At 72.7% G+C, this 111,304-nt stretch carries 105 protein-coding genes, 1 tRNA gene, 2 pseudogenes and 1 riboswitch (1 of these 109 cut by a window edge); of the genes and pseudogenes, 52 read left to right on the top strand and 56 right to left on the bottom strand.

Features of this window, described 5'->3' with window-relative positions; all coding sequences use genetic code 11:
• The first annotated feature begins 91 nt into the window (after positions 1-91).
• Positions 92-1,390: an MFS transporter gene (locus ACFYOU_RS04850; RefSeq protein WP_391303630.1), complete on the top strand. Its 1,299-nt coding sequence runs from the start codon at positions 92-94 to the stop codon at positions 1,388-1,390.
• Between the two features lie 80 nt (positions 1,391-1,470).
• Here ACFYOU_RS04850 and ACFYOU_RS04845 read toward each other — a convergent pair whose 3' ends face one another.
• Genes ACFYOU_RS04845 through ACFYOU_RS04835 form a run of 3 tightly spaced genes read right to left on the bottom strand, consistent with a single transcriptional unit; the run spans position 1,471 to position 2,993 of the window.
• Positions 1,471-2,103, bottom strand: a complete 633-nt coding sequence (locus ACFYOU_RS04845; protein WP_391303628.1) for a DUF4291 family protein — start codon at positions 2,101-2,103, stop codon at positions 1,471-1,473.
• A gap of 4 nt (positions 2,104-2,107) precedes the next feature.
• A complete protein-coding gene (locus ACFYOU_RS04840; protein ID WP_391303626.1) occupies positions 2,108-2,431 on the bottom strand; it encodes a hypothetical protein in 324 nt (107 codons plus the stop codon).
• Between the two features lie 4 nt (positions 2,432-2,435).
• Positions 2,436-2,993 carry a hypothetical protein gene (locus ACFYOU_RS04835; RefSeq protein ID WP_391303624.1) on the bottom strand — a complete coding sequence of 186 codons (558 nt, stop codon included), beginning with the start codon at positions 2,991-2,993 and terminating at the stop codon, positions 2,436-2,438.
• 226 nt (positions 2,994-3,219) lie between these two features.
• Between ACFYOU_RS04835 and ACFYOU_RS04830 the strand changes: the two genes are divergently transcribed.
• Both ACFYOU_RS04830 and ACFYOU_RS04825 read left to right on the top strand, forming a co-directional pair.
• A complete protein-coding gene (locus ACFYOU_RS04830) occupies positions 3,220-3,561 on the top strand; it encodes a PadR family transcriptional regulator (protein WP_387009576.1) in 342 nt (113 codons plus the stop codon).
• Complete coding sequence (locus ACFYOU_RS04825; protein ID WP_391303621.1) at positions 3,558-4,313, top strand: permease prefix domain 1-containing protein; 756 nt, start codon at positions 3,558-3,560, stop codon at positions 4,311-4,313. The genes ACFYOU_RS04830 and ACFYOU_RS04825 overlap by 4 nt, the downstream gene beginning before the upstream one ends.
• 12 nt (positions 4,314-4,325) lie before the next feature.
• Here the strand turns inward: ACFYOU_RS04825 and ACFYOU_RS04820 are convergent, their stop codons facing one another.
• Positions 4,326-4,961 carry an NAD(P)-binding domain-containing protein gene (locus ACFYOU_RS04820; protein WP_391303619.1) on the bottom strand — a complete coding sequence of 212 codons (636 nt, stop codon included), beginning with the start codon at positions 4,959-4,961 and terminating at the stop codon, positions 4,326-4,328.
• A 397-nt stretch (positions 4,962-5,358) separates the two neighbouring features.
• Between ACFYOU_RS04820 and ACFYOU_RS04815 the strand changes: the two genes are divergently transcribed.
• A complete protein-coding gene (locus tag ACFYOU_RS04815) occupies positions 5,359-6,750 on the top strand; it encodes an FAD-binding protein (RefSeq protein WP_391303617.1) in 1,392 nt (463 codons plus the stop codon).
• Between the two features lie 23 nt (positions 6,751-6,773).
• Here ACFYOU_RS04815 and ACFYOU_RS04810 read toward each other — a convergent pair whose 3' ends face one another.
• Positions 6,774-8,426 carry an MFS transporter gene (locus tag ACFYOU_RS04810; protein WP_391303615.1) on the bottom strand — a complete coding sequence of 551 codons (1,653 nt, stop codon included), beginning with the start codon at positions 8,424-8,426 and terminating at the stop codon, positions 6,774-6,776.
• Positions 8,427-8,609: 183 nt separating this feature from the next.
• The gene (locus ACFYOU_RS04805; RefSeq protein WP_391303613.1) at positions 8,610-10,409 is read right to left on the bottom strand and encodes a trypsin-like serine protease; all 1,800 of its coding nucleotides are present in this window, start codon (positions 10,407-10,409) and stop codon (positions 8,610-8,612) included.
• Between the two features lie 777 nt (positions 10,410-11,186).
• Here ACFYOU_RS04805 and ACFYOU_RS04800 point away from each other — a divergent pair.
• Positions 11,187-11,333: a hypothetical protein gene (locus ACFYOU_RS04800; RefSeq protein WP_385489838.1), complete on the top strand. Its 147-nt coding sequence runs from the start codon at positions 11,187-11,189 to the stop codon at positions 11,331-11,333.
• 120 nt (positions 11,334-11,453) lie between these two features.
• On the opposite strand, the gene phoU is transcribed toward ACFYOU_RS04800, so the two are convergent.
• Positions 11,454-12,134, bottom strand: coding sequence for a phosphate signaling complex protein PhoU (gene phoU / locus ACFYOU_RS04795; protein ID WP_385489835.1), 681 nt, complete (start codon positions 12,132-12,134; stop codon positions 11,454-11,456).
• Positions 12,135-12,335: 201 nt separating this feature from the next.
• Here phoU and ACFYOU_RS04790 point away from each other — a divergent pair, with 201 nt between their 5' ends.
• Together ACFYOU_RS04790 and ACFYOU_RS04785 are read left to right on the top strand one after the other, a co-directional pair.
• Positions 12,336-13,628, top strand: coding sequence for a sensor histidine kinase (locus ACFYOU_RS04790; RefSeq protein ID WP_385489832.1), 1,293 nt, complete (start codon positions 12,336-12,338; stop codon positions 13,626-13,628).
• Complete coding sequence (locus ACFYOU_RS04785) at positions 13,625-14,305, top strand: response regulator (RefSeq protein ID WP_385489829.1); 681 nt, start codon at positions 13,625-13,627, stop codon at positions 14,303-14,305. Before ACFYOU_RS04790 ends, ACFYOU_RS04785 begins: the two co-directional genes overlap by 4 nt.
• 98 nt (positions 14,306-14,403) lie before the next feature.
• On the opposite strand, the gene ACFYOU_RS04780 is transcribed toward ACFYOU_RS04785, so the two are convergent.
• Entirely contained in the window at positions 14,404-15,108 is a 705-nt protein-coding gene (locus ACFYOU_RS04780; protein ID WP_389767630.1) for a DUF461 domain-containing protein, read from the bottom strand.
• Between the two features lie 837 nt (positions 15,109-15,945).
• On the opposite strand from ACFYOU_RS04780, the gene ACFYOU_RS04775 reads away from it, so the two are divergent.
• From ACFYOU_RS04775 to ACFYOU_RS04745, 7 genes are all read left to right on the top strand, one after another.
• On the top strand, positions 15,946-16,428 hold the full coding sequence (locus ACFYOU_RS04775) for a CarD family transcriptional regulator (protein ID WP_003953493.1): 483 nt from the start codon (positions 15,946-15,948) through the stop codon (positions 16,426-16,428).
• A 448-nt stretch (positions 16,429-16,876) separates the two neighbouring features.
• Positions 16,877-17,644 (top strand): 2-C-methyl-D-erythritol 4-phosphate cytidylyltransferase, encoded by a 768-nt coding sequence (gene ispD / locus ACFYOU_RS04770; protein WP_391303610.1) that lies wholly within the window; start codon positions 16,877-16,879, stop codon positions 17,642-17,644.
• Positions 17,634-18,134, top strand: a complete 501-nt coding sequence (gene ispF / locus ACFYOU_RS04765; RefSeq protein WP_391303609.1) for a 2-C-methyl-D-erythritol 2,4-cyclodiphosphate synthase — start codon at positions 17,634-17,636, stop codon at positions 18,132-18,134. Before ispD ends, ispF begins: the two co-directional genes overlap by 11 nt.
• A gap of 160 nt (positions 18,135-18,294) precedes the next feature.
• Positions 18,295-18,699 carry a PPOX class F420-dependent oxidoreductase gene (locus tag ACFYOU_RS04760; RefSeq protein ID WP_389767625.1) on the top strand — a complete coding sequence of 135 codons (405 nt, stop codon included), beginning with the start codon at positions 18,295-18,297 and terminating at the stop codon, positions 18,697-18,699.
• Between the two features lie 105 nt (positions 18,700-18,804).
• Positions 18,805-20,205: a cysteine--tRNA ligase gene (gene cysS / locus ACFYOU_RS04755; protein WP_391303606.1), complete on the top strand. Its 1,401-nt coding sequence runs from the start codon at positions 18,805-18,807 to the stop codon at positions 20,203-20,205.
• Between the two features lie 113 nt (positions 20,206-20,318).
• Entirely contained in the window at positions 20,319-21,263 is a 945-nt protein-coding gene (gene rlmB / locus ACFYOU_RS04750; protein ID WP_389767621.1) for a 23S rRNA (guanosine(2251)-2'-O)-methyltransferase RlmB, read from the top strand.
• Between the two features lie 171 nt (positions 21,264-21,434).
• Complete coding sequence (locus tag ACFYOU_RS04745; RefSeq protein ID WP_391303603.1) at positions 21,435-23,183, top strand: DoxX family membrane protein; 1,749 nt, start codon at positions 21,435-21,437, stop codon at positions 23,181-23,183.
• Positions 23,184-23,255: 72 nt separating this feature from the next.
• Here the strand turns inward: ACFYOU_RS04745 and ACFYOU_RS04740 are convergent, their stop codons facing one another.
• From ACFYOU_RS04740 to ACFYOU_RS04730, 3 genes are all read right to left on the bottom strand, one after another.
• The gene (locus tag ACFYOU_RS04740) at positions 23,256-23,987 is read right to left on the bottom strand and encodes an NDP-sugar synthase (RefSeq protein ID WP_385489810.1); all 732 of its coding nucleotides are present in this window, start codon (positions 23,985-23,987) and stop codon (positions 23,256-23,258) included.
• A gap of 126 nt (positions 23,988-24,113) precedes the next feature.
• Positions 24,114-24,560, bottom strand: coding sequence for a hypothetical protein (locus ACFYOU_RS04735; RefSeq protein WP_387009547.1), 447 nt, complete (start codon positions 24,558-24,560; stop codon positions 24,114-24,116).
• A gap of 239 nt (positions 24,561-24,799) precedes the next feature.
• Positions 24,800-25,936, bottom strand: coding sequence for a sn-glycerol-3-phosphate ABC transporter ATP-binding protein UgpC (locus tag ACFYOU_RS04730; RefSeq protein WP_391303600.1), 1,137 nt, complete (start codon positions 25,934-25,936; stop codon positions 24,800-24,802).
• 225 nt (positions 25,937-26,161) lie between these two features.
• On the opposite strand from ACFYOU_RS04730, the gene ACFYOU_RS04725 reads away from it, so the two are divergent.
• Positions 26,162-26,235 (top strand) — tRNA-Thr (locus ACFYOU_RS04725).
• A 211-nt stretch (positions 26,236-26,446) separates the two neighbouring features.
• On the opposite strand, the gene ACFYOU_RS04720 is transcribed toward ACFYOU_RS04725, so the two are convergent.
• From ACFYOU_RS04720 to ACFYOU_RS04695, 6 genes are all read right to left on the bottom strand, one after another.
• Positions 26,447-27,466 (bottom strand): hypothetical protein, encoded by a 1,020-nt coding sequence (locus ACFYOU_RS04720; protein WP_391303598.1) that lies wholly within the window; start codon positions 27,464-27,466, stop codon positions 26,447-26,449.
• On the bottom strand, positions 27,463-28,038 hold the full coding sequence (locus tag ACFYOU_RS04715) for an RNA polymerase sigma factor (protein ID WP_391303596.1): 576 nt from the start codon (positions 28,036-28,038) through the stop codon (positions 27,463-27,465). Before ACFYOU_RS04715 ends, ACFYOU_RS04720 begins: the two co-directional genes overlap by 4 nt.
• Positions 28,035-28,277 carry a hypothetical protein gene (locus ACFYOU_RS04710; RefSeq protein ID WP_391303594.1) on the bottom strand — a complete coding sequence of 81 codons (243 nt, stop codon included), beginning with the start codon at positions 28,275-28,277 and terminating at the stop codon, positions 28,035-28,037. Before ACFYOU_RS04710 ends, ACFYOU_RS04715 begins: the two co-directional genes overlap by 4 nt.
• Before the next feature lie 167 nt (positions 28,278-28,444).
• A complete protein-coding gene (locus ACFYOU_RS04705; RefSeq protein WP_391303592.1) occupies positions 28,445-29,044 on the bottom strand; it encodes a hypothetical protein in 600 nt (199 codons plus the stop codon).
• Complete coding sequence (locus ACFYOU_RS04700; protein ID WP_391303590.1) at positions 29,041-30,012, bottom strand: hypothetical protein; 972 nt, start codon at positions 30,010-30,012, stop codon at positions 29,041-29,043. The genes ACFYOU_RS04705 and ACFYOU_RS04700 overlap by 4 nt, the downstream gene beginning before the upstream one ends.
• A gap of 86 nt (positions 30,013-30,098) precedes the next feature.
• Entirely contained in the window at positions 30,099-31,472 is a 1,374-nt protein-coding gene (locus ACFYOU_RS04695) for a hypothetical protein (protein ID WP_391303588.1), read from the bottom strand.
• A gap of 247 nt (positions 31,473-31,719) precedes the next feature.
• On the opposite strand from ACFYOU_RS04695, the gene ACFYOU_RS04690 reads away from it, so the two are divergent.
• The 4 genes from ACFYOU_RS04690 (at position 31,720) to ACFYOU_RS04675 (ending at position 36,533) form a co-directional block, all read left to right on the top strand.
• Entirely contained in the window at positions 31,720-32,532 is an 813-nt protein-coding gene (locus tag ACFYOU_RS04690; protein WP_391303586.1) for an ATP-binding protein, read from the top strand.
• A 129-nt stretch (positions 32,533-32,661) separates the two neighbouring features.
• Positions 32,662-34,932 carry a restriction endonuclease gene (locus ACFYOU_RS04685; protein WP_391303584.1) on the top strand — a complete coding sequence of 757 codons (2,271 nt, stop codon included), beginning with the start codon at positions 32,662-32,664 and terminating at the stop codon, positions 34,930-34,932.
• Positions 34,933-35,011: 79 nt separating this feature from the next.
• Positions 35,012-35,929, top strand: coding sequence for an aminoglycoside phosphotransferase family protein (locus tag ACFYOU_RS04680; RefSeq protein ID WP_391303582.1), 918 nt, complete (start codon positions 35,012-35,014; stop codon positions 35,927-35,929).
• Between the two features lie 115 nt (positions 35,930-36,044).
• Positions 36,045-36,533 (top strand): GNAT family N-acetyltransferase, encoded by a 489-nt coding sequence (locus ACFYOU_RS04675; RefSeq protein WP_391303580.1) that lies wholly within the window; start codon positions 36,045-36,047, stop codon positions 36,531-36,533.
• 3 nt (positions 36,534-36,536) lie between these two features.
• Here the strand turns inward: ACFYOU_RS04675 and ACFYOU_RS04670 are convergent, their stop codons facing one another.
• From ACFYOU_RS04670 to ACFYOU_RS04660, 3 genes are all read right to left on the bottom strand, one after another.
• Positions 36,537-37,130, bottom strand: a complete 594-nt coding sequence (locus tag ACFYOU_RS04670) for a dihydrofolate reductase family protein (RefSeq protein ID WP_391303578.1) — start codon at positions 37,128-37,130, stop codon at positions 36,537-36,539.
• Between the two features lie 141 nt (positions 37,131-37,271).
• Entirely contained in the window at positions 37,272-38,801 is a 1,530-nt protein-coding gene (locus tag ACFYOU_RS04665) for an MFS transporter (protein ID WP_389765910.1), read from the bottom strand.
• A gap of 72 nt (positions 38,802-38,873) precedes the next feature.
• The gene (locus ACFYOU_RS04660; RefSeq protein ID WP_391303575.1) at positions 38,874-39,890 is read right to left on the bottom strand and encodes a zinc-binding dehydrogenase; all 1,017 of its coding nucleotides are present in this window, start codon (positions 39,888-39,890) and stop codon (positions 38,874-38,876) included.
• 127 nt (positions 39,891-40,017) lie between these two features.
• On the opposite strand from ACFYOU_RS04660, the gene ACFYOU_RS04655 reads away from it, so the two are divergent.
• On the top strand, positions 40,018-40,692 hold the full coding sequence (locus ACFYOU_RS04655) for a pentapeptide repeat-containing protein (RefSeq protein ID WP_391303573.1): 675 nt from the start codon (positions 40,018-40,020) through the stop codon (positions 40,690-40,692).
• A 66-nt stretch (positions 40,693-40,758) separates the two neighbouring features.
• Here ACFYOU_RS04655 and ACFYOU_RS04650 read toward each other — a convergent pair whose 3' ends face one another.
• Together ACFYOU_RS04650 and ACFYOU_RS04645 are read right to left on the bottom strand one after the other, a co-directional pair.
• Positions 40,759-41,259: a hypothetical protein gene (locus tag ACFYOU_RS04650; RefSeq protein WP_391303571.1), complete on the bottom strand. Its 501-nt coding sequence runs from the start codon at positions 41,257-41,259 to the stop codon at positions 40,759-40,761.
• A 44-nt stretch (positions 41,260-41,303) separates the two neighbouring features.
• Positions 41,304-41,549 (bottom strand): hypothetical protein, encoded by a 246-nt coding sequence (locus tag ACFYOU_RS04645; RefSeq protein ID WP_391303569.1) that lies wholly within the window; start codon positions 41,547-41,549, stop codon positions 41,304-41,306.
• A 144-nt stretch (positions 41,550-41,693) separates the two neighbouring features.
• Between ACFYOU_RS04645 and ACFYOU_RS04640 the strand changes: the two genes are divergently transcribed.
• Positions 41,694-43,283, top strand: coding sequence for a transporter substrate-binding domain-containing protein (locus tag ACFYOU_RS04640; RefSeq protein ID WP_391303567.1), 1,590 nt, complete (start codon positions 41,694-41,696; stop codon positions 43,281-43,283).
• A 26-nt stretch (positions 43,284-43,309) separates the two neighbouring features.
• On the opposite strand, the gene ACFYOU_RS04635 is transcribed toward ACFYOU_RS04640, so the two are convergent.
• Positions 43,310-43,984: a response regulator gene (locus ACFYOU_RS04635; protein WP_391303565.1), complete on the bottom strand. Its 675-nt coding sequence runs from the start codon at positions 43,982-43,984 to the stop codon at positions 43,310-43,312.
• Positions 43,981-45,165 carry a histidine kinase gene (locus tag ACFYOU_RS04630; RefSeq protein ID WP_391303784.1) on the bottom strand — a complete coding sequence of 395 codons (1,185 nt, stop codon included), beginning with the start codon at positions 45,163-45,165 and terminating at the stop codon, positions 43,981-43,983. The genes ACFYOU_RS04635 and ACFYOU_RS04630 overlap by 4 nt, the downstream gene beginning before the upstream one ends.
• A gap of 367 nt (positions 45,166-45,532) precedes the next feature.
• On the opposite strand from ACFYOU_RS04630, the gene ACFYOU_RS04625 reads away from it, so the two are divergent.
• Positions 45,533-46,159, top strand: coding sequence for a heme-binding protein (locus ACFYOU_RS04625; RefSeq protein ID WP_391303563.1), 627 nt, complete (start codon positions 45,533-45,535; stop codon positions 46,157-46,159).
• Between the two features lie 91 nt (positions 46,160-46,250).
• Entirely contained in the window at positions 46,251-47,771 is a 1,521-nt protein-coding gene (locus tag ACFYOU_RS04620) for a M1 family aminopeptidase (RefSeq protein WP_391303561.1), read from the top strand.
• Between the two features lie 460 nt (positions 47,772-48,231).
• Here the strand turns inward: ACFYOU_RS04620 and ACFYOU_RS04615 are convergent, their stop codons facing one another.
• From ACFYOU_RS04615 to ACFYOU_RS04600, 4 genes and pseudogenes are all read right to left on the bottom strand, one after another.
• Positions 48,232-49,158, bottom strand: coding sequence for an SAM-dependent methyltransferase (locus ACFYOU_RS04615; protein ID WP_391303559.1), 927 nt, complete (start codon positions 49,156-49,158; stop codon positions 48,232-48,234).
• A gap of 129 nt (positions 49,159-49,287) precedes the next feature.
• Positions 49,288-49,572 (bottom strand): annotated as a pseudogene (locus ACFYOU_RS04610) (cupin domain-containing protein); the annotation flags it as partial.
• 60 nt (positions 49,573-49,632) lie between these two features.
• Positions 49,633-50,082 carry a nuclear transport factor 2 family protein gene (locus tag ACFYOU_RS04605; RefSeq protein ID WP_391303557.1) on the bottom strand — a complete coding sequence of 150 codons (450 nt, stop codon included), beginning with the start codon at positions 50,080-50,082 and terminating at the stop codon, positions 49,633-49,635.
• Between the two features lie 150 nt (positions 50,083-50,232).
• Positions 50,233-50,808 (bottom strand): TerD family protein, encoded by a 576-nt coding sequence (locus ACFYOU_RS04600; protein WP_385489684.1) that lies wholly within the window; start codon positions 50,806-50,808, stop codon positions 50,233-50,235.
• Between the two features lie 215 nt (positions 50,809-51,023).
• Here ACFYOU_RS04600 and arfB point away from each other — a divergent pair, with 215 nt between their 5' ends.
• Positions 51,024-51,452 (top strand): alternative ribosome rescue aminoacyl-tRNA hydrolase ArfB, encoded by a 429-nt coding sequence (gene arfB / locus ACFYOU_RS04595; protein ID WP_389765891.1) that lies wholly within the window; start codon positions 51,024-51,026, stop codon positions 51,450-51,452.
• Between the two features lie 345 nt (positions 51,453-51,797).
• Here arfB and ACFYOU_RS04590 read toward each other — a convergent pair whose 3' ends face one another.
• Positions 51,798-52,385 carry a flavin reductase family protein gene (locus tag ACFYOU_RS04590; RefSeq protein ID WP_389765889.1) on the bottom strand — a complete coding sequence of 196 codons (588 nt, stop codon included), beginning with the start codon at positions 52,383-52,385 and terminating at the stop codon, positions 51,798-51,800.
• 512 nt (positions 52,386-52,897) lie between these two features.
• On the opposite strand from ACFYOU_RS04590, the gene cdgB reads away from it, so the two are divergent.
• The 3 genes from cdgB to ACFYOU_RS04575 all read left to right on the top strand — a co-directional run bounded on the left by cdgB (position 52,898) and on the right by ACFYOU_RS04575 (position 57,903).
• Positions 52,898-54,589, top strand: coding sequence for a diguanylate cyclase CdgB (cdgB, locus tag ACFYOU_RS04585; protein ID WP_385489679.1), 1,692 nt, complete (start codon positions 52,898-52,900; stop codon positions 54,587-54,589).
• 309 nt (positions 54,590-54,898) lie between these two features.
• Positions 54,899-55,885, top strand: a complete 987-nt coding sequence (locus ACFYOU_RS04580; protein WP_391303554.1) for a carbohydrate-binding protein — start codon at positions 54,899-54,901, stop codon at positions 55,883-55,885.
• 269 nt (positions 55,886-56,154) lie between these two features.
• On the top strand, positions 56,155-57,903 hold the full coding sequence (locus ACFYOU_RS04575) for an LCP family protein (RefSeq protein ID WP_391303552.1): 1,749 nt from the start codon (positions 56,155-56,157) through the stop codon (positions 57,901-57,903).
• Between the two features lie 41 nt (positions 57,904-57,944).
• Here ACFYOU_RS04575 and ACFYOU_RS04570 read toward each other — a convergent pair whose 3' ends face one another.
• The 3 genes and pseudogenes from ACFYOU_RS04570 to ACFYOU_RS04560 all read right to left on the bottom strand — a co-directional run.
• Positions 57,945-58,883, bottom strand: coding sequence for a hexose kinase (locus ACFYOU_RS04570; RefSeq protein WP_391303550.1), 939 nt, complete (start codon positions 58,881-58,883; stop codon positions 57,945-57,947).
• Positions 58,884-59,042: 159 nt separating this feature from the next.
• Complete coding sequence (gene nagA, locus ACFYOU_RS04565; protein ID WP_391303548.1) at positions 59,043-60,188, bottom strand: N-acetylglucosamine-6-phosphate deacetylase; 1,146 nt, start codon at positions 60,186-60,188, stop codon at positions 59,043-59,045.
• Positions 60,189-60,373: 185 nt separating this feature from the next.
• Positions 60,374-61,264 (bottom strand): annotated as a pseudogene (locus ACFYOU_RS04560) (ROK family protein); the annotation flags it as partial.
• A 269-nt stretch (positions 61,265-61,533) separates the two neighbouring features.
• On the opposite strand from ACFYOU_RS04560, the gene ACFYOU_RS04555 reads away from it, so the two are divergent.
• Positions 61,534-62,790: an extracellular solute-binding protein gene (locus ACFYOU_RS04555; protein WP_391303545.1), complete on the top strand. Its 1,257-nt coding sequence runs from the start codon at positions 61,534-61,536 to the stop codon at positions 62,788-62,790.
• Between the two features lie 176 nt (positions 62,791-62,966).
• Here the strand turns inward: ACFYOU_RS04555 and ACFYOU_RS04550 are convergent, their stop codons facing one another.
• Positions 62,967-63,200 carry a DUF3263 domain-containing protein gene (locus tag ACFYOU_RS04550; RefSeq protein WP_385489663.1) on the bottom strand — a complete coding sequence of 78 codons (234 nt, stop codon included), beginning with the start codon at positions 63,198-63,200 and terminating at the stop codon, positions 62,967-62,969.
• Between the two features lie 267 nt (positions 63,201-63,467).
• Between ACFYOU_RS04550 and ACFYOU_RS04545 the strand changes: the two genes are divergently transcribed.
• Both ACFYOU_RS04545 and otsB read left to right on the top strand, forming a co-directional pair.
• Positions 63,468-64,025: a hypothetical protein gene (locus ACFYOU_RS04545; RefSeq protein ID WP_391303542.1), complete on the top strand. Its 558-nt coding sequence runs from the start codon at positions 63,468-63,470 to the stop codon at positions 64,023-64,025.
• Between the two features lie 138 nt (positions 64,026-64,163).
• Entirely contained in the window at positions 64,164-65,108 is a 945-nt protein-coding gene (otsB, locus tag ACFYOU_RS04540) for a trehalose-phosphatase (RefSeq protein WP_391303540.1), read from the top strand.
• Positions 65,109-65,115: 7 nt separating this feature from the next.
• Here otsB and ACFYOU_RS04535 read toward each other — a convergent pair whose 3' ends face one another.
• The 4 genes from ACFYOU_RS04535 to ACFYOU_RS04520 all read right to left on the bottom strand — a co-directional run bounded on the left by ACFYOU_RS04535 (position 65,116) and on the right by ACFYOU_RS04520 (position 69,819).
• Positions 65,116-66,612 (bottom strand): right-handed parallel beta-helix repeat-containing protein, encoded by a 1,497-nt coding sequence (locus ACFYOU_RS04535; protein ID WP_391303538.1) that lies wholly within the window; start codon positions 66,610-66,612, stop codon positions 65,116-65,118.
• 112 nt (positions 66,613-66,724) lie between these two features.
• Positions 66,725-68,194 carry a trehalose-6-phosphate synthase gene (locus tag ACFYOU_RS04530; RefSeq protein ID WP_391303536.1) on the bottom strand — a complete coding sequence of 490 codons (1,470 nt, stop codon included), beginning with the start codon at positions 68,192-68,194 and terminating at the stop codon, positions 66,725-66,727.
• Between the two features lie 168 nt (positions 68,195-68,362).
• Positions 68,363-68,584, bottom strand: a complete 222-nt coding sequence (locus tag ACFYOU_RS04525; protein WP_391303534.1) for a hypothetical protein — start codon at positions 68,582-68,584, stop codon at positions 68,363-68,365.
• Positions 68,585-68,862: 278 nt separating this feature from the next.
• Positions 68,863-69,819 (bottom strand): glucosyl-3-phosphoglycerate synthase, encoded by a 957-nt coding sequence (locus ACFYOU_RS04520; RefSeq protein ID WP_391303532.1) that lies wholly within the window; start codon positions 69,817-69,819, stop codon positions 68,863-68,865.
• 133 nt (positions 69,820-69,952) lie between these two features.
• Positions 69,953-70,122: riboswitch (SAM riboswitch) on the top strand.
• Between the two features lie 17 nt (positions 70,123-70,139).
• Between ACFYOU_RS04520 and thrC the strand changes: the two genes are divergently transcribed.
• The 4 genes from thrC (at position 70,140) to groL (ending at position 74,772) form a co-directional block, all read left to right on the top strand.
• Positions 70,140-71,450 (top strand): threonine synthase, encoded by a 1,311-nt coding sequence (gene thrC / locus ACFYOU_RS04515; RefSeq protein WP_389765869.1) that lies wholly within the window; start codon positions 70,140-70,142, stop codon positions 71,448-71,450.
• Positions 71,451-71,600: 150 nt separating this feature from the next.
• Positions 71,601-71,876 carry a MoaD/ThiS family protein gene (locus ACFYOU_RS04510; RefSeq protein ID WP_385489644.1) on the top strand — a complete coding sequence of 92 codons (276 nt, stop codon included), beginning with the start codon at positions 71,601-71,603 and terminating at the stop codon, positions 71,874-71,876.
• A gap of 461 nt (positions 71,877-72,337) precedes the next feature.
• Positions 72,338-72,541 (top strand): cold-shock protein, encoded by a 204-nt coding sequence (locus tag ACFYOU_RS04505; RefSeq protein WP_037653356.1) that lies wholly within the window; start codon positions 72,338-72,340, stop codon positions 72,539-72,541.
• Between the two features lie 608 nt (positions 72,542-73,149).
• Positions 73,150-74,772: a chaperonin GroEL gene (gene groL / locus ACFYOU_RS04500; RefSeq protein ID WP_389765866.1), complete on the top strand. Its 1,623-nt coding sequence runs from the start codon at positions 73,150-73,152 to the stop codon at positions 74,770-74,772.
• 480 nt (positions 74,773-75,252) lie between these two features.
• Here the strand turns inward: groL and ACFYOU_RS04495 are convergent, their stop codons facing one another.
• Positions 75,253-75,471, bottom strand: coding sequence for a hypothetical protein (locus ACFYOU_RS04495; protein WP_391303529.1), 219 nt, complete (start codon positions 75,469-75,471; stop codon positions 75,253-75,255).
• Between the two features lie 175 nt (positions 75,472-75,646).
• On the opposite strand from ACFYOU_RS04495, the gene ACFYOU_RS04490 reads away from it, so the two are divergent.
• The 4 genes from ACFYOU_RS04490 (at position 75,647) to ACFYOU_RS04475 (ending at position 77,368) form a co-directional block, all read left to right on the top strand.
• Positions 75,647-76,474: a Scr1 family TA system antitoxin-like transcriptional regulator gene (locus ACFYOU_RS04490; RefSeq protein WP_391303527.1), complete on the top strand. Its 828-nt coding sequence runs from the start codon at positions 75,647-75,649 to the stop codon at positions 76,472-76,474.
• Entirely contained in the window at positions 76,467-76,679 is a 213-nt protein-coding gene (locus tag ACFYOU_RS04485; protein ID WP_391303525.1) for a DUF397 domain-containing protein, read from the top strand. The genes ACFYOU_RS04490 and ACFYOU_RS04485 overlap by 8 nt, the downstream gene beginning before the upstream one ends.
• Positions 76,680-76,770: 91 nt before the next feature.
• Positions 76,771-76,947, top strand: coding sequence for a DUF397 domain-containing protein (locus tag ACFYOU_RS04480; RefSeq protein ID WP_391303523.1), 177 nt, complete (start codon positions 76,771-76,773; stop codon positions 76,945-76,947).
• The gene (locus ACFYOU_RS04475) at positions 76,892-77,368 is read left to right on the top strand and encodes an NUDIX domain-containing protein (protein ID WP_391303521.1); all 477 of its coding nucleotides are present in this window, start codon (positions 76,892-76,894) and stop codon (positions 77,366-77,368) included. Before ACFYOU_RS04480 ends, ACFYOU_RS04475 begins: the two co-directional genes overlap by 56 nt.
• Before the next feature lie 94 nt (positions 77,369-77,462).
• On the opposite strand, the gene ACFYOU_RS04470 is transcribed toward ACFYOU_RS04475, so the two are convergent.
• Both ACFYOU_RS04470 and ACFYOU_RS04465 read right to left on the bottom strand, forming a co-directional pair.
• Entirely contained in the window at positions 77,463-78,785 is a 1,323-nt protein-coding gene (locus ACFYOU_RS04470) for a nucleotide sugar dehydrogenase (protein WP_391303519.1), read from the bottom strand.
• Between the two features lie 210 nt (positions 78,786-78,995).
• The gene (locus ACFYOU_RS04465) at positions 78,996-80,231 is read right to left on the bottom strand and encodes a hypothetical protein (RefSeq protein ID WP_391303518.1); all 1,236 of its coding nucleotides are present in this window, start codon (positions 80,229-80,231) and stop codon (positions 78,996-78,998) included.
• 243 nt (positions 80,232-80,474) lie between these two features.
• Between ACFYOU_RS04465 and ACFYOU_RS04460 the strand changes: the two genes are divergently transcribed.
• Positions 80,475-81,830, top strand: coding sequence for a transcriptional regulator (locus ACFYOU_RS04460; protein ID WP_391303516.1), 1,356 nt, complete (start codon positions 80,475-80,477; stop codon positions 81,828-81,830).
• A 40-nt stretch (positions 81,831-81,870) separates the two neighbouring features.
• On the opposite strand, the gene ACFYOU_RS04455 is transcribed toward ACFYOU_RS04460, so the two are convergent.
• Positions 81,871-82,746, bottom strand: a complete 876-nt coding sequence (locus ACFYOU_RS04455) for an AraC family transcriptional regulator N-terminal domain-containing protein (RefSeq protein WP_391303514.1) — start codon at positions 82,744-82,746, stop codon at positions 81,871-81,873.
• An 87-nt stretch (positions 82,747-82,833) separates the two neighbouring features.
• Here ACFYOU_RS04455 and ACFYOU_RS04450 point away from each other — a divergent pair, with 87 nt between their 5' ends.
• The 5 genes from ACFYOU_RS04450 to ACFYOU_RS04430 all read left to right on the top strand — a co-directional run bounded on the left by ACFYOU_RS04450 (position 82,834) and on the right by ACFYOU_RS04430 (position 87,271).
• Positions 82,834-83,838, top strand: a complete 1,005-nt coding sequence (locus tag ACFYOU_RS04450) for an aldo/keto reductase (protein ID WP_391303512.1) — start codon at positions 82,834-82,836, stop codon at positions 83,836-83,838.
• Positions 83,839-83,970: 132 nt separating this feature from the next.
• Positions 83,971-84,597, top strand: a complete 627-nt coding sequence (locus ACFYOU_RS04445) for a TetR family transcriptional regulator C-terminal domain-containing protein (RefSeq protein ID WP_391303509.1) — start codon at positions 83,971-83,973, stop codon at positions 84,595-84,597.
• Positions 84,598-84,652: 55 nt separating this feature from the next.
• Entirely contained in the window at positions 84,653-85,849 is a 1,197-nt protein-coding gene (locus ACFYOU_RS04440; RefSeq protein WP_391303507.1) for an MFS transporter, read from the top strand.
• Between the two features lie 140 nt (positions 85,850-85,989).
• Complete coding sequence (locus ACFYOU_RS04435) at positions 85,990-86,631, top strand: hypothetical protein (RefSeq protein ID WP_391303505.1); 642 nt, start codon at positions 85,990-85,992, stop codon at positions 86,629-86,631.
• A gap of 106 nt (positions 86,632-86,737) precedes the next feature.
• Positions 86,738-87,271: a hypothetical protein gene (locus ACFYOU_RS04430; RefSeq protein ID WP_391303503.1), complete on the top strand. Its 534-nt coding sequence runs from the start codon at positions 86,738-86,740 to the stop codon at positions 87,269-87,271.
• A 30-nt stretch (positions 87,272-87,301) separates the two neighbouring features.
• On the opposite strand, the gene ACFYOU_RS04425 is transcribed toward ACFYOU_RS04430, so the two are convergent.
• The 7 genes from ACFYOU_RS04425 to ACFYOU_RS04395 all read right to left on the bottom strand — a co-directional run bounded on the left by ACFYOU_RS04425 (position 87,302) and on the right by ACFYOU_RS04395 (position 93,531).
• On the bottom strand, positions 87,302-88,831 hold the full coding sequence (locus tag ACFYOU_RS04425; protein WP_391303502.1) for a PTS transporter subunit EIIC: 1,530 nt from the start codon (positions 88,829-88,831) through the stop codon (positions 87,302-87,304).
• Positions 88,832-88,895: 64 nt separating this feature from the next.
• Entirely contained in the window at positions 88,896-89,855 is a 960-nt protein-coding gene (gene murQ / locus ACFYOU_RS04420) for an N-acetylmuramic acid 6-phosphate etherase (protein ID WP_389765838.1), read from the bottom strand.
• Positions 89,856-89,952: 97 nt separating this feature from the next.
• Positions 89,953-90,885: an SIS domain-containing protein gene (locus tag ACFYOU_RS04415; RefSeq protein WP_391303500.1), complete on the bottom strand. Its 933-nt coding sequence runs from the start codon at positions 90,883-90,885 to the stop codon at positions 89,953-89,955.
• A gap of 140 nt (positions 90,886-91,025) precedes the next feature.
• Positions 91,026-92,018 carry a helix-turn-helix domain-containing protein gene (locus ACFYOU_RS04410; protein WP_391303498.1) on the bottom strand — a complete coding sequence of 331 codons (993 nt, stop codon included), beginning with the start codon at positions 92,016-92,018 and terminating at the stop codon, positions 91,026-91,028.
• A 140-nt stretch (positions 92,019-92,158) separates the two neighbouring features.
• On the bottom strand, positions 92,159-92,425 hold the full coding sequence (locus ACFYOU_RS04405; protein WP_389765832.1) for a DUF4031 domain-containing protein: 267 nt from the start codon (positions 92,423-92,425) through the stop codon (positions 92,159-92,161).
• Positions 92,422-92,748: a hypothetical protein gene (locus ACFYOU_RS04400; protein WP_391303783.1), complete on the bottom strand. Its 327-nt coding sequence runs from the start codon at positions 92,746-92,748 to the stop codon at positions 92,422-92,424. Before ACFYOU_RS04400 ends, ACFYOU_RS04405 begins: the two co-directional genes overlap by 4 nt.
• A gap of 165 nt (positions 92,749-92,913) precedes the next feature.
• Positions 92,914-93,531, bottom strand: coding sequence for a TetR family transcriptional regulator (locus ACFYOU_RS04395; protein ID WP_391303495.1), 618 nt, complete (start codon positions 93,529-93,531; stop codon positions 92,914-92,916).
• 96 nt (positions 93,532-93,627) lie between these two features.
• Between ACFYOU_RS04395 and ACFYOU_RS04390 the strand changes: the two genes are divergently transcribed.
• Positions 93,628-94,401, top strand: a complete 774-nt coding sequence (locus ACFYOU_RS04390; RefSeq protein WP_389765827.1) for an SDR family oxidoreductase — start codon at positions 93,628-93,630, stop codon at positions 94,399-94,401.
• 349 nt (positions 94,402-94,750) lie between these two features.
• Here the strand turns inward: ACFYOU_RS04390 and ACFYOU_RS04385 are convergent, their stop codons facing one another.
• From ACFYOU_RS04385 to ACFYOU_RS04375, 3 genes are all read right to left on the bottom strand, one after another.
• A complete protein-coding gene (locus ACFYOU_RS04385; protein ID WP_391303782.1) occupies positions 94,751-95,989 on the bottom strand; it encodes a Cmx/CmrA family chloramphenicol efflux MFS transporter in 1,239 nt (412 codons plus the stop codon).
• 79 nt (positions 95,990-96,068) lie between these two features.
• A complete protein-coding gene (locus ACFYOU_RS04380) occupies positions 96,069-96,485 on the bottom strand; it encodes a GNAT family N-acetyltransferase (protein WP_391303492.1) in 417 nt (138 codons plus the stop codon).
• 67 nt (positions 96,486-96,552) lie between these two features.
• Positions 96,553-97,260 carry a hypothetical protein gene (locus ACFYOU_RS04375; protein WP_391303490.1) on the bottom strand — a complete coding sequence of 236 codons (708 nt, stop codon included), beginning with the start codon at positions 97,258-97,260 and terminating at the stop codon, positions 96,553-96,555.
• Between the two features lie 423 nt (positions 97,261-97,683).
• Here ACFYOU_RS04375 and ACFYOU_RS04370 point away from each other — a divergent pair, with 423 nt between their 5' ends.
• A complete protein-coding gene (locus ACFYOU_RS04370) occupies positions 97,684-98,382 on the top strand; it encodes a copper homeostasis protein CutC (protein WP_389765818.1) in 699 nt (232 codons plus the stop codon).
• Positions 98,383-98,465: 83 nt separating this feature from the next.
• Here ACFYOU_RS04370 and ACFYOU_RS04365 read toward each other — a convergent pair whose 3' ends face one another.
• The gene (locus tag ACFYOU_RS04365; RefSeq protein WP_391303488.1) at positions 98,466-100,748 is read right to left on the bottom strand and encodes a HelD family protein; all 2,283 of its coding nucleotides are present in this window, start codon (positions 100,746-100,748) and stop codon (positions 98,466-98,468) included.
• Positions 100,749-101,082: 334 nt separating this feature from the next.
• On the opposite strand from ACFYOU_RS04365, the gene ACFYOU_RS04360 reads away from it, so the two are divergent.
• Positions 101,083-101,592: an SRPBCC family protein gene (locus tag ACFYOU_RS04360; protein ID WP_389765815.1), complete on the top strand. Its 510-nt coding sequence runs from the start codon at positions 101,083-101,085 to the stop codon at positions 101,590-101,592.
• A gap of 104 nt (positions 101,593-101,696) precedes the next feature.
• Complete coding sequence (locus ACFYOU_RS04355) at positions 101,697-101,915, top strand: hypothetical protein (RefSeq protein WP_389765813.1); 219 nt, start codon at positions 101,697-101,699, stop codon at positions 101,913-101,915.
• Positions 101,916-101,964: 49 nt separating this feature from the next.
• Here ACFYOU_RS04355 and ACFYOU_RS04350 read toward each other — a convergent pair whose 3' ends face one another.
• Complete coding sequence (locus ACFYOU_RS04350) at positions 101,965-103,620, bottom strand: DNA repair helicase XPB (protein WP_389765812.1); 1,656 nt, start codon at positions 103,618-103,620, stop codon at positions 101,965-101,967.
• A gap of 145 nt (positions 103,621-103,765) precedes the next feature.
• The gene (locus tag ACFYOU_RS04345) at positions 103,766-106,309 is read right to left on the bottom strand and encodes a helicase-associated domain-containing protein (RefSeq protein WP_391303485.1); all 2,544 of its coding nucleotides are present in this window, start codon (positions 106,307-106,309) and stop codon (positions 103,766-103,768) included.
• 203 nt (positions 106,310-106,512) lie between these two features.
• Here ACFYOU_RS04345 and ACFYOU_RS04340 point away from each other — a divergent pair, with 203 nt between their 5' ends.
• Positions 106,513-107,850: a hypothetical protein gene (locus ACFYOU_RS04340; protein WP_391303483.1), complete on the top strand. Its 1,338-nt coding sequence runs from the start codon at positions 106,513-106,515 to the stop codon at positions 107,848-107,850.
• Between the two features lie 120 nt (positions 107,851-107,970).
• On the top strand, positions 107,971-108,522 hold the full coding sequence (locus ACFYOU_RS04335; RefSeq protein WP_391303480.1) for a DUF664 domain-containing protein: 552 nt from the start codon (positions 107,971-107,973) through the stop codon (positions 108,520-108,522).
• A 33-nt stretch (positions 108,523-108,555) separates the two neighbouring features.
• Here ACFYOU_RS04335 and ACFYOU_RS04330 read toward each other — a convergent pair whose 3' ends face one another.
• Positions 108,556-108,987, bottom strand: a complete 432-nt coding sequence (locus ACFYOU_RS04330) for a hypothetical protein (protein ID WP_391303478.1) — start codon at positions 108,985-108,987, stop codon at positions 108,556-108,558.
• A gap of 218 nt (positions 108,988-109,205) precedes the next feature.
• On the opposite strand from ACFYOU_RS04330, the gene ACFYOU_RS04325 reads away from it, so the two are divergent.
• Together ACFYOU_RS04325 and ACFYOU_RS04320 are read left to right on the top strand one after the other, a co-directional pair.
• On the top strand, positions 109,206-109,982 hold the full coding sequence (locus ACFYOU_RS04325) for a methyltransferase domain-containing protein (protein WP_391303476.1): 777 nt from the start codon (positions 109,206-109,208) through the stop codon (positions 109,980-109,982).
• Complete coding sequence (locus tag ACFYOU_RS04320) at positions 109,979-110,725, top strand: methyltransferase domain-containing protein (protein ID WP_391303474.1); 747 nt, start codon at positions 109,979-109,981, stop codon at positions 110,723-110,725. Before ACFYOU_RS04325 ends, ACFYOU_RS04320 begins: the two co-directional genes overlap by 4 nt.
• 7 nt (positions 110,726-110,732) lie before the next feature.
• On the opposite strand, the gene ACFYOU_RS04315 is transcribed toward ACFYOU_RS04320, so the two are convergent.
• Positions 110,733-111,304: the 3' portion of an ATP-binding cassette domain-containing protein gene (locus ACFYOU_RS04315; RefSeq protein ID WP_391303781.1), read on the bottom strand. It continues 217 nt past the right edge of the window; only the last 572 of its 789 coding nucleotides appear in the window; its start codon lies off the right edge, out of view; it ends in the stop codon at positions 110,733-110,735.

Raw genomic sequence — 111,304 nt, 5'->3', positions numbered from 1 at the left:
GGGCGGTGCCGAGAACGGCAGAAGCAGCAACGGAAGCACCGGAAACGGAAGCACCAGGAGGGGCGGGGCCGGGCCGGCCGTCCGGCGTGCGTTGCGGGAGACCGTCTCCGGGCTGCCCCCCGCGTTCTGGTGGTTGTGGACCAGCACCCTGGTCAACCGCCTCGGCGGGTTCGTCGCCACCTTCATGGCCCTGTACCTGACCCTGGACCGGGGCTACTCCGCGTCGTTCGCCGGGCTCGTCGCCGCGCTGTACGGGCTCGGCGGCGTCATCTCGGCGCTCGCCGGCGGGGTCATGGCGGACCGGTTCGGCCGCCGTCCCACCCTGCTGATCGCGCAGACCTCCACGGCCTTCTCCGTCGCCGCGCTCGGCTTCGTCCAGCACCCGGTGGCCATCGCCGCCGTCGCCTTCCTCGTCGGCGCCGCCAGCAACGCCTCGCGTCCCGCCGTCCAGGCCATGATCGCCGACATCATCCGCCCCGAGGACCGGGTCAGGGCCTTCTCGCTCAACTACTGGGCGATCAACCTGGGCTTCGCGGTCTCCACCATCGCGGCGGGGTTCATCGCCGAGTACAGCTATCTCGCCGGGTTCCTCGGTGAGGGGATCATGACCCTGGCGTGCGCGATCGTCGTCTTCGTGAAGCTGCCGGAATCCCGTCCGGTGCGCACCCGGCAGGAACGCGAGGCCGAGCCCGACGTCCGGCTCGGGACGGTCCTGCGGGACGGGCGGTTCATGGGCGTGGTCGGGCTGTCGTTCCTGATCTCGCTGATCTTCATGCAGAGCACGGTGGGCCTGCCGATCGCGATGGGTGACGTCGGGCTCAGCCCCGCGGAGTTCGGTCTCGCGATGTCGGTGAACGGCGTCCTGGTCGTGGTCCTCCAGATCCCCGTCACCCGTTTCATCGAGCACCGCGATCCGCGGATGCTGCTGATCGTCTCCTCGCTGGTGGTGGGCTTCGGCTTCGGTCTCACCGCGTTCGCCGGCTCGGTCGCCGTCCTCGCCATGACCATCTGCGTGTGGACCCTCGCGGAGATCGTCAACGCGCCGACCCAGACGGGCCTGGTCGTCCGCCTCTCGCCGACCCACGGGCGCGGCCGCTACCAGGGCATGTACACGTTGTCCTGGGCCGTCGCGAACCTGGTCGCCCCGCTGATGTCCGGCTTCGTGATCGACCGGTTCGGTGCGGACTGGCTCTGGGGGAGCTGTGCGGTCCTCGGTGTCATCGCCGCGTGCGGGTACGGGGCCCTGATGCGGGGGCTCCCGCCGGTGCAGGGACCGAGCGCCGCGCCCGAGCCCGTGGCCACCGGCACCCCCGGCGCGGAGAAGGGCGCCAGCGAGGCGAAGGACCCCGAGGGCGCGGAGGTCTCCGAGCGGCGCGCGCCGGTCGCCTGAGCCCCCACGCACGCCTCACGCACGCCTCACGCACGCCCCACGCACACGCCCGCGCGCTTGGCCCGAGCGCCCGCGTACCCCTAGCCCGCACCCCCAGGAACCAGGACCCGGTCCATCACCCCGGGCGTCGCCGTCTCGTACGGCGTCTCCCGCGGCAGCAACCGTTGCGCCTCCTCCGAGCGCCCCGCCCGCACGTGCGCACGGACCTCGTGGGCCAGCGCGGTGACGTCCCGGACGGAGACGATCCACTCGTCCGCGTACCGGTGCGCCGCCTCGCCCGACAGGCCGAGTTGGAGTGCCCGGTGCGGGAGGGGACCCAGGCGCAGGCTCCGTTCCGGGTCCCACTGCACCCGGGCCGGCGCCCGCTTCAGCTCGCGCCGCCACGCGTCCTGGTCCGCGTGCAGCGCGGGAACGTAGTGCGACAGGCACGCGTGCCCGAGCGCCCACTCGAAGCCCTCGCGGGTGATCTCGACGGCGAGCACGGTCTGTTGCCCCTCGGCGCTGCCCCAGTCGGAGCGGTACATCATCCACAGGAACGACGGCTTGATCCAGGTCATCCGGTCCCGCTTCCAGGCCGCCGGGAACCGGCCGTCCCGGGCGGTCGGCACTCCGATGGCCGGCGCGTACGCCTGATACACCGTCAGGGTCGCGGGGGTCTGCGCGGCGCGGATCTCGTGCCGGGGGCGCTCCGGTCGTTCGTGCTCTCGTTCCATGCGCTCAGCGTGCGCGACCGTGCGGCCCCTCGGCCACCGGTTTTGTCCCCCCGGTCACCGGTTCCGTCGCGCCGGCCGGGCGGGGACGGTCCCGCAGGCACCGTACGGCGAGCAGTCCGCCGACCCCGGGTATCAGCGCCCGCCACCGGGCGCCCGCCGCGTCGGCCCCTCGGATCGACCAGGCGGTGGCGATGGCGACGAGGTACGCGGTGCCGTGGAGCGGACCGAGCAGCGAGGAGACGGGCTGCGCGTGCCAGGTCGCCAGGTTGAGCAACAGGGCCACCAGGGACACGGCTTCGACGTGCGCGGCGATGCGTAGGGCGCGCACGGTCTCACGCCCCCGTGGTGGAGCCGGGGCGGACGATCATGAGGACGACGACGACCGTCCACAGGAGGTTGAAGACCCCGGTCGTCATCGCCAGTCGCGCCTTCGATGGCGGGGTCGTCGCGGGCGGTCCCCCCTGGGGTGCCGTCCCGTCCCCGAGCGCCGCGAGCGCCCGTTCCTGGTCGGGCAGGACGGTCACGATCAGTACGGCCGCGGCGATCGAGGTCAGGACGATCGACGCGATCAACCAGGCGTCGGTGAGCACGCCGAGCTGGGCGCCGGTGGCGAAGCCGAAGACCGGGACCGCGACCCCGGCCAACGAGTAGCGACGGCATATGCCGTGCAGGAACTCGGCGAACTCGGGCCCCCGCCCGGACGGTTCGCCGTCGGACCCCGTTCCCGGCCCGGACCCCGTTCCCGTTCCCGTTCCCGTTCCCGTTCCGGGCGGTTCCGCGTCGACCGGGACGCGACTCGCGTAACGCGGGAACAGCGAGGCGGTCACGGCGACCGGCCCCACCGTGAGGATCGACGCGAGGACGTGAATGGACAGCAGCAGCTTGGTCACTGCGCTCCTCCAGAAGTCGAAGTGGGTGTTGCCGGAGTGGGTGATGCCGAAGTGTGGGGATGCCGAGCAGGGAGTCCGAACGAGAGGGAGCAAGGGAGCAAGGGAGCGAGGGAGCGAGGTCGAGCGAGATGTGTTGGCTGCCAATACATAGCACGCCTACAGGTTCTTATGTAGGCTGCCTACTCATGAGGGCGGACCCCTGGCACGGACCCGTGGAGGTGAACCGATGAAGGCAGATGCGGTACGAGGCCACCTGGACGGGCTGTTGCTCGCCGTGCTCGAACCGGGCCCCCTGCACGGCTACGCGATCATCGCCGCGGTCCAACAGCGCAGCGGCGGCGCACTCGACCTGCGCACCGGCACCATCTACCCCGCGCTGAACCGACTGGAGCGGCTGGGCCTGCTGAGCAGTGCCTGGGAGTCGGTCGGCGAACGGCGCCGGCGCAGCTACGCGCTCACCGACGCCGGGCGCAACGGCCTCGCGAGCGAACGGACGGCGTGGCGCGAGTTCACGGCGGCGATCGGCTCGGTCCTCGACCCCGTCGCCCCGCCGCGGGCCGCGACATGAGCGCCGCCGCCGCACACGACCTGAACGCCGCCGCACACGACCTGAACGCCGCCGCACACGACCTGAGCGTCACCGGTCAGCGCAGCACCGACCCCGTCGACGAGTACGTCACGACCCTCGCCGCGGCCCTGCGCGGCCCGGCCCGGGTCAAGCAGCGGCTGGTCGAGGAGATACGCGACGGGCTCGCGGACACGGTGGCGGTGTACGCGGACGGGGGCATGTCCCGGGACCGCGCCGCCCGGCAGGCGGTGCACGAGTTCGGTACGCCCGATGAACTCGTGCCGAGCTGCCAGCGGGAGCTGACCATCGCCCAGGCCCGGCACACCGCCCGGACCGTCGCGCTGACCAGCCCCTTCCTGGTCGCCTGCTGGTACTTGGTCTGGAACGCCCGGACCACCTGGACCGGTGCGGGTCAGGAGGGCCCGGCCCTGCACGTGGCCCAACTGCTCGCCTTCCACCTGGCCACGGTCGCGGGCGCGGGGGCACTGCTCGCCGCGGCGCTGTTGGCCGCGACGGGAGCCCTCGCCCGGTGGCTGCCCACCCCGGACCGGCTGCCCGCCGTGGTCGCCTGGGCCGGCACCACCGCGAGCGCGGCCATGGCCGTCGCAACGGTCACGCTCGCCGTCGCCGCCCTGCTGGCCGCGCAGTGGACGTTGATCGCCCTCGCCGGAGCCCTGGCGGCGGCCTCGCACGCGGTGATGGCGCCCTCGGTGCGCGCCTGCCGCAGATGCGCCCGGCTGCCGGTCGGCTGACCCCGCCCCCCGTCAGACCAGGGCCCGGGCCTCCTCCACCGTGGGCACCCGGCCCAGCGTCCCCTCGTGCAGGTCGCCGAAGACCTCGATGCGGATCGACTGGTCGATCCCGCCCACCGGCACCGGGTCGAACCCGGCCGCCCGGATCAGCCGGGCGACCTCCTCGCCGGCGCCCTGGTCGTCCGTGGCGAAGAACCCGGCGCCCCGCTCCGGCTCCCGGCGCGCCTCGGACTCCAGGGAGGGCGCCAACAGCGTGCCGAACGCCTTGACCGGACGGGCGCCCGCCGGCAGCAGCCCGGCGATGATCACCCCCGCGGACTGGTCCTCGGGGATGGTCTTGGAGAAGGTGCCCTGGTCGTCCACGGCGATCGGGTTGGACGGGTCCACGACGACCTTGCCGGCCAGCCGGTCGCCGTACTGCGCGATCAGCTCCTTGATCGTGTCGAACCAGACCGCGAGGACCAGGACGTCGGCCATCTCCACCGCCTGGTCGACGGTGGTGGCCGTCGCCCGTTCGCCGAGCCGGTCGGCCAGTTCCCTGGTGCGGTCCAGATCGCGCGACGCGAGCAGCACGGATTCGCCGCCCGCCGTCAGGTCGGCCGCCAGCCGGGAGCCGATCGCGCCGGTACCGATGATCGCTGTGGTCACGTCCTCGCCCTTCGCCGTCACCGGTGACCCGGTAGCCGTTGCCCCCGGGCCAGTACAGCAGCGCCCCACCGTCCGGGCACCGCGGACGGCCCCGCACGGGTGACCCTGCGCAGCGCGCCCCTGTCGGTGCGTCCTGCTGGGGGTGCGCTGTTCCGCGGGGTGCGTCCCGGTGTTGCGCAGTTCCCCGCGCCCCTGTCCATCGGGCTGCACGTCCGATCGCAGGGCGCCCCGTCAGGGGCGCGGGGAACTGCGCGAGCAACGACGACGCACCCGCACGGGTCAGCGCACCCCCAGCAGGACGCACCGAATGGGGCCCGGCGGCCCGCCGCCCACCGCGCCCGCCGCAGCAGCCCGGAATACGATGAGGAGGTCTCCCCGCAGCGGAAGGGGGCCCGTCATGGCGCCCCGGCACCTTTCGGAGGCGGCACTCGCCGATCTCCGGCGACAGTTCACGGGCACCGTCATCACCCCGGACGACCAGGGGTACGACGAGGCCCGCGCCCTCTACAACGGCATGATCGACCGGCGCCCCGCCGTCATCGCCCAGTGCGACGGCACCGCCGACGTCGCCGCGGCCGTCCGGGCGGCCCGCGCGGCCGACCTGCCGATCGCCGTGCGCGGCGGCGGTCACTCCGTGGCCGGCACGGCGTCCGTCGACGACGGGCTCGTCGTCGACCTGCGTCCGATGCGCGGCGTCCGGGTCGACCCGGACGCCCGCACCGCGCGGATCGGGGGCGGCGCCACCATCAGCGACCTGGACCGGGCGACCCAGCCGCACGGCCTCGCCACCACCGGCGGCCGGGCTTCGACCACCGGGGTCGGCGGCTTCACCCTCGGCGGCGGATCGGGCTGGCTGGAACGGAAGTTCGGCATCGCCGGCGACAACCTCGCGGCCGTGGAGGTCGTGACCGCCGACGGCCGCACCGTCCTCGCGAGCCCGGAGCACGAGCCGGAACTGTTCTGGGCGCTGCACGGCGGGGGCGGCAACTTCGGCGTGGCCACCGAGATCACCCTGCGACTGCACCCGCTGCCCGCGTTCTCCATGGTCCTGCTGCTGTTCCTGCCCGAACGCTCCGACGAGGTCCTGCCGGTGTACCGGGACGTCATGGACGCGGCCCCCGACGAGGCGGGCGGGGCGCTGATCTACCTCACCGGACCGCCGGCGCCCTTCGTGCCGGAGCACCTGGTGGGCCGGCTGCTGTGCGGGGTGCTGGTGACGTACGCCGGGCCGCTGGCCGAAGCGCGCCAGGTGGCGGCCCCGCTACTGGCGCTGGAACGGGCGGGCGAGCTCGTCACCGACATCCCGTACGTCGACCTCCAGTGCATGTTGGACGACCCGCCGGCGCTGCGGAACTACTGGTCCGCCGAGTACCTGACGGCGCTCCCGGACGACGCGCTGCGCGTGTTCCGGTCGCTGGCGGACACGATGCCCGTGCCGACGAACTCCCAGCACATCGTCTTCCCCATGGGCGGCGCGGTGGCGCGGGACGCCGGGGACTGGCCGATGCCCTGGCGGTCCTCGCCGTGGGCGGTGCACCCGTTCGGGGTGTGGGAGGACCCGGCGGACGACGACCGGGCCCGCGACTGGGTCCGGGACGTGCGCGCCGCGATGCGCCCGTGGGCGCGGGACTCCGTGTACCTCAACTTCATCGGTTTCGAGGGGGAGGAGCGGGTCGTCGCCTCGTTCGGCGAGGCCAACTACCGCAGGCTCGCCCAGGTCAAGGCCCGGTTCGACCCGGACAACGTCTTCCGGCTCAACCACAACATCCGCCCGGCGGCGGCAGCCTGAACCGCACCCCCGCGGTCACCCGCTCAGCCGTCGCGGGCGGGCCCCGGACTGCCGCCCCCGCCCCCGGACGTCGCTGACTCCACCCCGGTGGCCCCGGTGACCCGGGTGCCCGGGTGGGCGAGCGCGCACAGGAACGCCACCGCCAGCGCGAGGGCCATCCCGGCGAACACCCACTGGTTGGCCTGCGCGAAGTCCACCCGGATCGCCTGCTGCACCTCCCGCAGCACCCCCGCCACGGGCCCCGTGCCGGAGGGCTCGTGCTGACCGCCCTGGCCGGCCACCGACTGGGCGATCCGCTGCGCCGCGTCGTGCGCCAGGTCCGAGGGCAAGCCCCGTGAGCGCAGGGTTTCGGCGACCCGGCTCACCGTCACATGGCTGAGGACCGTGCCGAACACGGCGAGCCCGAGCGCCGCCGCGTAGTTGCGCACCGTCTGCGTGATGCCGGTGACCTCACCATACGAGGCGTCGATGGCCCGGTTAACGGCGTCCGTCGACGCGGGCGCCAACAGGAAGCCGATGCCCGCGCCGGAGAGGACCACGTACGGCCACTGCTCGGCGAACGACAGGTCCGGCATCCGTGCCGCCCACAGCGCGAACCCGGCCGCGCCGAGCGCCGAACCGAGCAGGATCGCCGGACGGGCGCCCCGGGTGTCCAGGATGCGCCCGCCGATCTGGGACGCGACCACGAACCCGATGAAGAAGTACAGCAGGTACAGCGCCGCCTCGTTCGGGCTCTTGCCGAGCGACACCTGTGCGTACACCGAGGCGAAGAAGAACATCGGGACGAAGGCGAGCATCGCGAAGAACAGCACCGCGTTGTCGACCAGGAACGCCCGGTCGCGGAAGACCCGCAGCAGGATCAACGGTCTCTCGGGGAAGCGGAGTTCGTACCGGCAGAACACCACGAGGAGGGCGAACCCGGCCACCACGCACAGCCAGGTCGCCACCGAACCCCACCCCCACACCGCGGCCTGCTGGAGCCCCAGCACGCTCAGCCCCATGCCGCCCGCGATCAGCAACGCACCGGGGACGTCGAGCCGTTCGCGACGGACCTCGTCGGGGATGCGGGCCAGCAGGGTCAGCACGATCGCGATGACGGCGATGGGGACGTTGACCCAGAAGATCGCCCGCCAGGTCCATGCGGTCAGCCAGCCGCCGAGCAGCGGTCCGAGCGCGGTGAGCCCGCCCGCCACGCCGAAGAACAGGGCGAGCGCCCGGCCGCGCCGTTCGACCGGGAACACCGCGACGACCACGGCGAGCGCCGCCGGGAACATCAGCGCCGCCCCCACCCCCTGGGTGGCCCGGAAGACGATCATCCAGGTCTGTGCCGCGCCACCGGTCGGGACGCAGCCGCACAGGACGGACGACACGACGAACACCAGCGTGCCGACCAGCATGGTCCGACGGCGCCCGAAGAGGTCGGCCAGCCGCCCGCCGAGCGCGAAGAACGCCGCCAGCGCGAGCAGGTAGGCGTTCACCACCCAGCGGATGCCCGAGGAGGACAGCCCCAGCTCGTCGGTGATCTCCGGGGCGGCGATCGCCACGATCGTCTGGTCGATGAAGGTCATCGAGACGGCGAACATCATCGCCGCGAGGGCCAGGGTCTGGTTCGGGGCGCCCGGCCCGGGGCCGGGCGGACGGGCCGAGGAACCCCCGCCGGGCGAAATGCCGCTCATGCCAGGATCTTCCCCCGGGGTGGCGGGGGGCGCACGCGCAGCGCGTCATCTGCCGGCCCGCCCCGCGTACGCGCCGGAGCGCCGGGGCCGGGGGATCCGGTGACCCGTGGGCCGCACGGGAAACGCGCCGGCCCTCCGAAGAGGACCGGCGCGCCCCTGGTGCAACCCCCGGGCGGACCCGGGCTAGAACAGCAGGTTGTACTGGTTGAAGCCAGAGCCCAGCGAGACCCGCGTGCCGAACAGCGAGGAGGACGCCTTGCCGGTGCCCGGGTAGAGCCACAGCTTGCCGCCGGAGTCCCGCGCCAGGACGTCGGCGATGCCGTCACCGGTCAGGTCGCCGTTGCCCACCAGAGCGGTGAACTTCCAGTTGGTGCGGGCCTTGATCTTCGCTGCGAACGGTGCGGACGCCTTGCCGGTGCCGCGGTACAGCCACACGGTGTTGGCCTTGTCCCGCACCAACAGGTCGGCCTTGCCGTCGTTCGTCAGGTCGCCCCGGCCGAAGAGCTTGGCACCCTTCCAGGCCCCGTTGACGACCTTCTTCTTGCTGCCGAACGCGCCGTTGCCCTTGCCCGGGTAGAGGTGGGCGTTGCCCGATCCGTCCGTCGTGATCAGGTCCGGCCACCCGTCGCCCGTGAAGTCGCCGGGCGCCGCGTACGACTTCGAACCGCCGCCGACCGACGTCACCGTCTGCCAGGCCCAGGCGGCGCTGGAGGTGGTCGCGTTGCGCACGTACCGGCGGTGCAGCTTTCCGTCGCTCTTGTCCCGGATCAGCAGGTCCAGGTGACCGTCACGGTCGAAGTCGCTCTGGAGGCCCCAGCTCAGGGCTTCCCAGCCGCCGCCCGAGGCGGTGCGACCGGCCAACGAACGGCCCCTGCTGTTCAGCTGGTAGAGCTTGCCGCCCGACGCCCGCGCGAGCAGGTCGGTACGCCCGTCGTAGCTGCGGTCGGCGTCGTCGATGCGACCCTGCGTCGCCCCCGCGTACGTCCTGACCTTCGTGAACACCGGGTACGCGCCCTTGGTGATACAGCCCTTGACGCCCCACGAGACCACGCCCGCGATCTTGCCGCCGACCACCAGCGGACCGCCCGAGTCACCGTGGCAGGAGCTCTTGGTGCCCGAGTCCCGTCCGGTCGCGGGCTTGCCCGCACAGTGCATCTCACCCGCGACGAAGAAGTCCCGGCCGAGCACGCCCCGCATCGCCCGGTCACAGGTGCTGTCGGCGACCATCGGCAGGCTGACCTTGCGCAGCTTCTTCGCCTGCTGGGCGCCCGACCGTCCCGAGGTCAGGCCCCAGCCGTACACGGTGCCAGTGGTGCCGGTCTTGTACAGCGAGCTGTCGCCCGAGGCGGCCGGCCGCAGCCACTTGCCCTTGACCGGGCGGTCCAGGGTGATGACCGCGATGTCGTTGCGCAGCGTGCGGTGGTCGTACTTGGCGTGCCGCCACACGCGGTGCACTCCGGCGGCGGTGCCCGCGTTCGGGTCCATCAGCTTGGTCGCGCCGACGAGGGCCACGCCGTTGCGCCGCCAGTCGAGGCCGTACACGCAGTGCGCGGCGGTGAGCACCTTGTTGGGCGCGACGAGGGTGCCGCCGCAGAAGGAGCCCTTGCCCGCCGCCTCGTCCCAGTAGCCGAGCTGGACCATCCACGGCGCCGAGGAGATCGTCGTCTCGCTGCCGCCCACGATGAACGGGCTGGGCCCGGTGTCCGCACCGGGTGCCGGGGCCGCGGCGCGCGCCCGGGCGTCGGCCGGCGCCTTCTCGGCCTCGGCGCCGGCCGCGCCGGTGAGCCGCTCGCGCAGCTCCGCGTCGGTGGCCCGGTCCACGGCGACCGGGGTCGTCGGAGCGGGCGGGGCGGCGTCCGGGGTGCCGGGCGCGGCGGTGGCGGGCAGCGTGGAGCCGCCCGCCAGCAGGCTGATCGAGAGCGCGGCGATGGCCGCGGCCCGCGCGGTGCCGGGTCTGCGGCGCCGGAATCGGGCATGAGTCATTCGGTGTACCCCCCACGGGTGCGGTCGGACGATCTCCCTCAGGGGGTTCTCGCCGAATCTCCGCGAAATCCTGGCGGAGCCCCCCTTCGGCGGTGCGAGTCTAGGCCCCCCGCGCCCGAACAAGCGATCGCCCATCCCCACCCGCCGGCGCGCTGTCGTTTCGCGCAGTTCCCCGCGCCCCTGATCAGGTGCGTCCACCTGGCGGTGCGCTGTCCTGTGCGGGTGCGCTGGTCATTTGCGCAGTTCCCCGCGCCCCTAAGTACACCCCACCCCAGGTACGCCGTCCCCCCACTGCGGTCCCCGCTAGGAGAACCACGCACGGGCAGCCCAGACCAGGGGCGCGGGGAACGGCGCGAGCAACCACCACGCACCCGCGGGTTGCCCACCGGGGGGAAGTGCCCCAATTCAGGGGCGCGGGGAACTGCGCGAAACGACACCGCACCCGCAGGGGACAGCGCACCGCCAGGTGATCGCACGGAAGGGGCGCGGGGAACTGCGCGAGCAACCACCACGCACCCGCGGGTTGCCCACCGGGGGGAAGTACCCCAGATCAGGGGCGCGGGGAACTGCGCGAAACCGCAGCGCATCCGCAGGGGACATCGCACCGCCAGGTGATCGCACCGAAGGGGCGCGGGGAACAGCGCGAGCAACCACCACGCACCCGGGCGCGAAGAACCCCAGACCGCGCCCCGCAAAAGTGCGCTGTTGATGCGCCCACACCCCCCGCAGTCCAATGGACACGAGACGCGAAGCCATCGCGTCCCAGGGAGGGAACCCATGACCGAGTCCCGGAAGCCCGACACCACCGCCCCCGAGCCCGGCCTGCCCCGCCTGCCCCTGCTGGGCGCCTGCGGCTGCGGCCCCGGCTGCTCCTGCGGCTGCCAGTCCGGCGGCTCCTGCCAGTGTGGCGGCGGCTGCGGCTAGCCACCCCGCGGGCCCGTGAGCGGGGCCCGAGGGCGACGCACCCCGACGAACAGCGCACAGCACAGCAACGCACCGCGCCCCGTACGGGAACACTCCCGTACGGGGCTCCGTACCGGCCGCTCAGGCCCCTTCGACGGGCGCCGGATTCTGCGTCAGCTCGTCCGCGTGCTCCCCGGTGACCAGGTACACCACCCGCTTCGCCACCGACACCGCGTGATCGGCGAACCGCTCGTAGTAGCGGCCCAGCAGCGTGACGTCCACCGCGGTCTCTATGCCGTGCTTCCAGCGGTCGTCGATCAGGTGCTGGAACAGCGTCCGGTGCAGCAGGTCCATCTCGTCGTCGTCCTGCTCCAGCTGCATCGCGAGGTCGACGTCCTTGGTGACGATGACCTCCGCCGCCTTGGCCATCAGCCGCTGCGCCAGCTGCCCCATCTCCAGGATCGTGGCGTGCAGGTCCTGCGGCACCGCCCGGTCGGGGAACCGCAGCCGCGCCAGCTTCGCCACGTGCTGGGCGAGGTCCCCGGACCGCTCCAGGTCGGCGCTCATCCGCAGCGAGGTGACCACGATCCGCAGGTCCGTCGCGACGGGCTGTTGCCGGGCGAGCAGCGCGATCGCCCGGGCCTCCAGGTCGTGCTGGAGGTCGTCCACCTTCTGGTCCGCGGCGATCACGTTCTCCGCCAGTTTCAGATCGGAATCGAGCATCGCCGTCGTGGCGCGCCCGATCATCGAACCGACGAGCCGGGCCATCTCGACCAGGTCGTCGCCGATCGAGTCCAGTTCCTCGTGGTACGCGTCACGCATACTGAGTCGTCCCTCTCTCACATCCGCCCGGGGCCTCGGGTACCCGTCGACCCCACGCTCCCACGTTCCGGCCCGGACGCGTCCGGTTCCGGCACCGCGGGTGAATCGGCCCTTTCCCCTCGGTGAACTCTGGGCGACGAGTGTCGTAGCTGACACCGGGATGGCTGTGGACGCTCCCCGGGGCGTGCCTAACCTGGAGACATGGACGTGAACGCGGCGGTCGCCGCAGCAGCAGCGATCGCCGGGGTGCTCACCGGCGTCATCGCCATGCTGGCGTTCCGCTGGAGCGAGCGCGACCTGAAACGTCCGGCCCGCAGCTCCCTGCACACCGAGCCGGTGCTGCCACCGGGCGTGGACACCGTGCTCTCGGTGCTGCGCTCGTCGGCGGTGGTCCTGGACGAGGCCGACAGCGTCGTCAAGGCCAGCTCGGCGGCGTACGCCCTCGGACTGGTGCGCGGGGGGAAACTGGCCATCGAGCCGATGCTCCAGATGGCCCGCGACACCCGGCGCGACGGGGAGATACGCCAGGTGGAGCTGGATCTGCCGCGGCGCGGCGCGGGTCGCGGCGGGGAGGCGCTGGCGGTCTCCGCCCGGGTCGCCCCGCTCGGGTCCCGACTGGTGCTGCTGCTCGTGGAGGACCTCACCGAGGCCCGCCGCATCGAGGCGGTCCGCCGGGACTTCGTCGCCAACGTCAGCCATGAGCTGAAGACCCCGGTCGGCGCGCTGTCGCTGTTGTCCGAGGCGGTCATGGACGCGTCCGACGACCCGGAGGCCGTGGAACGGTTCGCCGGGCGGATGCAGATCGAGGCGACCCGGCTGACCAGCCTGGTCCAGGAGCTCATCGACCTCTCGCGGGTCCAGAACGACGATCCGCTGGAGTACGCGGAGCCCGTCCGGGTGGACGACCTGGTGGCGGAGGCGATCGACCGATGTCGCCACCAGGCGGGCACCAAGCAGATCACCATCGCGACCGGCGGCACCGCCGCCCTCCAGATCTGGGGCAACCGCGGACAGCTCGCGGCGGCCCTCGGCAACCTCGTCGAGAACGCCGTGAACTACAGCGCCGCCCGGACCCGGGTGGGCATCGCCGCCCGCCGGGTCACCCACCCCGGCGGCGACCTGATCGAGGTCGCCGTCACCGACCAGGGCATCGGCATCCCCGACCGGGACAAGGAGCGCGTCTTCGAACGCTTCTACCGGGTCGACCCGGCACGTTCCCGTGCCACCGGTGGTACGGGCCTGGGCCTCGCCATCGTCAAGCACGTGGCCGCCTCGCACGGCGGGGAGGTCACCGTGTGGAGCACCGAAGGACAGGGCTCCACGTTCACCCTGCGGCTGCCGGAGGCGGGAGCCCCCCGCGACCGCGCACCCCTGGAGCCCGACCAGGCCCCCGACACCGGCGACCCCGGTACCGGGGACGACGACCACGGGCAGTCCGGTACATCCGCTTCACCCCCGTACGCACCGCTCCCCTCCCCGGAGGTCCTTCCGTGACCCGAGTACTCGTCGTCGAGGACGAGGAATCCTTCTCCGACGCCCTGTCGTACATGCTCCGCAAGGAGGGTTTCGAGGTCGCCATCGCGGCCACCGGGCCCGACGGCCTGGACGAGTTCGAACGCAACGGGGCCGACCTGGTCCTGCTGGACCTCATGCTGCCGGGGCTGCCCGGCACCGAGGTCTGTCGCCAACTGCGCAGCCGCTCCAACGTCCCGGTGATCATGGTCACCGCGAAGGACAGCGAGATCGACAAGGTCGTCGGGCTGGAAATAGGAGCCGATGACTACGTCACCAAGCCGTTCTCGTCCCGCGAACTGGTCGCCCGCATCCGGGCCGTGCTGCGCCGCCGCGGCGAGCCCGAGGAGGTCACGCCGGCCGCGCTGGAGGCGGGCCCGGTCCGGATGGACGTGGACCGGCACGTGGTCACGGTGGCCGGCGCCAAGGTGGACCTCCCGCTCAAGGAGTTCGACCTGCTGGAGATGCTGCTGCGCAACGCGGGCCGGGTCCTGACCCGCATGCAGCTGATCGACCGGGTGTGGGGCGCCGACTACGTGGGCGACACCAAGACCCTGGACGTCCACGTCAAGCGGCTGCGGGCGAAGATCGAGCCGGACCCGGGCGCGCCCCGGTACCTGGTCACGGTGCGCGGCCTCGGCTACAAGTTCGAGCCGTAGACCGACCCGCCGCGCCCCCACGGGCCGGCGGACGCACGGCGAAGGGCGGGACCCAGGTGGGTCCCGCCCTTCGCCGTACGCGTTCCGCAGGTCGGTCGTCAGCCGGTCGCGGGGGTCGACCCGCCGGTGTCACCGGTGGCCGGCGCGGAGGCACTGCCCGTCGCGCTCGACGCGCCGTCGGCGGGCTCCGAAGCCTCACCGGTGGCCTCGCCGGTCGCGTCCGCGGCCGGCGAACCGGTCCCGGACGGCTCCGCCTCGGCGGACGCTCCCTGGCCGGGGGCGGCCGGCGCCTCGGTGGGGCCCCACTCCTCGAAGTAGCTGGCCGCGGGGACCACGAAGCTGTCGACCTTCACGTCACCCGTCGAGCTGAGGGTGTACGTGACGCTCTGCGCGTCGCCGTCCTTCACGGACTCCCGGCCGCTCGGCAGCAGCGCGGACGCGTTGTCCTTGCCGCCGATCACCACGGAACCGCCGGCCGGCACGACGAGCTTCCCGGAACCCTTGGCGGGCTTCAGTTCGGCCTTCTCACCCGACGCGGTCAGGGCGACCGATTCGAGGGTCTGGTCCTCGGTGCCGTTGTTGAAGAGCGTGACGGAGATGGCCGCGGGGCCCTTCGCCTCCAACTCGGGCTGGGTGACGATGTTGGAGTTCTGGATCTGGATCTCGCCGACGGTGACGGCGGCGTTGTCCGGCTTGATCCCCAGCGTTTGGGCGTTCGTGCCGGCGCCACAGGCGGTGAGCGAGGCGATCGAGAACGCGATGGCGGTGGCGGCGAGGGCGCCGCGTCGAAGGCTGCTGCTCACGGCGGCGGCAACTCCTTGAACGTGGGCGGTACGGAACGGTCCTGCGGTGGTGCTGGTCGTAGCGGTTCGTGCGGGTGAAGCAGGTGGAGCGGGTGAAGCAGGTGTGACGACCCCGGAGCCCGGGTGCCGGGCCGGATGGGGCCCGTACGGCGAGCAGGGCGGCCATAAAGCCGCCCTAAGGGTGTGTCAGCGGGCTTAGGTTATCGACCCGCTGTCCGGGCACCGCACCCGACCCGCCCCTTGGCGGTCGGGCGGTGGCACGGGCGGTCGGTCCGCGGGGGGTGCGGACCGTCCCCGGGGCCGCGAATTGTCCTCTCGTTGACCTTTCACATAAGCACCAGGGAAGCGGGCCGCTAAGCCCGCCGAAGCCGACCCCTAACCCCGGCTCGGCCGACCGCAAAGCCGGGGGAAGCCGACCGTCAAACCCGGGGAAGCGGGCGGCGGGTTTTTCCGGCAATCCCGCGTAACAATCCACACCGTACGGTGGAATTGATCAACGCACTCGTGGTGATCAATTCCAGAACGCGGCTCCGGCCGCCGAACGGAGTAGCGGGAACACCGGGAAGTGCGCGGAAGTGACCCGAACCGAACCCGGCAAACCGGGACGTTCGCCCCCTTGAGGTCCCCGGCCCGGGTCCGTAACGTGCACGTTTCACCCCGCCCGGACATCGGCTCCCACCTGCGAATACCCGCCGGGGCGCGGTCCCGCGACCCCCGCCGCAGCACGTTCCGGTTGTTGTTGTCAAGCCCCGAGATATGCCCTGACCTGCGAAAACGCCATTCAGAAGACGCCGTATCCGTGTTACCCTTGATAGCCACGGAAGGGGTACCTGTCACATGACGTTCAAGGTTGGCGACACCGTGGTCTATCCCCATCACGGGGCCGCGCTGATCGAGGCCATCGAAACTCGCCAGATCAAAGGCGTGGACAAGACCTACTTGGTGCTGAAGGTCGCCCAGGGTGACCTGACGGTACGTGTGCCAGCGGACAATGCGGAGTTCGTCGGCGTGCGTGATGTGGTCGGTCAGGACGGGCTGGACCGGGTCTTCGAGGTGCTGCGCGCGCCGTACGCCGAGGAGCCCACGAACTGGTCCCGTCGTTACAAGGCAAACCTGGAGAAGCTCGCCTCCGGTGATGTCATCAAGGTCGCCGAGGTCGTTCGCGACCTGTGGCGCCGTGAGCGTGAGCGCGGACTCTCCGCAGGTGAGAAGCGCATGCTCGCCAAGGCTCGCCAGATCCTGGTGAGCGAGCTCGCCCTCGCGGAGAACACCAACGAGGACAAGGCCGAAGCGCTGCTCGACGAAGTGCTCGCGTCCTGACATCCACCCCCGTGCCGACCCGGGAGCGCCCGATCCGGCGCGACCGGTTCTGACGCGGGGAAATGCCGTGGCGCCCGATGACCTGAGAAGGTCGCCGGGCGCTGCGGCATGTCCGTACCCCCGCCCCGCGCCCCCGTGGTCGCCGGGGTCGGGAAAGACGGTGTACCGGGGCGCCCACCGTGCGTCGACGCCCCGTTGCGGGCGGACGCGCCGCGCATGCGGACGCGGCGCGACCGGAGCACAGGGCCGGACTCGTGGAATCGTCTCGAAAACGCCCCCGTGCCCCGCCTGTGCCGCCCCTGGCGTGCCGGGTACGCGCAGCGGCTCGACCAAAGGTCACGGAAGGGCTCCGGTCAAGGCGTCGTACCCAACACTCCCCCAACCACCGGCCGGGGGTACCCCCAGGCCATACCCATGTCGCCCGAGCACACAAACCTGAACGGAAGCGATGTCTGACGATTCGCGCCCCGCGCCTCCAGCCGCCCGGACCGCGGCCGTGATCCCCGCGGCCGGCCGCGGGGTCCGGCTGGGCCCCGGCACCCCCAAGGCACTCCGCCCCCTCGGCGGCACCCCGCTCCTGATCCACGCCGTCCGCGCCATGGCGGCCTCCCGCACCGTCGCACTGGTGGTCGTGGTGGCCCCGCCCGACGGGGCGGCCGAGGTGCGCAACCTCCTCGACACCCATGCCCTGCCCGAGCGCACCGACTTCCTGGTCGTGCCCGGCGGCGACACCCGCCAGCAGTCCGTCCGCCTCGGACTCGACGCCCTCCCGGCGCACATCGACACCGTCCTCGTGCACGACGCGGCCCGGCCGCTGGTGCCCGTCGAGACGGTGGACGCCGTCATCGCCGCGGTGCACGCCGGGGCGCCCGCCGTGGTGCCCGCCCTGCCGCTCGCCGACACCGTCAAGGAGGTCGAGCCGCGCGACCCGGCCCGCCCTGACGACCCCGAGCCGGTGGTGGCGACCCCCGAGCGGGCCCGGCTGCGCGCCGTGCAGACCCCGCAGGGCTTCCACCGCGACGCCCTCGTGCACGCGCACGCCACCGTCCCCGTCGACGGGGAGGGCGCCACCGACTGCGCCGGGATGGTGGAGCGCACCGGGGAGCCCGTCGTGCTCGTCCCCGGGCACGAGGAGGCGTTCAAGGTGACCCGGCCGCTCGACCTGGTGCTGGCCGAAGCCGTACTCGCCCGCAGGAGGGCCAACGATGGCTTCTGAGGTGGTTCTCCCCCGGGTGGGGATCGGGACCGACGTCCACGCCTTCGAGGCGGGGCGCGAACTGTGGTGCGCCGGACTGCGCTGGGACGAGGCCGACAGCGGCGGCTACGGGCTCGCCGGGCACTCCGACGGGGACGTCGCCGCGCACGCGGCCTGCGACGCGCTGTTCTCCGCCGCCGGGGTCGGGGACCTCGGGGCGCACTTCGGCACGGCGCGGCCCGAGTGGGCGGGGGCGTCCGGAGTGGCCCTGCTGACGGAGGCCGCGCGGATCGTGCGGGCCGCCGGCTTCGAGATCGGCAATGTGTCCGTGCAGGTGATCGGGGTGCGCCCGAAGATCGGACGGCGCCGGGCCGAGGCCCAGCAGGCGCTCTCCACCGCCGTGGGCGCACCGGTCACCGTGTCCGGCACCACCACGGACGGTCTCGGGCTCACCGGTCGTGCCGAGGGCCTGGCCGCGATCGCCACCGCCCTGGTCCACCCCCGCAGCTGACCCCCGGCCCGCCCCCGCCGTCCCTGCCACACCGGCCGCCCCTCGGGCACCGGCCGGTCGGCGGGGACGGGACCGGTCGGGTTCGAGGGCGGTCCGGTGGGGTAACGGTGGGTCGGCGCGATGTGCGCGTACCACCAGAACCGGCAGCGAAGGGGAACCCGTGTCCACCCAGCTCTCCGACGACCTCAAGGCCCTGCTCGACGGCCCCGTCTTCATCACCGTCGCGACCGTTCAGCCGGACGGCAGCCCCCAGCTGTCGCCGGTCTGGGTGAAACGGGACGGGGACGACGTGCTGTTCTCCACCACGATCGGGCGCCGCAAGGAGCAGAACCTCCGCCGCGACCCCCGGATCACGGTGCTCCTCCAGCCCTTCGACGCCCCGTACACCTACGCGGAGATCCGCGGCACCGCCGAGCTCACCACCGAGGGCGGCCCCGAGCTGATCGACGAACTGTCGGTCAAGTACACCGGCAAGCAGTACGCGGACTTCAACCCGGACTCCGCGGACGACGCCCAGCGCGTCGTCGTCCGTGTCACCCCGCGCAAGGTGGTTGGCCGGATCTGACCCTTGGGAGCCGGTGTCCGGCCCACCACCGCGTTGTCGTGAAATCAGTGCCCCGTACGCCCTGGGGGTCGCGGGGCACTGCCCCGCGACCACTACCCTGGGGGGGTGACTATTCGCCTGTACGACACCAGCGCCCGGCAGGTCCGTGACTTCGCCCCCCTCGTTCCGGGCTGTGTCTCGATCTACCTGTGTGGCGCTACCGTGCAGGCCGCTCCGCACATCGGGCACATCCGCTCGGGCCTCAACTTCGACATCATGCAGCGGTGGTTCGCCTACCGCGGCTACGCAGTGACGTTCGTCCGCAACGTCACCGACATCGACGACAAGATCATCCACAAGTCCGCCGAGCAGGGTCGCCCCTGGTGGTCCATCGGCTACGAGAACGAGCGCGCCTTCAACGACGGCTACGCCGCGCTCGGCTGCCTGCCGCCCACCTACGAGCCCCGCGCCACCGGCCACATCACCGAGATGGTCGAGATGATGCGCGGCCTCATCGAACGCGGACACGCGTACGAGGCCGACGGCAACGTCTACTTCGACGTGCGCTCGTTCCCCGGCTACCTGTCGCTGTCCAACCAGGACCTCGACGAGCTGCGCCAGCCCGCCGGCGAAGGCGAGACCGGCAAGCGCGACCCCCGCGACTTCGCCATGTGGAAGGCCACCAAACCGGGCGAACCGGACTGGGAGACCCCCTGGGGCCGCGGCCGACCCGGCTGGCACCTGGAGTGCTCGGCGATGGCCCACAAGTACCTGGGCACCGCCTTCGACATCCACGGCGGCGGCATCGACCTGATCTTCCCGCACCACGAGAACGAGATCGCACAGGCCCAGGCGTACGGTGACGAGTTCGCCACGTACTGGGTGCACAACTCGTGGGTCACCATGAGCGGCGAGAAGATGTCGAAGTCGCTCGGCAACTCCGTCCTCGTCAGCGAGATGGTCAAGCACTGGCGGCCCATCGTGCTCCGCTACTACCTGGGCACCCCGCACTACCGCTCCACGATCGAGTACAGCCCCGAGGCCCTGCGGGAGGCCGAGTCGGCGTTCGCCCGGATCGAGGGCTTCGTGCAGCGCGTCGTGGAGAAGACCGGGGGCCCCGTCGAACCGGCCGGCGAGGTGCCGCCCGCGTTCGCCGAGGCCATGGACGACGACCTCGGCGTCCCGCAGGCGCTCGCCGTCGTCCACACCACGGTCCGCCAGGGCAACAGCGCGCTGGCCGCCGACGACAAGGAGGCCGCGGTGGCCCGGCTCGCGGAGGTCCGGGCCATGCTCGGCGTCCTCGGGCTCGACCCCCTGGACCCGCACTGGTCCGGGGAGAACGACCGCGGCGAGGACCTGCACGGCGTCGTCGACACGCTGGTCCGGCTGGTGCTCCAGCAGCGCGAGTCCGCCCGCGCCCGCAAGGACTGGGCCACCGCGGACGCCATCCGGGACCAGCTCAACCAGTCCGGGCTGGTCATCGAGGACGGTGCCCAGGGCCCCCGCTGGACGCTCGGACCGCGCTAGTGCCGCACGCGAGGTGCCGCCCGCTCCGCCGGGCGGCACACTCGTACACACATACGCACACTGACCCGTACGCGGAACCGTACGCGGTCTCATCCACAGGAAACGGGTAGGTCATGGCCGCAAACAACCGCCGCATGTCCGGCAAGAAGGGCGCGCAGGTCGGCAGTGGCGGCCAGCGGCGCAAGGGCCTGGAGGGCAAGGGCCCCACCCCGCCCGCCGAGATGCGTAAGGGGCACGTCAAGCAGCGCGCCGCGAACGCCCGCGCCCGACGCGCGCAGGGCCGCACCGCGACGCCGCGCGGCCGGGGCGGCAAGGGCACGTCCGAGCTGGTCGTCGGGCGCAACCCGGTCGTCGAGGCGCTGCGCGGCGGGGTCCCCGCCTCCACGCTGTACGTCCAGCAGTTCATCGACAACGACGAGCGGGTCCGCGAGGCGCTGCACCTCGCCGCCGAGCGCGGCGGGATCAACCTCATGGAGGCGCCCCGGCCCGAGCTGGACCGGATGACCGACGGGCTCAACCACCAGGGGCTCGTGCTCCAGGTGCCGCCCTACGAGTACGCGCACCCGGAGGACCTCGTCGCCGCCGCGTACGACGCGGGCGAGGACCCGCTGATCGTCGCGCTCGACGGGGTCACCGACCCGCGCAACCTCGGCGCCGTGGTGCGTTCCGCGTCCGCCTTCGGGGGCCACGGGGTGCTGGTGCCCGAGCGCCGCGCCGCCGGCATGACCGCCGGTGCGTGGAAGACCTCCGCCGGTACCGCCGCCCGGACCCCGGTCGCCCGGGCGACCAACCTCACCCGGGCCCTGGAGGCGTACAAGAAGGCCGGCATCACCATCGTCGGGCTCGCCGCGGACGGGGAGGCGGAGGTCGCCGACGTCGCCGCGCTCGGCGGTCCCGTGGTCATCGTCGTCGGCAGCGAGGGCAAGGGGCTGTCCCGGCTCGTCGGGGAGACCTGCGACGTGCGGGTGCGCATCCCCATGCCGGGCGGCGCGGAGTCCCTGAACGCCGGCGTGGCGGCGGGCATCGTGCTGTACCAGGCGGCCCAGTCGCGCCGCTGATCCACCCGCGGGGCCCGGCCGGTCGGCCCGTCCGGGCCGACCGGTCCGCCGCCCGCGCCCCGGTGGCGCGTCCCCCTCAAGGCGGGCCCGGGGCGGGGTCCCGGCGCTTGTCGGGGGTCGGACATCTTGGGGTGGTCAAGGCAGTGTCCTAACCTCGCGTCACTCGGTTAGATGAGTGTGGACACCAGAACACCCCGCACACTCACGGGGGCCCGCTCGTCGGGATTCGACGACGCTCCCGCGCTGAGCATGGTGAAGGTGCCGAGCGATCCGGCGCAGGTCATCGTCAACCATGCGAGCTTCCGCGTGCAGCTCAACGCCACGCCGACGCGTTCCGCGCGGGTCGCGCGGGCCGCGGGCGCCGCTGACACCGGGCGCGTCCCCGTGGCCGGCGCGCGCCGGCGTGCGCCCGTCGTCTGGAGCGGCCGTTCGGCGCCGGGCGACACCGGTGCCACCGGGCTGCTCCAGGCCGTGCGGGAGACCGGCGTACGGCGGGCCGTCGGGGCCGAACCGGGCGACGGCGGAGCCACCCAGGTCATTCCCCGGGTCACGCCCAGGACGGCGTTCGACGACACGGTGGAGACCCCCGGCGCCGGCGGTCCCGAGACCCGGCTGCTGCCCGCCCAGATGCGCAGCACCGGCAGCGCCTACGAGGAGACGGCCGGCATGCCCGTCGTCGGCGCCGACGACCGCCGCCCCCCTGACGACTACGACGGGTACGCCGGCTACGACGGCTACGGGCCCCACGACGACGGCTACGGGGGCTACGACGACGGCTACGAGCTCGACGCGGACGGCACCGGGGAGCCGCGGCACGGGGATGCCCGGCGACCGCACCACGCCTACTACCCGGGCCGCCGCCTCAACCTCGGCGTGGTCCTGCTGCCGCTGCGGGTCTTCCTCGGCCTGATCTCCGTCTACGCCGGCCTGGGCAAGCTGAGCGACCCCGTCTACTTCGACGGCGGCGAACGCGGCTCCATGATGAAGTGGCTGAACTCCCTCCACCCCTGGGCCCTCGCGGAACCGCTGCGGGACTTCGCGCTCCAGCATCCGGTGGGCGCCGGGCTCACCATCGCGTTCCTCCAGGTCATCGTGGGCGTGCTGACCGTCCTGGGGCTCTGGCAGCGGGTCGCCGCGGTGGTCGGGGCGCTGCTGTCGGCGGCGCTGATCGTCACCGTCAGCTGGCGGACCGTCCCCGCGTACGACGCGCCCGACATCATCTACCTGGCCGCCTGGTCACCGCTGATCATCGCGGGCGCCCCCGTCTACTCCGCGGACGGCCGGCTCGGCTCCGAGGCGTGGCGCACCCTGGGCCCGCGCGCCGAACTGTGGGCGCTGCGGCGCCGGGTGCTGCGCCGGGGCACGGTCGTCGCCTCCGTCGCGGTGGGCCTCACCCTGCTGCTGGGCTCGGTGCTCGGCGGCGCCGTGCGGGACGCCGACCGGGTCACCGTGCCGGGTCCGGGCCAGGCGCCGCGCAACGAGCTGCCCGGTTCGCCGCTGCCGCAGGAGCCGGGCAAGCGCCGGGCCGAGCGCAGCGGCACCCCGTCCGCGTCCGGTACGCCGACCCGGCCGCCGCGCGAGGCGTCCCCGGAGCCCTCCCGGGCGGCGGCCACCCCCGGCGCCGCGACCGGCGGCACCCCGCCGTCCTCGGGGACCACCAGCGCCGGGACGCCCAGCCAGACCCAGGGCACGGTGCAGCAGCCTCCGGCCCGGCAGCCGGCGCCCACCAGGGCGCCCGCCACCAGTGCGGGGCCCACCTCGGGCGGCAGCGCCTCGGCGGGCGCCACCGGCGGGGCAACGGGCGGCGGCGAGTCCTCCGGCAGTACCACCGGCGGCAGCACCGGGACCGGCGGCAACGGGACGACCGGCGGCGCCGAGCGGCGGCCCGGGCTGGTCGGCGGCCTCATCGGCGGCGACTGACCGGGCCCGTACGGCAACGCCCGAGGGGTCCGCGCACCGTGCGCGGACCCCTCGGGCGTCGTACGAAGCGGGTCAGCGGGCGAGGGCGGCGAGCTCCTTCGAAGCCTCCGTGAGGTCCTTCGCCGTGTCGATGGCCCTCCAGTACGCGCCCTGCGGGATCGGGAAGCCGGCGAGGCGCTTGGCGCGCGCCAAGCCGGGGAAGGTGGTGCGCTCGTGGTCCCCCTGGTCCGGCAGCAGCTCGGTGAACTCCGCGGAGAACACGTACACGCCCGCATTGATGAGGAACGGGGACGGCGGGGCCTCGATGAAGTCCGTGATGTGGCCGAAGCGGTCCGTCTCGACGGCGCCCCACGGAATGCGGGGGCGGGCCAGGGCCAGGGTCGCGGTGGCGGCGCGCTCGGCGTGGAACGCGGCCATCTCGCGCAGCGAGAACCGGGTCCAGATGTCGCCGTTGGTGGCGTACCAGGGCCGGTCGGGGTGGGGGAGGTGGCCGGCCGCGTACTTGAGACCGCCGCCCCGGCCGAGCGGCTCCTTCTCGACCACGGTGGTGACCCGCAACGGCAGGTCCGACGACTCCAGCCACTCCTGGAGGACCTCGGCGAGGTGCCCGCACGAGACGACGACGTCGGTCACGCCCTCCTCGGCGAGCCAGGCCAGCTGGTGCCCGATGATCGGGGTGCCGGTGCCGGGGATCTCCACCATCGGCTTGGGCCGGTCATCGGTGTAGGGGCGCAGCCGCGTTCCCTGGCCCCCGGCCAGGACGACGGCTTGAGTCGGACGTGCGTGGACGTGCGGATCGGTCATGACGGAACTGTACGTGGCACCGCCGCGCGCCTCGCGGGGCGCACCCGCGACGGTGCGGGTGACCCGCGCGGGGCGCGCGGCGGCGGGGGTGGGCCATGAGGACCCGGGGGTGTCGGACCTGGGGCGTCAGACCTGGGTGGCGACGCCCGAGGCGAAGGCCGTGTCGCAGACCGGGCGGGAGTACGACTGCGCACGGGCGGGCCCGTAGGCGCGGACGGCGGCCCGACCCAGGGAGCGGGCGATGGAGACGCAGTGCTTGGACAGCGAGGGCCTGCGGTCGACCTCCTGCTGGAGGTGGGTCAGGGCGACGCCCGGATCCTTCTCCTGGAGTTCGACCAGCAGGCGGTCCCGGAGGACTTCGTGGGCGGCGGGGGCCTTGGCCTCGGCACGGCGCGGCAGGTTCTCCGCGGAGGCGGTGAGCACCGAGTCCTGGGAACCCGACCAGTTGACGGAGGTGACCGCGAGGGTGCCGGACAGCACCAGCACGACAGGCAGGACGAAGGCGAGGGAGCGGCCGATGCGGCGGGCAGGGCCACGCCTCCGGCGCTGCTTGTAGGTGTGGGAAAGCGTCACGCACGGAAGCGTAGCGGGCGGTAGTCATGCGAAGACACTTAGTCACCCTCTTGAGGGACGGTGAAGGGCCCCATTCGCTCGCCCGTGTTGACGAACACCCCTCGAAACGCCCGATGTGCCGCGATTTCGACCCCGGAGGGCCGCGACCGTGACGCGACGGAGCCCGGTGCTCCAGGGAGGACGTCCCTGGAGCACCGGGCTCCGTTACGACACGCGGGCCCGTGGCCCGCGGCCGGCGATCAGTCGCTGAGGCGCTCGCCCGTGGAGGTCGAGAACACGTGCAGCTCGCCCGGCTTCGGCACGACGTGGATCGAGGTGCCCTTCTCCGGGACCTGGCGGCCGTTGACGCGGACGACCAGTTCCTTGCTCTCGCCGCCGACGTCGGCGCCGCCGTAGACGTAGCCGTCGGCGCCGGTCTCCTCGACGACGTTCACCTGGACCGCGAGGCCGGCGGGCGCGTCGGAGGCGTCCTTGGCGAGGGACTTCGCGGCGGCGCCGTTGTGCTCGACGACCTCGAAGTGCTCGGGGCGGATGCCGACGGTCACCGTGCGGTCACCGCGCTCGGAGGCGGCCGACAGGGCGTCGCGGCTGACCGGCACCACGGAGTTGCCGAACTTCACGCCGCCGTCGGTGATCGGGACCTCGACCAGGTTCATCGCGGGGGAGCCGATGAAGCCGGCGACGAAGAGGTTCGCCGGACGGTCGTACATCTCGCGCGGGGAGGCGACCTGCTGGAGCAGACCGTCCTTGAGCACGGCCACCCGGTCACCCATGGTGAGGGCCTCGACCTGGTCGTGCGTCACGTACACGGTGGTGATGCCCAGCCGGCGCTGGAGCGAGGCGATCTGCGTACGGGTGGAGACGCGGAGCTTGGCGTCGAGGTTCGACAGCGGCTCGTCCATGAGGAACACCTGCGGCTCGCGGACGATGGCACGGCCCATCGCGACGCGCTGGCGCTGACCACCGGACAGGGCCTTCGGCTTGCGGTCCAGGTACTCGCTCAGGTCGAGGATCTTCGCCGCCTCCTCGACCTTCGCGCGGATCTCCGTCTTGTTGACGCCGGCGATCTTCAGGGCGAAGCCCATGTTGTCGGCGACCGTCATGTGCGGGTAGAGCGCGTAGTTCTGGAACACCATGGCGATGTCCCGGTCCTTCGGCGGCAGGTGCGTGACGTCGCGGTCGCCGATGCGGATGGCACCGCCGTTCACGTCTTCCAGGCCGGCGAGCATGCGCAGGGAGGTCGACTTGCCGCAACCGGAGGGACCGACGAGGACGAGGAACTCGCCGTCCGCGATGTCGATCTCCAGGCTGTCCACGGCGGGCTTGGTGGAGCCCGGGTAGAGGCGGGTCGCCTTGTCGAACGTGACAGAAGCCATGGCTGTGAAGCCCCCTTCACCGGCAGGAACGTGCCGGACGATCCGAGTAAAGGTGGTCCGCTCCGGGACCCCGGAACGGGCAACTCAGTGGTGTAGTCCACTCGGGTGAACTGCCTCAGGACGCTACCTGCCGTTCACCCGATCTGTCATCCGTTGCAGGGGTGTGAACTTCGTCGTTATTTCCCCGCGGGCGGGCACCCCGCTCCCGGTACACTGCACGGGCACGCCTCCTTAGCTCAGCTGGTCAGAGCGCCGCTCTTGTAAAGCGAAGGTCGTCGGTTCGAATCCGACAGGGGGCTCTCCCGCAGCACCTGCGCCTACGCCCCCGCGGTCCCACCGACCGCGGGGGCGTTTCGCGTGTGCGGACGGGGTCGGGGGCGGGTCCGCGGTCATGCGGGCAGCTTTTCGGTCGCGTAGGGGGACCTGCCGCCGAACGACTGCTTGCCGGTACCCGCGCGTCATGCGTCCGAGTTCGGCACGGAAGGGGCGTCCCGTCGATCCCGTCCGGTCTCACCGGTCGGCGAGGTCGCGGATGGTGGTGGTGCCTGAGCGGACGATCCAGACGTCGCTGCCCGGCAGGGACTTGTCCGAGCGGTTCTTGAGGTCTTCGACGTCCATGGCGGACGGCCACCGGGTGGTGCGTTCGGACCAGTGGACGCCGCTGAGGTCGACACCGGTCAGGTCGGCGTCGCTGAGGTCGGTGGTGGTGAAGTCGTCCAGGAGCGCGTGCAGCGACCGCTCGTCAAGTTCCAGGGGCTCCCCGCGCAGTGCCAGTCCGATGGCCCGGCCAACCTCGGCGACCCGGATTTCGACGATGAGGCCGAGGTCGAGGGTGCGGCCGTGGCTGAGGACGCGGGTGAGGTCGCGGGCGCGGGCGAGGGCCAGGTCGAGGGTGCGGGCGAGGGCCAGGTCGAGGGCGAGGGCGCGGGCGACGCCCAGGTCGTGGGCGAGGGCGAGGGCATGGTCGAGTGCGTGGTCAAGGGCGTGATCGTGATCGAGCGCGTGGTCGTGGTCGTGATCCAGGTCGAGGGCCAGGTCGAGGACGAGGGCACGGGCGAGGTCGAGACCGACGGCGCGGGCGATGTCCAGATCGTGGTCGTGGTCCAGATCACGGGCGAGGCCGCGGGCGAGGTCCAGAGCCAGGTCGAGGGAGAGGTCGAGACTGAGGGTGCGGGTGCGGCCGAGGGCATGGGTGGCTGCCTTGACGTCGCGATCGTTGCGCAGGGTCAACCGGTCCGTGGCGCTGAGGGTGCGCAGGAACGCCGTCGCGTCGGTGCGGTGGTGCAGCGCGCCGCGCGCGGGAGTGAGGGGGGTGGGGAGGATGGCGGCGAGGCCCGCCTCGGTGTCGAAGACGGTGTCGAGGTCGTCCGTGGCGGCCTCGTGGTGCGAGTGGAAGAGGATTTCGTTCAGACCTGCTTCGGTGTCGAGGAGACCGCTGAGGGCGTGGGTCAGGGCGTGCTGGCGCTGGGTGAGCCAGTCGTGTGCGGCCTGCTCGTCCTCGTGGGGCTGGGGTTCGGATCGCCGGGTCACAACTCCTCCTTCCGAGCCTTGAGGTACGAGGCGGCGGCGCGGCGGGCCTTCATGAGGTTGCCCCGCACGTTGTCGGCCGGCAGACCGAGGTGGTCCGCGATGTCGGCCGGGGTGAAGCCCGCGAGCGTCCAGGCCATGACCTGGCGCTGTTTCATCGGCAGGCCGCGCAGCAGGGGTAAGGCGTCGTGCCGTGCTTCCCATTCCGCGATCGCATCGGGGCGGGGCACCAGGGAGGTGGGTTCGGGCAGGTGGTCGACGGGTTCTTCGACGGAGGCGATGGTGCGTACCAGCGCACGGGAGGCGGCCTTGTGGACCCATGCCTTCGGGTGCGCGATGCCGCGCCAGTTCCGGTAGGCGTCGGTCATGACCTCCTGGGCGATGTCCGCAGCCGCCGGAACATCGGCCCCGTGGTTGATCAGGAAACCGGTCAGGGGGCGGATGTTCTCGCGGTAGAAGGCGATGAACTCCGCGTTGGTCCGCTCCCGGGCGTGCTGCCGGTGACTGGGTGGGCTGGAGAGTTCGGGCACGGCCGCGGGCAGGTCGGTGCTGTCCGCCGGGTCATGGCTGCTCACGTGGTTCGGTCCTCCCCGGAAACCGTGTGGACGATCCGCACGCGCAGGTGGTGGCCGGTACCGTCCCGGTCGTCGAGCTCGACCAGGCCGTTCGGGGCCATGGCCGTGGCGACCCGAGCGACATACCGGTGCCGCTGCTGTTCCCGGCGTGCCCGCCAGTGCAGTCGGCTCCAGAGTCCCAGCAAGGCGCATGTCTCGGCGATGACGGCCAGGACTATGACGGCCGTGGTCGGGTCCATCACGGGTCCCCCTTCGTTGGCTCCTACCGGACCGGCCTCGTGGCCGGTCATGAGTTAAGGGGGCGAAGGGCTCATGATCGTGAACTCGCGGGTGGGATTTCTCCCGGTGGACCCCGCCGGGCCGTCGGGAGGGACAAGCGGGCAGCGGGCCTTCGTGCCCTGGGCGTTCAGGTGAGGTCGGTGCAGCGGTCGTCCAGGTCGCAGCGGGGGTGGAGGCCCGACCACTGGCCGGGGACGTCGTGGGTGCCGCGGGCGAACCAGGCCACCGCGTCGCCGCGGTGGAACGTCAGCCCGCCTTGCCCGAGGACGGGTCGAGCCTCCAGCAGCCGGGCGAGGTCGGCGCCGTCGAACAGGAACTCGTCCCGCCACATGGTGACGACCTCCAGGGCGGAACACTCGGGGCACGGGGCGGTGTGGAAGTACTCGGCCGAACCCTCGAACTCCAGGAGCGCGGCGAGGCGGGGGTCGTCCTGGTCGCAGGCCGCCCGGTAGACCGGGTCGACCGCGGACCGCCAGGACTTGCGGGCGTCGCGCGCGGCGGCAGCGGGCAGCCCCGCGCCGACCCCGTCCAGGTTCGCCTCCGTGCACGCCGGGGACTTCCGCTTCGGAGACGGAGAGGGCGGCGTTCCCGGGGTCGGTGGCGCCGAGCGGTCCGCGTGCTCGTTGCGTTCGAGCGTGCTGAGGGCGACGACGTACGCGAGGAGGAGGGCGTTGACGGCCAGGAGGGCGCCGATGGGCCACACCCAGCGGGGGCGGCGGGGGGTCATCCGCAGTCCTTGCTCGCCGGGCGGGTCTGACAGAGCGAGAAGCCCTGGTGGAACTCGTAGATGCGGGGGTACTTGAGGTTCTTGCGGTCCTGGCTGCCGTTGAGGGCGGTGAGTCGGAAGGGGCGTCCGCGGTCGTCGATGACGGTGGTCTTCGTCCGGTCGCCGAGCATGTAGGTGACCTTGAGGCGGAAGGCGACGTAGTGGTGCTTGGTTTCGGTGCGGATCAGGACGACCTGTTGCTTGCCGCCCAGGAGGCTGATCGTCCGCTGGGCGAAGAAGGGTTTGCCGGGGGCCAGGGTGTTGCGATCTTCGTCGAATCCCGCGTCCCGGGCGAGGGGGCGTGGGCGGTCCAGGTCGAACATCATGTTCATCGTGGGGCTACCGCCCTGCGGCGGGGCGTCGAACAGCGTTCCCGACCAGGGCCGTTCGCGTTTCACGATCTCGGGCGTGATGTCGATGACGTTGATCAACTGGCTGCGGCGGCTGGTGAAGACGACGCGCACGGTCAGCTTGTCGACGTTGACGGCCCCCACCGCGGCGAGCCTGCCGTCGAACTCCGGTGCGGCCGCCGCCATCGGGCGGGCGAGGAAGCGCCGTAACGACGCGTCGGGGCGGTGGTCCTCGCGGGTCGCCCTGCTCATGCCCTCGTCGTCGAGTTGGACCTTCGACACGGCCGTTCCGAGGTCGGGGCCGGAGCGGAGGTCGTCCTTGACCGAGGACTTGTCGAAGAGCAGCCACGGGAGTCCGCTGAGCCAGGCGCCGAGTGCCGCCCCGAGCACGACCGCCGCCAGGCCCGCCAGCCACATCCTCCCGCTGACGCGTCCGGCGGCACCCGTCGGGTCGGGTCCGGCCTCCTGGGTACCGGCCGGGCCCTCGTGCGGGGGGCGGCGTTGCGCGGCGCGGGTCGTCGCCCGGCCCGGTCGTCGGGCCAGCGGGCCGCGCCGCTCATCGGTGGATCTCCGGGGCACTGCACCGTTCCTTCCCGCCGGACGCACCGACGAGGGTCGGGCCCCGGCGGGTCGGCCGGGGCCGGGTGTTCACGGACGTGGCGGGTTCACGCCGCCTTGAGCGCGGCGATCTCCCCGGCCCGGTCGGCGAGCCGGGCCACCGGCCGGGCCCGGGCGTGCCGCCGCACCACGCCCCGCAGGGTACGGAAGTGGCCGTCGGCCCGGGCACTGCTCACGTGTTCGTACTCGTCGAGGAACCGCCCCCAGCTGTGACACGCCGCGTCGAGGTGCCCCAGGGCGAGTTGGCGCTCGGCGAGCACCGCGTACGCATGGGCCCGGCCCTGCCGCTCCTGCACCGGCTGGTGCTTGATCGACTGCTGGAGGACGCGGATGCTGCCCTGGAGGTCCCGTTCCTCGTGGAGCACGTGCGCCACGTGGAACAGCCAGGCCGTACGGTCGTAGCCGCCGATCGACTCCCGTCTGTTGTCCGCCCGGGACAACGCGTCCTCGGCCTCGCGCAGTCGGGTGTGCGCCAGGCCGCGGTCGCCGACCATCGCCGCCGCGTGCGCCTGTTGGCCGCGGAGGAAGGCGACCAGTCGGGGCGCGGCCGAGGGCGCCGCCTCGGCCGCCGAGTCGGCCAGTTCCAGGGCCTTGCGGCCGTGGCCCAGGTTCGACGCCTGCAAGGACATCCCGCGCAGGGTGCGACAGTACGTGACCTGGTCCTCCGCCTCCTGCGCGAGGCCCAGGGCCCGTACGTAGTACTGCTGGCCCAGACCGTGGGCCTTCTCGTACATGGCCATCCAGCCGGTGAGGTACGCCAGGTCGGCCGCCGCGGCGAGCATGTCCTTGCGGACCGGTTCGGTGGCCTGGGCCTTGAGCCAGGGGCCGACCGTGTTGACGAGGAACGCGGACGCCATGGGCATGGCGTGCGCGGCGCCCAACTCGTCGAGGATGTCGGCGATCCGGTCGGTCATGGTGCGCACCGACCAGACCTGGGAGGTGCCGATCCGGACGGTGCGGTGCCCGGGGCGCCAGGTCGTCGCGGGTCGGTCGGCGGCGTGCGCGGGGAGCGTGAACGCGGGCAGGGTGAGCGCGGCCGAGAACACCGAGGCCGCGAGCACTCCCCGCCGGGACGGGTCCATCGTGGCCCGGCCCAGCTCGATCAACTCCTCCACCGCGTCCCCGGTGGCGCCGCCCCCGCCGGCCGGTGCGGTGCGTTCGGCGGGGGCGAGCCCCGCCTCGGCATGGGTCACCGGACGGCCCAGCTGCGCGGACAGGGCCTCCACGATCAGGGCCCTGACCTGCGGCCTCGGTGCCGTGCCGGCGATCCAGTGCGCCACCGCCGTGCGGTCGTACGTCAGGTCCAACCCGGCTTGCGGGCCGAGCCGGTTGACCTGCTGCGCGAGTTGCGTCCGCGTCCATCCGGCCTCGTCGAGCAGCCGGGCGAGGTTCGGATTGGGGGTGCGCTTCCTCGTGGCCATGACCTCAACTCCCCGTGCCGATCTGGGTGTTCACGGTATTCACGGTCCCACTGGTCTCCAACGGTACCGGTGAACACCGCAAGGACGGTTATCTCTTGCACGGACATTGAAGGCCATCCATCGATATCGATCGACACTGAACGATCCAGGCCCCTTGGAGAACAGGGTGAGCGGCACCAGAACAGTCGACCGCGGAAACGACCATACGGCGGGCACGACGGGCACCACGGCGGAAGGCGGATTCGCCGTGAGTTATCTGCGCACCTCACTTCCGGGCGGGGTACTGACGGAACGGGACGGCGCACGGCCCCGGCAGATCCGCCGCATCGTCCGGGCGCAGCTGCGGCACTGGCGGCTGGAGGAACTGGTCGAGCCGGCGCAGTTGGTGGTGAGCGAACTGGTGACGAACGCGTTCCAGCACGGGTGGGGCGACGAGGTCGGCATCCATCTGAGCCGCACGGCGCGCACGGTACGGGTCGAGGTGCGGACGAGCCCCCTGCCGACGCCCCGCCCCGTCACCGCCCCGGCCCCCCTTCCCGTCACCCCTTCGGCCCCCCTTCCCGCAACCGCCCCGGCCTCCCGCCCTTTACCCCGGCCGCCCGCGCCCGCGCCCGCGCCCGCGCCCCCGCCCCCGACCGCGTCGACGAACGGTCAGGTCCCGTACGTGAACGCCGGGCCCCGCCCCGTACCCGCTGCGCCCCGCCCCGCGGCCGGTCGGGCCCGTCCCGTGGTGGCGTCGCCGGGACCCGCGCCCGGGGCGCCGCCGCACGGCACCCCGGCGCCCCGGCCCGTTCCGGCGTCCGCGCGGGCCACCCCGACCGCCGCCGTCCGCGAGGGGTTCGGGCGCACCGCGCCGTTCCTGCCCCGCGATCCGCTGGCCGAGCGGGGCCGCGGGCTGTTCCTGGTGGAGGCGCTCGCCGACGACTGGGGGATCCGGGGGGACGGCGCGGTGGTCTGGTGCACGCTGTCCTCGCCGGACGGGTCCGAGGCGCTGGAGGGGGCAAAGGGGGCCGACCGTGATGCGCCCGGCCGGGCGATCGGTGCTGCGTCCCGCCCCTGATCTGCGTCGAATCAGGTGAAAACCTGTCGGATCGCGTTCGAATTGGTAAGACTGGGAGGTCGGGAGAGTGAGCGGTCGGGGCGGAAGGTGCGCGCGGACCGTGCGAGGCGGACGTAAGGGGCGGGCTCGGTGGGGCGGCGTTCGGGTGGGCTGATCGGTGCGTGGGCCGAGGCCCAGCGGCAGCAGCAGCGGCAGTACGAAGAGGGCCGGCGCCAACAGGCCCGTCAGCAGCGCGCGTACGAGCGTGACCAGCGGGCCCGGGAGCGGGACCTCGCCCGGATGCACCGCGAACAGCAGGCCGCGTACCGCAGGCAGCGGGAGACGGACGCCCTGCGCCGTACCGAGGAGATCGAAACGCGGGTCGCCGAACTGTCGGGGTTGCTGGTCGCCGGCTGCCGCGCGCCCGCGTTCCGGGTGGCGGCGCTGCGGCGCGAGGAGTCGGTGGAGGCGTTCGCGCCCGGACCGCTCGCCGTGCCGGTGCCGATGCCGGACCCGAGGGCGTACGAAGCCCGGGGCGGCGGCTGGGGTCCCGGCGCCCGGGCACGCGCCCAGCAGGAGGCTCAGGAACGCTTCCGGCGGGACTGGGACGCGGCGCGACTCGCGGAGGAGCGGCGGCTGCGGGAGCTGGCCGACTACCGCCACCGGTACGAGACCTGGGCCGCCGGACGGCTCGCCGAGGTGCGCGGGCACAACCGGGGCGTCGGCTCGATGAGCGCGGCCCTGCGCGCGGCGGAGCCCGACACGGTCGTGGAGTACTTCTCGGCGGCGCTGTACGCCAACTCGGTGTGGCCGGAGGGCTTCCCCCGGCAGGTGAGCGCCGCGTTCGACCCCGGGCCGCGGCAGTTCGTGCTGACCTGGGAGCTGCCGGCGCTCGACGTCGTCCCGGAGTCGAAGTCGGCGCGCTACCTGATCAACGCGGACCAGGTGAAGGAGAGCCCCCGGCCGGTCACCCAGCGGCGGGCCCTGTACCGGGAGGTGCTGGCGCAGAGCGTGCTGCTGGCGCTGCGGGACGTGTTCGCGGCGGACGAGCACGGGGTGTTGGCGTCGGTCGCCCTCAACGGTTTCGTGGACGACCACGATCCGGCGACCGGCCGCCGCGCGGAGATCGTCGTCGCCTCCGTGGTCGCGGAGCGGGCAGCCTTCGGGGAGCTGCGGCTGGAGATGGTGAACGCGGTGGACTGTCTGACGGGCGCCCTGCGCGGCACCCTGTCGGCCAAGCCCGACCAGCGGACCGCGGTGCGGCCGGTGCGGTTGCCGGAGCAGGTGGGCGCGGGGGTGATCAGCCACGGCGGGGGCGCCGAACCGGACCTGCTGGAGATGGACCCGCTGGAGTTCGAGGGCCTGGTCGCCGAGTTGTTCCGGGCCCGCGGCATGCAGGCCGTCACCACCCAGCGGTCGGGGGACGGCGGTGTCGACGTGGACGCGGTGGACCCCGATCCGATCAGTGGCGGCAAGATCGTGGTCCAGGTGAAGCGGTACCGGAACACGGTGCCGCCGAGCGCGGTCCGCGACCTGTACGGGACCGTGCAGGACCAGGGCGCCAACAAGGGGGTGCTGGTGACGACGTCGGGCTTCGGCCCCGGTTCGTACACCTTCGCGGGCGGCAAGCCGCTCACCCTGGTCTCCGGCCCGGAACTCGTCGACCTGCTGCACGCGCACGGGCTGCGGGGGCGGCTCGGCGGCGGCCCGACGGCCCCGGGTGCGCAGGGCGCCGGGCCCGCCGGACCCGCTGGGCCTGCCGGGTCCGCCGGTGCGGTCGCGGCGTCGGCCAGTGCCCCGACGCTGGTCATGCCTAGCGGCCCGGACGGCCCCGGGTCGGCGGGCGCCCGGCACGGTGGCCCCGGTGACCGGTCCGCGCACGGCCCCGGCGACGACGGCACCTACCGGAGCGGTGACGGCGACACGTACGGGGGCGGTGACTACAACGTGCTCGGCATGTCCTGGTCCGGGTCCGTCGCCCTGGACGTCTGCGTGTTGGTGTGCCGCGGCGGACGGGTGCTCGGCGACGACTGGTTCGTCTTCTTCAACAACCCCGGCACCCCGGACGGTTCGGTGCGGATGCTCGGCGGGTTCGCGGGCGACCGGGCCGCCGTCCGGGTCGCGTTCGACGGGCTGCCCGCGGCGGCGGACCGGCTGGTGCTGGTGGCGGCCGTCGACCCGGAGGTCAATCCGGACGCCGACCTCGCCGGGTTCACCGGTGCGGGCATCCGGTTGCGGGACGCCGACGGCACGGAACTCGACCAGCTGGAGGTCTCCGACGGGCGCCCCGGCGAGACGGCCCTGGTCCTCGGCTCGTTCCGGCGCCGCGCCGGCGGCGACTGGAACTTCGTGGTCGGCGGCAAGGGGTACGAGGGCGGGTTGGGCGCGCTGGTGGGGGACTTCGGCATCGACGTGGAGTGAGCTCCGGCCCACCGGCCACCCGGGTCGCCGCCGGATATTCGGGGGCGGTGTGCGGGGTGCGCTGCCTAGGATCGGTCGGATGACCGAGAAGCAGCGGACGCGTCCCGGGTTCGAGATCCCGACGGAACTGATCATGAGCCAGCACCGGGCCAAGGGGGAGGCGGGTCGGGCGTTCATCGAGGACCTGCCGCGCTTGGCCGCCGAGTACGTCGACCACTGGGAGCTGACCGTCACCGGCCCCTCGATGCACGGAATGGCGTCCCTGGTCCTGCCGGTGACCCGGGCCGACGGGACGCCCGCCGTGCTGAAGATGCAGGTCGCGGACGAGGACAGCGTGTACCAGGGGCTCGCCCTGCGGATCTGGGACGGTCAGGGGATCGTCCGGCTGCTGGAGATCGACGAGGGGACCACCACCCAGCTGCTCGAACGCGCCGACGAGAGCCGTCCGTTGTCGGCCGTCGAGGACTCCCGGGCCGCGGTCGCCGTCATCGGGGACCTGCTGGCCCGGCTGACCGCGGTGCCGGGACCGGAGGGGGTGCAGCACCTCGCCGACATCGGGGCCGACATGCTCGCCGACCTGCCCGGCGCCCTGGACCGGGTCACCGACCCGACCGCCCGACGCGTCCTGAGCGCCTGCGGCGACGCGCTGCGCGAGGTGCTGCCCGAGCCGGGGGACCGGTTGCTCCACTGGGACCTGCACTTCGACAACGTGCTGGCCGCCGACCGCGAGCCCTGGCTCGCCATCGACCCGAACCCGCTGGTCGGGGACCCGGGCTTCGACATCATGCCGGCCCTGGACAACCGCTACGAGGACGGCGAGGTGCTGTGGCGCTTCGACCTGCTGTCCGAGCGGCTGGGCCTGGACCGGGGGAGCGCGGCGCGGTGGACGCTGGCCCGGGCGCTCCAGAACTCGCTGTGGGACATCCAGGACGGGGAGCCCCTCCAGGACATGCAGCTGCGGATCGCCGAGCTGATGCTGAGGCACCGCACGCGGTGAGCGGGGCGCAGCGGTTGCCCCGACCGCAGCGGCTCCCCGGGACGCGCCCCCCTTCCGGGGGCGCTCCCCGGGAGCCACTGGACCGGTGGGTGATACACCGGGTTTACTGGCCGGCATGATCCGTACCGCCACCCCCGCCGACGTGCCCGCCATCCACGCCATGGTCCGTGAGCTGGCCGACTACGAGAAGGCGCTGCACGAGGTGCGGGCCACCGAGGAGCAGCTGCGCGAGGCGCTGTTCGGCGAGCGGCCGGCGGCGTACGCGCACGTCGCCGAGGACGACGCGACCGGCGAGCCCGTCGGTTACGCCCTGTGGTTCCTGAACTTCTCCACCTGGCGCGGGGTGCACGGCATCTACCTGGAGGACCTGTACGTCCGCCCCGACCGGCGCGGCGGCGGCCACGGCAAGGCCCTGCTGACGGAACTCGCCCGGGTCTGCGTGGACCGCGGCTACGAGCGCCTGGAGTGGTCGGTCCTCAACTGGAACCAGCCCTCCATCGACTTCTACCGCGCGTTGGGCGCCCGCCCGCAGGACGAGTGGACCGTGTACCGCCTCACGGACGACGCGCTGACCGCACTGGGCGCGCCGGCCCCGGTGGCGTAGCCGCTACCCGGCCGCCGCCCGGCGGTACGTGGTGGTCAGGACGCCCGCCGGGCTGGTGGCCGTGGCGGCGAGTTCCAGGGTGCGCAGGCCGCCGTCGGCGGGGAAGATGCTCTTGCCGCCGCCGAGCAGCACCGGCATGACCATCAGCCGCAGTTCGTCGACCAGGTCCTCGGCGAGCAGGGTCCGCACCAGGCTGGGGCTGCCCATCACCAGCAGGTCGCCGTCCCCGGTGCCGTTCAGTTCGCGCAGCCGGGCCACCGCCCCGTCCCCGGGGACGAGCGTGCTGTTCCAGGTGAGGTCGGAGGCGGTCAGGGTGCGGGAGACCACGTACTTGGGCAGGGCGTTCATCCGGTCGGCGAACGGGTCGCCCGCCCGCTCGGGCCAGGCGTCGGCCATCACCTTCCAGGTGCGGCGCCCGAACAGCAGCGCCCGGGTCGAGGCCAGCGCGGCGTCGATGAAACCGCCGACCACCTCCGGGTCGAAGAACGGGTGCGTCCAGCCGCCGTGGGCGAACCCGCCGTCGGTGTCCTCGTCCGGTCCGCCCGGCGCCTGCACGACTCCGTCCAGGCTGATGAACTCGCTGACCACGATGCGCACGACGGTTGCTCCTCTTCGTTTCGTTCGACGGTGCCGACCCCCGGCAGTGCTGCCCGTCCGGTGGTGACGACAGGACGGACCGGTTCGGCCCCGGGGAATCATCGCCCGGGCCGTTCCCGGTGGGCCGGCCGGGCGGACGGCTCAGGACGCGGGCGTGCGCAGGGGTTCGCCGGCGGGCGTGGGGTGGGGCCGGGGGCGGCCCGTCACCATCGTCCCGGCGACCACCGCGGCCAGCAGCATGATCCCGACGGCCCACCAGATGGCCACGGTGTAACCGTGCACCACGCCCACGTTGGTGATCCGGGCCACCGCCGCCGGGTCGTGGGCGTCGGCCGCGCTCAGATGGGACGCCACGTACGCGCCCGCGGAGCTGGTGGCGATCGTGTTCAGCAGCGCCGTCCCGATGGAACCGCCCACCTGCTGGGAGGTGTTGACGGTGGCCGAGGTCACCCCGGAGTCCCGCGGGGCCACCCCCAGCGTGGCCGTCGCCATCACCGGCATGAACGTCATGCCCATCCCGAGGCCGAGCAGCAGTTCGGCGGGCAGGACGTGCGTCGCGTACTCGGCGTGCACGGTCAGCTGGGTCAGGATCACCAGACCGCCCGCCGCGAGCACCAGTCCGGGCACCATCAGGACGCGCGGCGCCACGTACTGCATCAGCCGCGCCGACACCTGGGTGGACCCGATGATGATCGCCGCGGTCATCGGCAGGAACGCGAGGCCCGCTTTCAACGGGGAGTAGCCGAGGATCGTCTGGAGGTAGTAGGTCAGGAACAGGAACGTCCCGAACAGCCCGATCGTGACCAGGGCCATCGTCAGGAAACAACCGGCGCGGTTCCGCTCCCGGATGACGTGCAGCGGCAGCAGGGGGTGCGGCGCGCGGGTCTGCCACCAGACGAACGCGGCCAGCAGCGCCACGCCGCCCAGCAGGAGGCCCAGCACCAACGGGTCGGTCCAGCCGCGCGGTTCGGCCTCGTTGAACCCGTAGACGATCGCCACCAGTCCGCCGCAGCCCAGCACCACGCCCGGGATGTCGAGGCTGGCCTCCCGGTGCCCGGGGCGGTCGTGGAGCAGGGTCACCGCGCCGAGGACCGCGATGCCCGCGATGGGCACGTTCACGTACAGGCACCAGCGCCAGTCCAGGAACTCGGTGAGCACCCCGCCCATGATCAGCCCGATCGCCGCGCCGCCGCCCGCGATGGCGCCGTAGATGCCGAAGGCCCGGGCCCGTTCCTTGGGGTCGATGAACGACGTCGTCAGCAGGGACAGCGCGGAGGGCGCGAGGAGCGCCGCGAACGCGCCCTGGAGCGCCCGGGCCCCGAACAGCATGCCCGAGGTGGTGGCCGCCCCGCCGATCCCGGAGGCCACGGCGAAACCGATCAGGCCGATGATGAACGTCCGCTTGCGGCCCACGAAGTCGGCGATGCGCCCGCCGAGCAGCAGCAGTCCGCCGAAGGCCAGGGTGTACGCGGTGATGACCCACTGGCGGTTGGCGTCCGAGATGCCGAGGTCCCGTTGGGCGGAGGGGAGCGCGATGTTCACGATCGTCGCGTCGAGCACCACCATGAGCTGGGCGAGCGCGATGACGACGAGCCCCCACCAGCGGTGGCGGTCCGGCGTGCCGTCCGCCGCCGGTTCGTCGGCCGGTTCACCGCTCAGGGGCGTACTCACCCTGACAGAACACCATGGAACGGGACGGGTCGCATCCGCATCCGCCGGTTCCGGCTCCGTGTCGCGGCGCGGTCAGGGTTCCAGGACGACCTTGCCGACGGTGCGGCGGGTCTCCAGATCGCGGTGGGCGCGGGCCGCCGCGGCGAGCGGGAAGCGGGTGACCGCCGGGACGAGTCGTCCCTCGGCGGCCAGCGCCAGGGCGCGCAGCTCCAGGGTGCGGATCGGGTTCTCGCCGCCCGCCTTCTCCATCATCGTGGGCCCGAGCACGTGGGTGGAGGTGACGCCCCGCTCCTTGAGGAACGCCCCGTCGGGTTCGTACGGGCCGGCCGTCCCGCTGCCTTCGGCGTCGAACCACCCGAAGACGAGGTGCCGGCCGCCCGGGGCGAGCAGGTCGACGGCGGCCCGCGCGGTGTCGCCGCCCACCCCGTCGTAGACGATCGTCGCGCCCGGCAGCCCGCGCCCGTCGAGGAAGTCCCGCACCCGGGTGGACCAGCTGGGTTCGCGGTAGTCCACGGCGAGGTCGGCGCCGGCCGCCCGGACCCGGTCGAGCTTGGGCCCGCCGCCCGCCAGGCCCACGACCACCGCACCGGCGTTCTTCGCGTGCTGCACGAAGAGGGTGCCCATGCCGCCCGCCGCGGACGGGACGAGCACCACGTCATCGGGGCCCGGCTCGGCGAATTGGACGACGCCCATCGCGGTGCGCCCCGTCCCGATCATGGCGACCGCGGCGGCGAAGTCCAGCTGTGGGGGGACCTCGTGCAGCCGCTCGACGGGGACGGCGGCCCGGGCCGCGTACCCGCCCGGGTTCATGCCGAGGTGGGCGACCACGCGCCGGCCCAGCAGGGCGGGGTCGGTGCCCTCGCCGACGGCGCTGACCGTGCCGGCGACCTCGCGGCCCGGGACGGTGGGCAGTTCCACGGGGCGGGGCAGGGGGCCCTGAACGCCCTTGCGCAGGGCGGTGTCCAGGACGTGCACCCCGGCGGCGGCCACTTCGATCAGGACTTCGCCGGCGGCGGGCACCGGGTCGGGCACCTCTTCGCACACCAGGTTCTCGGCGGGCCCGAAGGCGTGCAGGCGGACGGCGCGCATGGTGACTCCTCATGGGTGGGGCCGCCTCTTCGGCGGTACGGCCACAGCCTGCAACCTGGAGCAAACTTGAGGTCAAGCCGCTCCGGGCGGTGGCACCGGAGGGTCACTGTCAGTGGTCGGGTGCACGATGGGGGTCATGACGCGAAGCGCGACGGTGAAGAGGGCGAAGCGGCCCACGGTCAACCTCCCGGCCCTGGTCCCGTTCCGGGGCGCCGGGTGGGAGCCCGACGGGGACTACGACGGAGTGGAGTTCACGGATCTGGACTGCTCGGGGCAGGACGGCGGCGGCGCGCACTTCCTGGACTGCCGGCTGTCGGGCGTCACGCTGAACGAGACCAGACTCACCCGGGCCCGGATCGTCGACACCGTCCTCAGCGGGGCCCGTGGCGTGGGGACGGACCTGGCGGAGGCGACCCTGCGGGACGCCGAGGTGGTCGACGCCCGGCTCGGCGGGGTGCAGCTGCACGGCGCCCACCTGGAGCGGGTGGTCGTCCGGGGCGGCAAGATCGACTATCTGAACCTGCGGCAGGCCCGGCTCAAGGACGTGGTGTTCGAGTCGGTCGTCCTGGTCGAACCCGACTTCGGCGGCGCCACGTTGGAGCGGGTGGAGTTCCACGACTGCGTGCTCAAGGGGGTGGACTTCGGCGGGGCGCGGATGAGGGACGTGGATCTGCGGGGGGCCGACCAGTTGGAGATCACCCGGGGGGTCGAGGGGCTCCGGGGCGCGGTGATCAGCCCGTCCCAACTGCTCGATCTGGCCTGGCTGTTCGCCGGTGAGCTGGGGGTGCGCGTCGAGGGCTGAGCGCGCCCGACCACCCGGGAGCGCGGCCCCGCGGCGGTACGGGTCCTCGGGCCGTACGGGTCGTCCTCAGGCGGTGCGGGGGAAGCGGGACTGGAGGGTCCAGATCGTCGGGTTCTCCGCGAGGTCGTCGTGCAGGTCGGTCAGGTCCGCGATCAGGTCGTGCAGGAAGTCGCGGGCCTCGCGGCGCAGCTCCGTGTGCGCGAAGGACAGCGGCTTGTCGTCCACGGGCCGCCACTCCGCCTCGATGTCGACCCAGCCGAAGCGCCGCTCGAACAGCAGGCGGTCCGTCGACTCGGTGAAGTCCAGCTCGGCGTACTGCGGCTCCGCCGCCCTCGCCCCCAGCGGGTTGCGGTCCAACCGTTCCACGATGTCGCACAGCGCCCACGCGAAGTCCAGGACGGGCACCCATCCCCAGGCTGTGGACAACTCCCGGTCCGCTTCGGTGTCCGCGAGGTACACGTCCCCGCAGAAGAGGTCGTAGCGCAGCGCGCGGACGTCCGCGCGGCGGTAGTCGGCCTGCGGGGGGTCCGGGAAGCGGTTGGAGAGGGCGTATCCGATGTCGAGCACCCCCCGATGGTCGCACGGCGCCACCGCCTCCCGGCCGGCGACGCTCAGCGGGTGTGCCGGCGCCGGTCGTCGCGCCGCTTGCGGCCGGCCTCCCGACGGGGGCGGCCGGCGCGGCGCCCCGGGGCGGGGGACCGGCCGGCCACGCAGGCGAGGGCGAGTCCGATGACGGTGAACCAGTCGGAGGGGACGTCCAGTGCGAGGAGCACGGCACCGACGGCGAGGACCCCGGTGAAGGCCAGTACGCGGTGGTCGGGGTGGAACCGGCCGGGACGACGAGGACGTGTACGCATCGAATCTTCCTTCCGCTGTGCGAACGGGTGGAAAATCAGCTTGAGTTGGACCTCGGCTGTCCGTTCAGTCCGTTGCTGTCATCGCAGGTCAGGGCCGGTCAAGTAGGGGACAACGGACAAAGGGAGCAGAACCTACGGGGGTGCGTGGTGGAACCCGACGACGAACGACCGTCACAGCGGCTGCGGTCCCGGCTCGGCGCCATCGACCCGAGCACGCCGGAGGAGGCGGCGGAGTTGGCCAGGTGGCTGCGCCAGCTCACGGAGGGGCTGACGGTGCGCGACCTGGAGAGCCGCTTCGACTACGGCCGCAACCAGTGGAGCGAGTTCCTCCGGGGCCGCAAACTGATACCGCTGTGGCTCCTCCAGGAACTCGTGGCCGAACTGGTGCCCAAGAGCGGTCAGCGCCTGCAACGGGGGATCGGCAGCCACCTCCTGGATGCAGCGGAACGCGCCGCGGCCCGTGGGCGCGCCCAGTCCCCGGGGCCCTCCGGCCGGACGGTGACGGCGTCCGGCGGCGCCGTCCTCCCGTTGTCCGCGGACGGCACCGACGACGTTCCCGCTGCTGGAGCCGCGGTCCCGGCGCCCGCGCCGGCAGGCGACGGGGGCCCGCTGGGAAGGCCTGCCGCGGACGGGGCGGACGGCACGGACACCCCCGCCACCGGGGACGACCGTGGCCCGCGCCCGACGGCGGACACCGCGGACACGGCGGGCGGTCGGTCACTCCCGGTGCGCTGGCAGCGAGCGCTGTGGGCGGGGCTGGTGAGTCTGAGCCTGCTGGCGGGCGGAGCACTGATCGTCGAGGACTGGCAGGACCGCAAGGAGCCGAACGGCGCCGGTGCGCAGACGGGCCCCGTCCCGAAGGCCCGCATCGAGGCGACGCAGCCCCCGCGGGTGTCGCACGTACTCGAAGAGGCCAAGCGGAAGGGGGTGTTCAGGGTCGGCGTCAAGCAGGACCAGCCCGGCCTGAGCGAGCAGGACGCGCGCGGCGAGTGGACCGGATTCGACATCGAGTACGCCCGGAAGGTCGTCCGCGGGCTGGGGTTCACCGACACCATCGAGTTCGTCCCCCTGGGCACCGGGGTCCGGGCCTCCGAGGTGGTGGCCCGGAACGTCGAACTCTTCGTCGGGAGCTTCAGCATCACCGACGACCGCGAGAAGCTGATCAAGTTCGCCGGCCCGTACTTCGCCACCCCACAGGCCCTGCTGATGCACGGCGACAGCCCCGGGAAGGTCGTCCTCCGGGAGAACGGCGGTCGGACGCACGAGGACGTCGACTCCATCGACGACCTGCGGCCCGGCACGGTCGTCTGCACGGCCAGCAGCTCGACCTCCGTGGACCGGCTGGAGAGCGCGTACCCGGAGAAGAAGTTCGAGGTCATCAAGCGTTCGGACTACCAGAAGTGTGTCGACGACCTCCTGGACCCGAAGGGGCGGACCGAGGTCGTGAGCACCGACCGGGCGGTCCTGGCCGGCTTCCTCGCCACCGACGACAGGCTGAGGATGATCCGTGACAGCCTGCCCGACAGCACCGAGTACTGGGGCATCGGCATGCACCTCGACGATCCCGAACTCCACCGCAGGGTGTGCAAGCTCGTCGAGGCCGTCAAAGCGGACGGCTGGCAGGACCTGTACGACGCACACCTGAAGGGACCGTTGGACGGCAAGGACAACCGTCCCCCGAAGCCGGACCGGTGCCGGCCGGTGCCGACCACCGGGCCTTCCGGCAGCCCCTGACCGTCCCGGAGGTCACGGCCGGCCCGTCAGGCGAGCAGGCGCCGTTCCGTGGCCACCGCCACCGCCCCGGCCCGGGTGTCGACGCCCAACTTGTCGTAGATGCGCCCCAGGTGCGTCTTCACCGTCGCCTCGCTGATGAACAGCGCCCGGGCGATCTCCCGGTTGCCGAGCCCCCGGGCCAACTGCCCGAGGATGTCCCGCTCCCGCGCCGTGAGGGCCGGCCGCGGACTGCGCATCCGTTCCATCACCCGACTGGCGACCGGCGCGGACAGGGCCGTGTGCCCCCGGGCGGCGGCCCGGATCGCGGCGAACAGTTCCTCCGGCCGCTCCGCCTTGAGCAGGTAGCCCGTCGCGCCCGCCTCGATCGCCCGGGTGATGTCGGCGTCCGTGTCGTACGTGGTGAGGACGAGTACCCGGCCGCCGGTCGCCGCGATCCGCCGGGTCGCCTCCACCCCGTCGATGCCCTCGCCCAACTGGAGGTCCATCAGGACGACGTCCGGGCCGAGCTTCGCCGCCATCGCCACGGCCTCCTCCCCGCCGCCCGCCTCGCCGACCACCTCGAAGTCCGGTTCGCTGCCGAGCAGGGCCAGCAGCCCCGCCCGGACCACGGCGTGGTCGTCGCAGAGCAGCAGCCGCACGGGACCGCCGCCGGTGGTGCCGGTGGGCGGGTCGGGCAGGGGGTGGCCGTGGGGGGTGGTCATCGTCGCTCCGGGCGTTCGGGTGCGGGCAGGGGGACCGACACGGTCAGGACCGTGCCCTCGTTCGGGGCCGATTCGATGGTGAGGGTGCCGCCCAGGGCGCGCACCCGGGCGCGGATCGCCGGCAGCCCGTGCCCCCGTACGCCCGCCGGGTCCGCGGCGACGGCCTCCGGGACGAACCCCCGGCCGTCGTCCGCGACGTCCAGCACCAGCTGGTCGCCCAGACAGGTCAGGGTGAGCGCCGCGGTACCGGCCGCGGCGTGCTCCCGGACGTTCGCCAGGGCGCCCTGCGCGATCCGCAGCACCGCCGACTCCGTGCGTTCGGGCAGTGCGGCCGGGGTGCCCTCCACGTGGAAGCGCACGGGCAGTTCCGCGCGGGACTCCCGCTCCGCCAGCCGGCGCAGCGCCCCCACCAACCCACCGCCCTCGGCGAGGTCCGCGGGGGCCAGGTCGTGGACGAACCGCCGGGCGTCGGTGAGGCTGCGCTCGGCGATCGAGGCGGCGGCGTGGACGTGCGCCCGGGCCTTCACCGGGTCGGTCCCCCACACCCGGTCGGCGGCCTGGAGCAGCATCCGCTGACTGGACAGGCCCTGCGCCAGGCTGTCGTGGATCTCCATCGCCAGCCGCTGCCGTTCGATGAGGGTGCCCGCCCGGCGTTCGGTGGCGGCCAGCTCCCGGCGGGTGCGGATCAGGTCGTCGATCAGGGCGCGCTGCCGGGCCGTCTGGCGCTGCATGTGGACGAACCCGGCCGCCGCGATCGCGGCCACGGCGGGCGGCGCCAGCAGCAGGTTCGGGTCGAAGCGGTCGGCGAGCCGCATCTGCGCGACCACGACGAACGCGGTGAGCACGGCGATCAGCGTGAGCGCGGGCCGGGCCGGCAGGGTGCGCAGGCCGGTGTAGAAGAGGGGGACCGCGCACCAGGCGAAGCTGGGCGCGAGCACGACGAGGACCACCCACACGGCGACGACCATGCCCAGCCACAGCAGCACGGGGGCCCGGGTGCGCCGCCGGTTGCCCGGGGGAGGGTCGGCGGGCGCGGTGGTGCCGAGGGCCGGGCCCAGCACGTAGAGCAGGGCGAGGACCACGGACAGCGCGATGATCCACGGGGTACGGGGTTCGCCGGGGTGCCGCAGCAGGAACCGGGCCAGCGAGGCGCCCAGCAGCAGGAAGAACGCCGTGTGCATCACGACGGCCAGCCAGCGCGCGTCCGGGTCCGCGCCGGGAGACGTCCGGTGTGCTGGTGGAGTCCGGTGCGGCGGTGGAGGCGTCCGGTGCGGTGGGGGCGGTGCGGCCACGCCGTGCCTCCTCGTGGTGCGTACGGGTCCGGCCCGGCCGGGGCATTCCCTCCCATTGTGACCCGGTGCGGGACCCGCGGGGTCATCCGATCGGTCGACCCCCGGGTCAGCCGTCCCGCACCGCCACCGTGTCCGGTCCGCCGACGGGTGGCGACCGGTTCCGCCCCCAGGATCGAAGTGAGCCGGTCAGCACCGCACCGGCACCACCACCCACCGGCCGGTCCGGTCGGACCCGCCAGCGAAAGGCAGTGCCGTCATGAGCCACACCCCCGAGACCCACGAGACCGCCACGACCTCCGGGACGGCCGCGCCGCGGCGGCACCGGTCCCCCCAGGGCCGTCGCGTCCGGATCGGCGTCGGCGCACTCGCCCTCGCCGCGGTGGGCGCCGGAACGTTCGGCGTCGTGTCGGCGAGCGCCGACTCCCCGGCCGCGGCGGGCCGCACCACCGCCACCGCCGACCCCTCGGGCCGTCACCTCCAGCAGACCACGCACCTCACCGTCGACGCCGCGACCCGCGCCGCGCAGGCCACCCTGGACGCGGCCGAGCGGGAGAACCAGCGGGTGACGGTCGCCGTCGTCGACCGCAACGGCAACACGCTGGTGACGCTGCGCGGCGACGGCGCGGGCCCCCAGTCCTACGAGTCCGCCGAGCGCAAGGCGTTCACCGCGGTCTCCTGGAACGCGCCCACCTCCGAACTGGTCAAGCGCCTCGCCCAGACCCCGAACCTCAAGGACATCCCCGGCACCCTGTTCCTCGGCGGCGGCGCCCCCGTCACCGTGAAGGGCGCCCCGATCGCGGGCATCGGCGTCGCGGGCGCCCCCTCGGGCGACCTGGACGAGAAGTTCGCCAAGGCCGGCGTCGCCGCACTGAACAACCGCTAGCCCCCGACCGAGCGCGCCTCCGCTCCCGCCCCTACGCCAGGGGCGCCGGGAGCGGAGGCGCGCCGGACCCGGGCTGCTTAGGATCGGTCGCGTGGACCCCGCCCGCACCCGTACCCGTAGGCGCTGCGCCACCCGCGGCCGTACGCGCGCCCGGCTGGGGCTGGGCCTCGCGCTCACCGTGCTGGCGGGCTGCACCGCCACGGGCGGCGGGCTGACCGCCGGGTCCGGGGGCCGCGGGGCGGGCGCCGACGGGGTCGGGGACCCGTACTTCCCGCTGATGGGCAACGGCGGCTACGACGTCACCCACTACGATCTCGCCCTCGCCTACGCACCGAAGACCCGCCACCTCACCGGCACGGCCACCCTCACCGCCCGGGCCACCGCGGACCTCACCGCCTTCAACCTGGACCTGCTGGGCCTGACGGTCCGCTCGGTCACCGTCGACGGCGCGTCCGCCCGGGTCACGCGCGACGGACAGGAACTGACCGTGCGACCCCGCGCCGCCCTCGCCCGGGGCGAGGAGTTCCGCACCACCGTGCGGTACGCCGGTCGGCCCCGCACGATCACCGACCCGGACGGTTCCGAGGAGGGCTGGCTGCCCACCGCGGACGGCGCCCTCGCCCTCGGCCAGCCCACCGGGTCGATGGCCTGGTTCCCCGGCAACCACCACCCCGGTGACAAGGCGGCCTACGACATCGCCGTCACCGTCCCGGAAGGGCTCACCGCCGTCTCGGGCGGCGAGCTCCGCTCCACCCGTACCGTCGACGGCCGCACCACCTTCGACTGGCACGGCGCGGAGCCGCAGGCGAGCTACACGGCGACCGTGGCGATCGGCCGCTACCGGGTCAGCACCTCCCGCATCGACGCCGACCGGCTCACCGAGGACGACGGCATCAAGACCACCGACGGGCGCCGCGAACTGTCCGTGTACGACGCCGTCGACCCGCAGGTGGCCGGCGCCGCCCGCGAGCCGCTCTCCCGGCTGCCCGCGATCATGGCCTGGGCGGAGCGCACGTTCGGCCCGTACCCGTTCTCCGCCACCGGCGCGATCGTCGACCGGGACGGTGACGCCGGGTACGCGCTGGAGACCCAGACCCGCCCGGTGTACCCGGGCGCCCCGGACCCCGTCCTGATCGTCCACGAACTCGCCCACCAGTGGTACGGGGACTCCGTCACCCCGCGGACCTGGCGGGACATGTGGCTCAACGAGGGGTTCGCCACGTACGCGGAGTGGCTGTGGGACGAGGAGCACGGGGGGCGCACCGCGCAGAGCGTCTTCGACGCGTTGTACCGCGGTGACTACTACGACGAGCCGGGTGCGGACGCGGCGGTGTGGGCGTTCCCGCCGGCTGCGCCGCCTTCGGCCGCGGACGTTTCGCAGGCGCCCGTGTACCAGCGCGGGGCGATGGTGTTGCACCGGGTGCGGCGTACGGTCGGGGAGGGCGCGTTCCGGGAGGTGCTGCGGGGGTGGCCCACGGTTCACCGGTACGGCACGGTGGACACGGCCGCGTTCACCGCGTACGTCGAGCGGGTCGCGCCCCGGCACCGGGGCGCTCTGCGGCGTGTCTGGGCCACGTGGCTCCACGGCGAGGGCAAGCCGCCGCGGCCCTGACCCCCACGTTGCCCTGCGGGGTGCGCTGTTCCGTGCGGGTGCGCTGTGCTTGCCCGCGCAGTTCCCCGCGCCCCTTCGGTACGTCCCGTTGTGGGTGCGCTGCTCCGTGCGGGTGCGTGGTGGGTTGCCCGCGCAGTTCCCCGCGCCCCTTCGGTACGTTCTCCTGCGGGTGCGCTGTTCCGTGCGGGTGCGTGGGGGTTGCTCGCGCAGTTCCCCGCGCCCCCGTCGGGGCCCGTTTCGGGGCGGATGGCGACGGTGGGGGGCGCCCCTTCAGGGGCGCGGGGAACTGCGCAAAACAACAGCGCACCCGCACCAGACAGCGCACCCGCAGGGAAGCGCACCATAGGGGCGCGGGGAACGGCGCGAGCAACCCCCACGCACCCGCAGGGAACGACGTACCCCCTGGGGGCGCGGGGAACTGCGCGAAACGGCAACGCACCCGCACGGGACATCGCAGGGGTCAGCGTTTGTGGGCGACCCACGCGTAGAGGTTGATGTCCTCGTCACGGACGTCCGTGATGTCCAAGTACTTGGTCCGGTCGACGTAATCCAGCGAAGCGAAGTACGCCGGGTCCGCGGGAGCCGCCCGCACCACGTCCTCGATCCGGTCCGGCCGCCACTCGTGCACCCGCACGATCCCCGGCTCGACCAACTCCAGACCGTTGTCCGAGGCGAACCGGGCGACCTGCGCACGGGACCGGAGCACGAACGAGAACCCCCGGGCCCGGAACGTCTGCGCCACCCCGCCGATCGCCACCGGATTGAAGTCCGCACTGAGGTGGCTGAGGACGACGACACTGCCGGCCGCCAACCGGCCGATCAACTCGGCGACGACCGGGTACGCCTCCTCGTCCTCGACGAAGTGCAGCACCGAGACGAGGACCAGCGCCACCGGCCGGGACAGGTCGAGCGTCTCCGCGGCCTCGTCGAGGATGCGCCCCGGCGTCCGTAAGTCCGCGTGCACGTACGCGGTCCGGCCTTCCGGGTGACTGGTGAGCAGCGCACGGGCGTGGGCCAGGACGACGGGGTCGTTGTCGACGTACACGACCTTGGTGTCCGGGGCGGTGCGCTGCGCGATCTGGTGCACGTTCTCCCGGGTCGGCAACCCCGTGCCGATGTCGAGGAACTGCCGTATCCCGGTCGTGTCCGTCACATGGGACACCGCCCGCCGCAGGAAGTCGCGGTTGTGCCGTACGTCCAGGTACCCCCGCGGATTGACGGCGAGCGCCGCGGCGGCGGCCTCGCGGTCCACCTCGTAGTTGTCCTTGCCGCCGAGCAGCACGTCGTACACCCGCGCCGGGTGCGCCTTGGTCGTGTCGATGTCCGAGCCCGGTGCGTCCGCCGCGCGCTCGGTTCGGTCGTCGGTCCCGCGGGCGTCGCCGCTCATGTGCACCAGCCTCCGTGAGGTTCCCCGTGGGGCTCGCTGCCCCGTCCGGGACGCCCCGCGTCCCACCCTGCACCAAATTCGCTGAAAACAAAGGAAGTTGTCGAAGTGCCGCAGGGTCCGCGGGAATGGTCAGCCCTCGGCGAGGGCCTGCTTCCAGACCGGGCTGTCGAAGTAGTGGTTGTCGTACTGCTCGGAGCTGTCGCGGATGTCCTGGACGGTGGCCTCACCGCGGTACACGCGCTCCAGGAGGCGGTAGTAGTCGAAGCGGTCCATGCCCGGGGTGAAGACGACGAGCATGTCGGCCTCCTCCCCCGGGGCCGGGGCGAAGGCGTGCGGCACGGTCGGAGGGACGGTGAGGAAGTCGCCGGTGCGCAGGGTCAGCACCTCGTCGTGGAGCAGGACGCGCATCGCCCCGTTCGAGTAGCACGACACGTGCCGTGCTCCCAGTCGGATGGGGGAGGTCCGGAGCGGGTCTCAGTCCGTCGGTACGGGCGCGGCGCAGGCGTCGACGATGGCCCGGGTGTCCCAGTAGAAGGGGTGGACCTCGGTGATCCGCCCGTCCTCGACCGTGATCGTTTGCAGGATCGGGAAGCGGAGTTCACGTCCTGTCGCCCGCACCCGGGCCCGTACCCGGGTGAGCACCACCGCGGTCTTGCCGGTGGCGAGGAACTCCTGTTCCAGCAGCTCGAACTCCTCCCAGAACCGTCCCATCGCGAGGAAGAACCGCGCCATCCCCTCGTGCCCGCGCCAGGTGCCTCCGTACGGCAGGGCGTCCGCCTGGTGCAGTTCGACGTGCGGGGCGAAGAAGGGGGCGAGCGTGTCGAACGAGGCCCCGCCGGGGCCGCCGGCCGCCAGGTACTCCGCTTCGGCCGCGTACATACGGGTGAGGACCGTCATCGAGTCCGTGGGGGAGGGCGTGGTCATGCCGCCAGCATGATCGGCAGGGGCGCGTCCTGCTCGCGGATTCCCGACGTCGTCCTGCGGCGCGGGTCCGGCGCCCTCCTGCAACGCGCAGGCCCCCCGGTTCGAGGTGAACCGGGGGGCCTGCTTCGCGTGCGGGTCCGGGCGTCAGCCTCAGACGTTCACGCCGAAGTCCTGGGCGATGCCCACGAGACCGGAGGCGTAGCCCTGGCCGACCGCGCGGAACTTCCACTCGGCGCCGTTGCGGTACAGCTCGCCGAAGACCATCGCGGTCTCGGTCGCGGCGTCCTCGCTGAGGTCGTAACGGGCGATCTCCGCGCCGCCGGCCTGGTTGACGATGCGGATGTACGCGTTCCGCACCTGGCCGAAGTTCTGGCTGCGGGACTCGGCGTCGTAGATCGAGACCGGGAAGACGATCTTGTCGATGTCCGCCGGGAGGGCGGCCAGGTTGACGTTGATCGCCTCGTCGTCGCCCGCGCCCTCGCCCGTGCGGTTGTCGCCGGTGTGGACGATCGTCTGGTCCGGGGTCTGCTTGTTGTTGAAGAAGACGAAGTGACCGTCCGAGTAGACCTTGCCCTGGGGGTTCACGGCGATGGCCGAGGCGTCGAGGTCGAAGTCGGTGCCGGTGGTGGTCCGGACGTCCCAGCCGAGGCCCACCGTGACGGCGGTCAGGCCCGGTGCCTCCTTGGTGAGCGAGACGTTGCCGCCCTTGGACAGGCTTACAGCCATGGGGATGTCCCTTTCCCTGTGATGTGTCGGGCTTCGTACTGAGGACGAAGCTACCGTCACCCCTATGAACGCCGCGGGGACACCCCGGGGTTCCTGATGCCTTCACCTTCTTTCTCATCCGCCCCTGCATGCGTATGCGTGTTCGATTGCAGGGGCGGGGGCGTCCGCTGAAATGGGGGTGACGGGGACCCGTCCCGCACGCGACCATGGACGGCATGTCCGGTCCTCATGTCATCCGCGGTTCGGTCCTCCTGCCGGAGGCCGAGCTGATGTGGCGTTTCTCGAAGTCGTCCGGGCCGGGCGGCCAACACGTGAACACCACCGACTCGCAGGTGGAGCTGCGGTTCGACCTGGCGCGCACCACCGCCCTGCCCGAGGTGTGGAAGGAGCGGGCCCTCGCGCGCCTGGCCGACCGGCTGGTCGACGGGGTCGTCACGGTCCGCTCCTCCGACCACCGCTCCCAGTGGCGCAACCGGGAGACGGCCGCCGTCCGGCTGGCCGCGTTGCTCGCCGAGGCGAGTGCTCCGCCGCCGAAGTCGCGCCGGCCGACGCGGATCCCGCGGGGCATCAACGAGCGGCGGTTGCGCCAGAAGAAGGCTCGTGCCGAGACGAAGCGGGGGCGGTCGGGCCGCGACTGGGGCTGAGCCCGTCCGCTGCCCCGTGCGGGTGCGCTGTCCCGTGCGGGTGCGTTGTTTTTGTGCGGTGCGCTGTGGTTTTGCGCAGTTCCCCGCGCCCCTGATGGGGCGCTCCTCACCATCGCCGTCCGCCCCCCACACGGGCCCCGACAGGGGCGCGGGGAACGGCGCGAGCAACCCACCACGCACCCGCAGGGGACATCGCACCCGCAGGGAAGCGCCCCGACAGGGGCGCGGGGAACTGCGCGAGCAACCCCCACGCACCCGCACGGGACGTCGCACCCGCAGGGAAGCGCCCCGACAGGGGCGCGGGGAACTGCGCAAAACCCACGGCGCCCCCGCACGGGCCCCGCGTCAGCCGAGCGTCCGGTACCGCCCCCGGAAGTACGCCAGGGGCGCACCGTCCGGACTGGGAAGGTCAGCCCTCAGCACCCGACCGATGACGAGAGTGTGGTCCCCGGCCGCGACCCGCTGCTCCGTCCGACACTCCAACGTGGCGAGCGCCCCCCCGACCAGCGGGGACCCCGACACCTCGCCCCGCACGTAGGGGATGTCCTCGAAGAGCAGCCGATCGCTGATGCGCCCCTTCATGGCGAACCGGCCCGCTATGTGGCGCTGGCTCTCCGTGAGGACGGACACCGCCCAGTGGGGCTGCTCTTCGAGCAGGTCGTCCATCCGGGAGCCCTCGCGCAGGCTGACGAGGACGAGCGGCGGGTCGAGCGAGACGGACAGGAACGCCGTGGCGGTCATGCCGACGTCTTCGCCGCGGGGGCCGTGCGGTGACAGCGGCGGCTCATGCGCGGTCACCAGCACCACCCCCGCGGCCAGTCTGGCCATCGCGGCGCGGAACTCGTCGTGGGTCACTCCCTCAGGATGCCCGGCCGCGGAGTCGGCCGGGGCGTCGCCGGGAGGGTTCGGCACCGTCAGGGAGGTCTTCAGCACGTCCGCAACGCTAACCGGAGATCGCCGCCGGACACATCGGCCCGAAGGCCGACGATGGTCCTAGGACCACCGGACCGGTTTCGCTCCCGCACGGCCGGTCCGCGGGGTACCGTCGGCCTACCCCCACGGAGGGAAATGGATGTGTATACCCAGTGCCGTATGGATCCAAAACCCCTTTCCAGGATTTCTCGGAGCGTATTCCGCAGGGCTGAATGCGCCCCCCGAGGCACCCTGTACCTACCCCCCACAGCTGTCGAAACGCCCGTCAAATGGGACCACGGTGGCCCCACTGTTTGCGGGAAGCAAACGAGTCCCGGTGCGATCTATGCGCGTCGACCGGCATATTCATCTGATGTGACATGAGTCACAGCACCCAATATTTGTTGACCCTGTGTACCGGGTGGACAGCTCACTGTGATTCAGTGGCGGGGACGCCGCGCTCAGGTGCACTCGGGTGCACCCCGCCGATGAGAGAACCTGGAGTTGCTGCCGACGTCTCGGGGAGGGCAAGCATGGAGACCGAGTCGGAGCCGTACGTCCGCCTTGCGACCCTGCGGCAGCTGCACCAGGTCATGGCGGACATGAACACGGCGCGCAGCCTCGCGGACACCGTGCAGACCGTCGCCAACGGAGTGGTCACCGGCCTCGGGTACGAACTGGCCGCCGTGAACCTCGTGCGCCCCGACGGGGACCTCGTCGTCGCGGCCTTCGCCGGGGACGCCTCCGCCGAAGCCCTCATCACCGGCCGGGTCGGTCCGCGCGCCTCCTGGGACCGCCGACTGGGCATGGGCGAGCGCTGGGGCAGCCTGATCTTCATCCCGCACACCGAGGGCTGGGTCCTCGACGACGACGACGTCCCGCAGTGGTACACCGACGGACCCGAGCCCCGGTTCGAGGACGAGTGGCACCCCGCGGACCGCCTCCTCGCCCCCCTCTACGCCAACGGCGGGCTGCCCGGCGAGTTGATCGGCGTGCTCTCGGTGGACCGTCCCCGCAACGGACGGCTCCCCGGCGCCTGGGGGCGCGAAGCCCTCCAGATGTACGCCTTCCAGGCCGCCATTGCGATAAGCAACGCACGACTGCGAGCAAACATGCAGCGGGCGCTCGTCCGCCTCGAACGCGAGCAGCAGGCGCTACGGGCCAGCGAGGAGTCCTTCCGCCAGGCGTTCGAGTACGCCCCCAGCGGCATGGCCATCGCCGAGATGGGCGGCGACCAGCACGGGCGCATCCTGCGGACCAACGACGCCCTGTGCCGCCTGCTCGGGCGCCCCGCCTCGGCGATGCGCCGCTACTCCTTCTCCGACCTGGTCCACCCCGAGGACATAGGGACCCTGCTGCGCACCTCCGCCGAGGGCGGCCGGGCGGAACTGCGGCTGGCCCGGCGCGACGGCACCTACCTGTGGGTGTCCCTGCGCAACTCCGTCGTCGCGGACGCCGCCGACGGGCCACGGTTCCTGCTCACCCACGTCGAGGACATCGAGGAGCGCAAGCGGCGGGAGCTCCAGCTCGCCCACCGCGCCAGCCACGACGCCCTCACCGGACTGCCGAACTCCGCGGAGCTGCGCTCCCGACTGTCCTCCCGGCTCTGTCGCCGCCCGCAGGGCAGCGTCAGCACCCGGGCCGCCGCGGGGGAGTCGGTGGACGCCGCCTACGGCGGCCCCGGTCTGGAGGGCTTCGACCAGGCGGAGGCCCTCGCGGAGCGCGCCGCCCGGGCGGCCGAGCGGTTCGAGACCCCGGCCGGTGAACCGGTCGTCGGGTACGACCACGTGCACGTCGTCGCCCCCGAGGACGAACACGATGACGGCACCAAGGGACTGGCCGTCCTCTTCTGCGACCTCGACGGCTTCAAGTCGATCAACGACCGGTTCGGGCACCACACCGGGGACGCCGTCCTCATCGAGGTCGCCCGGCGGCTCACCAGCGGGGTGCGCGACGGGGACACCGTCGCCCGGCTCGGCGGTGACGAGTTCGTGGTCCTCGCGGACGGGCTCGGCAGCGCCGACGCCCAGGACCTCGCGGTGCGGCTGCGCAACGCGATCGTGCCGCCCATCCGGGTGGACGGGCGGGCCGTGCGGGTCGGGGCGAGCTTCGGCATCGGCTGGGCGCGGTGCGGGATGACCGCGGACGAGGTCCTGAAGTCGGCGGACCAGCTGATGTACGCGGAGAAGCGCTCCCGCGCGAAGCAGCAGCGCCGCGCCGGCTGAAGCGGCCGCGCGGGGCGGGCGGGACGCACCGGGTCCCCCGGCCGGGGGGCGCCGGTTTGTCCTTCGGGCACCCGGTCTGTTCTGGTGGCCCGCACGGCGTCCCGCGGCCCCTTTGTGCTCGGGTGGGGCGTTGGCGGGTTCTCGGCGGGTCTGTCGCGGTTACTCGCGCGGTCCGCCGTGCGCCACCCGGCGCGCGGCACCCTCCGTACCGGGTTCCGGTGTGGGGGGAACCGTCACCCAATGGGATGAGTCGGAACGGGTAGGCTCGCCCGCATCACGCACCGGACCTTGCTGAGGAGTGACCCAGGGATGACCGCCGGCGACAACGGCAGCAAGCCCGAGGACGACGACCCGTTCGGCTATCTGTACGCCGACGGGCAGGCGTCCGGGGCCACCCCGCCCAGCGGTGGCGGCGGCTACGGCTACCCGGGCCCCCGCTCCTCGTACCACCAGGTCCGCCCGGTGGGGGAGCGCCAGTACGGCGGCCCGCAGCAGCAGTACGCCCAGCAGCCGCCCACGGCCGCCTACGGCCAGGTGCCGCACCAGCAGCAGGGCGGCCAGTACGGCCAGCAGGCCCCGTACGCGCAGCCGGGTCCGGGCGGGCCGGGGCACGGCGGGCACGGGGCGCACGGCGGGCAGGGCGGTGGCCGGGGACGCGGGCCCAACACCAAGGGCATCCTCATAGGCGCGGTCGCCGTGGTCGCGGCCGTGGTCGTCGGCATCGGCATCGTCGTGTGGAACGGCAACTCCGAGGACGACACCCCGCGCACCGGCGCGGACAGCACCCCCTCGGCGTCGGCCGGGGAGCCGGACGACGACAAGGAAGAGGAGACGGGGAAGCCCACCGACGAGGCGGCGGACCCCGACGAGTTGCCCGCGCTCGACGCGAAGGCGCTGAAGCTGGAGGGCGGCACCTCCACCGCCTCCGACGTGAAGGGCGCCAAGGCGGCGGGCGGCGTGTACGTCACGGGCTTCAACAAGCCCGGCGCCGCGGTGACCTGGACCGTCGACGACCTCGCGGACGCCGGCAAGTACACGGTGTTCGTCGGGTACGGAGTCCCCGGCAAGGACGCGGACGCCACCCTCACCGTCAACGGGACCCCGCAGAGCCGCCCGTTCAACCTGAAGAACTACGCGGGCGCCCCCGAGGGCAACGCGGAGCGCGGCTGGACCGAGTCCTTCGCGTACGTGGAACTGAACAAGGGCACCAACACGCTCAAGCTGTCCTGCGAGGACGGCAACAAGTGCGACGTCAACCTCGACCGGGTCTGGCTCGGCAAGGGCTGGAAGGGCTGACCCCCGGGCCCGGTCGCCTCGGGGGTGACCGCGGGGGACGAGGGTAAGGCGATGGCCAAGAATCCGGCCGTCGCCCTGGCGTTTGCCGGGAAATGCCCAGGTGTAAGGGCCGTGGCGGGGAAGACGACCGTGGCCCGATCGTGGCCGTGTGGATAGCCTGACGCGATCCGGTCTTGCCGGTGACCCCCGTCACCCGTGCGGAACGGCACATCGAGCGCCATCGCGAGGACACGGCGCCTCGGGCGGCACCAACGGAGGATTCAACGACCGTGGATGCGCAGAGCCGCGGAGGGTCGGACGACGTCGACCCCGCAGACCAGTGGGTCCGCAACCCGCAGACCGGCGAGTTCGAACTGCGGACGGAACCCGCCCCCCGGTGGCCGACCGCCCCCCGCCCCCGCAGCGCCGCCCCCCACGGACCGCCCGGCGCCCGCGGCCCCGCCGCCCGCCCCGGCCGTCAGGTGCCCGCCGCCCGCGACCGCCGCACCCCGAACCCCCGCGGCGACCGCCCCACCGGCCGGCCGCCGGCCCGCCGCAAGCCCCCCGGCAGAGCGTCCGGCGGTCGATCCGTCCGACGCCGGGTCATGCTGTGGACGGGCGGCGCCCTGGCGTGCGTGCTGCTCGCCGCGGGCGGCGGCGCCTACTACCTGTACGACCGGCTGAGCGGCAACCTCCAGGCGATCGACGTCGGGGACGCCGCCAACGGGGGCTCGCTGAAGGACGGACCGATCAACGTCCTGCTGCTGGGCACCGACAAGCGCACCGGCAAGGGCAACGAGGGGTACGGCGACCGGCGCAACTCCACCGGCCACGCCGACACCACGCTGCTGCTGCACGTGTCCGAGGACCGCACCAACGCGACCGCCCTGAGTATCCCCCGGGACCTGAAGGTGGACCTCCCGGACTGCCCCACCAAGCAGTCGGACGGTTCCGTCAAGGTCGTTCCGGGCCAGTTGGACGTGCGGTTCAACGAGAGCCTGGGGGTCGCGGGCCGTGACCCCGGCTGCACCATGCGGACCGTCAAGGCGATGACCGGGGTGCCCGTCGACCACTTCATGATGGCCGACTTCAACGCCGTCAAGGAGCTGACCACGGCGATAGGCGGGGTCGACGTCTGCCTGGCGAAGCCCATCAAGGACGACGCCTACTCGCAGCTCGACCTCGGCAAGGGGCCGCACACCGTCCAGGGCGAACAGGCGCTCGCCTTCGTCCGCAACCGGCACGGCCTCGGCAACGAGAGCGACCTCGACCGGATCAAGATGCAGCAGCAGTTCGTCGCCTCGATGATCCGCAAGATGAAGGACGAGATCCTCGGCAGCCCCTCGATGATGCTCGACGTCGCCGAGGCCGCCACCAAGGCCCTCACCGTCGACCAGGGCATCGGCACCATCCCCAAGCTGACGGGCTTCGCCAAGGAACTCGGGAAGATCGACGTCAAGAACATCACCTTCACCACGCTCCCCGTGAAGGACAACCCCGCCGAACGGATCAAGGCCACCGTCGTCCTGGACGAGACGAAGGCCCCCCAGGTCTTCGGCATGCTCCGCGACGACGTGTCCTTCACCGAGGTGAAGAAGGAGCAGAAGCAGCAGGCCGCCGCCGCCAAGAGCAAGCAGGCCGCACTGCTCAAGGGGGCGCGCGCCGACGCCTCCGAGGTGCGCGTCGACGTCTACAACGGCAGCGACACCCCGGGCGCGGCGCAGAACACCCTCGGCTGGCTCCAGAACACCAAGGGCGTCCTCAAGTCCTCCAACCGCAGCAACGCACCGGAGAAGACCGCCCGGACGCACCTGGTCTACGGGCCGAACCAGGCCGACCAGGCGCGCACCCTCGCGGACTACCTGGGGTTGCCCGCCGCCGGGCTGAAGCCGAAGGCCGCGGACGCCGCGGCGATGGAGCCGATGGTGCTGACCCTCGGCGCCGACTTCAAGGGCCCCGGGGTGCCCATCAAGGCGGCCGACCAGGCGCCGGACGGGGTCCAGCGGGTCGAGGCGGACAAGAAGATCTGCGCCCAGTGACTCGCGACGGTGATCCGCGACGGTGATCCGCGACCGCGTGGTCAGGACGGGAGCGGGTCGGCGGTGACCCGGACCCGGCCCAGGTACTCCTCGTAGGCGCAGGCGTCGAACTCGCCGGCGGCCGGGGCCCGTACCGTCGCCGCCGACAGGGCCACCGCACGGGTCAGCCGGACCGGCCACGGCTCGTCGGCGACCAGGGCGTCCAGCAGCCCGGCGACCGCCGAGTCCCCGGCGCCCGTCGGGTTGCCCTTCACCAGGCCCGGCGGCACGGCCCGCCAACGGCCCTCGGGCGTCACCGCGAGCAGCCCCTCGGGGCCCAGCGACGCGATCACCGCACGGGCGCCGCGGCGCCGGGTCTCCCGGGTGGCCTGCGCGGGGTCGTGGGAGCCGGTCAGTTCGGCGAGTTCGTCGGCGTTCGGCTTCACCAGGTCCGGCCGTGCGGCGACCCCGCGCCGCAGCGGCTCCCCGCCGGTGTCCAGCAGCACCGGCACGGAAGCGGCCTTGGCCGTCCGCACCAGCCTCGCGTACGCGCCCACCGGCACCCCGGGCGGCAGACTGCCGCACAGGGCCACCGCGGAGGCGGTCGGCACCAGGGCGTCGTACCGGTCGAGGAAGGCGTTCCACTCGGCGGCCGACACCAGCGGGCCCGGCTCCCCCAGCCGGGTGGTGTTCCCGGTGACCGCGTCCACCACGACGACCGTGCGGCGGGTGGCGCCGGCGACCGGCACCAGCGCATCGGTGACCAGACCGTCCGGGTCGCGCTGCGCGAGGCCCGCCCGCAGCGCCCGGCCCGTCCCGCCGCCGACGAACCCGGTGACGGTGACGGGCCGGCCGAGGGCCGCCAGCACCCGGGCCACGTTCACGCCCTTGCCGCCGGGCCGTTCGATGACCTCGGTCACCCGGTGCGAGGAGTGCGGCCGCAGTGTCGGGACCCGGTACGTGAGGTCGAGCGCGGTGTTCAGCGTGACCGTCAGGATCACCGTGGGGCCTCCCCCGGAAGGATGGTGTCCGCCGGGTCCCTCGGGTCGGTCGCCGGTCGGGCGGTCTGATCATCTTTCGGATCTGATCATGCCAAAGAGACGGCGGCCGGCACAGACCGCACTGCCGACCGCCGCCCCCGTGCACGCACCTTCCGGAGATCAGCCCAGGGCGGGTTCGACCACCCAGGCGCCCCGGCGCATGACGCCCTTGAGGGCGAACTCCTCGTCGAGGACGACCAGGTCGGCGTACTTGCCGGGCTCCAGCGAGCCCACCGTGTCGTCGATGCCGAGCAGTCGGGCCGGGTTGACGGAGATCGCCCGGACGACGTCCTCGACGGACAGCCCGTCGACGGTCACCGCACGCTGGAACGCCCGGTCCAGGGTGAGCGTGGACCCGGCGATCGAGCCCCCCTCCACCAGACGGGCGACCCCGTCCTTGACCTCGACCTCCAGCGGGCCGAGGCGGTAGCTGCCGTCCCCGAACCCGGCCGCGTCCATCGCGTCGGTGATGAACGCCACCCGTGCGGCGCCCGCGTGGCGGAAGGCCAGCTCCAGCGCCGCCGGGTGCAGATGCGTGCCGTCGTTGATCAGCTCGACGGTGACCCGGGGGTCCTCCAGGAGCGCGGCGATCGGCCCGGGCGCCCGGTGGCCGAGCCCCGGCATCGCGTTGAACAGGTGCGTCGCGACGGTCGCCCCCGCGTCGATCGCCTCGACGGTCTGCTCGTACGTGGCGTCGGTGTGCCCGATCGCGGCGAGCACTCCGTGCTCCACCAGCAGCCGTACGGAGTCGATCCCGCCGGGCAGCTCGGTGGCGAGGGTGACCATCCGGGCCTGGCCGCGGGCCGCGTCGAGCAGCTTGCGGACCTCGGCCGGGTCCGGGTGGCGCAGCAGGCCCTCGGCGTGGGCGCCCTTGCGGCACGGCGAGATGAACGGGCCCTCGAAGTGGACGCCGGCGATCTCGCCCTGTTCGGCGAGTTCGGACAGGAGCCCCGCGCGCTGGGCGAGGGTGTCCATCTCCCCGGTGACGGTGGAGGCGACCAGGGTGGTCGTGCCGTGCAGCCGGTGGGTGTGGACGCCGTGCAGGATCTCGTCCACGGTGCCGTTGGTGAAGGAGGCGCCGCCTCCGCCGTGGTTGTGCATGTCGACGAAGCCGGGGACCACCCAGTGGCCGGACAGGTCGAGTGCGGGTGCGGCGTCGGCGCGTCCGGCGGCGATCCGCTCGCCGTCGACGGTCAGCTCACCGCCGTCCACGATCCCGGTGGGCAGCACCACCCGCGCTCCGGCGAGCACTTTGCTGGGGGCCATCAGGCGGGTACCTCCGGGGAATCAGGGTGTCCGGACCCACGTGGTCCGGAACGGGATGCCTTGCCTTTCTTCGTGACCGCCTTGCCGCCGCCGCTGCTGCTGCCCTTGCCGGTCTTGCCCTTGCCGGCCCTGCTCGCCTTCCCGGACCGCTCGGGCCCGGGTCCTTCGCCGGCGCCACCGGCGCCGGTCAGGAGGTCCCACGCGAGCAGGCCCGCGCCCAGGCACCCGGCGCTGTCGCCGAGGGCCGCGGGAACGATCTCCGGCATGCGCTGGAAGGTCACCCGCCGACCCACGGCGGCCCGCAGGGGTGTGAACAAGGTTTCCCCGGCTTCGGCGAGGCCGCCACCGATGATCAGCATCCGGGGGTCCAGCAGGGTGAGCGCGGTGACGAGCCCGTCGGCGAGCGCGTCCACCGCCTCCTGCCAGACCGCGACGGCCCGCGGGTCGCCGGACTCGACGGCCTTGGCGCAGTCCGCCGCGTCCGCCTGCGGGTCGTCCGCCGCCGCGGCCCACGCCCGGCTCACCGCGCCGGCCGAGGCCAGGCGCTCCAGGCAGCCGCGCTGTCCGCAGCCGCACTCGGGTCCGCCGGGGCGGACCACGATGTGGCCGATCTCGCCCGCGTAGCCGTGCGCGCCGGGCTCTATCCGGCCGTCTATGCCGATGGCGCCGGCGATGCCGGTGCCGAGCGGGATGAAGAGGAACCGGTCGGCGCCCTGGCCCGCGCCGATCCTTCCCTCCGCGAGCCCGCCGGCCCGCACGTCGTGGCCGAGGGCCACCGGTACGCCGTCGAGACGGTCGCTGAGCAGTTTCCTGAGGGGAACGTCACGCCAGCCGAGGTTGGAGGCGTAGACGGCGACGCCCTGTTCGGCGTCGATGATCCCGGGTACCACGACACCCACGGCGGACGCGGTCACGCCGAAGTGCTCGACGCCGTACGCGCGCAGGTCCGCGGCGAAGTCGAGGATGCCCTCGACGACGGCCTCGGCGCCGCGCTCACGGCCCGTAGCCCTGCGGCACGTGTACAGGAGCGTTCCGTCCTTCGCCACGAGGGCGGCCTTCATCCCGGTCCCGCCCACATCGAGGGCGATGACGTGTTTCCCGGCCGGGGGTCCGGGGGGTGTCACCCGGGTCGTTGCAGTCACGCAGGACAGTGTCGCGTGTAGACCCGTAAGAGGTCTAGTCCAGTTGCGGTACATACCTATGGTTACGGCCCGTTGCCGAAGTGATACGTAGCCGATGTCGAACTTCCGCCGGGCCCCGGGAAGACTCGCCGCCAACTGATCACAGGGCCCGTCGCCGGGGGTGGCGGCGGAGCCACCGAGGGGGCTCAGGCGTGCAGCGTCGCATGACGAGACTGACCGCGGCGATAGCCGCGCTGGCATGGACCACCGTACTGGCAGGGTGTGGACTGGGCGGTGACGGGGAGGACACGTCGTTGACGCTGGTCGCCGCGGACTACGGCGACTCGGCGGAGAACAGCACCACCAAGTACTGGGACGAGGTCGTCGACGCCTTCGAGAAGGACCACCCGGGGATCGAGGTCAAGGTGACCGTCCTCCCGTGGACGGAGGTCGACGCCCGGGTCAAGAAGATGGTCGACGAGGGCGAAGCGCCCGACATGGCCCAGATCGGTTCGTACTCCGACTACGCGGCCGACGACCGGCTCTACACCGCCAACGAACTGCTCTCCATCGCCGTCCAGGCGGACTTCCTGCCCACCCTCGTGAGCGCCGGACGGGTCTCCCGCGTCCACTACGGCCTGCCGTTCGCGTCCTCCACCCGGCTGCTCTTCTACAACAAGCGGCTCTTCGAGGAGGCGGGCATCACCGAGCCGCCCCGCACCTGGGAGGATCTGAAGGACGCGGCCGTCCTCCTGAAGGAGCACGGCGTCGACTTCCCGTACGCGCTGCCCCTGGGACCCGAGGAGGCCCAGGGCGAGGCCCTGATGTGGATGCTCAGCGGCGGCCACCCGCGCGGCTACACCGACAACATCGGCAACTACGACTTCGATTCCGCCACCAACCTCCGGACCTTCACCTGGCTGAAGGACGAACTCGTCGGCGCCGGCCTCACCGGGCCCACCCCGCCGGCGGAACTCAACCGGGCCGACGCGTTCGCCGCGTTCACCGAGGGGGACGTCGGCATGCTGAACGGGCACCCCACGCTGATGCGGATGAGCGACAAGAAGGACGTCGACTACGCGATGGTGCCGATGCCCGGGCGCACCGGGCGCAGCGAGGCGGCGCTCGGGGTCGCCGACTGGATGATGGCGTTCAAGCAGAACGGCCACCGCGAGCAGATCGGCACGTTCCTCGACTTCGTCTACGAGGAGAAGAACGTGCTCGACTTCTCCCGCCGGTACGACCTGCTGCCCGTGACCACCTCGGCGGCCGAGGCGATGGCCGACAACAAGGCCGACGCGGACCTGCTGGAGTTCCTCGACGGGCTGCGCGGCGCCCAGTTGTACCCGGTGTCCAAGACCTCGTGGCCCCAGGTCAGCGCGGACGTCAAGAAGCGGATCGGCAGGGCCGTGGTGGCGGACGGCGATCCGGGCGCCGTCCTGAATCTGCTCCAGCGCAGTGCGGTGCGCGCGGACGGGTAGCCGTCCGGGTGCGGGGTGCGTGCGTTGTCCTGTGCGATGCGCCCCTGTCGGGGCCCCGGCACGGGTTCCTGTCGGGGCCGTGTGGGGCGGGCGGGGACGGCGAGGAGTGCCCCTTCAGGGGCGCGGGGAACTGCGCAAAACCACAGCGCACCCGCACGGGACAACGCACCCGCAGGTCAGCGGTCCGTACGCCGCGTCTCGCGGAGCCGGCGAAGCCGGTTCACGGTGACCGGATCGTGCGCCAGCGCCCGCGCGTCGTCCAGCAGCGCGTTGAGCAACTGGTAGTAGCGGACGGGGGCCATTCCGAGGCGTTCCCGGATGGCCCGCTCCTTCGCGCCCGGGCTGTCCCAGCTCATCCGCTCCAGGGCCAGCACGCCCAGCTCCCGCTCCCCGAGCCCACCGTCGTCCATCCCCTCAAACTACAACCCCGGACGACGGGGCCGCGCGGTCCCGTGCTGCTGTCGGCGCACGGCCATGCGGAGTTTCGTCAACCGGGCCACCTGGGGAGGCGGTCCGATCTAGGCTGACATACCCGTTTCGGCCTGGAGGATCGAGGTTCCCGCATGCCGGTAGGTCCCGAAGTGACGGCCCTGACGCGGGTGGTGGGAGGAGTGGTCCGAGGCGTTTCGGAGCACGCCACGCGCTCACCGGCGTGGCCGAACCTGCACGAGTCACTCATGGAACTTCACGAGATCATCCATGACTGGTGCGATGCCGCCGTGCGAACGAACCGGGCCTTGCGTCAGATCGGGACAGCCGCGGAGGGCCAGTGGGAGACCACCTATTCCGGTGGGGGAAACGGGGCGGGGCGCCCCTACACCTTCCTCTCCCTCAAGCTCGGGCGGAGTTACGTGGAGAGGGCACACCGGGAGATCAACTCGATCATGGAACCCGCAGCGCCCTTGACGCAGCGCTGGAGCCCCAACAAACGTCGACAAGCCGCCAGGCGTTCACTCCGCGGCCTGATGACCATCTACTGCGCCGAACTGCTGTTGAGTTTCGAACAGGCAGTCCAAGCACGCACTGAATGGGTGGGAAGGTACCGCGAGTTCATCGACGAATCCCTCAAGGAGGGGCATGTGAGTCGGAGTCGCCTCCGTTCCCTGAGCGCGGAGACCGAGGAAACCACAGTCGCACTGGCGGTCGCCAGAAACCAATTGAAAGCCTTCATCAAGGAGCGGTACCCCATCGGTCACGAGGATCTGGCCCCAGCCGATGATCCCCGAAGGGGCTGACCGCACCCGCTCCGCACAGCGCACGCCGACCGGGGCGTACCCAGGGGCGCGGGGAACGGCGCGGGCACCCGCAGCGCACCCGCGCCGGACCACGTACCGCACCGTGCAGCCCCCCGCCAAGGGCTACGCTCGGGACACATGGGCACCCCCAGCGAACGTGACAGCGAACGCACCAGGACCAGCGCCAGCACGAGCACCGGCACGAGCGCCAGCGCCAGCGAAAAGGCCGGCGCACCCGTACCCGTACCGACCACGCCCGAGGGCCGCACCGCGCTGACCGCGCTCCTCGCCGACCCACGGCACACCGTGGTCGGCCTCGACTTCGACGGAACCCTCGCCCCGATCGTCGCCGACCCGGACCGTGCCCGGGCCCACGAGGGCGCCGTCCCCGCCCTGACCGCCCTCGCCCCCGAGGTCCGCGCCGTGGCGGTGATCACCGGCCGCCCCGCCCCCGTGGCCGTCCGCAACGGCGGCTTCGAGGGCGCCGAGGGGCTGGACCACCTGGTCGTCCTCGGTCACTACGGGGCCGAACGCTGGGACGCCGCCACCGGCACCCTCAGCGCACCGCCCCCGCACCCGGGCGTCGACGCGGTGCGCACCGAACTCCCCGGGGTGCTCGCGGCGGCGGGCGACTGGCCGGGCACCTGGACCGAGGACAAGGGCCGTGCCGTGGCGGTCCACACCCGCCGCGCCGAGGACCCGCAGGGCGCGTTCGACGCACTGCGCGGACCGCTCGGCGCACTGGCCGCCCGGCACGGACTGATCGTGGAGCCCGGCCGGCTGGTGCTGGAGTTGCGCCCGCCGGGCGTGGACAAGGGCGTCGCGCTCACCGAGTACGTCCGGGAGACCGGCGCCCGCGCGGTCCTCTACGCGGGCGACGACCTGGGCGACCTGCCCGCGTTCGCCGCGGTGGCCGCCCTACGGGAACAGGGCGTGCCCGGTCTGCTGGTGTGCAGCGGCAGCACGGAGGTCACCGAACTCGCCGAGCGCGCCGACCTGGTGGTCGACGGCCCGGCGGGTGTCGTCGCCCTGCTGGACGCCCTGGCGCGGGCCATCCGCACCGACCGCGGAGGCCGGGGCTGACGTCGTACTAGCGCGGGGTGCGCGTCTGGTCGGCGCCGAGGTTGGGCGGGGTCGGGATGCGCGTGCCGAAGAAGTCGCGGCGGGTGCCGTCCCTGGTCACGCTGCCGGCGCCCAGCGCGGGGGAGCCGGGCCGCAGTCGTACGTCCCCGGGCCGGGCGGGGTCGGCGGCGCGCAGCAGCGGGTCGGCGTTGACGGCCGAGGGGTCGCGCGGCTGGGCGGTGCGCCAGTACAGGTTGTTGCGGTAGGTGCTGAGGGTGTCCCGGATCGGTGAGCCGCCGTTCGCCGCGCCGACGAAGACGTTGTCCTCGAAGGTGACGCCGGTCTGCCCGTTGTTGGAGACCAGCGCGGTGTCGGGGCGGTCGGTGACGACGGTGTTGCGGTAGACGCGGGTGTCGGTGGTGGAGCCGCAGACCACGGAGATCACCGCGTACGGGGAAGTGGTGTTGCGGTCGTTGATGCTGACGTTGTCGTGGACGCGGTTGCCGGAGCTGGTCTTGGTGCGGTCGTTGCACACCAGCAGGAAGCCGCCCTCGTTGTCGTGGCTGTAGTTGTAGCGGTAGACGTTGCGGTTGTTGCCGCCGTCGATGTCGTAGGCCATGGAGTCCCGGGTGCCGTGCCCGCCGGTGACCTCGTTGTACTGGTAGAGCACGTCGTCGGAGTCCCAGGCCCAGATGCCCGCGTTGTAGCCGCCGGAACGTTCGTTGAAGCCGTTGACGTAGTTGTGCTCGACCAGGGCGCCGCGGGTCTTCTGCACGACGATCCCGTCACCGCCCACGTCGTACACCTGGTTGCGGACGAAGGTGACGTCCGTGGAGAGCCAGTTGGCGCCCTGGACGTCGCGGCCCCAGGTGGACGAGGTGCCGATGCCGGTGCGGTCCGAGGTGCGGACGGTGGAGTCCTCGACGCGGACGCCGTCGAACCGGGTGGGCCGCTCGGTGCCCTGCACGGCGAAGAGGATGCCGCCGGAGGGGTCGGGGTCCTTGTGGTCGGAGCCGTTGACGTCGCGCACGTCGACGCCGTCCACCACGAAGTGCTCGGCGACCCCGTAGTCGGTGAGTTGGACGTAGACGCCCGCCCGGCGTTCGGTGGTGGTGGGCGCCCCGGTGTTGGACACCTCCAGGTTCCGCAGTTCCCACTGTTCGGTGTTGACGAGCCAGACGGCGGCCCGGGCCCCGTTCGCCTCGATGCGGGGCTTCGTCCCGGTGCCGTACGCGTCGACGCGCACCGGTGCGCCGGGTGCGCCGGCGCCCTGCGGCTTGAGCACGCCGGTGCAGGAGGCGCCCCGCCGGAGCAGCAGCCGGTCGCCCGGCCGGTACACGTGCGCGCTGGCGCGTTCCAGGGAGCCCCAGGCGCGGGCGGCCCGGGTCCCGGAGTGCGCGTCGTCGCCGCGTGCGCAGTCCAGGTAGTAGGTGGTGCCTCGTCCGGGGGCCGCCGAAGCGTTCCCGGGCAGGCCGGCGAGGACGACTCCCGCCACGGTCAGGAGGGTGGTGCGCCGAAGTGACATGGCGGTGACGTTAGGTGCGCGGACGGTCGCGCTCCCATGGACAAACACGGCCGGTCCTTGGACAAACCGGGTCGGCCGCCCCGTCCGCCCCAGGGGTTCCGAGCGCCTCCGCTCAGGCGTCGGGGGCGTCGAGTGCGCGGAGTTGGTCGAGGAACCAGCGGGCCGGCGGGAGCGCGGTGGCCGCCGCGGCGAGGTGCTTGGTGCGTTCGGCGCGTTCGCCGTCGGGCGTGACGAGGGCGGCGTGCAGGGCGTCGGCGGTGGCGGTGACGTCGTACGGGTTGACGGTGAGGGCGTGCGCGCCGAGTTCCTCGAAGGCGCCGGCCTCCCGGGACAGCACCAGGACGCACCCCCGGTCGGACACCACGGGCACCTCCTTCGCCACCAGGTTCATCCCGTCCCGCACCGGGTTGACGAGCGCCACGTCGGCGAGCCGGTAGGCGGCCAGCGAGCGCGCGAAGTCGTCCTCCACGTGCAGCAGCACCGGGGTCCAACCCTCCGTGCCGTACGTGGAGTTGATCTCCTCGGCGACCCGGGCCACCTCGGCGGTGTAGTCCCGGTAGACGGCGAGGTCCTGTCGGGACGGGTAGGCGAAGGCGAGGTGCACGACCCGGCCGCGCCAGTCGGGGTGGCGCTCCAGGAGGTCGCGGTAGGCGAGCAGCCCGCGCACGATGTTCTTGGACAGTTCGGTGCGGTCGACCCGGACGATCGTGCGGCGCGGGGAGCCGTCCGGCCCGGTGCCGATCTGCTCGCGCAGGGTGCGCAGCCGGTCGTCCACGTCCGGCCGGTGGGAGCGTTCGCGCAGGAAGTCGGCGTCCGCGCCGAGGCCGTGCACCCCGGTCCTGGTGGTGCCGGTGCCGCCCAGGACCTCCCGGCAGCAGGCGGTGAACGCGTCCGCCCAGCGGTGGGTGAGGAACGCGGCCCGGTCGGCACCCAGGATGCCCCGGAGCAGCTGCTCCGCCACGTCGTCGGGGAGGAGCCGGAAGTAGTCGACGGGCGCCCAGGGGGTGTGCGAGAAGTGACCGATCCGCAGGTCCGGCCGGAGCGCCCGGAGCAGCCCGGGCACCAGCGCCAGGTGGTAGTCCTGGACGAGGACCGCGGCGCCCTCGGCGGCCTCGTCGGCGAGGGCCCGGGCGAAGGCGGCGTTGTACGCCTCGTAGGACGCCCAGCGGGCCCGGAACTCCGTGTCGAAGACGGGCTCCAACGGGGTCTGGTACAGCATGTGGTGGACGAACCACAGCACGGAGTTGGCGATGCCGTTGTAGGCGTCGGCGTACACGTCCGCCGGGACGTCCAGCATGCGTACGCGCTGTCCGCCGGTGTCCGCGGGGTCGAGGGCGCCGCCGGTGCGGCGGACCGCCTCGCGGTCGCCGTCGCCGAGGGCGGCGCACACCCAGACCGCGTCCGTGTCGGGTCCGATCGCGGAGAGCCCGGACACCAGTCCGCCCCCGCCGCGGCGGGCGTTGAGCGTGCCGTCGTCCGCCACCGCGTACGAGACGGGACCGCGGTTCGACGCCACGAGGACCGTGGCACCCGCGGCGCCCGTGGTGCTCGTGGTGCGCTGCCCACCCTGAGAGAAACCCATACGGCGATACCTCGCCCACCCGGTGAACCCTCAAACGTGGCCCCGGGCACGCCCCGCGCAGCCCCTGGCCCGTTGTCGCCGGTCGCCCGGCTCCCGTCCTGCTGGCTCCGTCCGGCGTCCGGCTGGCCGTCGTCCGGCGTCCGGCGGTCGTATACGACGCCCCTGTGCTCACACCCCGGTGACGTGCAGTCGCCGTCCGGAGGCGGACTTGCTGCGCACCGTCGCGACCAGCAGTCCGCCGACCGCGCCCAGGGACACCACCAGCCCGCCGTACAGGTACGGCGAGAACCCGTCACCCACGGGGCGGGTCGTCCGGCGTTCCAGCGTGGGCGCGGGGGTGGCGTCCGCGCGGGGCGGTCCCACCGGATACGCGACCGGAGCCGACGTCACGGTGAGCGCCGATGCCGCGAGAACCCCTGCCGTCCACACAGCCAACCGCCGGACGCCACCACACGACCCCTTACCCACCCCGTGTGAGGAAAACATAAAAATACGGAGGAATGTGCGCATGAGCTGACAATCTAGGCAGCCGACGGGGGCGGTCCGGGGCGCCACGCGGGACCGCGCCGCCCCCGTGCGCCGTTCACCGCAGCCGATTACGCCACTCGCCCCGCTACCGCGCCCCCGGCCCGGCTGACCACCCGGTCACGGCCCGGCTGACCACCCGGTCACGCCACGCGCCGCGCCGCGTACTCCGCCACCGAGGCCATCGGCGGACGCTCCTCCGTGTCGACGGCGTACGTGCGCGGTTCGAAGCCCCGCGGACCCCGCTCGAACTGCGTCAGCTCGGGCCGCAACAGGTGCCCCCGCGCCAACCGCAGCTGTGCCGTCCGGTAGACCGCCGCCGCCATTCGCCCCAGCGCCTGCCCGTCCTGGTGCCGGTGGCGCCGCACCCCCACGTCCACCTGCGCCAACGCATCGAGCCCCACCGTGTGCAGCGCGTCCACCAGCAACCCCAGCTCCACCCCGTACCCCACCGGGAACGGCAGCTGCTCCAGCAGCGTGCGGCGGGCCGCGTACTCGCCGCCCAGCGGCTGCACGAATCCGGCCAGCCGGGGCCAGTGCATGTTCAGCACCGGGCGGGCCAGCAGCTCGGTGACCCGACCGCCCTGCCCGCCCCCGGCGACGGCGGTGCCGAGCGGCCGGTCGTACATCGCCTTCACGAACTGCACGTCCGGTTCGGTGAGCAGCGGTCCGACGATCCCGGTGACGAAGTCCGCGGAGAACTCCCGCAGGTCCGCGTCCACGAAACACACCACGTCACCGCGGGTCACCAACAGCGACCGCCACAGCACCTCGCCCTTGCCGGGCAGCGCGGGCAGGCTCGGCAGGATCGCGTCCCGGTGTTCCACCCGCGCCCCGGCCGCCGCCGCGACCTCCGCCGTCCGGTCCGTGGAGCCCGAGTCGACCACCACCAGCTCGTCGACCAGCGGCACCGGCCCCGTCATCAGTTCCTCGCGGATCACGGACACGATTCGGCCGACCGTCGCCTGTTCGTCCAGCGCGGGCAGCACCACACTGACCGTGGTGCCCGAGGCCCGCTTAGCCGCGGTGAGCTGGTGCGGCGAACGGTCTGCCACGGACCAAGAACGCCTGCTCAGCCAGTCCTCGACTTCTTCCAGCACGGTCTACGGCTCCCTACTGTGATCCATCTCGCGGTGCGGACGACTATCTCAACTGTCCTGGCCTTCGGTTACAGTCTTGAACAACGCGGATGACCGTCGCATGTCGGGGGCCGTCTCGCTGACAACCACATACCGCTCATCCAGAGGGGCAGAGGGATACGGCCCGTTGAAGCCCCGGCAACCCTCCAGTCGGTTCTCGTGACCGTCCGCCGAAGATCGTCGGCGGCATCACCCGCGAGGCTCCCGACTCGGGAAGGTGCCAATTCCGTCTCGTGGCGAAGCGCGCCACGGGGAAGATGAGGAGAAAGGGCCTCCCCTCCATGGCTGTTCAGACCGCTGCTTCCACCGCCGGTGCTCCCGACGTCGCCGACCCGGCCGTCGATCTCGGTCCCGCCGCGGCGCTGTCCTGTCGCGAGTGCGGCGAACGTTTCGCGCTCGGCCCGATCTTCGCCTGCGAGCTGTGTTTCGGCCCCCTCGAAGTGGCCTACGACCTCCCGCTCGGCGACCCCGAGGCCCTGCGCAAGCAGATCGAGTCCGGTCCCGAGAACATCTGGCGCTACGCCCCGCTGCTGCCCGTCCCCGCCGACGTCGCCGAGAAGCCGAACCTGAACCCCGGCTGGACCAAGCTCGTCAAGGCCGACAACCTCGCCCGCGAACTGGGCGTGACCGGCGGCCTCTACGTCAAGGACGACTCCGGCAACCCGACGCACTCCTTCAAGGACCGCGTCGTCGCCCAGGCCCTGGAAGCCGCGCGCGCCTTCGGCTTCACCACCCTCTCCTGCTCCTCCACCGGCAACCTCGCCGGTGCCGTGGGCGCCGCCGCGGCCCGCGCCGGCCTGCGCTCCTGCGTGTTCATCCCGCACGACCTGGAGCAGGCGAAGGTCGTCACGGCGGCCGTCTACGGGGGCGAGCTCGTCGCGATCGAGGGCACCTACGACGACGTGAACCGTTTCTGCTCCGAGCTGATCGGCGACCCGCTCGGCGAGGGCTGGGGCTTCGTCAACGTCAACCTCCGCCCGTACTACGGCGAGGGCTCCAAGACGCTGGCGTACGAGATCTGCGAGCAGTTCGGTTGGGAGATCCCGGACCAGTGGGTCATCCCCATCGCCTCCGGCTCGCAGCTCACGAAGATCGACAAGGGGCTCCAGGAGCTGATCAAGCTCGGACTGGTCGCCGACAAGCCGTACAAGATCTTCGGCGCCCAGGCGACCGGCTGCTCCCCGGTCTCCGCCGCCTTCAAGGCCGGTCACGACGTGGTCCGCCCGCAGAAGCCGGACACCATCGCCAAGTCGCTGGCCATCGGCAACCCGGCGGACGGCCCGTACGTGCTCGACATCGCCCGCCGTACCGGTGGCGCCGTGGACGACGTGGACGACGCGGCCGTCGTCGACGCGATCTCGCTGCTCGCCCGGACCGAGGGCATCTTCGCGGAGACCGCGGGCGGGGTCACCGTCGGCGTCACCAAGAAGCTCATCGAGGCCGGTCTGCTCGACCCCTCGCTGTCGACCGTCGTCCTCAACACCGGCGACGGGCTCAAGACGCTCGACGCGGTGGCGGACCGGGCCCGTCCGACCGCGACGATCCGGCCGGACCTCGACGCGTTCCGCGACGCGGGCCTCGCCACCGGCTGACACCGCCCCGCCGCGCCCGCGGGGCGGGCCCGCCCCGCCTCGCCCGCCCCGTACACGGTCCCGGAGCGTGATCCCTGCGCGCGGGTTCCCGTACGAGGTTCCCGTACGTCCCTGTACCGTCCCGCCGGAAACGACCGGAAAGGCCGCCCCATGAGCGTCAACGTCCGTATCCCGACCATTCTGCGCACCTACACCGGCGGCAAGGCCGAGGTGCCCGCCGAGGGGGCCACCCTCGCCGAGGTGATCGCCGACCTGGAGAAGAACCACGCCGGAATCGCGGGGCGCGTCCTGGACGACCAGGGCAAGCTGCGCCGGTTCGTGAACGTGTACGTCAACGACGACGACGTCCGCTTCGAGCAGGGCCTCGGCACCGCCACGCCCGACGGCGCCGGTGTGTCGATCATCCCCGCGGTCGCCGGCGGCTAATCCTGCGCTCCGAGCCTGCGCTCCGGGCCCCCGTCCCGCGGGTCGGCGGGCCTGACGCTGCGTCACCGTGATGACCCCCTCCGCAAGAGAAGCGGAGGGGGTCATTCCATAGGATTGAACGCGATAGGGTTGGGGAAATGGCTCGCGCGCTTGTCCTTCACACATATGACTTCTCGGCCGCGCGGCGACAAGAAGTAGCCAAAGAGCATTATCGAATTAGCCCCTTTGTGGCATTTGCTGGGCCCGACTTGCCCTGAATTCCAGTCAATTATCTGGACATCTCCGATGCGTCGTGCCCGGATTTCTCGTCCGGTTGACCTGTTGCAGACGGCAGTTGGACAGATACATTCAGCGGCGGTCGACGCGTTCCGGCGCACACCCCCAACCGTTGGGGGGTGGAGGTATGACCCGGGTCCGCGAAGTGCGGTCCTGTGCAAGGGCCAGTAATAGGGGAGTTAGGCATGGCTCAGGGCACCGTCAAGTGGTTCAACGCGGAGAAGGGCTACGGCTTCATCGCGGTCGACGGTGGTGCGGATGTTTTCGTCCACTACAGCGCGATTCAAATGGACGGGTACCGCACCCTTGAAGAGGGCCAGCGGGTCGAGTTCGAGATCTCGCAGGGTCAGAAGGGGCCGCAGGCGGATATGGTCCGCGTGGCCGTCTGAGCCGCGCGTCGACTGGCTGCGACGTTTACGGAGGGTCCGCACCCGGCAGGGGTGCGGACCCTCCGCATTGCCCGCGCGGGTGCGGGGTGGTTGCCCGCGCAGTTCCCCGCGCCCCTAACGGGGCCCGCCTCGGGTCAGGCGACGACGCTGGGTAGCGCCCCCCTTCAGGGGCGCGGGGAACTGCGCAAAACAACAGCGCACCCGCACCGGGCGACGCACCCGCAGGGAAGCGCACCGAAGGGGCGCGGGGAACTGCGCGGGCAACCACGGCGCACCCGCAGGAGGCAACGCACCCCGCAGGGGAACGCACCTGTGCGTCGCAAGAGCGGAACGCCGCTGACCTGCGGTGGAGCCCTCGGGGGGTCGCCGGAAAACGTCAAGCCGCTTGCACTCGCACCGGTCGAGTGCTAATCATTGGCGTTAGCACTCTACGAGTGAGAGTGCTACGAAGGACCGGGTCGGTGAGGCCCGCGGGCCGGGTGGGGCAAGGATTTCGCCCGGTGTCGCAGGTCGTCCGTCGCGGGCGCCAGCGCGGTCCGTACCATCCGCTCCCACGCTCTCGTCAGGGCGCGGGTAGGACCCCCTTCAGTCCGGGAGGACCACTTCACATGGCCAAGATCATCGCGTTCGACGAGGAGGCGCGGCGCGGCCTTGAGCGCGGTATGAACCAGCTCGCCGACGCCGTCAAGGTCACCCTCGGCCCCAAGGGCCGCAACGTCGTCCTTGAGAAGAAGTGGGGCGCCCCCACGATCACCAACGATGGTGTCTCCATCGCCAAGGAGATCGAGCTCGAAGACCCCTACGAGAAGATCGGCGCCGAGCTGGTCAAGGAGGTCGCGAAGAAGACGGACGACGTCGCCGGTGACGGCACGACGACCGCGACCGTCCTCGCCCAGGCGCTGGTGCGCGAGGGTCTGCGCAACGTCGCCGCGGGTGCCAACCCGATGGCCCTGAAGCGCGGCATCGAGAAGGCCGTCGAGGCCGTCTCCGCCGCCCTGCTGGAGCAGGCCAAGGACGTGGAGACCAAGGAGCAGATCGCCTCCACCGCCTCCATCTCCGCCGCCGACACCCAGATCGGTGACCTCATCGCCGAGGCCATGGACAAGGTCGGCAAGGAAGGCGTCATCACCGTCGAGGAGTCCCAGACCTTCGGTCTGGAGCTGGAACTCACCGAGGGCATGCGCTTCGACAAGGGCTACATCTCGGCGTACTTCGCCACCGACATGGAGCGTATGGAGGCGTCCCTGGACGACCCGTACATCCTGATCGCCAACTCCAAGATCGGCAACGTCAAGGACCTGCTGCCGCTCCTGGAGAAGGTCATGCAGTCGGGCAAGCCGCTGCTGATCATCGCCGAGGACGTCGAGGGCGAGGCCCTGTCGACCCTGGTCGTGAACAAGATCCGCGGCACCTTCAAGTCCGTCGCCGTCAAGGCCCCGGGCTTCGGCGACCGCCGCAAGGCCATGCTCGGCGACATCGCGATCCTCACGGGCGGCGAGGTCATCTCCGAGGAGGTCGGCCTCAAGCTGGAGAACGCGACCCTGGACCTCCTGGGCCGCGCCCGCAAGGTCGTCATCACCAAGGACGAGACCACCATCGTCGACGGTGCCGGTGACACGGACCAGGTTGCCGGTCGCGTCAACCAGATCCGCGCCGAGATCGAGAACTCCGACTCCGACTACGACCGCGAGAAGCTCCAGGAGCGCCTGGCGAAGCTCGCGGGCGGCGTGGCCGTCATCAAGGCCGGCGCCGCGACCGAGGTGGAGCTCAAGGAGCGCAAGCACCGCATCGAGGACGCCGTTCGCAACGCGAAGGCCGCCGTCGAAGAGGGCATCGTCGCCGGTGGTGGCGTGGCCCTGCTCCAGGCGACCGCCGTCTTCGAGAAGCTGGAGCTGGAGGGCGACGAGGCCACCGGTGCCGCCGCCGTCAAGCTCGCGCTTGAGGCTCCGCTGAAGCAGATCGCCGTCAACGCCGGCCTTGAGGGTGGCGTCGTCGTCGAGAAGGTGCGCAACCTGACCCCGGGTCACGGGCTCAACGCCGCGAGCGGTGAGTACGTCGACATGATCGCCGAGGGCATCCTCGACCCGGCGAAGGTGACGCGTTCCGCGCTGCAGAACGCCGCGTCGATCGCTGCGCTGTTCCTCACGACCGAGGCTGTCATCGCTGACAAGCCGGAGAAGGCTGCGGCTGCCGCGCCGGGCGGTATGCCCGGTGGCGACATGGACTTCTGAGCCTCTTCGGCTCGGACTCCGCGTCTCGTTCCGAGGGCGGCACCCCCTGGTGGGGTGCCGCCCTCGGGCGTTCCCGTCTCGTTCGTCCGCGGGTGCGTGGGGGTTGCTCGCGCCGTTCCCCGCGCCCCTTCGGTGCGCTTCCCTGCGGGTGCGTTGTTCGGTGGGGGTGCGCTGTGGTTTTGCGCAGTTCCCCGCGCCCCTGAGGGGGGGCGCTTGCCCTCGTGGGCCAGCTGAATGCTGTGGTCAGGGGCATCTTGACGGCGGACACCGGTACGCCTACCGCGGCGAGGCGTTCGACGGCCCACAGCACCGCCTCCCTCGCCGAGGCTGCGCGCACCGTGCACGGGAACCGCACGCCGCGGGGGTCCTCCTCCCAGCCGATCGCGCCACCGGCGAGGTCGTCCAGCGGGAGCAGACGGCCGGGGGCGCGGGCCATACGCTCGCTCATGTCGATGCAGTTCCTTGCAAGTTGTGCGGGGCTCAGTCGTCCAGTGCCTGGGCGTGGTGCCCCGGGAGCTGGCTGTGCAGGTTGAGCTCCCGCACCTTGGTGCGCAGTTCGCGCAGGGCGGGGCTGTCGGGCCCCGGCCCCTCCTCCGGTCCCCGGGGGCGATCCGGGCACTGGGGGTAGCCGCAGGTGCAGGGAGGGAACGTCAGGGGGCTGGCAGGAGGCAGCACCTCTCCCTCGTCGTTGAGGAACACCGGTCTTCTCACCTTGCTCTCGTGTCCCGGTCCGGTGGCGGGCGCCACCTGATCGGGTGCCTGTTGCCTGATGTGACCACGAGTCGACGGTGCGTAAGTAGATTGAATGAGGGGGGCTACAGGGCCCACCTCGGCGTTCAAACTGCTCCATCGCAGGGAGGGCCAGGTCACCGCGATGAACGATGACGAACCAGCAGAGTTCTTGAATCCTCTAGAGGCGTTCGGTGTTGACGTGCGCGAGTTGCGCAGGACCCGCCGGATCACGTTGAAGGGGTTGGGCGACGCAACGGGGTACTCGATCAGCTACGTGTCCAAGGTGGAGACGGGGACGGTCCACCCGAGCGAGAAGTTCGCCGAGGGATGCGACCACGTATTCGGTACGGGGTCCATGCTGGCGAGGCAACGGCAACGGGCTCTGGAGGGTGACCATCCGACTTGGTTCATGCCGTTCGTGGTCTACGAGCGCAAAGCGGTGCGCATTTTCGACTACTCCACGTTGTACCTGATGGGGCTGTTGCAAACCCCGGAGTACGCCCGTGCGTCGTACCGCCTCACCATGCCGGGGATGACACCGGAGCTGATTGAATCCAAGGTGGCGGCGCGTATGAGCCGTCGTGAGGTGATGACCCGCAACGAACCGCCGCCTCCGAAGCTGTGGGTGGTGCTCCATGAGGCGTGCCTGCACGTAAAGGTGGGCGGCTCGGAGGTCATGGCGAGGCAGCTCGACAGGCTCCTCGAAGAAGGGGAAAGGGCGGGGGTTACCTTGCAGTTGCTGCCCTTCGAAGCGATGCCAGTCGTGGCGACCCCCTTTACGTTGCTGGTCTTTGAGTCCCGGCCTACGCTGCTGTACGCGGAGGGTCCTGTGACGGGACGGCCGCAGGACGCGTCCAAGATCACGGCCGCTGCGGGGGAGGTCTACGATCAATTGCAGGCCGAGGCCCTGGGTCGTCGGGCGACTCTTGACCGGATCTGGCGAATGCGTGAGGAGTACAGGCGTGAGTGACACCACGTGTGAGATAGCGGGCTGGGTGAAAAGCACCCACAGCGCGCCCAACGGTGGTCAGTGCGTCGAGTGGGCCCCTGAGTTCGCGTCGGCGCACGGCGTCGTCCCCGTGCGGGACAGCAAGGTCCCGGGTGGCCCCGTTCTGCGGGTGAGTGAGCGGAGTTGGGCGGGCCTGGTGGCGTTGGCGCGGCGCGGCGAGGTCTGACGTACGACACCTCGGATTGGCTTGACTGGACCCTGTCTCCCCGGCGTTCGAGGAGACAGGGTTCCTTGTTGCCGGGACTTCACGATGCTGCGTGGTGAGCGGGAACCTCAATCGCGACGAATCGTGGGTCAAGTCGTCGTACAGCGGGTCATCCGGGGGCCAGTGCGTCGAGTGGGCCCCCGGGTTCGCCTCGGACGAAGGGAGTGCGCACCGTGACGAACACCAGCGTGATGAACAGCCGGAATTCGGTCTGCGTGATCGTTCATGACAAGGTCACGGACAGGATCGCCGCCGTGCTCTACGCCGCGCGCAACTGGTTTCCGCAGCCGGCCTGGACCGTCCCGGGCGGCAAGGCCGAGCCCGGCGAAGCCCTCGACGAGGCCGCTGCCCGCGAACTCAAGGAGGAGACCGGCCTGCTCGTCGACCCGGCCGATCTGGCTCTCGTCCACGTCGTCCACGCCGAGCAGGGCTGGGACCAGGCCGGGCAGTTCGTCCTCTTCGTCTTCGCCACCGACACGTGGACCGGCGAGCTGACCAACACCGAGCCGGACAAGCACCTGGATGCCCGGTGGGTCGCGGCGGACCGCCTCCCCGAACCCGCGTTCCCGACCGTCACACGGGCCCTGGCCGCATTCCGGGACGGAGGACCGTCCTTCTCCCGCTACGGGTGGTCGGGCACCGCGACGTGACGGGTGGGCCTCGTGGCGCGGGCCGCAGCCGCTGTGGGGTGCCGCCCGCGGTGTTGCCGGGGGCGGCGCGGGGCTCCCTGCGCGGGACCCGGGTCTACTTCCCGGGCCGCCCGAGCTGGTGGACGGTCCAACCCGTCGCGCGCCAGGGCTCGGGGTCGAGGGTGGTGCGGCAGTCGACGAGCAAGGGGTTGGCGGGGCGGTCCACGAGGACCCGGGGGTTCGCCTGCCGGTACTCGGGCCATTCGGTGGCCAGGACGACGAGGTCCGCGCCGTCGAGGGACGCGGGAAGGTCTTCCGCGTATTCGAGTTCCGGGTTGCGGACCATGGCCGTGGCCACGGCCTGGGGGTCGTGCACGGTGACGGTGCCGCCGGCCTGCTGGAGGGCGTGGGCGAGGGCGAGTGCGGGGGATTCCCGTACGTCGTTGGTACCGGGCTTGAACGCCGCACCCCACACGGTGACCCGGGTTCCCCGGACCGGCCGGTCGCCCAGGGCGCTGGTGATGAGGTCCATGGCCACGTCGATTCGGGTCTCGTTGATCTGCTCGGCGGCCAGCAGGAGATCGGCGGCCCGTTCGGCGCCGAGTTGCCGGGCGGAGGCGGTGAAGGCGCGCACGTCCTTGGGGAGGCAGCCGCCGCCGTAGCCGATGCCGGGCCTCATGCCGCCGGCGCCGATCCGGGGGTCGACGCCCAGGATCTCCACGATCTTGGAGATGTCGCCGCCGGCAGCCTCGCACATCTCGGCGACGGCGTTGATGTAGGAGATCTTCAGGCCGAGGAAGCTGTTCGCGGCGCCCTTGGCGAGTTCGGCGGTCTGCGGGTCGGTGATGAAGATCGGCACACCGGTGTCCAGGATGCCGGCGTAGACGGCGCGGATCGCCTTTTCGCCTTCGGCGCTGGTGACGCCGGCGATGAGCCTGTCCGGACGCAGGGTGTCCTCGACCGCGTGGCCCTCGCGCAGGAACTCGGGGTTCCACACGACCTCGACCGCGCTGCCGGCGGGGGCCAGCCGCTGTGCGAGGGCGGTGACCTGGACGGTGGTCCCGACGCTGACGGTGGACTTCCCGACGATCGTGCAGGGCTGGTGGAGGTGGGGCGCGAGCTGGCGGATCGCGCCGAAGACCTGCCCGTTGTCGTAGGAGCGGCCATCGGCGTCGATCGGTGTTCCCACGCCGATGAAGTGCAGTTCGGCGACGGCGGCGGCTTCGCGGATGTCGGTGGTGAACCGTAGCCGGCCGCTCGCGGTGTGGCGTGCCAGCAGCTCGGGCAGTCCGTCCTCGTAGATCGGGCACTCGCCGGCGTTGAGCCGATCGACCTTGGCCTGGTCGACGTCCACACCGATGACCTGGTGGCCGAGGTGGGCCATCGCTGCCGCGTGGGGGATGCCGAGGTGACCGCAGCCGATGACGGAAACGAGCATGGCGAGTCCTTGTCGCGTCGGGGGCACACCGCTACTCGGTGTGCCCCCGACGCTATCTGTTGGGTGACGCGCCTTCCGGTGTTCCCGACGCCGAGCGGTGGTTCATGGCAAGCCGGTTGAGGCGTACGGGCCGCTCGTCGGTGGTGAAACACCCTGCTCGGCGGGCCAGTCCGGCAGGGCCCGAAAGTCCCGGGGTGGCGCGGTGGGCGGTCAGCAGTCGATCCCCAGGAGTTCGGCCAAGCGTCGCAGGCCCGGGATGGCCTCGGAGCGCACGATGACGTCGCCCGCCCTCGCACCCTCGATGAGGTACTCCTTGTGGACACCGTGCTCCTTGACGCCCTCGGTGTCGAGGTAGAACACCCGTAGTCCTCGCTCGCGGGCACGTTGCTGTACGTGGCGTCGGTCTGCGTGCAGCCCGACCACCAGCAGCGACCGGGCTTGCGGCGGGTACTCCATGGACGGCGTCCGCTGGTCGTACCTGCGCATGTACGCCTCCGGCAGACCCGCCCGGGCGAAGAGGCGGTCGAAGTTGTGGGTGGCGACGGGCCCGACCGCGTGACCACCGTCGTACAGGGCCTTCAATATCCGGTGGGCCGCGGTCGGTCGGGCCTCGATCAGTCGCCGGAACATCGACACCATGTCGTCGATCTTGTGCTCGGTGTCGGTCAACACCTCCCTCACCAGGATGTCCTGCGCCGGGGCCATGGTGAACGAGAAGCCCTGGGTGGGTTCGTCGTCTTGGCGGGCGGTGACCCGATAGACCTCGTGCAACCAGTGCAGCGGCGGAACGCCCGCTTCGACGGAGGTACCGCAACCGGCTTCCAGCACGAAGGGCAGGTGGTCCAGCAGGCCCGAAAGGTCGTCGGCGTACTCCGGTGTGCCGCGCTCCTCCTTGATGCGCATGCCGCCGGCCAGCACGTCCCAGGGCACGTTCCGCGAAGCCCGGGGCAGTGCGTAGTCCACGGATTGGATCACCACGTCGAGCGACCGGAACCCCTCGGGGGTGTCCCGGTCGGCCCGCTCGTCCTGTGGGTGGACGGCATGTTCGGTGATCGTGACGTACAGGTCACCGCGACGCCGGGTGCCACCCTCACCGGTGGGCTTCCACCGCCCTTCGCCGAGCCATTGCTCCAGGTCGCCCCGGTGCGCAGCGATCTCCACGCTCGGGGCGAGCCACGACACGAACAGGTACAGCTCGGTCAGCACCAGGCGGTCCGTCGGGCGGCTCCGGTCGATGCCGTAGTGGAGTCGGTAGTGGACGATGCGGCGACGACCGTTGTCGTCCTGGGTCCACCCGGACTGTTCGGCGTTGCGCGGGTCCTGGGTACGCCGCCAGATGCCCTCTTCGACGGCCGGGTCACGTCCGTCCTCCGAAGAGAAGTGGTCGTGCCACATGCGGGCCTGCTCGGGTGGCAAGGAGTCGATCACGACGTAGGGCAGAAGCACGGTTGCCTCCTGGGTTCGTTCGTCGATTCGCGGACGGTCGAGTGGACGGCCCGGCTGGTGCTCGTGCAGGGCGGTGGGCACTGTCAACGGTGGGAGTGCGAGTGCCGCAGGCCAAGAGAGTGGGCGTTGCCCGCAGTTGCCGACGGGTTGCTCCCCGTTGCCTCCGTGTCGTGCCGTCTTCCCAGGGGCCCGGCCGGCGCGGAGACTGGGGACCCTGTTCCCGGGGGAGGGGGAGCACCCGTGATGACAGCCCCTGCCGTTGAGCCCCACCCGCTCACCACGCTGATGGCCCGGCACAACCTGACTGCGGCTCGTTACCTCAAGCGAGTGGCCGATCGTCACCTGGCACTCGGGTTCGGGGCGATGGCCCACCGCAAGGAGAAGGCCAGCCGGTGGACACAGAAGGGTGTGACCCCGGAAAGAACGGCGATGTTGGCTATCGCCAGCCTGCACGGCATCGACCTCGCGGACGTCGATCGGTACGGCTGGCCACACTTCCTGTTGCTGGCCCTCGGCGACGACCGGACCGTACTGGAATCACCGTGGACGGTTGCGGGTACGGTGAATCTACTGACGGATGTGGGAGGTCCAGTGGACCGGCGCGGCTTTCTGATCGCCTCCACCAGCACGCTGGCCGCGGCCGTCGCGCAATGGATCACCGCCGAACCGGCCCTGGCGGTCACCGACCGAGGGCGCCGGGTCGGCGCCGAGGCCACCACCCTGTTCGATGTACGCCTCGACGCGCTGCGTCACCTCGACGACACCGTGGGCGCCGGTCACGTCTATGACGCCGCCGTCGTCGAACTCCGGCTGATTACCAATCTGTTGAAGAACGCTTCCTACACCGAGGCAACGGGGCGGAGCCTGTTCGCCGCGGCGGCGGAGGCATCCCGTCTGGCGGGCTGGTGCGCCTATGATCACGGCCGCCACGCCGCCGCAGAGCGGCACTTCATCACCGCTCTGCGGGCCGCTGGCTGTGCGAAGGACGTCACTCTGGGTGCGGTCACCCTGGCCTTCTGGGCCAACTTGCGCTACAACGCGGATGACCCCAAGGGTGCCCTCCACCTCGTCGAAGCCGCCCTCGCCGACCGGGGCAAGATCGCTTCGCCCCGGGTGCTGGCCATGCTCCACGCCCGCGCAGCCCGCGCCTGGTCCAAGGCGGGCGAGCCCAAGGCCACTTGGCACCAGGTCGATGCCGCTTTCCACGCCTACGGCCGGGCCGACAGCCCGGAGGCGGACCTGCCGTCGATGTACTGGATCAACCGCGGCGAACTCCACCAGGTCGCCGCCAGTTCTGCGCTCAGCCTCGGCGAGCCGAGACGGGCATTGGAGGACTTCGACGCCGCCCTCACCCATGACGACCCGTACGACACCGAGCGCGAGATCCGGGGCACCGTCATCTACCAGGCGCGCAAGGCCGAAGCCCACCTTGCCCTCGGCGACGTCGACGCCGCCCTTGGCATCGGTCACCAGGTCATCGTCACCATGGGCGGGGTCGATTCGGCCCGCACGACCAGCACTCTTCGTGACCTCCGGGGCCACTTCGCCGGCCACCAACACATCCGCGACGTCCGTGACTTCCTCGACTACGCGGCCTGAACGCCAAGCCGGCCGAGCCGCTTGACGACGCGATGTCCGGTCAGCTGCCGGGCGTCAACTGCTCCCGTAGCCGCGCCGCGTCCCGCATCGGGGGGAGGCCGTACACGCTTCGGTACTCCCGGCTGAACTGGGTCGCGCTCACGTAGCCGACGGCCTCCGCCACCGACGCCGCGGTGGTTTCGCCGGCCGTCAACCGTCGGCGGGCCTCCTGGAGCCGTAGCTGCTTCTGGAAGCGGAGGGGGCTCATGCCGGTGGCGGCCTTGAAACGGCGGTGCAGGGTCGCGGTGCTCATGTGCGCGACCGCCGCGATCTGCTCGACGGTCAGCGGTTCGGCGTAGTGCTCGCAGATCCACGCTGCCGCCGCGCGCACCCGGGCCGTAGCCGAGTCCGCCAAGGTGAACTGGCGCAGGACCGGGCCGAGCGGGCTGCCGAGCAGTCGGTACAGGATCTCGCCCTCGATGCGGTGCGCCAGCGGGCCGATGTCGTCCGGGGCGTCGAGCAGCCGCACCCACCGGGTGACCGCGTCGAGGAGTTCCGGTGTCATCGGCGCGGTGACCTGACCGCGCGGACCGGGTAGGGGGCGCGGGCTCGACTCGCCCATGTCCAGGAGGAGTTCGGTGAGCACGTGCGCGTCGAGGCGCATGATCGCCGAGCGGTACGGAACACGTTCGCACGAGGCGGTGACCGGTACCCGGAGCGTGTTGAGGAACATGTCGCCGCGCGCGGTCACCCAGCTCCGCTCGCCCGCGACGGCTCGTTTGGCGCCGTCGGAGATGAAGCAGACCATCGGGTCGTAGAGGAGGTCGGCGGGGGCCACCAGCTCGTCCAGCGTGATCAGCGAGAGGCGTGGCACGGCCGTCTCGGACCAGAGTCCGACACTGTGCCGGGCGATGTCCGCCGACAGTCGATCCAGCATGCGGCGCTCCCTTGCTGAGAGGATCGGGCAATCCTATGCGGTGCGTGCCCCATGACCGGGGACGGGCCCGCGCCTAGCGTTCAGGGCATGACGCAGAACGCGAACCTTCCGCACCGCAAGCTCGGCACCCAGGGCCTGGAGGTCGGGGCGATCGGCCTCGGCACGATGGGCATGACGATGGCGTACGGCACCGGGGACGAGGCGGGCGGGACCGCCGCCATCCGCCGGGCGTACGAACTGGGTGTCACCCTCTTCGACACCGCCGAGCTGTACGGCATGGGCACCGGCAGCAACGAGCAGTTGCTCGGCCGCGCGGTGAAGGACTTCCGTGAGGAGGTCGTCATCGCCACCAAGTTCGGCTTCGACCTGAGCGATCCGGAGAACTTCGCGAACGGGCTGGACAGCCGTCCGGAGCACATCCGGGAGGTCACCGAGAACAGCCTGCGCCACCTGGGCACGGACCACATCGACGTGCTCTACCAGCACCGGGTGGACCCGAACGTACCCATCGAGGACGTGGCGGGCACCGTCGGCGAGCTGATCGCCGAAGGCAAGGTCCGGTACTTCGGGCTCAGCGAGGCGGGACCGGACGTCATCCGGCGGGCCCACGCCGTGCACCCGGTGTCGGTGCTCCAGACCGAGTACTCGGTGTTCGAGCGTGCGGTGGAGGCCGAGGTGCTGCCGGTCGTCCGCGAGCTGGGCATCGGGTTCGTGCCGTACTCGCCGCTGGGTCGGGGGTTCCTGACCGGCGTGGTGAAGCCCGGCGCGGAGTACCCGGCGGACGACATGCGCAGTTTCGACGAGCGTTGGCAGCCCGGCAACTACGAGAAGAACCTGTCCGCCGTACGGGAGTTGACCGCGCTGGCCGAGGGCAAGCACATCTCCGTCACCCAACTCGCGTTGGCCTGGCTGCTGGCGCAGGGCGACGACGTCGTCCCCATCCCCGGAACCCGTAGCCCCGAACGGGTCGCGCAGAACACCGCCGCGGCGTACGTGACGCTCACGCCGCAGAACCTCGCCCGCATCCAACGCATCCTGCCGCGCGGCGCGGCCGGTTCGCGCTACCCGGACTCGATGATGCCCACCTGGTGACCCGCTTGGGTCCCGGAGCGGGGGTGGGAGCGGGAGTCGGAGCCGGAGCCCGGTTCGGGGAAGTTCCGCGCGGGCGGCTTTCCCGAACCGGTCGTTCGGGTTTTGTTATCACGGCTGTGATAATGTGTGGTCATGCCAGCTCGGATTGACCTCGAACAGCGTCGCAGGGATGTCATCGAGGCGGCTTTCCGCCTCTTGGTCGCCGAAGGCGTCAGCGGTATATCGCTGCGGAAGGTCGCCGCCGAATCGGGATGGAACATCGGATCGGTGCGCCACTACTTCGACGACCACCGCGACCTGCTCGTGGCGGCCGCCACCGAGATCGGTGACCGCATGGGGAGGAGGCTCACCCGGCACTCGGCCGACGCGTTGGCGGGACTGCGGGGCGAGGTCGCCGTCGACGCCTTGCAGGAGATGGTCGAGGAGTTGTTGCCGATCGACGAGGAGCGCCGCGTCGAGTCGATCGTGCTGACGGAGTTCATCGTCGCCGCACGGGTGAACCCGGTCTTCCGCCCGGTGACCGAGCAGATGGCCGCGGATGTGCGCACGGTGTTCACGGACGCCCTGGGTGCGCTCGACGTGCCCGAACCGGCCGAGGAGGCCGAACGGCTCGTGGCCGTCCTGGGCGGGTTGGTGCTCGATTCGGTGACACCCCACGGCTCGCTCGGCGTCGAGCGACTCCGCAAGACGCTGCGGGCGCAGGTGCGTTCGGCGTTGGCGGCCGTTCCCGACCCCGCGCCTTCCCCTCCGCCGGCCTGATGCACGCGCTGTCGGGGGTCGCCGAATCGCTTCGGACATTCAAAGGAGTTCAGTTGTGCCCGCATGGCTCTTCGCTCTGCTCGCCGCTGCTTTCGTGCTCTATACCGATGACTATGTGATTGCTGGAGTCTTACCGGAGATCGCGCGGGATCTGGACGTCAGTGAGGCGCAGGCCGGGCAGTTGGTGACTGCCTTCTCCCTCACCGTCGCCCTTGCCGCACCGATGGCCGGAGTCGCCCTGGCGCGGGTCTCCCGGCGGCACCTGTTCACGGTCTCGTTCGCGGTCTTCGTCGTGGCCAACCTCCTGGCGGCCACGACGACCGAGTTCGGGCCCCTGATGGCCCTGCGGATCGTGGCGGCGCTCGCGGCGGCGGCCTCCACCCCGGCGGTGTTCGCCCATGCCGCCGAGCGGGCGCCGGAAGGGCACATCGGAAGGTACGTCGCCGTGGTGGCGCTCGGCGTCACGGGTTCGATCGCGGCCGGAGTGCCCATCGGCACCTGGATCGGCGGCCAGTACGGCTGGCGGGCGACGTTCGTCTCGATGGCGGTGGCCGGGGCCGCGGCACTGTGCTTCGTGCTCGCCACCTTGCCCCGTGAGCACGGCAGGACCGGCGAGGTGCCGAGCGTCTCCGATCAACTGCGCACCCTGGCCGGCGCGCCGGTGCTGCTCGGCATCCTGGCGAACTGCATGCTCATGACCGGATCGATGATGATGCTCACCTACATGGCGCCGCACATCGACGCGGTGAGCGAGGCCAGTGTGGACCAGCGTGCGCTCGCCTTCAGCCTGTCGGGGATCGCCGGCATCGTCTGCATCTGGCTGGGTGGGAGGGCCACCGACCGATGGGGCGCGGACCGGTCCCTGGTCGCCGGGATCATCGTCTTCACCGGCGTGATGGGGATACTCGCAGCGCTCTGGTTCGCCCGCCCCGTGCCGTTCTCCGTCCTCGTGGTGGTGGGGACGATCTGGGGCGGCATGGCCTTCTGGAACTCTCCGGCGATCCAAGCGCGCCTCTATCTGCTCGCCGGCCCGGTGGCGGCGCAGGCGTTGGCGCTCAACACCTCGGGCACCTACCTCGGGGTCGCCTTGGGCGGAGCCGTCGGCGGCGTGACCTTGAGCGGCCTGGGGGCCGGATTCCTGCCCGTGGTGGCGGCCCTCCTCGGGCTCGCCGCCCTGGCGCTGCTGGCCTGCGCCATCGGGGCTTCGAAGCGTCCCGTGCGCGGCGGAACGACTGCGGCAGAAGTGGCGTGACGGATCGTCAGGAAACGTGGTCGGTGGCTGCCCGGGGCTCGGATGGTTGGCTAGGGTGACGCGGGCGCGATCAAGGGGGTCTTGAACGCGGGGCGACGGGGACGACGGGGGTGTCCGGAGTGAATCGGCTGAGGTGCGCCGTGCTTGCCGCGCTGGTGGCGACGGTGTCGGTCGGATGCGGGGGTTCGGGTCAGGCGCCGCTCGGCCCGGAGCACGTCACCGACCGGGAGCGAGCCGCGGACCGGGAGCGGGCGAACGAACGGCCCGAGCGGTACCGCCTGGCCATGCCGGACCAGGTGGTGAACGAGCGCTATGAACGGGAGTACGACGTCTCGGCCCCGGACGAGACCTTGGCGGAGTTGATGGAGGGCCAAGTGGACGGGGCCGAGCCGGTGTTCGGGGTCTACAAGCCGGCCGGCCGGGGCAAGTACAGTGGCGGAACGATCACGGTCACCGGTGTGTACGGGGTCGTGCTCAGCCCGGTCACCGCACGGGACGAACTGCTCGACGTGCTCGACCGACGGGACCTCGTGCAGCGCGTCGTGGTGGCCCCTCGGACGATCACCCCGCCCGGCTCCGAGGAACCGTTGCTCTGCCGGGTGGTGGAGCGGGGCTACGAGGAGGACGAGTACACGTCCATGAGCGCGTCGTGCGCCTGGGCCGAGGCGTCGACCGTGGTGACCGTGGCCACCTTGGTGAAGTCCCCGCCCAGTGAGGACGAACTCGACGCCTTCGCGGCGGTCGCCGGGGCGATGCGCGACGACGTGCGGGTCGGGTACTGAGTTTCCTCGTACGGGGCACGTCGATCGGACTCGTGTACGTTCGGTGCACGGTTCGATCAACGGGTGGCTGAATTCTTGCCGTTCGCTCCTTGGGGGAGGAATCAGGATGGACACGACGCGGCGCAAGCCCTGGACGGTCACCGGTGTGGTGGCCCTGGTGGCGGGAGCGGTCTGCGTGGGGGTGCTCGGCACGGGCGCGTTCACGCTCGTGGACCTGGCGGACAGCGACGACTGCGAGGGGACCGAGCAGCGGGTGCAGCAGGTCGCCGACCTCAAGGTGCTGCACTCGCCGCCGACCGGCGCTCGCCCGGCGAAGGGCTTCGAGGAAGCGGACACGGGCTGTCTCGACGACAGCGGCGACGAAGTCCTGTGGTCCTCCCGCACCTACGACTCCGCACTCCGGGAAGCGGCCGTACTGGCGCACTACCGTGCGTGGGCGAAGGACGACGGGTGGCAGGAGCGCGAGCCGACGTACGGGGAGGCGGAGTCGCCCGAGGACCCGGACGCCGTGAAGGTCTGCTTCACCAAGGACGTGCCCGGCGGTCCGGTCAGGCTGAGCCTCCGCTACGAGTACGACGCGCCCCAGAGGTTCGTCCTGAGCGCGGAGTCGGACCTGGACGGGGCGGGGCTCGACTGCTGACCCGTACCCGCGTTCCCGTCTCGGTGGGGGTCAGGCGGGGGCGGGTTCGCGTTGCGCGTCCGGGCCGTCGGAGTGGGGGTCGGCCCCGGGATCAGTGTCCGGCCGGGTGTCCGGCTCGGCGTTCAGCTCGACGAGGGCCTGGCGGGTGAAGCCGAAGAAGTACGTGACGAGGAACCCGGCCACGTACCCGACGAGCAGCCCGCCCCCGTACACCGCGACCGCCGCGGCGAACCCGCGGTCGCCCTGGACCAGGGGGAACAGGGCCCAGCCGGACGGGCCGATCGCGGTGGAGCCGACCTGTGTGCCCAGCATCGAGAACAGTCCGACGAACGCGCCGCCCGCCGCGCCGCCCGCGCACGCCGTGACGAACGGGCGCCCCAGCGGCAGCGACACCCCGTAGATCAGCGGCTCGCCGACGCCCACCAGGCCGGCGGGCAACGCGGAACGGATCGTCGCCCGGATGGTCCGGTTGCCGCGCAGCCGGACGAACACCGCGACGGCCGCGCCCACTTGGCCGGCGCCCGCCATCGCGAGGACCGGCAGCAGCACGGTGTAGCCCTGCTGTTCGATCAGGGTGGTGTGCAGGGGGATCAGCGCCTGGTGCAGCCCCAGCATGACCAGGGGGAGGAACAGCCCGCCGAGCACCAGTCCGGCGAGCACGCCCGTGTGGACGAGGAGCCAGTTCGCGCCGAGCCCGATGGCCCGCGCGGCCTCGCCGGCCGCGTACATCAGCCCGTACACCGTCACCAGCCCGGTCAGCAGCAGGGTGAGGGTCGGGGTGACGATGACGTCGACGGTCTCCGGGACCCAGCGGCGGCACCACTTCTCGATCGCGGTGGCGAGCAGGGCCGCCCCCAGCGCGCCGAGCACACCGCCCTGGCCCGGGGCGAGCGGATGCCCGAAGGCACTGATCGCGGTGACGCCGGGGAAGACGACGACCGCGGCGGCGGCCCCGCCGATGACGGGCGTCCCGCCGAACTCCTGCGCGGTGTTGATGCCGACGAACACCGCGAGCAGCGCCATGAAACCCGAGGCCAGCGCGCCGAGTACGGGGGTCAGCCAGGGCAGCAGGCCCGCGTTGACGAGCAGTCCGTTGAGTCCGGCGATGATGCCGCAGCCGATGAGTGCCGGGATCAGCGGGACGAACACGGCGGCGATCCGGCGCAGCAGCAGCTTGCCCGGGGTGGCGTTGCGCCGTTTCCGTTCGGCGCGCAGGGCGCTGCCCCGGGCGGCCAGCGCGTCGGCGGTGAGGGCGGCCGGGACCGGGGCGGGCGCCTGGGCGCGCAGGTCCTCGAAGGCGCGGGTCACGCGGGCGGCCCGGCCGGGTCCCAGCACGATCTGGTACGTGTCGCCGTCCTCGACGACGCCGAGGACGGCCGGGTGGGCGCGGACCTCGGCGTCGCGGACGGCGGCGCGGTCCGTGAGGGCGAGGCGCAGCCGGGTCATGCAGTGGGCGGCCGTGGTGACGTTGCCGGGTCCGCCGACGAGGGCGAGCAGGTCACGGGCGGTCGCGCGGTGCGGGTCGTCCGACCGGTCCGGTCGGGTCGGGCGGTCTGGCATGGGGGCCTCGCTGTCGGGTGGGGGGTGGGGTTCCTCCGACGGGGCGGGACCGGGCGGTGTGGGGTCAGCCCGCTGCCGCCAGGGCTTCGCGCAGGTGGCCGTCGGCGGTGGTGAGGAGCCGGTCCGCGGTCGGGGCGTCCACGTCGGAGAGGATGATCAGGATGGCGTTCTTGACCTCGCCGCCCGCTGCGCCCAGGGCCCGTTCGACGGTGGCGTCGTCCGCTCCGGTGGCGAGGCTGACGATCCGGTGCGAACGGGCGTGCAGCTTCTCGTTGGAGGCGCGTACGTCGACCATGAGGTTCCCGTACGTCTTGCCGAGCCGGATCATGGTGATGGTCGAGATCATGTTGAGGACGAGCTTCTGCGCGGTGCCCGACTTCAGACGGGTCGAACCGGTGAGGAACTCCGGGCCCACGACGACCTCGATGCCGTGGTCCGCGGCGGCGGCCAGTGCGCTGCCGGCGTTGCAGGACAGGCCGACGGTCAACGCCCCGTACTGCTTGCGGGCGTGCGCGACCGCGCCGACCGCGTACGGGGTGCGGCCCGAGGCGGAGATCCCGACCACCGCGTCGTCCGGGGTGAGCCGCAGTGCGTCCAGGTCGGCGGCGGCGAGTTCGCGGGAGTCCTCGGCGCCCTCGGCGGCCGAGGACATCGCCGCGGGGCCGCCCGCTATCAGTCCGACGACCTGGCCGGGCGCGGTGTTGAAGGTGGGCGGGCACTCGCTGGCGTCCAGCACGCCGAGCCGTCCCGCGGTGCCGGCGCCCGCGTACACGAGTCGACCGCCGCGGGCCATGCGCTCGGCGATGCCGTCCACGGCGGCGGCGATGAGGGGCAACCGCTCGGCGACGGCGGCGGCGACCAGGCTGTCCTCGGCGTTCATCAGCCGGGCGATCTCCAGGGTGGGCAGCAGGTCCACGTCGGCGAGTTCCGGGCGGAACGTCTCGGTGGTGAGGGTGGCGAGTTGGGCCCGCAGCGCGCCGCCGGCGGGGGTGTCGTCGGGGGTGCGGGTGGTGGGTGAGGGCATGGCGGGACTCTTTCCGGGGTGTCGGGAGAGAGGAGGGTGACGAGTACGGGTGACGAGCACGGGGGACGCGGGTACGGGGCGGTGGGGCGGCGGGTGGTCAGCGGCTGGGGGTGCGGGTGGGGCGGCGGTGGGCGAGGGCCTCGTAGGTGGCGGCGAGTGCGGGACCCGCACGGTCGTAGGTGCGCTGGGCGACACCGATGAACAGGCAGTCCACGACGAGGAGTTGACTGGTACGGGAGGACATCGCGGCGGGGCGCAGTTCGCTTTCGCGGGCCGCGGAGGTGGTGAGCACGTGATCGGCGTACTGGGTGACGTGTCCGTCCGGGCGGCCGGTCATCGCGATGGTCGTGGCGCCGTGCTCGAAGGCGACGCGGAGCGGTTCGATCACGTCGAACGTGGAGCCGGAGTCGGTGATCGCGATGGCCACGTCCCCGGGGCGGAGCTGGACCGCGTTGGTGACGGCGAGGTGGGGGTCGTGGTGCGCGTGCGCGATGAGGCCGATCCGCAGCAGCTTCTGTGCGAGGTCCTGGCCGACGAGACCGGAGGCGCCGATCCCGTAGACGTCGACCCGGCCCGCGCCCGCGAGGGCGGTGACGGCGGCACCGAGCTGGTGGACGTCGAGGGTGGCGGCGGTGTCGGCGAGGGTCTGGCGTTCGTCGTGCGCGAGCTTGGCGACCACGTCGGCGAGGGGGTCGTCGACGCTGATGGTGGCGGTGACCGCCGGGGCGCGCCCCGATTCCTGGTGGGCGGCGAGTCCGGCGAGGGCGAGGCGCAGGTCGCGGTAGCCCGGGTAGCCCAACAGGCGGGCCGTCCGGACGACGGTGGCCTCACTGGTGCCGGTGTGCTCGGCGAGTCCGGTGACCGTGAGCCCGGCGCAGCCCGCGGGGTCCGCGGCGACCGCTTCGGCGACCCGCTGCATGGAGCGGGTCATGGTGGGGGCGAGGGTGCGGACCCGGGCGGCGAGGGCCGCCGGAGGCGTGGGGGAGGCGGGGGAAAGGGCTTCGGAAGTTTCCTTCACTATGTCCGTCACCCTTGAAAGATATTTTCATACCGGGGGGTCGTCAAGACGGTGCGCGCCGAACCGGTGACGTTCCGTCGCCCACGGGTCCGGTCGGTCGTACGGGCCCGGTCGGCTTCACGGAGCCCGGCCCTCACGGAGCCCGGTCGGCCTTACGGTGCGCCCCCGGCCGGAGGGCGGCGGGTCTCGCGGTGCTCACGGGGGCTGACCCCGTACCGGGCGCGGAACGCCCGGCTGAACGCCCCCGCGCTGGTGAACCCCCAGCGCGTGGCGACGGCACCGATGCCGGGCGTCGGCCCGCCCGCGACCAGTTCGGCGTGGCAGCGTTCCAGTCGGCGGCGCCGGATCAGGGCGGCCACCCCCTCCCCGCGCTCCTCGAACATCAGGTACAGGCTGCGCAGCGACACCCCGTGCGCGGCGGCCACCGTCGCCGGGTTGAGCCGGGAGTCGCCGAGGTTGAGGTCGATGTAGGCGTCCACGCGTCGCAACAGGCTCCGGGCCCGCACGGCCCGCCCGGGCGGGGCGGCGCCGTCGAGGTGGTGGGCGAGGAACGCGGCGGCCAGGTCCAGCGCGGCGCCCCCCAGGTGGTCCAGGTCGCAGGGGGTGCACGAGCCGATCTCCGCGGCGACGCCGGACAGGTAGTCGCGCAGGACGCGCCCCAGTCCCGTGTCGCCGGGGAGCCGCTGCCCGAGGAGTCGGTCCAACCGGTCCTGGGCGAGCGGCACCTCGTGTCGCGGCAACTGGAGGATCGAGACCCGGGTCGGACGGTCCGCCCGGGCGACGGTCTCGTACCGGAACGGGTGCGAGGTGTCGAACAGCACCCAGTCCCCGCGGCCCAGCGTGGTGCCGTGGCCGTCGGACCCGTCCAGGGCCATCTGCATCGAGCCGTCGACCACCAGGGCCAGGTGGTACGACTCGGGGTCGGAGCGGCGGATGAGGGTCGGGGTGCGGTGCGAGCGGAGCGACGAGTAGCGGAAGTCGGCCAGGCGCACCGGGCCCAGGGCGATCTGCGTCGCCCGGGCGGCGAACCGGTCCGGTGCGTCGACCGTGATCCGCATCGGGGCGACGTCCCGGGCGATGGCGTCCCGGAACAGTTCGACGCGTTCCTTCCCCGTCATCGCCCCGGTGGACAGTGCGGACCGCATGCCCGCGCCCCCTTCTCGCCTTCCTCGCCGTTCGTCACCCGAACGTTCCGAACGACCCTAGGGCCCGGGGCGGGCCACCGGTAGACGTCGGCGGGGGTCGGACTCGGACTCCTCCTCGCGGGCGGGCGCGCCGGGCCCGTTCAGTCGCGTCGGTGCTTGGGGCGGCGCAGGCCGGCCGCGGTGAGGCGGTGGACCAGTTCCTTGGAGCCGATCTCCACCGCGCCCGCGTGGACGGCGTCCGGGTAGCGGTGCGAGGGCAGGTCGTAGTGGTCGCGTTCGAAGGCCCGCGGCGGGACGCCGATCCGCGCGGCGAAGACGTGCAGCTCGTCGAAGGACACGTCGCTGACCAGGTGCGACCAGAGGCGCCCGTGGCCCGGCCAGGTCGGCGGGTCGATGTACAGGGTCACGGTGCGACCGGCCCGGGGAGCCGTCCCAGCGAGCCCACCGGGGCGACCGCCACGCCCGCCTTGCCGCACACCCAGTGCGGGTCGGCGCCCAGCTCGGGTTCCACGTCGAGGGCGTGCGGGTCGCCGGAGCCGCAGACCGGGCACAGCGGCCAGCGCCCGTACCGTTCGAGCAGCGCGTCCTGCACGTCCTGGGCGACCAGACTGGTCAGGTACGCGGCGCCCTCCGGCCACTGCTCGGCCCACCAGCGGCGGTGCGTCACGGCGTCCTCCACCAGCGACACCACGTCCGCGTCGGCGACGTCCCCCGCGACGAGGTCCGCCATCACCAGCGCCCGCGCCGCGTGCAGCGCCTGTTCGATTCCGGACACGTTTCCCACACGGCCCATTGTGCGCCATGGCGCGCCTTCGCCGAGGGGTGCGCCTTCGCTCCAGGGTGCGCCTTGGCTCAGGGGTGCGCCTGGCTCAGGGGTGTGGCGGAGGCGGGGCGCTCAGGGGCGGCGGCCGGGCCAGGCGGCGAGCGCCAGTTCGGCGGTCTCGGTCAGCTCGGCCGCGCCGGCTCCGTCGCGGGAGCGCTGCGACATGCCCTGGATGATCGCGGCGAAGTACCGGGCCAGGGCGCCCGGGCTGGCGTCCGGGGGGAGCTCGCCGTCCTGCTGCGCCCTGTGCAGCCGGTCCTCGAAGACGGCCAGGTTCGCGTTGCGCAGGGTGCGCAGGAACGTCTCGACCTCGGCGTCCTGCGGGGTGACGTTGGTGGCGGCGCTGATCGTCAGGCAGCCGGCCGGGTGCGAGGGGTCGCTGTAGAGCACCGCGGCCTCGCGCAGGAGCCGGGCGAACGCGCCGTACGCGGTGGGCTCCTCCTCCAGGGCGACCCCCATGAACGCGCCGACGGGGGAGTGACCGTACGTGCGCACGACCTCGCCGAACAGGGACCGCTTGTCGCCGAAGGCTGCGTACAGGCTGCCCGGCCTGATGTCCATGACCTCGGTCAGCTTCCCGATGCAGGTGCCCGCGTAGCCGCGCTCCCAGAACATCCGGGCGGCCGCCGCCAGGGCCTCGTCCCGGTCGAACGCCGGTGGTCGTCCCCGTCTGGCCTTCGTCTCGCTCATGGCCACATTTTAGAGCGTCCGCTCAACAAGCGTGCTAGGTTCGGTTCCGCTCATTCTTGAGCGAACACTCAACAATCATTGGGGTGGGGAACAGCCATGTCTGCAAAGGCACTTGAGGGAAAGATCGCACTCGTCACCGGTGGCAGCCGGGGCATCGGCCGGGCCATCGCGGAACGCCTCGGCCGGGACGGCGCCGTCGTCGCCGTCGGCTACGCCCGTGACGAGCGCGCGGCCGATGAGGTCGTCGCCCGCATCGAGGAGGGCGGCGGCAAGGCCTTCGCCCTGCCGTCGCCGCTGGGCCGGCACGGGGACGCGGCGGCGCTGTGGGCCTCCTTCGACGCGCGGGTGGGCGCGTACGCACCCGACGGCGGCGTCGACGTCATCGTCAACAACGCGGGCATCGTGCACTGGACCACGGACGAGTCCGCGCTGACCGAGGAGCAGTTCGACGAGCTCTTCGCCGTCAACGTCCGCGCCCCCTACTTCATCGTGCAGGAGGCGGCCGGACGGCTGCGCGACCAGGGGCGCGTCATCAACATCTCCAGCGGCCTCGCCCGGCTCGCCTCGCCGGAGATCAAGGGGTACGGCGCCACCAAGGGCGCCCTGGACACCCTCACCCTCAACCTCGCCAAGGAGTTGGGCCCGCGGGGCATCACGGTGAACTCGGTGGCCCCGGGGGTCATCGAAACGGACATCAACGCGGAGTGGCTGGCCAGCCCGGACGTCGAGAAGTACGCGACCGAGATATCCGCGCTGGGCCGGATCGGGCGGCCGGACGACGTGGCCGACGTGGTGGCCTTCCTCGCCTCGAACGACGCGCGCTGGGTGACCGGCCGGGTGGTCGACGTCACGGGGGGCTCCGGGCTGTAGCTTCGTCAGCTTCGTCGCGCGAGCCGGTGGCTGGGGTCGTACCGGGGACGCCGCCCGCGTCGTGCCGGCCGAGCGGGTGGCGTCCCCGCTCGTCCTGCGGGGGCTCACCCGGAGCGATCGGCTGCGGGGGGCATGCGCGTCACCCCGGCGTGGGTTGCGTTCCACCGCCCGACCGGACTGCCGTTCGGCGCGGGTGCGCGGGCAGCGCGAGGCTTTCCGGTACGGCCGCGCAGGCCTCCCGGAGCGCAGCGGCGAGCCGCTCCGGGCCGGCGGCGGTCGAAGGGTCGGCGACCCAGCGCTCCAGGGCCCGGTGGAAGGCCGCCGCCAGCAGGTCGACGGCCGGCCGCGTTCAGCCCGTGGACGTACCCGGGGCGCACCGGACCGGGGGCTCCGGGTCCAGGGAGACCGCGGGGACGCCGCCGGCGACGACCCGGGACGCCGCGCCCTGACGGTGCAGCCGCAGCGACACCCCGACCAGCGCGATCGCGCCGAGCAGCATCGCGGCGCCCGCCCACGAGGTCGCCTGGTAGCCCCAGCCGGCGTCGATGACCGTGCCGCCGAGCCAGGGGCCGCCCGTGTTGCCGATGTTGAACGCGGCGGTGGTCGTGGCCCCGGCGAGCGTCGGGGCGGCACCGGCCACGTTGAACATGCGGGCGTTCAGCGCGGGGGCGGTGTAGAACGCCGACACGCCGAGGAGGAAGGACAGGGCGATCGCAGCGCCCGGCCAGCCCGCGAGCAGGGCCAGGGCCGACAGCAAGGCCGTGGAGGCGGCGGTGCCGGAGAGCAGGACGCCGAACAGGTGGGCGTCGGCGAACCGGCCGCCCAGCCAGGTGCCGATCAGCGCGCCGAGCCCGAACAGACCGAGGACGGTGGGCACCCACCCCTCGGACAGGCCGGCCACGTCGGTCAGCAGCGGGGCGAGGTAGCTGAAGGTGCAGAAGACGCCGCCCGCGGCGAGCGCGGTGACCGCCACGGCCAGCCACACCTGGCGGTCGCGGTAGATGCGCAGCTCGCGGCGGAGCTTCGGCGCCTCGGCGGGCACCGGGATGCGCGGGATCAGGGTCAGCACGCCGACCAGGGCCAGCGCGGAGGCGGCGCCGACCGCCCAGAACGCGGACCGCCAGCCCAGGTGCTCGCCGAGGAACGCACCGGCCGGGACGCCGAGGACGTTGGCGATCGACAGTCCGCCGAGCATCACGGCCAGGGCCCGCGCCCGTGCGGTGATCGGCACCATCGCGATGGCGACGGACGCGCCCAGCGCCCAGAACCCGGCGCACGCCAGGGCGCTCACCACCCGGGACGCGAACAGCACCTCGTAGTTCGGGGCGAGGGCGCCGGCCACCTGACCGAGGCCGAACGTCGTCAGCAGGGCCAGTAGCGTCGCCTTGCGCGGCAGCCGCAGGGTGGCGATCGCGAGCAGCGGCGCGCCCACCACCATGCCGACGGCGAAGGCCGAGATCAGCAGCCCGGCCTGCGGGATCGTGACGTCCATGTCGCGGGCGATGGGCGGCAGCAGCCCCGACAGCATGAATTCGCTGGTGCCCAGGGCGAAGACGGACAGCCCGAGGATGTAGACGGCCAGCGGCATCCGCTGCGGTGCTCCGGGTTTCCCCGCGTGGTCGGTGGCGGGGGGCGCCGCGGTGCGGTCCGGGGCAGCGGGTATCGGCTCAGGCATGTGAAGCGACAACGGGGGCGGGGTACGGGGCATTCCCGAATTCGAGGACGTTTTCGTCACGTTCACACCGCGTACACGTCCTGCGCGGGCGGCGCCGTACGCGAAGGAGGCCCGGCCGCTCGTCCGGGGCCCTCGCGTGCACGCTCCGCACCGCCGGGTCCCGCAGCCCCCACGCGGTCAGCGCGCCCAGCGCCTCGGTGGCGTAGCCGTGGCCGCGGGCCGCCGGGACGAGTGCGTGGCCGATCTCGCCGATCGCCGACCCGTCCGTCGTCCGGACGCCCGCGCGGACGCCCCGGCCCGGGCGGTGGGCGCCGTCCTCGTGGGCCCGGACGAGCGGCCGGGCCGCCTCGCGGGTGCCGTCGGGGGTGCGCCGCCGAGCCGGCGCAGGCCGCCGGTTCCGCCCGCGCACGGGTCCGCGGCGGCGGTGCGGGACACCTCGGCGAGCCGCAGCCGGGCGGTGGACGGCACCGGAACGATCACTCCGCGAGCCCCGCAGGTCCCGTGTGCCCCGCAGGTCCCGTCAGCTCCGCCAGCTCGGCGGTCAGGTTGGCACGGGCGGCGGCCTCCCAACGCAGCGCTCCGTACGGGGTGCGGAACAGCCGGGGCAGGGCCAGCAGGTGCCGCAGCACGTCCGCGCGGCCGGTGCGGAAGGCGTCGGCGGGCACGAACGCGTACTCCGTGCGCACGGCGGCGGCGTAGGCGGCGTACTCCTCCGCCGTGCCCGCGAGGACCGCGAGGTCGGCATCGCACAGCACCGCCCCGTTGCGGTCGCCCTCGCGCGCGTCGTGGCCCGTGGTCAGCCGCACCAGCCGGGCCACCTCGGCGACCGCCGGCGCGGCGAGCCCGAGACCGGTCAGCGCCCGTTCGGCGAGCCGTGCGCTGCGCTCCTCGTTCTCGGACCGGTCGGGCCGGTACACCGCGTCGTGGAACCAGGCGGCGAGCCGCACCAGGGCCGGATCGTCGGCGTGGTCCGCCAACGCGTCCACCTGGTCCAGGACCGCGACCAGGTGCGCGGTGGTGTGGTACGCGCGCTGCTCCTCCCGCCACCGGCGCACCAGTTCCTCGCCGTACGCCGTGGTGTCGGGCCCCGTCGGACCCCCCGCTCCCCGTACGGCCTCGGCCCAGCGCGCCGGCAGCGTGCCCGGGCCGTTCCCCTCCGCGTCCGCCTTCACGTCAGCTCCCATGTCGTCATTGTCCCCGGGCCGCCGTTCCGGAGACCCGCAGCCCCGCCACCCGCCGGGGAGCGCGGTCGTCGGACGGAGCCACCCGGCCGGGGCAACCCCGGCCACAAGACCGTGCGCCCCGTTCTGCGGTCGTGGCGGGGTGTTCGGGGTCGGTGGACCCCTCTGACCGGCTGTTTCGTCCGCCGCCTAGGGTGGGGAGGCTGATCCGTGGGGCAGCTGCATTCGGCCATGCTGGCGTGTTCCGGACGGGTCGTGGCTTCCGGTGCCTGTCGGTGAAAGCCCTTGCGGCGTACGCTGGCATTGGACTAGACCTGTCACGCTACTCGTCAGTACGGAACCCGCACCCGTACCCGATGCCAGCGGCCGGGTCCGCCGACCCAACCCCGGGAACCCCCGGGACCGACCACCGAGAGATGGGGTCCCATGAGCAAGCGTGCACTCCTGGAGGTGATCGCCCTCGATGCGAGGGACGCCATCGCCGCCCGAGCCGGAGGCGCGGACCGCCTGGAACTGGTCACCGACATGGCCGCGGACGGACTGACCCCGTCCCGCGAGACCTTCGCCGCGATCAGGGACGCCGTCGACATCCCGCTGCGGGTCATGCTGCGCCTCAGCGACGGGTTCGCCGCGGGCGACGCCCGCGGCGTCGAGGCGCTCGCCGAAGCCGCCCGCGGCCTGCGCGCGGAGGGCGCCGACGAGTTCGTCCTCGGCTTCCTCACCGACACCGACGAGGCCGACCTGTACGCCGTCGAGGCGCTGGCCGCGGAGCTGTCCGGCTGCCGCTGGACGTTCCACCGCGCCATCGACCGCGCGGCCGACCGGGACGCCCTGCGCAAGCAGCTCGCCGACCTGCCGGGCCTGGACACGTACCTCACCGCCGGTTCGGCCGCCGGCGTCGAGGACGGCCTGACCACCCTGCTCGCCGAAGCCGCGCGCAGCGGGGAACCCGGCTACGAGCAGCGCATCCTGGTCGGCGGCGGGCTCGGCCTCGCCCACGTGCCCGCACTGCGCGCCGGCGGCATCGACGCCTTCCACATCGGCGGCGCCTCCCGTCCCGACGGCTGGGCCGGACCCGTTTCCGCGGGCGCCGTCCGCCAGTGGCGGCTCGCCCTCGACGGCTGACCGGCCGCCGCCCCGTCCGCGGCCCCGTTCACCCCGGGCGGCGGGGTGAACGGGGCCGGCCGCTCACCTCCGGACGGCGGGGCTCACCGCTCCGCGGCGTCCTCCAAGGCGGTCGGCAGCGGCTCCGCGTGGACCACCGTCAACCCCGACACCGCCCGGGTCAGCGCCACGTACAGACGCCTCAGGCCCGTCCGGACGTCCGGCTCGCCCGCGACCACCGCGGCCGGCTCGTCCAGCACCACGTGGTCGTACTCCAGGCCCTTGGCCAGCGACGCCGGGACCAGCGTGAGCCGGACGTCCGCACGGGTCTCCTCGCCCGGCGCGAGGTACGGCGTCCCTACCGCGTCCAGCGCCGCGGCCAGCACCCCCACCCGGGCGTCCGCCACGATGAGGCCCACCGACCCCTCGTGCCCCAGCGCCCGCCCGGTCGCCGCCAGCACCGCACCCGTCAACTCCTCCGCCGCCGCCCGGCGCACCACCAGCGACCCCGGCGACTCCCGCACCGAGTCCACCGCCGCCAGACCCGGCGCGATGTCCGGCAGCAGCCGCGACGCGTACCCGATCACCTCGCGCGGCACCCGGAAGCCCGCCGTCAGCTCCTCCACCACCGCGTCCTCCTTGCCCAGGTGCCGCAGCGCCTCGGCCCAGTCGCGGGTCGCCCACGGCGTGGTGCCCTGGGCCAGGTCGCCGAGCACCGTCGCCGACCCCGTCGAACAGCGCCGCCCCACCGCCCGGTACTGCATCGGGGACAGGTCCTGCGCCTCGTCCAGCACCACATGGCCCAGCGACCCGGTCCGCTCGACCAGGTCCCGCACCTCGTCCACCAGCACCGCGTCCGCCGCCGACCACTTCGCGCTGCGCACCCCGCGCGGGGCCCGCGCCCACCGCACCGCCCGCTGCTCCTCCTCGTCCAGCAGGCCCGCCGCGTGTTCGGCCAGGAACTCCCCGTCGGAGAGCAACCGCAGCACCAGGGCGGCCGGATCCACCGCCGGCCACAGCTCCTTGACCGCCGCCCGCACCGCCCGGTCCCGGGCCACCGCGTCCTGCACCCGGTCGTCCGGGGCCTCGCCGCCCTGCTCCATCCGCACCAGCACGGCATGCGCGATCCGCTGCGGCAACGCCTCCCTGGCCGCCCCGTACCGCAGCCCCCGACCCCGCAACTCCTCGATCAGCTCGGCCAGTTCGTACGCCGGGATGCGCCAGCGCCGGGAGCCGCGGGTCACCACCACCGGCTCGACGGGCACCCCCACGTGCGCGTACAGGGCCCGCCGCAGCACCTGGGCCATCCGCGCGTCGCCCTTGACCAGTGCGGCGTCCGGCGCGTCCGTCCCGCGCACCTCCACGTGCCCGACCAGTTCGTCGACCGTCGCCTGCCGCACCTGCACCTCGCCGAGCGCGGGCAGCACCTGTTCGATGTAGCGCAGGAACGACCGGTTCGGCCCGATCACCAGCGCCCCGGTCCTGGCCAGCCGCTCCCGGTGCGCGTACAGCAGGTACGCCACCCGGTGCAGGCCCACCGCGGTCTTCCCGGTGCCCGGCCCGCCCTGCACGCAGACCGAGTCCGCCAGCTCACCGCGGACGATCTCGTCCTGCTCCGGCTGGATCGTCGCCACGATGTCCCGCATCGGCCCGACGCGGGGCCGCTCGATCTCCCGCTGCAACAGTGCGCTGGTCCGGGCCGCGTCCTCGGTGGGGTCCGACAGCCGCTCGTCCTCGTACGCCGTGAGGTCCCCGCCCGTGTACCCGAACCTGCGGCGCAGCTCGATGTCGAGGGGGTCGGTGCGCGAGGCCCGGTAGAACGCCTGCGCGACCGGGGCCCGCCAGTCGATCACCATGGGGTCGCCCTCGGCGTCGTGCACGTGCCGCCGCCCGATGTAGAACCGCTCGCCCGCGGCCCCCGCGCCCGGCCCGTCGTCGGGTGCGTGCAGGAAGTCGAGCCGTCCGAAGAACAGCGGGGTGTGCGCGTGGTCGGCGAGGGCCTTGATCCGCAGGTCCATCTGGTGCTGGAGGACCTCTTTGTTGACCCAGTTCGCGGTGACGTCCCGCAGGTCGAGCGATTCGACCTCGTCACGCATCACGCGCAGCGCCGCCCGGGACCCCGCGAGGTGGGCCCGCTCCCGGGCGAGCGGACCGTCCGTCGTGCCGTCGACCGCCCCGTCGACCGCCCCGTCGACCGCCCCGTCGACCGCCCCGTCGGACGCCGCCTCGGGGTGCGGAGGGGGCGCGGGCTCGGCGGCCCGGACGGAACCGCCGGCCGGTACGGGCCCGGCGGCCGGTACGGGCCCGGCGGCCGGTACGGGAACGCGGGGCGTGACGGATTCCTGGGACGTGACGGAATCGCGGGACGTGGCGGGATCGTGGGGCATGACGGAATCGTGGGGCGTGCGGGACACGGGGAGACCTTCCGGGCGGGTGCGAACGGGCTGGGGGCCGTCCGGTTTCCGGCCGGGCGGCGGCACTCCGCGCGGGAGGCGGGCAAGAGCGGAGATCCTAAGTGAGGGCCCCCGCCGCGCGCCAACGGATTTCCCGGCAAACCCGTCACCGGTGGTTACGCTTTCGGGACGGACGCGGGGGCCGAAGCAGAGGCCGACCCCCCCACGCCCCCAACCGCCGGGCGCGCCGGTCGACCGGATCGCCCGGGTCCGCGCCCCCGCCGACGGCACGGGCGGCCCGAGGTCACGAACCCACGGAGGACACCGCATGACACCGCAGCCCACCGGACGGCTCCTGACCACCGCCGAGGGCACCGACCTGGTCCTCACCCGCACCTTCCGCGCACCCGTCGCGGACGTCTGGGCCAGCGTGACCGAGCCCGAGCGCACCGCCCGCTGGTTCGGCACCTGGGAGGGCCACGGGGCCCCGGGCCGCACGGTGCACGTCCAGATGGCCTTCGAGGAGGGCCGACCGCGGGCCAGCGTCCGCATCGACACCTGTGAACCGCCCCGGCGCCTCGCCGTGACCACCCAGGACAGCTTCGGCTCCTGGCGGCTCGAGGTGCAGCTCACCGAGTCCGGGGACGACACCGAACTGCGACTGGTCCACCACCTCTCCGGCACCGAAGGGCTCGGCGAGGTCGGGCCCGGCTGGGAGTACTACCTCGACCTGCTCGTCGCCTCCCGCGAGGACGGCGGGACTCCCCGGTTCGACGCGTACTACCCCGCGATGAAGGAGTACTTCGAGAGGCTGACGCCCCTCCCCCCTGAGGCGTAGGGGACCGTGTGGGGGGCGCCATGGGACCTGGGGAGGAGCGGGCCGGCCACGGGTTCCGCCCTCAGACAGATGCCCCCGGGGTGCGGAAAACCGACACTGGAGGTATGAGCAGCGCAACCATCACCCCAGGCCCCGTCCACTCCGCCGGCCGTGGCTCCGCCGGCCCCTCCGGCGCCACCGCCGCCACCGGTGAGCACCGCGCCCACCGCGTCGGCGACGCCCTGCGCGCACTGAAGGTCTTCGTCTCGACCGCGTTCGGCGTCGCCGTGCTCGGCGAGTACGCCCAGGAGGCGGGCGTCCGCACCCGGGGCACCCACGCCTGAGCGCCCCCGCACTTCCCCCGGGCGGCCAGCGGGTCGCCCGCCCCGCCGCTCAGGCCCCGGAAGGCTCCTCGCCGAGCAATTCGTGCGCGTCGGCGATCCGGTACGCGTAGCCCTGCTCGGCCAGGAACCGCTGACGGTGCGCCGCGAAGTCCTGGTCGATGGTGTCCCGGGCCACGACCGAGTAGAAACGGGCCTCGTGCCCGTCCGCCTTCGGGCGCAGCACCCGACCCAGTCGCTGGGCCTCCTCCTGGCGCGACCCGAACGTTCCCGACACCTGGATGGCGACCGTCGCCTCCGGCAGGTCGATCGAGAAGTTCGCGACCTTCGACACCACCAGCACCGAGATCTCCCCCGCGCGGAACGCGTCGAACAGCTTCTCGCGCTGCGCGTTCGAGGTCTCCCCCTTGATCACGGGCGCGTCCAGGTGCGCCCCCAACTCGTCCAACTGGTCGATGTACTGCCCGATGACGAGCGTCTGCTCGCCCCGGTGCCGGCGCACCAGCGCCTCCGTCACCCGCCGTTTGGTCGCGGTCGTCGCGCAGAAGCGGTACTTCTCCTCCGGCTCGGCTGTCGCGTACGCCAACCGCTCCGACTCGGTGAGGCTGACCCGCACCTCCACGCAGTCCGCCGGGGCGATGTAGCCCTGCGCCTCGATCTCCTTCCACGGCGCGTCGAACCGCTTGGGCCCGATCAGCGAGAAGACGTCCGACTCGCGCCCGTCCTCCCGGACCAGCGTCGCGGTCAGCCCGAGGCGGCGCCGGGCCTGGAGGTCGGCGGTGAACTTGAAGACCGGTGCGGGCAGCAGGTGCACCTCGTCGTACACGATCAGGCCCCAGTCGCGGGAGTCGAACAGCTCCAGGTGCGGGTACACGCCCTTCCGCCGGGTGGTGAGCACCTGGTACGTGGCGATGGTGACGGGCCGGATCTCCTTCCGCGTTCCGCTGTACTCGCCGATCTCGTCCTCGGTGAGCGAGGTCCGGCGGACCAGTTCGTGCTTCCACTGCCGCGCGGAGACCGTGTTGGTCACCAGGATCAGCGTGGTCGCCTTCGCCTGGGCCATCGCCCCCGCTCCGACCAGCGTCTTCCCCGCACCGCAGGGCAGCACGACGACCCCGGACCCGCCGTGCCAGAACCCCTCCACGGCCTGCTTCTGGTACGGGCGCAGCGCCCAGCCGTCCTCGGCCAGCTCGATCGGGTGGGCCTCCCCGTCGACGTACCCGGCGAGGTCCTCGGCCGGCCAGCCGAGCTTGAGCAGCGTCTGCTTGATCTGGCCGCGCTCCGAGGGGTGCACGGCGACGGTGTCCGCGTCGATCCGGACGCCCACCAGCGGGGCGATCCGCTTCGACCGCAGGACCTCTTCCAGCACCGGCCGGTCGGTGGTCGACAGGACCAGCCCGTGCGCCGGGTGCTTGGCCAGCGTCAGCCGCCCGTAGCGGTCCATCGTCTCGGCGATGTCCACGAGCAGGGCGTGCGGCACGGGGTAGCGGCTGTACTCCACCAGCGCGTCGACGACCTGCTCGGCGTCGTGCCCGGCGGCCCGGGCGTTCCACAGGCCGAGGGGGGTGATCCGGTAGGTGTGGATGTGCTCGGGCGCCCGCTCCAGCTCGGCGAACGGGGCGATGGCCCGGCGGCAGGCGTCGGCCAGGTCGTGATCGACCTCCAGGAGGAGGGTCTTGTCCGACTGGACGATGAGAGGTCCGTTCACGCGCGTCCCTTCCTGCGGATGCCCCGGTCGGGCGACCAAACCTCCAGTTTGCCGCATCGGCCCACGAAGCGGTGGGGACCGGCCGCCGGGTGACGTGTTCGCGACGGTCCGTGCACGGGGTCCGCGGTGCGCGGGCGCCTTTGGGTCAGTCGTCGTCCGCGAGTTCGGCCACCCCCGTGATCCGGTGCAACGGGTACGTGCGGACCTCGTCCGCGGTGTGGTCGTAACCGGTGACGTAACCGCCCTCCACCCGGACCGGGGCGATCACCCGCTGACTGGCGGCGCCCTCCGCGCTGACGTAGCCGATCCACAGGGACTGCCCGGTCATGACGGCCGCCTGCATGGTGGCCAGGGTCTCGGGCGGACTGGTCCGCGGTAGCTCGCCGGGCTGTTCGGGCACCGACTTGCGGGGTGCCGTCGCGGCCAGGTCGCCCGCGCGCACGGCCCGCACCGCCGCCCGCAGCAGGATGTCGTCGGGGCGCGGCGGTCCCTCCGGCGCGGGCTCGGGCGGGGTGCGCGGCCCGGTGCGGTACGCATGGATCCGGGCGATCATGACGTCCCCGTCCGGGGTCTCGGCGGCCGGGGCGAAACCCATCGCGCGCAGCTGGTCCAGCAGGGACGCCGGGTCGGCCTGGGTGGCGAGCACCGTCGGCGCGAGGCGGCGCAGCCGGAGCCCCTGGGCGCGGCGGTCCGCCAGGATCTCGCCGAGCACGCTGTCGTCGTCGCACCGCACGTACGCGGAGGCCGCCCCGATCCGCAGCTGTCCGTGCCGCCGGGCCACGTCGTCGATGAGGTACGTGAGCGGCTGGGGCACCGGGGTCCGGGAGTGCGTGGCGAGGAACGCGTGCAGGTCGCCGGCCGTGCGTCCGGCGTCCAGCGCGCGCCGCACCGAGGCGGGGGTGAACCGGTAGACCGTCGCACCGCCCTTCGACTCGACGTCCGCGAGCACCGCCAGGGTGTCCGCCAGCGGCCGTTCCAGCGGGCCCGGGGCCACCGCGGTGAGGTCGGCCTGGAGCAGCACGTGGTCCAGGGGGTGCGGGATCAGCGGGCCGAGCAGCCCGGCGGCCCGCCCCAGGGCACGGGCCAGCGCGTCGGCGTCCAGCGCTCCGGACACGTCCCGTTCGTCCGGCCGGCCGCGCAGTTCGCGCCCGTGCGCACTGAGGGCGCCGCGACCGGTGACGCCGAGGAGTTCCGCTTGGTCGAGCGTCCACCGGGCGAGCCGTCCGCGCGGGTCCTCGGCCAGCGGATCGGAGCCCGGCCCGCCGATCCGGCCGCCGGCCACCGCCGACCGGGGCGGGCGTTCCCAGCGCAGTCGGGCCAGTACGGAGTCCGGGGTCGGCGCGGTGCCCACCGGCAGTTCGGCGAGCAGGGCGAGGACCCGGTGCCGGACCTCGGGGGCGGCCCCGCGGTCGAGACCGGGTCCGAGCGCGGACAGCGCCCGGTCCTTCGGGTCGCGCCCGCCCACCAGGCCGGCCGTGCGGGTCGCGGTCAGCCAGGCGGCGGCCAGGGTCGCCCAGCGTTCGGCGGTGGACCGCTCCAACCACTCGTCGTACGCGGGGGTGGCGGCGTACCGCTCGTCGGCCTGACCGTCCGCGGCGAGGAGCCCGGCGGTGTACGCGAGCTCGACCCAGAAGGCGGCGACGGGTTCGGACACGTCGAGGGCGACGGCCGTCCGCTTCAGGTCGCGCACGCTCAGCCCACCGGCGCGCAGCACCGCGGGGCCGCCCTCGTCCCAGTCGCGGAGCAGGTCCTCGACGGTGGTCACCGCCGTGTACGCCTGTCCGGCGGCGGTCGCGTCGACGACCTGCGGCCGGTGCTCGGCGAGGGCCCGCACCGCGGGTGCCAGCGGCTCGGGAGTGCGGTGCGCCCGCCCGCCCCGCAGGTGCAGCGCGACCTCCCGGGGGAGGACGACCGTGCCGGGCGCGGTGGGCAGCAGCAGTCCCCGGTCGAGGAGCCAGCGCAGTCGGGCCGCGGGCTCGGCGGTGACCTGCCCGTACGGCGGCCCCCACACCAGCCGGTCCAGTACTTCCAGGGACGCCGCGGGGGCCTCGGCCAACAGCGCGTCCATCCGCTCGCGGTCCTCGAACACGGCGGCGAGGGCGGCGACCGCCGACACCGAGTCGTGGGTGGTGGCCAGCCCGGCGGTCGTGACGATCTGCTGGATCCGCCCGGGCGACATCCCCGCGGTGGTCTCGGCGACGGACGGGCCGAGCCCCGTGGGCGAGGGGTGCTGCGGGCCGGGCGTCAGGAGTTCGCGGGCGGTGCGCACCAGCCGCAGGTGCGCGTCGTCGCCCCACAGCAGCGCCTGTTCCCGCAGGACCGACACCGCGCGCGGCAGCGCCCGTTCCACGTCCCCGGCCCCGCCGTCGCTCCCGGCGCCGGGACCGTCCTCGGGGGCGCCCGGGTCCGCGCCGCGCACCAGCCGCAGCAGGTCCTCGTAGCCGGCCGGGTCGGGGGCCACGGCCAGGGCCTCGGCGACCTGCTGGGTGAACCGGTCCAGCCGTTCCAGGGCGCGCAGCACGCTCGCCCGGGTACCGGCGCGGGTGGCCAGTTGGGTCAGGTCGCCGGGCACGGGCGCGAGCAGGTCGGGCCGGGCCCGCAGGAGTTCGGCGAGTGAGGCGTCGTCGCGGGAGCGCAGGGCTTCGGCGAGGGACCGGGGCGGGGTGCTACCGGGGGGCTTACCGCTCATCCGGTTCACGTTACTGGGTCCCCGCGGGGCGCGACGGTTCCCGCCCTCGGGTGCGTGGCGCCCCGCGGTCGGGAACCGTCGCGACGGCCGCCGGCGGCGGGTGGACCCCGGCGCCCGCGCACCGCGGGGGAGCGCCAGGACGCCGGCCGACCCGGTACCGTCGCGCGGAGGGGATTGTCGATGGCCGTCCCGGAGGGGACTTCGTGGGGATTGAGAGCGACCAGCTCGTCTTCGACTACCTCAGTCGAGTGGGCGACCTGGCACAACAGCACCAACTGCCGTCGTCCGCGCGGATGCGTCTCGTCGCGGACCTGCGGGACGAGATCGACCGGCGTCGTGCGAAGGCCCCGGCCGACAGTCCCGCGTCGGTGCGGCGCATCCTGTCGCGGATCGGGGAGCCGGGCGAGTTGGTGGCCCGCGCGGGGTCGGGCGACCGGTCCGGTCCCGGCGCCGAGGGCACTCCGACGGCGCTGCCGGAGCAGCGGACCTCCGGCGCGGCGGCCTCGGCGCGTCCTTCGCGTTCCGGCCCGGACGGCCAGGGGCGCACCTCGGCCCCCGACGGCCGCCCGTTCAAGAACTGGTTGTCCAAGGGCCGACCGTCCGAGGACCGACCGTCCGGGGGCCCGTCCTCCGAAGACCAGCTGACGGGGGGCCAGCCGACGGGGGACCAGCCGACGAAGGATCGGCTGACGAAGGGTCGGCTGGCGAAAGGTCGGCTGGCGGAGGGCCAGGCGCCCGAAAGCTCGGCGCCCGCAGGCTCGTCGCCCGAGGGGCGTGCGGCGAAGGACCGAACGGCGAAGGGGCTGTGGCGGCTGGTGCCCCGGCCCCGCCCCGCCGGCCCCACGCCCCCCGCCGACGACCCGCGACCCGCGGGCGACGAGCCGGCCGGGCCGGGGAGCACCCACCGCGCCCCCTCACCACCCCACTTGGCGCCCCTGGACGAACTGGGCACCGCGAGCGGGCCCCGCGACTGGTGGCGGGTCGAGAGCAACAGCCCGTTCGACGCGGTCGACCGGGTCCCCGGGTTCGTCGGCGGCATCGAGATCCCCGACATCCTCAAGCCCCCGCCCGGCCCCGACTCGGAGGACGACGACGCCGACGGGGCGGATGACCCCACGGTCGAGAAGGCGCCCGCCCGGCCGACCGGAGCCGACCCCGCCGCGGGCGCGCCCGCCCGCGGCGGCCGGGCCCTGGCCCTGCTCACCGGCTGGTCCAACCCGCTGCTGCTGGTCGCCGCCGCCCTGTTGGTGGTCGGCGCACTGGCGGGGAACCTGCTCGCGCTCGGCGGCGGCTGGGCCCTCGCCTGGCTGTCCAAGCGGCTCACCCCCGCCGAGTCCAAGTTCGCGGTGCTCTGGATCCCCGGACTCTCCCTCGCCGGTGGCGTGACGTGGCTGTGGGGCCGCGCCGCCGGGCACTGGGGTCCGGAACTGGTCGAGGAGCGGTTCGACCAGGCCATCGGGGACGCGTGGCCCTGGGTCCTCAAGGCGGCCGCCTTCGCCAGCGCCGTGTTCCTGGTCTGGCGCTCTCAGCGGAGGTCGTGAACGCGACCGTTGCCCCGTCTCGCCGGACCCCTCCGGCGGGGGCCGCCGACCCGTTGGTGACCGGTCCGATGTCAGTGGCACCTGCCAGACTCGGCCGTCCCCGGACAGGAAGGTAGGCAGATGACGAACGACACCGCCGTCCCCCAGCACTTCGCACCCCGGTGGAACGACGACACCCGCCCGGCCCCGCCCTCCGTGGGCGGTGAAAGGGAGACCCTGGTCGCGGTGCTGGACTGGCACCGGGCGACGTTCGCACTCAAGTGCGCCGGCCTGTCCCCGGAGCAGCTGTCCGAACGGGCGGTGCCGCCGTCCGGCCTGTCCCTGCACGGCTTGGTGCGGCACCTGGCCGGCGTCGAGCGCTGGTGGTTCCGCATCCAGTTCACCGGCGAGGACGTCCCGCTGCTCTACTACTCCGACGACGACCCCGACCAGGACTTCGACCGGCTGGACGGTGACGTCGAGGAAGCGTTCGCCGTCTGGCGACGGGAGTGCGAGCACTCCCGGCAGGTCACGGCCGCTGCCGCGTCGCTGGACGAAACGGGGATCCGCAAGGGGACCGGCGAGCCGGTCTCGCTGCGGAGGATCTTGGTGGACCTGATCGCCGAGTACGCACGGCACACCGGCCACGCCGACCTCCTGCGCGAACGCATCGACGGCTCCACCGGGATGTGACCCGACGAGGAGCCCCCGGCCCGGTCGGGAGCCCTAGTGGACGGGGCGCCAGTCCTCCAGCGCGTCGTCCAGGGAGGGCGCCCCGGGGTCGTCCCAGACCAGGCACCCCCACACCAGACCGGGCACGTCCGGTCCCATGGCGTCGGCCGGCCCTTCGGCGAGCGTGCGGTGCACCGCTTCGAGATGGGCGGTGATCGACGGGTGACGGGGCCGGTCGCAGGCCAGGTCGTCCGGCCACGACCAGGTGCCGACACCGTCCGGGCCCACGTAGTGCCCGGACTCGGGGCCCGCCTCGTCGCCGGTCAGCCACGGCACCACCGCGGCGCCCCACCCGTCGCCGCGGCCGATCACGGGCAGCCGCGGCCAGAGCGCGTCCGCCGGGCCGAGCAGGATCCCGCCCGGGAGGAACCTCCCCGAACCGACCTCGCCCTCCTCCTCGTTGGCCTCGATGTATGGGTGCTCCACACCGCCGCACAGCCGCCGGAGATCGCCCAGTCCGGGGGGTTGACCGACGCCGAGGTGATGCCTCGCCGCCAGGCCGTCTCGACGTTCCGTCGACCGTTCATCCCGCCAACCCAACCGACCACGCTCGAAGGCGTGTTCGACCCGGGCAGGTGCCAACAGGTCCCGGCAACCGGCCCGAACCGCTCCGTACCCGCACCCGGTGCGGCTACGGTCGCAGGATGCGAGCAGACCCCTTGGCCCCGGGCACCCCGAACGACCCCGACGCGCGCTACGAGCAGGCGTTCGCGACCTTCCTCGCGCACACCGACCAGAAGCGGAAGGCCCGCGCCCACCTCGACCGGGTGGTCGCCGGACTCCCGCACCGCCGGGTGCTGCTGGACGCCGGAGCGGGGGACGGCGGGACCACCGCCCACCTGAGCGGGAAGTTCTCGCGCACCATCGCGATCGAGCCCAACCCCCGGCTGCGCACCCGACTGGCCCGCCGGGTGCCCCGGGCGCTGCTCCTCGGACGGACGATCCTGGACGCCCGGCCGCCCGAGGAGGCCGACCTCGTGCTGTGCGCGCACGTGCTCTACCACGTGCCCGCGGACCAGTGGCCCGCCCATCTGCGCCGGTTGGCCTCCTGGACGACCCCCGAGGGCGCGTGCCTGGTCGTCCTCCAGAACCAGGACAGCGACTCCATGCGCATGCTCCGGCACTTCGGCGGGTCGACGCCGGACCTCGTCGGCATCCTGGAGGATCAGCCCACCGGCACCCGCGTCGACGTCGTCTCGGTGGACACCGTCGAAGCGCACGTGCGCACCCCCGACCTGGCCACCGTCGTCGAGGTGGCGTCCTTCATGCTCGCCCACCTACCGGCCGCGCCCGCCCCCGAACAGGTCGAGCAGTACGCGCGGGCCCACTTCGCTGCCGCCGACGGCGGGTACGCGTTCAGCTGCACCCAGGACGTCGTCCGGATCAGTCAGCCCCGGACGGGACAGGAGAACCCCGCGTGAGCAATCAGTACGACCACATAGGTGACAAGTACCGGTCCTTCAAGGAGGTCTCCACCGGCGCCGAACAGGCGCACGTCACCGCGCTGCTCGGCGACGTCCGCGGTCTGCGGGTCCTCGACCTGGGGTGCGGCCACGGGCACTACGCCTCCCGCGTCAGGGAGCTGGGGGCGGCCCGGGTCACCGGAGTGGACCTGTCCCCGGAGATGGTCCGGCTCGCCCGCGAGGCGCTGCCGGAGAACGCCACGGGCATCGACTTCCGGGTGGGTGACGCCGAATCCCTCGGGGCCGTCGGCGAGTTCGACGTCGTCATGGCGGTGTGGCTGTTCCCCTACACCGACTCCTTCGACGCGCTGCGGGGCATGATGGCCACGATCGCGAGCAACCTCGTTCCGGGCGGCCGGCTGGTGGCCGTCACCGCCCACCCGTCCTTCGCCCTCGACCGGCAGGACTGGGAACCGTACGGGCTGCGCACCCTGTCCCACACCGCACTGCACCGCCGCCACCGCGTGACGTCGGCACTGCTCGCACCGATCGGGGAGATCGTGGTCGAGTCCTCCCTCTGGGAGGAGGACGTGTACGCCGAGGCGGCCGCTGCCGTCGGGCTGTCCGACCTGCGGTGGTCCGTTCCGGAAGTCCTCGACAGCGACCTGAGGGAGCGCGGCCCCGAGTACTGGGACGCCTTCCGGACGAATCCCTTCATCGCCGCCCTCACCGCCCGCCGGGACCCCGGGGAGGGCGCGTAGCGCGGGGTCAGGGAGCGGGCGGGCTCCAGGGGAGGCCGGGGACCACCAGCGGTGAACCGGTGACCGGATCGGGCACGACCGTGCAGTCGAGCCCGAACACCTCCCGCACCAGCTCCTCCGTGACGACCTCGGCCGGCGCACCCTCCGCGACGACCCGTCCCGCCTTCATCGCCACCAGATGGTCCGCGTACCGCGCGGCCTGGTTGAGGTCGTGCAGCACCACGACCACCGTCCGGCCCCGTTCGTGGTTGAGCTGGCGCACCAGGTCGAGGACCTCCACCTGGTGCGAGATGTCGAGGTACGTCGTCGGCTCGTCCAGCAGCAGCAGTTCGGTGTCCTGGGCGAGGGCCATCGCGATCCACACCCGCTGCCGCTGCCCGCCGGACAGCTCGTCGACGGCGCGTTCGGCGAGCGCGGCGACGTCCGTGCGTTCCATCGCCTCGCGCACCGCCCGCTCGTCCGCCTCGGACCACTGCTGCCACCACCGCTGGTGCGGCTGTCGGCCCCGACCGACCAGGTCGGCGACGGTGATGGCCTCCGGTGCGACGGGCGTCTGCGGGAGCAGCCCGATCTGCTGGG

This window comes from Streptomyces sp. NPDC005955 (assembly GCF_042871255.1).
GTDB lineage: Bacteria > Actinomycetota > Actinomycetes > Streptomycetales > Streptomycetaceae > Streptomyces.
This window is presented reverse-complemented; position numbering and strand designations above follow the sequence as displayed.

Bases quoted from the DNA above. Each gene is read 5' to 3' on its own strand.
- ACFYOU_RS04505 (WP_037653356.1), top strand. From the start codon at position 72,338: ATGGCTCAGGGCACCGTCAAGTGGTTCAACGCGGAGAAGGGCTACGGC.
- ACFYOU_RS04445 (WP_391303509.1), top strand. From the start codon at position 83,971: ATGCCAGCTCGGATTGACCTCGAACAGCGTCGCAGGGATGTCATCGAG.
- ACFYOU_RS04830 (WP_387009576.1), top strand. From the start codon at position 3,220: ATGAAGGCAGATGCGGTACGAGGCCACCTGGACGGGCTGTTGCTCGCC.
- ACFYOU_RS04630 (WP_391303784.1), bottom strand. From the start codon at position 45,165: ATGCACACGGCGTTCTTCCTGCTGCTGGGCGCCTCGCTGGCCCGGTTC.
- rlmB (WP_389767621.1), top strand. From the start codon at position 20,319: ATGGCCGCAAACAACCGCCGCATGTCCGGCAAGAAGGGCGCGCAGGTC.
- ACFYOU_RS04580 (WP_391303554.1), top strand. From the start codon at position 54,899: ATGACCGCCGGCGACAACGGCAGCAAGCCCGAGGACGACGACCCGTTC.
- ACFYOU_RS04390 (WP_389765827.1), top strand. From the start codon at position 93,628: ATGTCTGCAAAGGCACTTGAGGGAAAGATCGCACTCGTCACCGGTGGC.
- arfB (WP_389765891.1), top strand. From the start codon at position 51,024: ATGTCCGGTCCTCATGTCATCCGCGGTTCGGTCCTCCTGCCGGAGGCC.
- ACFYOU_RS04705 (WP_391303592.1), bottom strand. From the start codon at position 29,044: ATGACCCCCCGCCGCCCCCGCTGGGTGTGGCCCATCGGCGCCCTCCTG.
- ispF (WP_391303609.1), top strand. From the start codon at position 17,634: ATGGCTTCTGAGGTGGTTCTCCCCCGGGTGGGGATCGGGACCGACGTC.
- ACFYOU_RS04645 (WP_391303569.1), bottom strand. From the start codon at position 41,549: ATGCGTACACGTCCTCGTCGTCCCGGCCGGTTCCACCCCGACCACCGC.
- ACFYOU_RS04555 (WP_391303545.1), top strand. From the start codon at position 61,534: ATGACGAGACTGACCGCGGCGATAGCCGCGCTGGCATGGACCACCGTA.
- ACFYOU_RS04410 (WP_391303498.1), bottom strand. From the start codon at position 92,018: ATGCGGTCCGCACTGTCCACCGGGGCGATGACGGGGAAGGAACGCGTC.
- ACFYOU_RS04695 (WP_391303588.1), bottom strand. From the start codon at position 31,472: ATGGCCACGAGGAAGCGCACCCCCAATCCGAACCTCGCCCGGCTGCTC.
- nagA (WP_391303548.1), bottom strand. From the start codon at position 60,188: ATGGCCCCCAGCAAAGTGCTCGCCGGAGCGCGGGTGGTGCTGCCCACC.
- ACFYOU_RS04545 (WP_391303542.1), top strand. From the start codon at position 63,468: ATGGAACTTCACGAGATCATCCATGACTGGTGCGATGCCGCCGTGCGA.
- ACFYOU_RS04615 (WP_391303559.1), bottom strand. From the start codon at position 49,158: ATGAGCGGCGACGCCCGCGGGACCGACGACCGAACCGAGCGCGCGGCG.
- ACFYOU_RS04600 (WP_385489684.1), bottom strand. From the start codon at position 50,808: ATGGCTGTAAGCCTGTCCAAGGGCGGCAACGTCTCGCTCACCAAGGAG.
- ACFYOU_RS04655 (WP_391303573.1), top strand. From the start codon at position 40,018: ATGGGGGTCATGACGCGAAGCGCGACGGTGAAGAGGGCGAAGCGGCCC.
- ACFYOU_RS04425 (WP_391303502.1), bottom strand. From the start codon at position 88,831: ATGCCAGACCGCCCGACCCGACCGGACCGGTCGGACGACCCGCACCGC.
- ACFYOU_RS04635 (WP_391303565.1), bottom strand. From the start codon at position 43,984: ATGACCACCCCCCACGGCCACCCCCTGCCCGACCCGCCCACCGGCACC.
- ACFYOU_RS04800 (WP_385489838.1), top strand. From the start codon at position 11,187: ATGACCGAGTCCCGGAAGCCCGACACCACCGCCCCCGAGCCCGGCCTG.
- ACFYOU_RS04805 (WP_391303613.1), bottom strand. From the start codon at position 10,409: ATGACTCATGCCCGATTCCGGCGCCGCAGACCCGGCACCGCGCGGGCC.
- ACFYOU_RS04430 (WP_391303503.1), top strand. From the start codon at position 86,738: ATGGACACGACGCGGCGCAAGCCCTGGACGGTCACCGGTGTGGTGGCC.
- ACFYOU_RS04550 (WP_385489663.1), bottom strand. From the start codon at position 63,200: ATGGACGACGGTGGGCTCGGGGAGCGGGAGCTGGGCGTGCTGGCCCTG.
- ACFYOU_RS04845 (WP_391303628.1), bottom strand. From the start codon at position 2,103: ATGGAACGAGAGCACGAACGACCGGAGCGCCCCCGGCACGAGATCCGC.
- ACFYOU_RS04825 (WP_391303621.1), top strand. From the start codon at position 3,558: ATGAGCGCCGCCGCCGCACACGACCTGAACGCCGCCGCACACGACCTG.
- ACFYOU_RS04675 (WP_391303580.1), top strand. From the start codon at position 36,045: ATGATCCGTACCGCCACCCCCGCCGACGTGCCCGCCATCCACGCCATG.
- ACFYOU_RS04605 (WP_391303557.1), bottom strand. From the start codon at position 50,082: ATGACCACGCCCTCCCCCACGGACTCGATGACGGTCCTCACCCGTATG.
- ACFYOU_RS04360 (WP_389765815.1), top strand. From the start codon at position 101,083: ATGACACCGCAGCCCACCGGACGGCTCCTGACCACCGCCGAGGGCACC.
- ACFYOU_RS04660 (WP_391303575.1), bottom strand. From the start codon at position 39,890: ATGCGCGCCGTCCGCCTGCACGCCTTCGGGCCCGCCGAGAACCTGGTG.
- thrC (WP_389765869.1), top strand. From the start codon at position 70,140: ATGGCTGTTCAGACCGCTGCTTCCACCGCCGGTGCTCCCGACGTCGCC.
- ACFYOU_RS04810 (WP_391303615.1), bottom strand. From the start codon at position 8,426: ATGAGCGGCATTTCGCCCGGCGGGGGTTCCTCGGCCCGTCCGCCCGGC.
- ACFYOU_RS04345 (WP_391303485.1), bottom strand. From the start codon at position 106,309: ATGAGCGGTAAGCCCCCCGGTAGCACCCCGCCCCGGTCCCTCGCCGAA.
- ACFYOU_RS04400 (WP_391303783.1), bottom strand. From the start codon at position 92,748: ATGGCGGACCTCGTCGCGGGGGACGTCGCCGACGCGGACGTGGTGTCG.
- ACFYOU_RS04710 (WP_391303594.1), bottom strand. From the start codon at position 28,277: ATGGACCCGACCACGGCCGTCATAGTCCTGGCCGTCATCGCCGAGACA.
- ACFYOU_RS04745 (WP_391303603.1), top strand. From the start codon at position 21,435: ATGAGTGTGGACACCAGAACACCCCGCACACTCACGGGGGCCCGCTCG.
- ACFYOU_RS04335 (WP_391303480.1), top strand. From the start codon at position 107,971: ATGACGAACGACACCGCCGTCCCCCAGCACTTCGCACCCCGGTGGAAC.
- ACFYOU_RS04535 (WP_391303538.1), bottom strand. From the start codon at position 66,612: ATGTCACTTCGGCGCACCACCCTCCTGACCGTGGCGGGAGTCGTCCTC.
- ACFYOU_RS04625 (WP_391303563.1), top strand. From the start codon at position 45,533: ATGAGCCACACCCCCGAGACCCACGAGACCGCCACGACCTCCGGGACG.
- ACFYOU_RS04325 (WP_391303476.1), top strand. From the start codon at position 109,206: ATGCGAGCAGACCCCTTGGCCCCGGGCACCCCGAACGACCCCGACGCG.
- ACFYOU_RS04740 (WP_385489810.1), bottom strand. From the start codon at position 23,987: ATGACCGATCCGCACGTCCACGCACGTCCGACTCAAGCCGTCGTCCTG.
- murQ (WP_389765838.1), bottom strand. From the start codon at position 89,855: ATGCCCTCACCCACCACCCGCACCCCCGACGACACCCCCGCCGGCGGC.
- ACFYOU_RS04530 (WP_391303536.1), bottom strand. From the start codon at position 68,194: ATGGGTTTCTCTCAGGGTGGGCAGCGCACCACGAGCACCACGGGCGCC.
- ACFYOU_RS04385 (WP_391303782.1), bottom strand. From the start codon at position 95,989: ATGCCGCTGGCCGTCTACATCCTCGGGCTGTCCGTCTTCGCCCTGGGC.
- otsB (WP_391303540.1), top strand. From the start codon at position 64,164: ATGGGCACCCCCAGCGAACGTGACAGCGAACGCACCAGGACCAGCGCC.
- ACFYOU_RS04730 (WP_391303600.1), bottom strand. From the start codon at position 25,936: ATGGCTTCTGTCACGTTCGACAAGGCGACCCGCCTCTACCCGGGCTCC.
- ACFYOU_RS04680 (WP_391303582.1), top strand. From the start codon at position 35,012: ATGACCGAGAAGCAGCGGACGCGTCCCGGGTTCGAGATCCCGACGGAA.
- ACFYOU_RS04470 (WP_391303519.1), bottom strand. From the start codon at position 78,785: ATGCTCGTTTCCGTCATCGGCTGCGGTCACCTCGGCATCCCCCACGCG.
- ACFYOU_RS04450 (WP_391303512.1), top strand. From the start codon at position 82,834: ATGACGCAGAACGCGAACCTTCCGCACCGCAAGCTCGGCACCCAGGGC.
- ispD (WP_391303610.1), top strand. From the start codon at position 16,877: ATGTCTGACGATTCGCGCCCCGCGCCTCCAGCCGCCCGGACCGCGGCC.
- ACFYOU_RS04790 (WP_385489832.1), top strand. From the start codon at position 12,336: ATGGACGTGAACGCGGCGGTCGCCGCAGCAGCAGCGATCGCCGGGGTG.
- ACFYOU_RS04370 (WP_389765818.1), top strand. From the start codon at position 97,684: ATGAGCAAGCGTGCACTCCTGGAGGTGATCGCCCTCGATGCGAGGGAC.
- ACFYOU_RS04815 (WP_391303617.1), top strand. From the start codon at position 5,359: ATGGCGCCCCGGCACCTTTCGGAGGCGGCACTCGCCGATCTCCGGCGA.
- groL (WP_389765866.1), top strand. From the start codon at position 73,150: ATGGCCAAGATCATCGCGTTCGACGAGGAGGCGCGGCGCGGCCTTGAG.
- phoU (WP_385489835.1), bottom strand. From the start codon at position 12,134: ATGCGTGACGCGTACCACGAGGAACTGGACTCGATCGGCGACGACCTG.
- ACFYOU_RS04775 (WP_003953493.1), top strand. From the start codon at position 15,946: ATGACGTTCAAGGTTGGCGACACCGTGGTCTATCCCCATCACGGGGCC.
- cdgB (WP_385489679.1), top strand. From the start codon at position 52,898: ATGGAGACCGAGTCGGAGCCGTACGTCCGCCTTGCGACCCTGCGGCAG.
- ACFYOU_RS04460 (WP_391303516.1), top strand. From the start codon at position 80,475: ATGACAGCCCCTGCCGTTGAGCCCCACCCGCTCACCACGCTGATGGCC.
- ACFYOU_RS04375 (WP_391303490.1), bottom strand. From the start codon at position 97,260: ATGGGAGCTGACGTGAAGGCGGACGCGGAGGGGAACGGCCCGGGCACG.
- ACFYOU_RS04455 (WP_391303514.1), bottom strand. From the start codon at position 82,746: ATGCTGGATCGACTGTCGGCGGACATCGCCCGGCACAGTGTCGGACTC.
- ACFYOU_RS04510 (WP_385489644.1), top strand. From the start codon at position 71,601: ATGAGCGTCAACGTCCGTATCCCGACCATTCTGCGCACCTACACCGGC.
- ACFYOU_RS04490 (WP_391303527.1), top strand. From the start codon at position 75,647: ATGAACGATGACGAACCAGCAGAGTTCTTGAATCCTCTAGAGGCGTTC.
- ACFYOU_RS04365 (WP_391303488.1), bottom strand. From the start codon at position 100,748: ATGCCCCACGATCCCGCCACGTCCCGCGATTCCGTCACGTCCCAGGAA.
- ACFYOU_RS04355 (WP_389765813.1), top strand. From the start codon at position 101,697: ATGAGCAGCGCAACCATCACCCCAGGCCCCGTCCACTCCGCCGGCCGT.
- ACFYOU_RS04395 (WP_391303495.1), bottom strand. From the start codon at position 93,531: ATGAGCGAGACGAAGGCCAGACGGGGACGACCACCGGCGTTCGACCGG.